General features: G+C 55.9%; 109 protein-coding genes, 1 other RNA gene and 1 other annotated feature (2 of these 111 only partly in view). Of the genes, 64 read left to right on the top strand and 46 right to left on the bottom strand.

Features of this window, described 5'->3' with window-relative positions; translation table 11 throughout:
* The 4 genes from proY to F0319_RS01640 all read left to right on the top strand — a co-directional run.
* Positions 1 to 593: the 3' portion of a proline-specific permease ProY gene (gene proY, locus F0319_RS01655; protein ID WP_111963433.1), read on the top strand. Its footprint begins 781 nt before the window's first position; the window shows 593 of its 1,374 coding nt (coding positions 782–1,374); its start codon lies off the left edge, out of view; it ends in the stop codon at positions 591 to 593.
* A 164-nt stretch (positions 594 to 757) separates the two neighbouring features.
* Positions 758 to 2,575 carry a maltodextrin glucosidase gene (malZ, locus tag F0319_RS01650; protein ID WP_149366128.1) on the top strand — a complete coding sequence of 606 codons (1,818 nt, stop codon included), beginning with the start codon at positions 758 to 760 and terminating at the stop codon, positions 2,573 to 2,575.
* Positions 2,576 to 2,661: 86 nt separating this feature from the next.
* Positions 2,662 to 5,283 carry a DUF2339 domain-containing protein gene (locus tag F0319_RS01645; RefSeq protein WP_149366127.1) on the top strand — a complete coding sequence of 874 codons (2,622 nt, stop codon included), beginning with the start codon at positions 2,662 to 2,664 and terminating at the stop codon, positions 5,281 to 5,283.
* Positions 5,280 to 6,665 carry a DUF3999 domain-containing protein gene (locus F0319_RS01640; protein ID WP_149366126.1) on the top strand — a complete coding sequence of 462 codons (1,386 nt, stop codon included), beginning with the start codon at positions 5,280 to 5,282 and terminating at the stop codon, positions 6,663 to 6,665. The genes F0319_RS01645 and F0319_RS01640 overlap by 4 nt, the downstream gene beginning before the upstream one ends.
* Positions 6,666 to 6,708: 43 nt before the next feature.
* On the opposite strand, the gene F0319_RS01635 is transcribed toward F0319_RS01640, so the two are convergent.
* Both F0319_RS01635 and acpH read right to left on the bottom strand, forming a co-directional pair.
* On the bottom strand, positions 6,709 to 7,311 hold the full coding sequence (locus tag F0319_RS01635) for a peroxiredoxin (RefSeq protein ID WP_008503347.1): 603 nt from the start codon (positions 7,309 to 7,311) through the stop codon (positions 6,709 to 6,711).
* 127 nt (positions 7,312 to 7,438) lie between these two features.
* Complete coding sequence (acpH, locus tag F0319_RS01630; protein WP_149366125.1) at positions 7,439 to 8,020, bottom strand: ACP phosphodiesterase; 582 nt, start codon at positions 8,018 to 8,020, stop codon at positions 7,439 to 7,441.
* Positions 8,021 to 8,111: 91 nt separating this feature from the next.
* On the opposite strand from acpH, the gene queA reads away from it, so the two are divergent.
* The 7 genes from queA (at position 8,112) to F0319_RS01595 (ending at position 14,778) form a co-directional block, all read left to right on the top strand.
* Complete coding sequence (queA, locus tag F0319_RS01625) at positions 8,112 to 9,182, top strand: tRNA preQ1(34) S-adenosylmethionine ribosyltransferase-isomerase QueA (protein ID WP_045328322.1); 1,071 nt, start codon at positions 8,112 to 8,114, stop codon at positions 9,180 to 9,182.
* 53 nt (positions 9,183 to 9,235) lie between these two features.
* Complete coding sequence (gene tgt, locus F0319_RS01620; protein ID WP_003859110.1) at positions 9,236 to 10,363, top strand: tRNA guanosine(34) transglycosylase Tgt; 1,128 nt, start codon at positions 9,236 to 9,238, stop codon at positions 10,361 to 10,363.
* A 22-nt stretch (positions 10,364 to 10,385) separates the two neighbouring features.
* Positions 10,386 to 10,718, top strand: a complete 333-nt coding sequence (yajC, locus tag F0319_RS01615; RefSeq protein WP_003859109.1) for a preprotein translocase subunit YajC — start codon at positions 10,386 to 10,388, stop codon at positions 10,716 to 10,718.
* A gap of 27 nt (positions 10,719 to 10,745) precedes the next feature.
* Positions 10,746 to 12,593: a protein translocase subunit SecD gene (gene secD, locus F0319_RS01610; protein WP_149366124.1), complete on the top strand. Its 1,848-nt coding sequence runs from the start codon at positions 10,746 to 10,748 to the stop codon at positions 12,591 to 12,593.
* A 10-nt stretch (positions 12,594 to 12,603) separates the two neighbouring features.
* Positions 12,604 to 13,575, top strand: a complete 972-nt coding sequence (gene secF, locus F0319_RS01605; protein WP_008503342.1) for a protein translocase subunit SecF — start codon at positions 12,604 to 12,606, stop codon at positions 13,573 to 13,575.
* Between the two features lie 142 nt (positions 13,576 to 13,717).
* Positions 13,718 to 14,083, top strand: a complete 366-nt coding sequence (locus tag F0319_RS01600) for a VOC family protein (RefSeq protein ID WP_111963427.1) — start codon at positions 13,718 to 13,720, stop codon at positions 14,081 to 14,083.
* A gap of 14 nt (positions 14,084 to 14,097) precedes the next feature.
* On the top strand, positions 14,098 to 14,778 hold the full coding sequence (locus F0319_RS01595; protein WP_149366123.1) for a helix-turn-helix transcriptional regulator: 681 nt from the start codon (positions 14,098 to 14,100) through the stop codon (positions 14,776 to 14,778).
* 88 nt (positions 14,779 to 14,866) lie between these two features.
* Here the strand turns inward: F0319_RS01595 and F0319_RS01590 are convergent, their stop codons facing one another.
* Positions 14,867 to 15,745 carry a nucleoside-specific channel-forming protein Tsx gene (locus F0319_RS01590; protein WP_111963496.1) on the bottom strand — a complete coding sequence of 293 codons (879 nt, stop codon included), beginning with the start codon at positions 15,743 to 15,745 and terminating at the stop codon, positions 14,867 to 14,869.
* Between the two features lie 270 nt (positions 15,746 to 16,015).
* Entirely contained in the window at positions 16,016 to 16,555 is a 540-nt protein-coding gene (locus F0319_RS01585) for a SadB/YajI family lipoprotein (RefSeq protein WP_149366122.1), read from the bottom strand.
* Between the two features lie 152 nt (positions 16,556 to 16,707).
* On the opposite strand from F0319_RS01585, the gene nrdR reads away from it, so the two are divergent.
* From nrdR to thiL, 5 genes are all read left to right on the top strand, one after another.
* Positions 16,708 to 17,157, top strand: coding sequence for a transcriptional regulator NrdR (nrdR, locus tag F0319_RS01580; protein WP_008503337.1), 450 nt, complete (start codon positions 16,708 to 16,710; stop codon positions 17,155 to 17,157).
* A 4-nt stretch (positions 17,158 to 17,161) separates the two neighbouring features.
* Positions 17,162 to 18,265 carry a bifunctional diaminohydroxyphosphoribosylaminopyrimidine deaminase/5-amino-6-(5-phosphoribosylamino)uracil reductase RibD gene (gene ribD / locus F0319_RS01575; RefSeq protein WP_111963425.1) on the top strand — a complete coding sequence of 368 codons (1,104 nt, stop codon included), beginning with the start codon at positions 17,162 to 17,164 and terminating at the stop codon, positions 18,263 to 18,265.
* An 87-nt stretch (positions 18,266 to 18,352) separates the two neighbouring features.
* On the top strand, positions 18,353 to 18,823 hold the full coding sequence (gene ribH, locus F0319_RS01570) for a 6,7-dimethyl-8-ribityllumazine synthase (protein ID WP_006176874.1): 471 nt from the start codon (positions 18,353 to 18,355) through the stop codon (positions 18,821 to 18,823).
* Between the two features lie 21 nt (positions 18,824 to 18,844).
* Positions 18,845 to 19,264 carry a transcription antitermination factor NusB gene (gene nusB, locus F0319_RS01565; RefSeq protein ID WP_006809908.1) on the top strand — a complete coding sequence of 140 codons (420 nt, stop codon included), beginning with the start codon at positions 18,845 to 18,847 and terminating at the stop codon, positions 19,262 to 19,264.
* 77 nt (positions 19,265 to 19,341) lie between these two features.
* Positions 19,342 to 20,313, top strand: a complete 972-nt coding sequence (gene thiL / locus F0319_RS01560; RefSeq protein ID WP_063453537.1) for a thiamine-phosphate kinase — start codon at positions 19,342 to 19,344, stop codon at positions 20,311 to 20,313.
* Positions 20,314 to 20,375: 62 nt separating this feature from the next.
* Here the strand turns inward: thiL and F0319_RS01555 are convergent, their stop codons facing one another.
* From F0319_RS01555 to xseB, 4 genes are all read right to left on the bottom strand, one after another.
* Positions 20,376 to 21,350: an aldo/keto reductase gene (locus tag F0319_RS01555; protein ID WP_149366121.1), complete on the bottom strand. Its 975-nt coding sequence runs from the start codon at positions 21,348 to 21,350 to the stop codon at positions 20,376 to 20,378.
* Positions 21,351 to 21,412: 62 nt separating this feature from the next.
* Positions 21,413 to 23,275, bottom strand: a complete 1,863-nt coding sequence (gene dxs / locus F0319_RS01550) for a 1-deoxy-D-xylulose-5-phosphate synthase (RefSeq protein WP_149366120.1) — start codon at positions 23,273 to 23,275, stop codon at positions 21,413 to 21,415.
* Positions 23,276 to 23,299: 24 nt separating this feature from the next.
* Positions 23,300 to 24,199, bottom strand: coding sequence for a (2E,6E)-farnesyl diphosphate synthase (ispA, locus tag F0319_RS01545; RefSeq protein WP_149366119.1), 900 nt, complete (start codon positions 24,197 to 24,199; stop codon positions 23,300 to 23,302).
* Complete coding sequence (xseB, locus tag F0319_RS01540) at positions 24,200 to 24,442, bottom strand: exodeoxyribonuclease VII small subunit (RefSeq protein WP_008503331.1); 243 nt, start codon at positions 24,440 to 24,442, stop codon at positions 24,200 to 24,202.
* A gap of 191 nt (positions 24,443 to 24,633) precedes the next feature.
* On the opposite strand from xseB, the gene thiI reads away from it, so the two are divergent.
* The gene (gene thiI / locus F0319_RS01535; protein ID WP_111963420.1) at positions 24,634 to 26,082 is read left to right on the top strand and encodes a tRNA uracil 4-sulfurtransferase ThiI; all 1,449 of its coding nucleotides are present in this window, start codon (positions 24,634 to 24,636) and stop codon (positions 26,080 to 26,082) included.
* A 69-nt stretch (positions 26,083 to 26,151) separates the two neighbouring features.
* On the opposite strand, the gene yajL is transcribed toward thiI, so the two are convergent.
* Positions 26,152 to 26,742, bottom strand: a complete 591-nt coding sequence (yajL, locus tag F0319_RS01530) for a protein deglycase YajL (protein ID WP_149366118.1) — start codon at positions 26,740 to 26,742, stop codon at positions 26,152 to 26,154.
* Entirely contained in the window at positions 26,705 to 27,616 is a 912-nt protein-coding gene (panE, locus tag F0319_RS01525) for a 2-dehydropantoate 2-reductase (protein WP_149366117.1), read from the bottom strand. Before panE ends, yajL begins: the two co-directional genes overlap by 38 nt.
* Positions 27,617 to 27,737: 121 nt before the next feature.
* Between panE and F0319_RS01520 the strand changes: the two genes are divergently transcribed.
* Positions 27,738 to 28,229, top strand: coding sequence for a YajQ family cyclic di-GMP-binding protein (locus F0319_RS01520; protein ID WP_023334701.1), 492 nt, complete (start codon positions 27,738 to 27,740; stop codon positions 28,227 to 28,229).
* A gap of 31 nt (positions 28,230 to 28,260) precedes the next feature.
* Here the strand turns inward: F0319_RS01520 and F0319_RS01515 are convergent, their stop codons facing one another.
* The 8 genes from F0319_RS01515 to F0319_RS01480 form a co-directional block, all read right to left on the bottom strand.
* On the bottom strand, positions 28,261 to 29,622 hold the full coding sequence (locus tag F0319_RS01515; RefSeq protein ID WP_115874347.1) for an MFS transporter: 1,362 nt from the start codon (positions 29,620 to 29,622) through the stop codon (positions 28,261 to 28,263).
* Positions 29,623 to 29,772: 150 nt separating this feature from the next.
* Positions 29,773 to 30,660 carry a heme o synthase gene (gene cyoE, locus F0319_RS01510; protein ID WP_013095848.1) on the bottom strand — a complete coding sequence of 296 codons (888 nt, stop codon included), beginning with the start codon at positions 30,658 to 30,660 and terminating at the stop codon, positions 29,773 to 29,775.
* An 11-nt stretch (positions 30,661 to 30,671) separates the two neighbouring features.
* A complete protein-coding gene (locus tag F0319_RS01505; RefSeq protein ID WP_006176899.1) occupies positions 30,672 to 30,998 on the bottom strand; it encodes a cytochrome o ubiquinol oxidase subunit IV in 327 nt (108 codons plus the stop codon).
* Complete coding sequence (locus tag F0319_RS01500) at positions 30,998 to 31,612, bottom strand: cytochrome o ubiquinol oxidase subunit III (protein ID WP_008503324.1); 615 nt, start codon at positions 31,610 to 31,612, stop codon at positions 30,998 to 31,000. Before F0319_RS01500 ends, F0319_RS01505 begins: the two co-directional genes overlap by 1 nt.
* Positions 31,602 to 33,593, bottom strand: coding sequence for a cytochrome o ubiquinol oxidase subunit I (cyoB, locus tag F0319_RS01495; RefSeq protein ID WP_014168864.1), 1,992 nt, complete (start codon positions 33,591 to 33,593; stop codon positions 31,602 to 31,604). Before cyoB ends, F0319_RS01500 begins: the two co-directional genes overlap by 11 nt.
* Before the next feature lie 16 nt (positions 33,594 to 33,609).
* Complete coding sequence (gene cyoA / locus F0319_RS01490) at positions 33,610 to 34,557, bottom strand: cytochrome o ubiquinol oxidase subunit II (protein ID WP_014882770.1); 948 nt, start codon at positions 34,555 to 34,557, stop codon at positions 33,610 to 33,612.
* Between the two features lie 477 nt (positions 34,558 to 35,034).
* Positions 35,035 to 36,510, bottom strand: coding sequence for a muropeptide MFS transporter AmpG (gene ampG / locus F0319_RS01485; RefSeq protein ID WP_149366116.1), 1,476 nt, complete (start codon positions 36,508 to 36,510; stop codon positions 35,035 to 35,037).
* Between the two features lie 46 nt (positions 36,511 to 36,556).
* Positions 36,557 to 37,135: a lipoprotein gene (locus F0319_RS01480; RefSeq protein ID WP_023310568.1), complete on the bottom strand. Its 579-nt coding sequence runs from the start codon at positions 37,133 to 37,135 to the stop codon at positions 36,557 to 36,559.
* A 305-nt stretch (positions 37,136 to 37,440) separates the two neighbouring features.
* Here F0319_RS01480 and bolA point away from each other — a divergent pair, with 305 nt between their 5' ends.
* The 9 genes from bolA (at position 37,441) to F0319_RS01430 (ending at position 47,803) form a co-directional block, all read left to right on the top strand.
* Complete coding sequence (gene bolA / locus F0319_RS01475; RefSeq protein WP_021241655.1) at positions 37,441 to 37,758, top strand: transcriptional regulator BolA; 318 nt, start codon at positions 37,441 to 37,443, stop codon at positions 37,756 to 37,758.
* 330 nt (positions 37,759 to 38,088) lie between these two features.
* The gene (gene tig / locus F0319_RS01470; protein ID WP_023310569.1) at positions 38,089 to 39,387 is read left to right on the top strand and encodes a trigger factor; all 1,299 of its coding nucleotides are present in this window, start codon (positions 38,089 to 38,091) and stop codon (positions 39,385 to 39,387) included.
* A 260-nt stretch (positions 39,388 to 39,647) separates the two neighbouring features.
* A complete protein-coding gene (clpP, locus tag F0319_RS01465; protein WP_010428105.1) occupies positions 39,648 to 40,271 on the top strand; it encodes an ATP-dependent Clp endopeptidase proteolytic subunit ClpP in 624 nt (207 codons plus the stop codon).
* 126 nt (positions 40,272 to 40,397) lie between these two features.
* A complete protein-coding gene (gene clpX, locus F0319_RS01460; RefSeq protein WP_023310570.1) occupies positions 40,398 to 41,672 on the top strand; it encodes an ATP-dependent protease ATP-binding subunit ClpX in 1,275 nt (424 codons plus the stop codon).
* A 182-nt stretch (positions 41,673 to 41,854) separates the two neighbouring features.
* A complete protein-coding gene (gene lon, locus F0319_RS01455) occupies positions 41,855 to 44,209 on the top strand; it encodes an endopeptidase La (RefSeq protein ID WP_023334706.1) in 2,355 nt (784 codons plus the stop codon).
* 210 nt (positions 44,210 to 44,419) lie between these two features.
* A complete protein-coding gene (gene hupB, locus F0319_RS01450) occupies positions 44,420 to 44,692 on the top strand; it encodes a nucleoid-associated protein HU-beta (protein WP_002444653.1) in 273 nt (90 codons plus the stop codon).
* Between the two features lie 212 nt (positions 44,693 to 44,904).
* Positions 44,905 to 46,776: a peptidylprolyl isomerase gene (gene ppiD / locus F0319_RS01445; protein WP_115874352.1), complete on the top strand. Its 1,872-nt coding sequence runs from the start codon at positions 44,905 to 44,907 to the stop codon at positions 46,774 to 46,776.
* A 148-nt stretch (positions 46,777 to 46,924) separates the two neighbouring features.
* On the top strand, positions 46,925 to 47,305 hold the full coding sequence (locus F0319_RS01435) for a helix-hairpin-helix domain-containing protein (protein ID WP_111963413.1): 381 nt from the start codon (positions 46,925 to 46,927) through the stop codon (positions 47,303 to 47,305).
* Positions 47,306 to 47,404: 99 nt separating this feature from the next.
* The gene (locus tag F0319_RS01430) at positions 47,405 to 47,803 is read left to right on the top strand and encodes a YbgC/FadM family acyl-CoA thioesterase (RefSeq protein ID WP_024906822.1); all 399 of its coding nucleotides are present in this window, start codon (positions 47,405 to 47,407) and stop codon (positions 47,801 to 47,803) included.
* A 61-nt stretch (positions 47,804 to 47,864) separates the two neighbouring features.
* On the opposite strand, the gene queC is transcribed toward F0319_RS01430, so the two are convergent.
* Together queC and F0319_RS01420 are read right to left on the bottom strand one after the other, a co-directional pair.
* Positions 47,865 to 48,560 carry a 7-cyano-7-deazaguanine synthase QueC gene (gene queC, locus F0319_RS01425; protein WP_008503311.1) on the bottom strand — a complete coding sequence of 232 codons (696 nt, stop codon included), beginning with the start codon at positions 48,558 to 48,560 and terminating at the stop codon, positions 47,865 to 47,867.
* Positions 48,561 to 48,626: 66 nt separating this feature from the next.
* On the bottom strand, positions 48,627 to 50,327 hold the full coding sequence (locus F0319_RS01420; RefSeq protein ID WP_149366115.1) for an SgrR family transcriptional regulator: 1,701 nt from the start codon (positions 50,325 to 50,327) through the stop codon (positions 48,627 to 48,629).
* A 101-nt stretch (positions 50,328 to 50,428) separates the two neighbouring features.
* Between F0319_RS01420 and cof the strand changes: the two genes are divergently transcribed.
* On the top strand, positions 50,429 to 51,247 hold the full coding sequence (cof, locus tag F0319_RS01415) for an HMP-PP phosphatase (protein WP_149366114.1): 819 nt from the start codon (positions 50,429 to 50,431) through the stop codon (positions 51,245 to 51,247).
* Between the two features lie 40 nt (positions 51,248 to 51,287).
* Here cof and F0319_RS01410 read toward each other — a convergent pair whose 3' ends face one another.
* A complete protein-coding gene (locus tag F0319_RS01410; protein ID WP_240168074.1) occupies positions 51,288 to 52,337 on the bottom strand; it encodes a PLP-dependent cysteine synthase family protein in 1,050 nt (349 codons plus the stop codon).
* 112 nt (positions 52,338 to 52,449) lie between these two features.
* Here F0319_RS01410 and F0319_RS01405 point away from each other — a divergent pair, with 112 nt between their 5' ends.
* From F0319_RS01405 to amtB, 5 genes are all read left to right on the top strand, one after another.
* Entirely contained in the window at positions 52,450 to 52,908 is a 459-nt protein-coding gene (locus tag F0319_RS01405; protein WP_023310581.1) for an Lrp/AsnC family transcriptional regulator, read from the top strand.
* 30 nt (positions 52,909 to 52,938) lie between these two features.
* A complete protein-coding gene (locus F0319_RS01400; RefSeq protein WP_149366113.1) occupies positions 52,939 to 54,711 on the top strand; it encodes a SmdA family multidrug ABC transporter permease/ATP-binding protein in 1,773 nt (590 codons plus the stop codon).
* A complete protein-coding gene (locus F0319_RS01395; RefSeq protein WP_149366112.1) occupies positions 54,704 to 56,485 on the top strand; it encodes a SmdB family multidrug efflux ABC transporter permease/ATP-binding protein in 1,782 nt (593 codons plus the stop codon). The genes F0319_RS01400 and F0319_RS01395 overlap by 8 nt, the downstream gene beginning before the upstream one ends.
* A 220-nt stretch (positions 56,486 to 56,705) precedes the next feature.
* On the top strand, positions 56,706 to 57,044 hold the full coding sequence (glnK, locus tag F0319_RS01390; protein WP_008503304.1) for a P-II family nitrogen regulator: 339 nt from the start codon (positions 56,706 to 56,708) through the stop codon (positions 57,042 to 57,044).
* A gap of 35 nt (positions 57,045 to 57,079) precedes the next feature.
* Positions 57,080 to 58,369 carry an ammonium transporter AmtB gene (amtB, locus tag F0319_RS01385; protein WP_115874359.1) on the top strand — a complete coding sequence of 430 codons (1,290 nt, stop codon included), beginning with the start codon at positions 57,080 to 57,082 and terminating at the stop codon, positions 58,367 to 58,369.
* A 96-nt stretch (positions 58,370 to 58,465) separates the two neighbouring features.
* On the opposite strand, the gene tesB is transcribed toward amtB, so the two are convergent.
* Positions 58,466 to 59,326 (bottom strand): acyl-CoA thioesterase II, encoded by an 861-nt coding sequence (gene tesB, locus F0319_RS01380; RefSeq protein ID WP_149366111.1) that lies wholly within the window; start codon positions 59,324 to 59,326, stop codon positions 58,466 to 58,468.
* Positions 59,327 to 59,526: 200 nt separating this feature from the next.
* Here tesB and F0319_RS01375 point away from each other — a divergent pair, with 200 nt between their 5' ends.
* Positions 59,527 to 60,054 carry a YbaY family lipoprotein gene (locus tag F0319_RS01375; protein WP_024906833.1) on the top strand — a complete coding sequence of 176 codons (528 nt, stop codon included), beginning with the start codon at positions 59,527 to 59,529 and terminating at the stop codon, positions 60,052 to 60,054.
* Positions 60,055 to 60,087: 33 nt separating this feature from the next.
* Here the strand turns inward: F0319_RS01375 and F0319_RS01370 are convergent, their stop codons facing one another.
* Positions 60,088 to 60,399 carry an MGMT family protein gene (locus F0319_RS01370; RefSeq protein ID WP_032664021.1) on the bottom strand — a complete coding sequence of 104 codons (312 nt, stop codon included), beginning with the start codon at positions 60,397 to 60,399 and terminating at the stop codon, positions 60,088 to 60,090.
* Between the two features lie 171 nt (positions 60,400 to 60,570).
* Here F0319_RS01370 and ffs point away from each other — a divergent pair.
* The 7 genes from ffs (at position 60,571) to F0319_RS01340 (ending at position 63,896) form a co-directional block, all read left to right on the top strand.
* An RNA gene (gene ffs, locus F0319_RS01365) (signal recognition particle sRNA small type) lies at positions 60,571 to 60,667 on the top strand.
* Positions 60,668 to 60,829: 162 nt separating this feature from the next.
* Entirely contained in the window at positions 60,830 to 61,252 is a 423-nt protein-coding gene (locus F0319_RS22310) for a hypothetical protein (RefSeq protein ID WP_240168073.1), read from the top strand.
* Between the two features lie 9 nt (positions 61,253 to 61,261).
* Complete coding sequence (locus F0319_RS22305; protein WP_240168072.1) at positions 61,262 to 61,879, top strand: N-acetylmuramidase domain-containing protein; 618 nt, start codon at positions 61,262 to 61,264, stop codon at positions 61,877 to 61,879.
* Positions 61,876 to 62,484, top strand: a complete 609-nt coding sequence (locus F0319_RS01355; protein ID WP_149366110.1) for a hypothetical protein — start codon at positions 61,876 to 61,878, stop codon at positions 62,482 to 62,484. Before F0319_RS22305 ends, F0319_RS01355 begins: the two co-directional genes overlap by 4 nt.
* A gap of 93 nt (positions 62,485 to 62,577) precedes the next feature.
* Entirely contained in the window at positions 62,578 to 62,997 is a 420-nt protein-coding gene (locus F0319_RS01350) for a hypothetical protein (RefSeq protein WP_240168071.1), read from the top strand.
* A 435-nt stretch (positions 62,998 to 63,432) separates the two neighbouring features.
* Positions 63,433 to 63,684, top strand: coding sequence for a hypothetical protein (locus F0319_RS01345; RefSeq protein WP_032638522.1), 252 nt, complete (start codon positions 63,433 to 63,435; stop codon positions 63,682 to 63,684).
* Positions 63,681 to 63,896: a hypothetical protein gene (locus F0319_RS01340; protein WP_023310588.1), complete on the top strand. Its 216-nt coding sequence runs from the start codon at positions 63,681 to 63,683 to the stop codon at positions 63,894 to 63,896. Before F0319_RS01345 ends, F0319_RS01340 begins: the two co-directional genes overlap by 4 nt.
* Before the next feature lie 81 nt (positions 63,897 to 63,977).
* Here F0319_RS01340 and yczR read toward each other — a convergent pair whose 3' ends face one another.
* On the bottom strand, positions 63,978 to 65,399 hold the full coding sequence (gene yczR / locus F0319_RS01335) for a MocR-like transcription factor YczR (RefSeq protein WP_149366109.1): 1,422 nt from the start codon (positions 65,397 to 65,399) through the stop codon (positions 63,978 to 63,980).
* Between the two features lie 86 nt (positions 65,400 to 65,485).
* On the opposite strand from yczR, the gene yczE reads away from it, so the two are divergent.
* The 3 genes from yczE (at position 65,486) to F0319_RS01320 (ending at position 70,438) form a co-directional block, all read left to right on the top strand.
* Positions 65,486 to 66,097 (top strand): membrane protein YczE, encoded by a 612-nt coding sequence (gene yczE / locus F0319_RS01330; RefSeq protein WP_111963402.1) that lies wholly within the window; start codon positions 65,486 to 65,488, stop codon positions 66,095 to 66,097.
* A 78-nt stretch (positions 66,098 to 66,175) separates the two neighbouring features.
* Positions 66,176 to 67,246, top strand: a complete 1,071-nt coding sequence (locus F0319_RS01325) for a LacI family DNA-binding transcriptional regulator (protein ID WP_149366108.1) — start codon at positions 66,176 to 66,178, stop codon at positions 67,244 to 67,246.
* Positions 67,247 to 67,348: 102 nt separating this feature from the next.
* On the top strand, positions 67,349 to 70,438 hold the full coding sequence (locus tag F0319_RS01320) for a beta-galactosidase (protein ID WP_149366107.1): 3,090 nt from the start codon (positions 67,349 to 67,351) through the stop codon (positions 70,436 to 70,438).
* Positions 70,439 to 70,477: 39 nt separating this feature from the next.
* Here the strand turns inward: F0319_RS01320 and F0319_RS01315 are convergent, their stop codons facing one another.
* Complete coding sequence (locus tag F0319_RS01315; protein ID WP_149366106.1) at positions 70,478 to 71,305, bottom strand: nickel/cobalt efflux protein RcnA; 828 nt, start codon at positions 71,303 to 71,305, stop codon at positions 70,478 to 70,480.
* Between the two features lie 134 nt (positions 71,306 to 71,439).
* On the opposite strand from F0319_RS01315, the gene F0319_RS01310 reads away from it, so the two are divergent.
* A complete protein-coding gene (locus F0319_RS01310; protein WP_111963398.1) occupies positions 71,440 to 71,712 on the top strand; it encodes a metal-sensing transcriptional repressor in 273 nt (90 codons plus the stop codon).
* Here F0319_RS01310 and F0319_RS01305 read toward each other — a convergent pair.
* Positions 71,705 to 73,270 carry an EAL domain-containing protein gene (locus F0319_RS01305; protein ID WP_111963397.1) on the bottom strand — a complete coding sequence of 522 codons (1,566 nt, stop codon included), beginning with the start codon at positions 73,268 to 73,270 and terminating at the stop codon, positions 71,705 to 71,707. The two genes, F0319_RS01310 and F0319_RS01305, sit on opposite strands and share 8 nt — an antisense overlap.
* A 220-nt stretch (positions 73,271 to 73,490) precedes the next feature.
* On the opposite strand from F0319_RS01305, the gene F0319_RS01300 reads away from it, so the two are divergent.
* Both F0319_RS01300 and ykgO read left to right on the top strand, forming a co-directional pair.
* Positions 73,491 to 73,751 (top strand): type B 50S ribosomal protein L31, encoded by a 261-nt coding sequence (locus tag F0319_RS01300; RefSeq protein WP_010428154.1) that lies wholly within the window; start codon positions 73,491 to 73,493, stop codon positions 73,749 to 73,751.
* Between the two features lie 2 nt (positions 73,752 to 73,753).
* Complete coding sequence (gene ykgO / locus F0319_RS01295; RefSeq protein WP_111963396.1) at positions 73,754 to 73,894, top strand: type B 50S ribosomal protein L36; 141 nt, start codon at positions 73,754 to 73,756, stop codon at positions 73,892 to 73,894.
* On the opposite strand, the gene F0319_RS01290 is transcribed toward ykgO, so the two are convergent.
* Positions 73,891 to 74,601 carry a GNAT family N-acetyltransferase gene (locus tag F0319_RS01290; protein WP_111963395.1) on the bottom strand — a complete coding sequence of 237 codons (711 nt, stop codon included), beginning with the start codon at positions 74,599 to 74,601 and terminating at the stop codon, positions 73,891 to 73,893. The genes ykgO and F0319_RS01290 overlap by 4 nt on opposite strands.
* 101 nt (positions 74,602 to 74,702) lie before the next feature.
* Here F0319_RS01290 and pdxR point away from each other — a divergent pair, with 101 nt between their 5' ends.
* Entirely contained in the window at positions 74,703 to 76,163 is a 1,461-nt protein-coding gene (gene pdxR, locus F0319_RS01285) for a MocR-like pyridoxine biosynthesis transcription factor PdxR (RefSeq protein ID WP_149366105.1), read from the top strand.
* On the opposite strand, the gene F0319_RS01280 is transcribed toward pdxR, so the two are convergent.
* The 6 genes from F0319_RS01280 to acrA form a co-directional block, all read right to left on the bottom strand.
* Positions 76,135 to 76,602, bottom strand: a complete 468-nt coding sequence (locus F0319_RS01280) for a YlaC family protein (RefSeq protein WP_023310598.1) — start codon at positions 76,600 to 76,602, stop codon at positions 76,135 to 76,137. The genes pdxR and F0319_RS01280 overlap by 29 nt on opposite strands.
* A 117-nt stretch (positions 76,603 to 76,719) precedes the next feature.
* Positions 76,720 to 77,271 (bottom strand): maltose O-acetyltransferase, encoded by a 552-nt coding sequence (gene maa / locus F0319_RS01275; protein ID WP_111963392.1) that lies wholly within the window; start codon positions 77,269 to 77,271, stop codon positions 76,720 to 76,722.
* A gap of 204 nt (positions 77,272 to 77,475) precedes the next feature.
* A complete protein-coding gene (locus tag F0319_RS01270) occupies positions 77,476 to 77,694 on the bottom strand; it encodes an HHA domain-containing protein (protein ID WP_008499287.1) in 219 nt (72 codons plus the stop codon).
* Positions 77,695 to 77,721: 27 nt separating this feature from the next.
* Positions 77,722 to 78,096: an Hha toxicity modulator TomB gene (gene tomB / locus F0319_RS01265; protein WP_008499288.1), complete on the bottom strand. Its 375-nt coding sequence runs from the start codon at positions 78,094 to 78,096 to the stop codon at positions 77,722 to 77,724.
* A 510-nt stretch (positions 78,097 to 78,606) separates the two neighbouring features.
* Positions 78,607 to 81,753 (bottom strand): multidrug efflux RND transporter permease subunit AcrB, encoded by a 3,147-nt coding sequence (gene acrB / locus F0319_RS01260; protein ID WP_029741964.1) that lies wholly within the window; start codon positions 81,751 to 81,753, stop codon positions 78,607 to 78,609.
* A gap of 22 nt (positions 81,754 to 81,775) precedes the next feature.
* Positions 81,776 to 82,969 (bottom strand): multidrug efflux RND transporter periplasmic adaptor subunit AcrA, encoded by a 1,194-nt coding sequence (gene acrA / locus F0319_RS01255; protein ID WP_023310601.1) that lies wholly within the window; start codon positions 82,967 to 82,969, stop codon positions 81,776 to 81,778.
* 140 nt (positions 82,970 to 83,109) lie between these two features.
* On the opposite strand from acrA, the gene acrR reads away from it, so the two are divergent.
* Both acrR and mscK read left to right on the top strand, forming a co-directional pair.
* Entirely contained in the window at positions 83,110 to 83,763 is a 654-nt protein-coding gene (gene acrR, locus F0319_RS01250; RefSeq protein WP_023310602.1) for a multidrug efflux transporter transcriptional repressor AcrR, read from the top strand.
* 113 nt (positions 83,764 to 83,876) lie between these two features.
* Positions 83,877 to 87,224, top strand: a complete 3,348-nt coding sequence (gene mscK / locus F0319_RS01245) for a mechanosensitive channel MscK (protein WP_149366104.1) — start codon at positions 83,877 to 83,879, stop codon at positions 87,222 to 87,224.
* Between the two features lies 1 nt (position 87,225).
* Here the strand turns inward: mscK and rsmS are convergent, their stop codons facing one another.
* Together rsmS and priC are read right to left on the bottom strand one after the other, a co-directional pair.
* Positions 87,226 to 87,402, bottom strand: a complete 177-nt coding sequence (gene rsmS, locus F0319_RS01240; RefSeq protein ID WP_111963389.1) for a pleiotropic regulatory protein RsmS — start codon at positions 87,400 to 87,402, stop codon at positions 87,226 to 87,228.
* A 14-nt stretch (positions 87,403 to 87,416) separates the two neighbouring features.
* On the bottom strand, positions 87,417 to 87,944 hold the full coding sequence (gene priC / locus F0319_RS01235; RefSeq protein ID WP_111963388.1) for a primosomal replication protein N'': 528 nt from the start codon (positions 87,942 to 87,944) through the stop codon (positions 87,417 to 87,419).
* Between the two features lie 50 nt (positions 87,945 to 87,994).
* Between priC and F0319_RS01230 the strand changes: the two genes are divergently transcribed.
* The 9 genes from F0319_RS01230 to F0319_RS01190 all read left to right on the top strand — a co-directional run bounded on the left by F0319_RS01230 (position 87,995) and on the right by F0319_RS01190 (position 97,363).
* Positions 87,995 to 88,372: a DUF454 family protein gene (locus F0319_RS01230; protein ID WP_149366103.1), complete on the top strand. Its 378-nt coding sequence runs from the start codon at positions 87,995 to 87,997 to the stop codon at positions 88,370 to 88,372.
* A 150-nt stretch (positions 88,373 to 88,522) separates the two neighbouring features.
* Positions 88,523 to 89,074, top strand: a complete 552-nt coding sequence (apt, locus tag F0319_RS01225; protein WP_000127359.1) for an adenine phosphoribosyltransferase — start codon at positions 88,523 to 88,525, stop codon at positions 89,072 to 89,074.
* An 88-nt stretch (positions 89,075 to 89,162) separates the two neighbouring features.
* Positions 89,163 to 91,091, top strand: coding sequence for a DNA polymerase III subunit gamma/tau (gene dnaX / locus F0319_RS01220; protein WP_127729810.1), 1,929 nt, complete (start codon positions 89,163 to 89,165; stop codon positions 91,089 to 91,091).
* Positions 90,421 to 90,485, top strand: a sequence feature (DnaX frameshifting element). (Overlaps the previous gene by 65 nt.)
* A gap of 55 nt (positions 91,092 to 91,146) precedes the next feature.
* On the top strand, positions 91,147 to 91,479 hold the full coding sequence (locus F0319_RS01215; RefSeq protein ID WP_003858972.1) for a YbaB/EbfC family nucleoid-associated protein: 333 nt from the start codon (positions 91,147 to 91,149) through the stop codon (positions 91,477 to 91,479).
* Positions 91,479 to 92,084: a recombination mediator RecR gene (recR, locus tag F0319_RS01210; protein ID WP_008499298.1), complete on the top strand. Its 606-nt coding sequence runs from the start codon at positions 91,479 to 91,481 to the stop codon at positions 92,082 to 92,084. The genes F0319_RS01215 and recR overlap by 1 nt, the downstream gene beginning before the upstream one ends.
* Positions 92,085 to 92,194: 110 nt before the next feature.
* Positions 92,195 to 94,069: a molecular chaperone HtpG gene (htpG, locus tag F0319_RS01205; RefSeq protein ID WP_149366102.1), complete on the top strand. Its 1,875-nt coding sequence runs from the start codon at positions 92,195 to 92,197 to the stop codon at positions 94,067 to 94,069.
* A 195-nt stretch (positions 94,070 to 94,264) separates the two neighbouring features.
* The gene (adk, locus tag F0319_RS01200) at positions 94,265 to 94,909 is read left to right on the top strand and encodes an adenylate kinase (protein ID WP_006809841.1); all 645 of its coding nucleotides are present in this window, start codon (positions 94,265 to 94,267) and stop codon (positions 94,907 to 94,909) included.
* A gap of 124 nt (positions 94,910 to 95,033) precedes the next feature.
* Complete coding sequence (gene hemH / locus F0319_RS01195; protein ID WP_133293905.1) at positions 95,034 to 95,996, top strand: ferrochelatase; 963 nt, start codon at positions 95,034 to 95,036, stop codon at positions 95,994 to 95,996.
* Between the two features lie 62 nt (positions 95,997 to 96,058).
* Positions 96,059 to 97,363, top strand: a complete 1,305-nt coding sequence (locus tag F0319_RS01190; RefSeq protein WP_045909745.1) for an inosine/guanosine kinase — start codon at positions 96,059 to 96,061, stop codon at positions 97,361 to 97,363.
* A gap of 92 nt (positions 97,364 to 97,455) precedes the next feature.
* Here F0319_RS01190 and ybaL read toward each other — a convergent pair whose 3' ends face one another.
* Both ybaL and F0319_RS01180 read right to left on the bottom strand, forming a co-directional pair.
* The gene (gene ybaL / locus F0319_RS01185; protein WP_149366101.1) at positions 97,456 to 99,132 is read right to left on the bottom strand and encodes a YbaL family putative K(+) efflux transporter; all 1,677 of its coding nucleotides are present in this window, start codon (positions 99,130 to 99,132) and stop codon (positions 97,456 to 97,458) included.
* 230 nt (positions 99,133 to 99,362) lie between these two features.
* Positions 99,363 to 100,571 carry an MFS transporter gene (locus tag F0319_RS01180; RefSeq protein WP_149366100.1) on the bottom strand — a complete coding sequence of 403 codons (1,209 nt, stop codon included), beginning with the start codon at positions 100,569 to 100,571 and terminating at the stop codon, positions 99,363 to 99,365.
* Between the two features lie 169 nt (positions 100,572 to 100,740).
* Here F0319_RS01180 and ushA point away from each other — a divergent pair, with 169 nt between their 5' ends.
* Positions 100,741 to 102,393: a bifunctional UDP-sugar hydrolase/5'-nucleotidase UshA gene (ushA, locus tag F0319_RS01175; RefSeq protein ID WP_115874381.1), complete on the top strand. Its 1,653-nt coding sequence runs from the start codon at positions 100,741 to 100,743 to the stop codon at positions 102,391 to 102,393.
* A 120-nt stretch (positions 102,394 to 102,513) separates the two neighbouring features.
* On the opposite strand, the gene ybaK is transcribed toward ushA, so the two are convergent.
* The 3 genes from ybaK to copA form a co-directional block, all read right to left on the bottom strand.
* Positions 102,514 to 102,993, bottom strand: a complete 480-nt coding sequence (ybaK, locus tag F0319_RS01170; RefSeq protein ID WP_023343509.1) for a Cys-tRNA(Pro)/Cys-tRNA(Cys) deacylase YbaK — start codon at positions 102,991 to 102,993, stop codon at positions 102,514 to 102,516.
* Positions 102,994 to 103,192: 199 nt separating this feature from the next.
* A complete protein-coding gene (locus F0319_RS01165; RefSeq protein ID WP_149366099.1) occupies positions 103,193 to 103,987 on the bottom strand; it encodes a TraB/GumN family protein in 795 nt (264 codons plus the stop codon).
* 50 nt (positions 103,988 to 104,037) lie between these two features.
* Positions 104,038 to 106,536, bottom strand: a complete 2,499-nt coding sequence (gene copA / locus F0319_RS01160) for a copper-exporting P-type ATPase CopA (protein ID WP_149366098.1) — start codon at positions 106,534 to 106,536, stop codon at positions 104,038 to 104,040.
* A 108-nt stretch (positions 106,537 to 106,644) separates the two neighbouring features.
* On the opposite strand from copA, the gene cueR reads away from it, so the two are divergent.
* Entirely contained in the window at positions 106,645 to 107,055 is a 411-nt protein-coding gene (cueR, locus tag F0319_RS01155) for a Cu(I)-responsive transcriptional regulator (RefSeq protein ID WP_021241620.1), read from the top strand.
* Here cueR and F0319_RS01150 read toward each other — a convergent pair.
* The 3 genes from F0319_RS01150 to F0319_RS01140 are packed head-to-tail and all read right to left on the bottom strand — an operon-like array spanning position 107,052 to position 109,311.
* The gene (locus F0319_RS01150; protein ID WP_032656590.1) at positions 107,052 to 107,504 is read right to left on the bottom strand and encodes an NfeD family protein; all 453 of its coding nucleotides are present in this window, start codon (positions 107,502 to 107,504) and stop codon (positions 107,052 to 107,054) included. The genes cueR and F0319_RS01150 overlap by 4 nt on opposite strands.
* Positions 107,501 to 108,415: an SPFH domain-containing protein gene (locus F0319_RS01145; RefSeq protein ID WP_008499312.1), complete on the bottom strand. Its 915-nt coding sequence runs from the start codon at positions 108,413 to 108,415 to the stop codon at positions 107,501 to 107,503. Before F0319_RS01145 ends, F0319_RS01150 begins: the two co-directional genes overlap by 4 nt.
* A gap of 44 nt (positions 108,416 to 108,459) precedes the next feature.
* A complete protein-coding gene (locus tag F0319_RS01140; RefSeq protein ID WP_111963378.1) occupies positions 108,460 to 109,311 on the bottom strand; it encodes a hypothetical protein in 852 nt (283 codons plus the stop codon).
* Positions 109,312 to 109,454: 143 nt separating this feature from the next.
* Here F0319_RS01140 and fetA point away from each other — a divergent pair, with 143 nt between their 5' ends.
* Positions 109,455 to 110,126 (top strand): iron efflux ABC transporter ATP-binding subunit FetA, encoded by a 672-nt coding sequence (fetA, locus tag F0319_RS01135; protein ID WP_149366097.1) that lies wholly within the window; start codon positions 109,455 to 109,457, stop codon positions 110,124 to 110,126.
* Positions 110,119 to 110,901, top strand: coding sequence for an iron efflux ABC transporter permease subunit FetB (fetB, locus tag F0319_RS01130; RefSeq protein ID WP_115874387.1), 783 nt, complete (start codon positions 110,119 to 110,121; stop codon positions 110,899 to 110,901). The genes fetA and fetB overlap by 8 nt, the downstream gene beginning before the upstream one ends.
* 50 nt (positions 110,902 to 110,951) lie before the next feature.
* On the opposite strand, the gene F0319_RS01125 is transcribed toward fetB, so the two are convergent.
* From F0319_RS01125 to tesA, 3 genes are read right to left on the bottom strand one after another with little or no spacing between them, the layout of a single operon-like run.
* A complete protein-coding gene (locus F0319_RS01125; protein ID WP_023310624.1) occupies positions 110,952 to 111,806 on the bottom strand; it encodes a co-chaperone YbbN in 855 nt (284 codons plus the stop codon).
* A gap of 58 nt (positions 111,807 to 111,864) precedes the next feature.
* Positions 111,865 to 112,635 (bottom strand): SDR family oxidoreductase, encoded by a 771-nt coding sequence (locus F0319_RS01120; protein WP_149366096.1) that lies wholly within the window; start codon positions 112,633 to 112,635, stop codon positions 111,865 to 111,867.
* 28 nt (positions 112,636 to 112,663) lie between these two features.
* Positions 112,664 to 113,287 (bottom strand): multifunctional acyl-CoA thioesterase I/protease I/lysophospholipase L1, encoded by a 624-nt coding sequence (tesA, locus tag F0319_RS01115; protein ID WP_188035077.1) that lies wholly within the window; start codon positions 113,285 to 113,287, stop codon positions 112,664 to 112,666.
* Between tesA and ybbA the strand changes: the two genes are divergently transcribed.
* Positions 113,258 to 113,912, top strand: partial view of a putative ABC transporter ATP-binding protein YbbA gene (ybbA, locus tag F0319_RS01110; protein ID WP_149366094.1) — the 5' portion only. The gene runs 32 nt beyond the window's last position; the window shows 655 of its 687 coding nt (coding positions 1–655); it begins with the start codon at positions 113,258 to 113,260; its stop codon lies off the right edge, out of view. The genes tesA and ybbA overlap by 30 nt on opposite strands.

Genomic DNA, 113,912 nt, shown 5'->3' with positions numbered 1-113,912 from the left:
ACCAGGTAGGCACCAACGGTAGCCCGTTTGTCCTGACCTTCCAGCATATGGGCATTGCGTTTGCGGCCAGCATTCTGAACTTTGTGGTGCTGACCGCGTCGCTTTCGGCGATTAACAGTGACGTCTTTGGCGTAGGCCGTATGCTGCACGGCATGGCGGAGCAGGGCAGTGCGCCGAAGGTATTCGCCAAAACCTCACGCCGCGGCACGCCGTGGGTAACCGTTGTGGTGATGACCGTAGCGCTGCTGTTCTCGGTTTACCTGAACTACATCATGCCGGAGAACGTCTTCCTGGTGATTGCGTCCCTGGCGACCTTCGCAACCGTCTGGGTGTGGATCATGATCCTGCTGTCGCAGATTGCGTTCCGCCGCCGCCTGTCGCCTGAAGAGGCGAAAGCGCTGAAGTTCAAAGTCCCGGGCGGCGTCGCAACGACCGTCGTGGGGCTGATCTTCCTGGTGTTTATCATTGGCCTGATTGGCTACCATCCGGACACCCGCATTTCACTGTACGTGGGCTGCGCGTGGATTGTGCTGCTGCTGGTGGGCTGGGTGTTTAAATGCCGCCGCGACCGTCAGCTGGCGGAAGCGCAGTAATCTTTTTTTCTCCCTCTCCTTGTGGGAGAGGGTTGGGGTGAGGGCATCAGGCTGCACTGGTGCCTCCTCCCCCGTCCTCCTCCCCCAATAAATCCCATCATGGTGAGCTATCCTTAACCACCCTGTGGCAAGGTGACGTCAATTTTCATCAAAGGGGATTCGTGATGTTAAACGCCTGGCACCTTCCGGTTGCCCCATTTGTTAAGCAAAACAAAGACAACCTGGTGATTACGCTCTGGCTGGCGGGTGAAAACCAGCCTGAACGCGTGACGCTCCGCGCCGAAATCGATAACGAAGAGACCGGGTTGAAAATGCACAAGCTGCGCAGCCAGCCGCAGCCTGGCATCACGGCCTGGCGGGTGAATATCGACCTGCGCAGCGGGCAGCCTCGCCGCCGCTACAGCTTTAAGCTTTTGTGGAACAACCGTCAGCTGTGGCTTACCCCGCAGGGGTTTAGCCGTTTCCCGCCCGCACGGCTGGAACAGTTTGCGGTCGATTACCCGGATAACGGCCCGCAGTGGGTTAACGATCAGGTCTTTTACCAGATTTTCCCGGACCGTTTTGCGCGCAGCGAAAAGCGCACTGCCGACCAGGATAAGATCTATCACCACCATGCGGCGGGTCATGACATTATTCTGAAAGCGTGGGACGAGCCGTTAACCGCGCAGGCGGGCGGATCGACCTTCTACGGCGGCGATCTCGACGGCATCAGCGAAAAGCTGCCGTACCTGAAAAAACTCGGCGTGACGGCGTTGTATCTCAACCCGGTATTTAAAGCCCCGAGCGTACACAAGTACGATACCGAAGATTATCGCCACGTTGACGCGCAGTTTGGCGGTGACGAGGCGCTGCTGCGCCTGCGTAAGAACACCCAAAACGAAGGCATGCGCCTGATTCTGGACGGCGTGTTCAACCACAGCGGAGATTCGCATACGTGGTTTGACCGGCATAACCAGTCGATGGGCGGGGCATGTCATAACCCGGACTCGCCGCAGCGCGACTGGTACAGCTTTAACGAGGAGGGGCGTGCGCTGGACTGGCTGGGTTACCCAAGCCTGCCGAAGCTGGATTTCCAGTCGCCGTCTCTGGTGAACGAGATTTACGGCGGGGGAGACAGCATCGTGCGCCACTGGCTGAATGCACCATGGAATATGGACGGCTGGCGCCTGGACGTGGTGCATATGCTCGGTGAAGCGGGCGGAGCGCGGAATAACCTTCAGCACGTCGCCGGGATCACGCGCTCGGCGAAAGCGGCTCAGCCGGAGGCGTTCGTCTTTGGCGAGCACTTTGGCGACGCGCGCCAGTGGCTGCAGAACGATGCGGAAGATGCGGCGATGAACTATCGCGGCTTTACCTTCCCGCTGTGGGGATTCCTCGCCAACACCGATATCTCCTACGATCCGAATCATATCGATGCTGAAACCTGCATGGCGTGGATGGAGAACTATCGCGCTGGTCTGTCGCATCAGCAGCAGCTGCGGATGTTTAACCAGCTCGATAGTCACGACACCGCGCGCTTTAAATCCCTGCTCGGCAAGGATGTCGCGCGCCTGCCGCTGGCAGTGACCTGGCTCTTTACCTGGCCGGGCGTGCCGTGTATCTACTACGGAGACGAGGTGGGGCTGGACGGCAACAACGATCCGTTCTGCCGCAAAACTTTCCCCTGGGAGCCAGCGAAACAGGACACGGTGTTGTTCAGCCTGTATCAGCGCCTGGCGAAGCTGCGTAAGCAGAGTCTCGCCCTGCGCTATGGCGGCTGTCAGGCGGTGTACGCCCACGATAACGTGGTGGTGTTTGCTCGCATCTATAACCAGCAGCGCGTGCTGGTGGCGATAAACCGGGGCGAGGCCTGCGAAGTGGTGCTGGATGATTCGCCGCTGCTGAAGGTGGCAGCGTGGAAGAGTAAAGAGGGCAAGGCCACGATTCAGGACGGCGTGCTGGCGCTGCCTGCGATATCCGCGACGATCTGGTTCGGCAGCTAATGCGCTAATGTTTCCACCTTTTAAGATGGCGCAAATGCAACGATTTGTGTCAATCTTAACAGATCGTTTACGGTGAAGGTGGAAACATGGACGAGCTTTACATCCTTGGCTGTTTATTCCTGGTTTTTGCGCTGCTGGTTGCGCCCGTGCTTGCGGTTATCGGGTTTAATCGAAGTACGGCAGCGCGGCAGGAGATAGCCTTGCTGCGCCAGCGCATTGAGGCGCTTGAGCAGCGCGGCGTGTCTGAGAACGCGCCGGAACCGGTGCAGACCGCCGCGCCGGAGGCAATTACCGCGCCAGTGGTGGAGGACGCTCCCGCGCCTGTTGACCCCTGGCGACCCGATATTCCCGCAGCGGTGGCAGAACCCGCTTCTTCCCAGGCCCCGACCCCTGCGGCAAAACAGCCTTCAGCCTTTGGCGGCATCCTGACGTCGCTTGCGCGCTGGTTCATGCAGGGCAATCCGCTGGCGAAGCTTGGCATTCTGCTGCTCTTCCTCGGCCTCTCTTTCCTGCTGCGCTATACCGTCGAACATTCCCTGTTCCCGCTTGAGCTGCGCCTCGTGGCAACGGCGCTGTTTGCCGTTGTTCTGCTGGCGATTGGGTGGCGGGTGCGGCACAGGCAGCGCGTCTATGCGCTGATCCTCCAGGGCGGGGCGACCGGCGTGCTCTACCTGACGGTGTTTGGTGCATTCCGGCTCTGGCAAATGTTGCCGATGACGCTGGCCTTTACGCTGCTGGTGGTGATTTGCGCGGCGAGCGTCGGGCTGGCGGTGCTGCAGAAGGCGCTGAGTCTTGCCATGCTGGCGAGCCTTGGCGGATATCTCGCGCCGCTGCTCTTATCTACCGGGGGCGGCAGCTTTGTCGCACTTTTCTCTTTCTATCTTCTGCTGTCCATCGGCATTCTCGCGATCAGCATCTGGCAGCACTGGCGCGAGCTGAACCTGCTCGGGCTGCTGTTTACGTTCGGCGTGGGCGGCCTGTGGGGGCTGAATGACTACCAGCCTGAAGACTATTGGATCTGCCAGCTGTTCCTGATTGCCAATACGCTGATATTCGGCGTGCTGAGCGTGGCGCTGTCGCTGCGGGCGCAGGAGAAAGGGAAGCAGATTATCGACGGCGTGCTGCTGTTTGCCCCGCCGCTGGTTGGTTTTGGAATGCAGTACGGCATGACGCAGCACTGGGACTATGGCCCGGCGCTGAGTGCCCTCGGATATGGTGCTTTTTATCTTACCCTCGCGTTCCTCGCGCTGCGTCGCTACCCCTCCCTCGGACGACCGCTGGTCATGGCGGCGCTGGCGATCGGCGGCGGGTTCGCCACGCTCGCCATTCCGCTGGCGCTGTCGGCTCGCTGGACGGCGATGGCCTGGGCGCTGGAGGGGCTGGGGATTCTCTGGCTGGGCGTGCAGCAGCATCAGCGTCGCATGAGCTATAGCGGGACGGCGCTGCTGCTGCTGGCGCTCGGCAGCGCGCTGTGGGCACAAACGGACGGCGTTACGGCGCTGAGCCTGTTCCTCATCTTCGCCATCCTCAGCCTTTGCTGGCTGGCTGCGGCCTGGCTGTGGCGGACTCTCTTCCTGCCGGTCAGCTGGGCGCTGCTGGCAGGCGGGCTGCTGTTCTGGATAGTGGCGCAGCTGGGCGCGTCGCAGCTGGTACTGACGAAGGAATTACCGATTCTGGCGGGCGTGCTGACGCTGACGGCGGCGTCGGTCTGGGGCTGGCGGCAGGTGGCTGCTAGCCTGACGTGGCGGGAGCTGGACGCCAGCAAATGGCTGCTGTGGCCGGTTATGCTGCTGATGGTGGGTTATCAGCTCTGGCATCAGCAGATCGTTACCGCCGGCTGGTCAAATCTGGCCTGGTGCGTTGCGCTTCCTGCCGCGCTAATGCTGTTGCGGCGCGATGGTGAAAGACTCCTGCCGCGCATCGCGATGGGGCTGCATTTGTCGCTGTTCTTGATGATTTTGCTGGCGCTGGCCGCGGAGCTTTACTGGTTTGCCCGGTCTCTGCCGTGGGGAATGGCGGCCTGGGGAAGCGGATTAGCGATGGCCGCAGGTGGCGGGATTATTATGGCACTTTCTGCAGCCGTACGGCGTCGCGTGTGGCCGTTCCGGGAGTGGCCTGCGCTCTATGCGTGTCTGGCACCGATCCCTGTCGTCGTGGCGCTGCTGGTATTGCTGGTGGTGACCAATTTCCAGGACGGCGTGGTCTATCGTCAGACCTGGCTGCCGCTGGTGAACCCGCTCGAGGAAGGTGCTGCGTTCGCGTTGCTGGGGCTGGTGGTCTTTTATCGGGGGGGGGATCGCTACTACCCGTCATGGCTTGCGCAAGCGCGCCCGTGGCCTGCCGTCGCGATTATGGCGTTTGGCTTCTGGTGGCTAAACGGTGTGCTGATGCGCGCCCTGGCCTGGTATGGCGACGTGGCCTGGAATATGGCATCGCTGTGGGATTCGCGGCTGATCCAGACAAGCTTTGCCCTGTTCTGGATGTTGAGCGCGCTGGTGGTCATGATCCATGCCACCCGCAGGGCTTCCCGGCAGGAGTGGCTTTGCGGTGCCGCGCTGCTGGGTGTGGTGATGGTGAAACTGATGCTGGTGGACAGCGCGGGCGGAGGCGGTCTGTCGCGCGCGGTGGCGTTTATCGGCGTGGCGATACTGGTACTGATAGTGGGCTATTTCTCGCCGCTACCGCCAAAAACAGGAGATGAAAAATGAAATGGATGAAAGCGGTTGCGTGTACCGCGCTACTGGCGCTTTCCGGCCCGGCGTTCTGCGACGAAGTACCAACGGAATCGCCCCGTGACTATGCCTTTGGTCGTTCACTCGACACGTCTGTTCCTTCCCGGTGGTATCGGGTAATGCTGCCGCTTGCCGTCTATGAGCAAAGCACGTCGCCGGATCTGCATGATGTCCGCGTCTTTAACCAGTCGGGTGAGCCGGTTCCCTTTAGCCTGATCGCCGCGACGCGCCCGCAGGCGACAGCGCAATCCACGGCGCTGCGCCTCTTTCCGCTTGACGCCTCGCCGCTCGCGGCTGCCTCAGACGCCGGTGACAGCGATAAGATCCGGCTCCGTTCCCGAAACGGCATTGAGATTGTGCTGGAGGGGCAAAAAGCCGCCGCGGCCGGGCAACATTACCTGCTGACCCTGCCGGAGCAGACGACGGGTGAACTGGTCATATCCCAGCTGCAGCTCCTCTGGAATACCCATGAGACGCCGTGGCAGGGGACGGCGTCGGTCTATTACAGCGAGGATCTCAAGCGGTGGTATACCCTGCGCGAGGATATGCCGCTGCTGGACGTCGTCAGCGGTCAGGATCGTCTTAAGCTCGATCGGCTCGATACCGATACGGTTTTATCTCCCGATGCGAATCGCTATCTCATGGTGGTGCTGAATACGCAGAGCCAGGGGGTAACGTTGACCGGCGTAAACGCAATCAGCGCACCTGCCCAGGCGGCCCCGGAAGAGATTAGTCTTGAAGGGGAAGGTGAGCAGCTATCGACAAGTGAAGCTCAGTGGCGCTGGGCGCGCCCGCAGCCGCTGAGTGCTGTCAGCATTTCGCTGAACGGCGATGGCGTTCTTCCCGTGGAGATCGCGTGGCGCAGTACGGAAAAAGAGGCATGGCATCCCCTGAAGAAAGAGGTGATTTACCGTCTGGAGGGGAAAACGTCCGGACCGGTTTCGCTTAGCGGGGGCCTGGTGCAGGCAGTGAAAATCACTACGCTGAATGCGCGTCTGCCAGAATACCTGCCGAGCGTCACGGGGCATCGCGACCGCTATGATCTTGTGTTCAACGCGCAGGGGAAAGCGCCGTACGTTCTCGCATGGGGCAACGGTGCCGCAAAGCCTGCCAGCGTGGAGCCTGACATGCTGATCCCAGCCGACCTGCGCAAGACCTATGATATGGCGAACCTGCCGCAGGCCGATATTGTGGATGATGTCGCGTTGGGCGGCGAGGGGCGGCTGAACGCCACCTCTGCAGGTGAGCGGGCGAGCTGGCTGAACGCCCTGCTGGTATGGGGCGTACTGATTGCGGGCGTGATCCTGCTGGCGGGCATGGCCTGGCGCATCTGGCGAGAGACGCAGCGTAAGGCATAAAAAAAGGCCCGCTTAAGCGGGCCTTTTTCGTAAACCGTGCCGATTACAGGCTGGATACGTTCTCAGACAGGTATTTAGCTACGCCGTCTGGGGAAGCAGCCATACCTTCTTTACCTTTTTCCCACTGAGCCGGGCACACTTCGCCGTGCTCTTCGTGGAACTGCAGCGCGTCAACCATGCGCAGCATTTCGTCGATGTTACGACCCAGCGGCAGATCGTTCACAACCTGGTGACGAACGATGCCGTTCGCGTCGATCAGGAAGGAACCGCGCAGCGCAACGCCAGCGTCCGGATGTTCGATACCGTAAGCCTGCTGGATTTCGCGTTTGATGTCCGCAACCATTGCGTATTTCACCGCACCGATGCCGCCTTTGTCGACAGGGGTGTTACGCCATGCGTTGTGTACAAACTCAGAGTCGAAGGAGACGCCAACAACTTCCACGCCACGCTTCTGGAATTCTTCATAACGTTTGTCGAATGCGATCAGCTCAGACGGGCAAACGAAAGTGAAGTCCATTGGCCAGAAGAACAGAACGGTCGCTTTACCGTTGGTGTGCTGTTTGAAGTTGAAGTTTTCAACGATTTCACCGTTGCCCAGAACTGCTGCAGCTGTAAAATCCGGAGCCGGACGAGTTACCAGAACCATATGATTCTCCTGTAGATACTAAGGTTATTTGGAACGCAACGCGAGCCAGTATAGAGAGTGTGCATGGATAAGACAAAGAGGTGGTGACAATCGTTCCGCCAGCTTTTACCTATCAATGTGAATTCTGTTACAGCTGTTTATTTTTCGCCTGCACCATCATGCGCGGGTAAAACTGCCAGAAACGCGTTTCCAGCGCATCGTAATGTTTATCCAGGTCATGCCAGGAATCCCGCAGCGCATCCAGGCGCGGGCGACGGCTCGCCATCCCATTCAACACGTTCTGGATGAAGTCCATCTCACGATAGCGCTCTAGCCAGCGTTCCGACCACAGATAGTTATTCAGATTCACAAAGCGCGGCGGCGAGTCGGGCAGAATGATCGACACCTGCTGGTGGGCATAGCGCACAAACGCCGGCAAGGGCATCTCCGGCGACAGCTGTTCCCAGTGGCGCGACAGAAAGTGATCCCACATCACGTCAAGCGTGATCGGCGCAACGCGGCGCGTTTCAGGGCGGAACCACGCTTTGGCTTCCGTCACTTCCGGCAGCTTATCCGTCAGCACGTCGATGCGGCGGTGCATAAAAATCCCGTCGACAACCTCAGGGGAGTAGTCCTCCGCGGGGTTGCCGCGAACGAAATCGGCCAGCAAATTGCCGGAAAGGGAGCTGTCAGCGAGGTGTGCGAGATGCAGGTGAGCGAGAAAATTCATGCGTTTTTTTGTCCGGGGGCGGCTAGTTGTTGCAGCAAAAGGGTGTGAGCACTAGACTATGCCGCCTGTTTTTAAGTCACGAGTATACGTCATGCGCGTCGCCGATTTCTCATTTGAACTACCTGAATCCCTGATTGCTCACTATCCCATGCCTGAGCGCAGCAGCTGTCGCTTACTGTCACTGGATGGGCCAACGGGCGAGCTGACGCACGGTACTTTCACCGATTTGCTCGACAAGCTCAACCCTGGCGATCTGCTGGTCTTTAACAATACCCGCGTGATCCCGGCGCGCCTGTTCGGCCGCAAAGCCAGCGGCGGCAAGATTGAAGTGCTGGTCGAACGTATGCTCGATGATAAACGTATTCTGGCACATATTCGCGCATCTAAGGCGCCAAAGCCGGGCGCGGAGCTGCTGCTGGGCGATGATGAGAGCATCAAAGCGACCATGACCGCGCGCCACGACGCGCTGTTCGAGGTGGAGTTCAACGACGAACGCACGGTGCTCGATATCCTGAACGCCATCGGCCACATGCCGCTGCCGCCGTATATTGAGCGTCCGGACGAAGAGGCTGACCGCGAGCTGTACCAGACCGTCTACAGCCAGAAGCCTGGCGCCGTCGCTGCGCCGACCGCGGGCCTGCATTTTGATGAGCCGCTGCTGGAGAAACTGCGCGCGAAAGGCGTGGAGATGGCGTTCGTGACGCTCCACGTGGGTGCGGGAACCTTCCAGCCGGTGCGCGTGGACAGCATTGAAGACCACATCATGCACTCTGAGTATGCCGAAGTGCCGCAGGACGTAGTGGACGCGGTGCTGGCGGCGAAAGCGCGCGGCAGCCGCGTCGTGGCGGTTGGTACGACGTCCGTGCGCTCACTCGAGAGCGCCGCGCAGGCAGCGAAGAACGGTCTTATCGAGCCGTTCTTTGGCGATACGCAGATCTTTATCTACCCGGGCTATCAGTACAAAGTAATTGACGCGCTGGTGACCAACTTCCATCTGCCTGAATCGACGCTGATTATGCTGGTTTCCGCGTTTGCCGGTTATCAGCACACTATGGCGGCCTACAAGTCTGCGGTAGAACAAAAATATCGCTTTTTTAGCTACGGGGACGCGATGTTTATCACGTACAATCCGCTGGCTTTGAATGAGCGTGTCGGGGAATAAGTCCGCGGCACCGTTTTACAACGTTGGACTGTTTTTCTGACGTCGGAGAAAAAATGAAATTTGAACTCGATACCACCGACGGTCGCGCGCGTCGCGGTCGCCTGGTGTTTGATCGCGGCGTGGTGGAAACCCCCGCGTTTATGCCTGTGGGCACGTACGGCACCGTAAAAGGGATGACGCCGGAAGAAGTAGAAGCCACGGGCGCACAGATTATCCTCGGCAACACCTTCCACCTGTGGCTGCGTCCGGGTCAGGAGATCATGAAGCTCCACGGCGACCTGCACGATTTCATGCAGTGGAAAGGCCCAATCCTGACCGATTCCGGCGGCTTCCAGGTCTTCAGCCTGGGCGATATCCGTAAGATCACCGAGCAGGGCGTTCACTTCCGTAATCCGATCAACGGCGATCCGATTTTCCTCGATCCGGAAAAATCGATGGAGATTCAGTACGATCTCGGATCTGATATCGTGATGATCTTCGACGAATGTACGCCATACCCGGCCGACTGGGATTACGCCAAGCGTTCAATGGAGATGTCTCTGCGCTGGGCGAAGCGCAGCCGTGACCGCTTTGACTCCCTGCAGAACAAAAATGCGCTGTTCGGCATTATCCAGGGTAGCGTTTACGAAGATTTACGCGATATCTCTGTTAAAGGTCTGGTAGAGATAGGTTTTGATGGCTACGCTGTCGGCGGTTTGGCTGTGGGTGAGCCGAAGGAAGACATGCACCGCATTCTGGAGCATGTTTGCCCGCAAATCCCTGCGGATAAACCACGATACCTGATGGGCGTGGGTAAACCAGAAGATCTGGTTGAAGGCGTACGCCGTGGCATTGATATGTTCGACTGCGTCATGCCAACCCGCAACGCGCGTAACGGCCATTTGTTCGTTACCGATGGCGTGGTGAAAATCCGTAACGCGAAGCATAAGAGTGACACCAGCCCGCTCGATTCTGAGTGCGATTGCTATACCTGTCGCAATTATTCTCGCGCGTATCTGCATCATCTCGATCGTTGCAACGAGATTTTGGGCGCGCGTCTCAATACCATTCATAATCTTCGTTATTATCAGCGCTTAATGGCTGGTTTACGTAAGGCTATCGAAGAGGGTAAATTAGAGAGCTTCGTGACCGATTTCTACCAACGTCAGGGGCGGGATGTTCCACCGTTGAACGTTGATTAATTTTAATAATGAGGGAATTTGAATGAGCTTTTTTATTTCTGATGCGGTAGCGGCAACAGGTGCTCCAGCGCAGGGCAGCCCGATGTCTCTGATTCTGATGCTGGTTGTGTTCGGTCTGATCTTCTACTTCATGATCCTGCGTCCGCAGCAGAAGCGCACCAAAGAGCACAAAAACCTGATGAACTCCATTGCGAAAGGCGATGAAGTGCTGACTAACGGTGGTCTGGTCGGTCGCGTAACCAAAGTGGCTGAAAACGGCTACATTGCTATCGCCCTGAACGACACCACTGAAGTGGTCATCAAACGTGACTTCGTAGCTGCCGTTCTGCCGAAAGGCACCATGAAGGCGCTGTAATCCCAACTTTTCCCAAAGGGAACTGCCGTGTTAAACCGTTATCCTTTGTGGAAGTACATCATGCTGGTCGTCGTGATTCTCGTCGGCCTGCTGTACGCGCTTCCCAACCTGTATGGTGAGGATCCGGCTGTTCAAATCACTGGCGCGCGCGGTGTCGCCGCCAGTGAGCAAACGCTGATCCAGGTCCAGAAAACGTTACAAGAAGAAAAAATTACCGCTAAGTCTGTGGCTCTGGAAGAGGGCGCAATTCTTGCTCGCTTCGACACCACCGACACGCAGCTCCGCGCTCGCGAAGCGCTGATGGGCGTGCTGGGTGACAAATACGTCGTGGCGCTTAACCTTGCCCCAGCAACCCCGCGTTGGCTGGCTGCGATGAAAGCAGAGCCAATGAAACTCGGTCTTGACCTGCGTGGCGGCGTTCACTTCCTGATGGAAGTGGATATGGATACCGCGCTCGGCAAGCTGCAGGAACAGAATATCGACAGCCTGCGCAGCGATCTGCGTGATAAAGGCATCGCTTACACCACCGTGCGTAAAGAAGATAACTACGGCATGAGCATCACGTTCCGCGACAGCGCGGCGCGCGATCAGGCTGTAGATTACCTGACCCAACGTCACCGTGACCTGGTAATCACCTCTCAGGGCAGCAACCAGCTGCGCGCGGTGATGACCGATGCGCGTCTGAAAGAAGCGCGTGAATATGCCGTTCAGCAGAACATCAACATTCTGCGTAACCGTGTAAACCAACTGGGTGTGGCCGAGCCGCTGGTACAGCGTCAGGGTGCTGACCGTATCGTGGTTGAACTGCCGGGTATTCAGGACACCGCGCGTGCGAAAGAGATTCTGGGTGCGACCGCAACCCTGGAATTCCGTCTGGTGAATACCAACGTTGACCAGTCTGCTGCCGCTTCTGGCCGTATTCCGGGTGACTCCGAAGTGAAACAGACCCGCGAAGGTCAGCCAGTTGTGCTGTACAAACGCGTGATTCTGACCGGTGATCACATCACCGACTCCACGTCGAGCCAGGATGAATACAACCAGCCGCAGGTTAACATCTCGCTCGATAGCGCGGGTGGTAACATCATGTCTAACTTCACCAAGGACAACATCGGTAAACCGATGGCAACCCTGTTCGTGGAGTACAAAGACAGCGGTAAGAAAGATGCAAACGGCCGTGCTGTGCTGGTGAAAGAGGAAGAGGTGATTAACATCGCCAATATCCAGTCTCGTCTGGGTAACAGCTTCCGTATTACCGGTATTAACAACCCGAACGAAGCGCGTCAGCTCTCCCTGCTGCTGCGTGCCGGTGCGCTGATTGCGCCAATTCAGATTGTTGAAGAACGTACCATTGGTCCAACTCTGGGTATGCAAAACATCCAGCAGGGTCTGGAAGCGTGTCTGGCCGGTCTGGTGGTCTCTATTCTGTTCATGATCTTCTTCTATAAGAAGTTTGGTCTGATTGCGACCTCTGCACTGATTGCGAACCTGGTGCTGATTATCGGCATCATGTCCCTGCTGCCGGGGGCGACGCTGACCATGCCGGGTATTGCGGGTATCGTTCTGACCCTTGCGGTGGCGGTCGACGCCAACGTACTGATTAACGAACGTATCAAAGAAGAGTTGAGCAACGGTCGCTCTATTCAGCAGGCGATTGACGAAGGTTATAAAGGCGCGTTCAGCTCTATCTTCGATGCGAACGTAACAACACTGATCAAGGTTCTTATCCTGTATGCAGTGGGTACCGGCGCTATCAAAGGCTTTGCGATTACAACCGGTATCGGTGTTGCAACGTCAATGTTTACCGCTATTGTCGGCACCCGTGCCATCGTGAACCTGCTGTACGGCGGCAAGCGCGTCAAAAAGCTGTCTATCTGAGGAGTGCGTTGTGGCACAGGAATATACTGTTGAACAATTGAACCACGGCCGTAAAGTCTGGGACTTTATGCGCTGGGACTACTGGGCCTTCGGCATTTCAGGTTTCCTGCTGATTCTGTCCATCGTCATTATGGGCGTGAAAGGCTTTAACTGGGGGCTCGATTTTACCGGTGGTACGGTAATTGAGATCTCCCTGGAAAAACCGGTCGATATGGACCAGATGCGCGAATCGCTGCAGAAAGCGGGCTTTGAAGAGCCGCTGCTGCAGAACTTCGGCAGCAGCCGCGACATCATGGTACGTATGCCGCCGGTGCACGATGCCAACGGCAGCCAGGAGCTGGGCAGTAAGGTTGTTAGCGTGATTAACGAAACAACCAGCCAGAACGCGGCGGTTAAGCGTATTGAGTTCGTCGGCCCAAGCGTAGGTGCTGACCTGGCGCAGACCGGCGCGATGGCGCTGCTGGTGGCGCTGATCTCCATCCTGGTGTACGTCGGTTTCCGCTTTGAGTGGCGACTGGCGGCCGGTGTGGTTATCGCTCTGGCGCACGACGTGGTGATCACCATGGGCATACTGTCGCTGTTCCACATTGAGATTGACCTGACGATCGTGGCATCACTGATGTCCGTTATCGGTTACTCGCTGAACGACAGTATCGTGGTATCTGACCGTATTCGTGAAAACTTCCGTAAGATCCGTCGCGGTACGCCGTACGAAATCTTTAACGTGTCGTTGACCCAGACGCTGCACCGTACCTTGATCACCTCCGGTACTACCCTGATGGTGATCCTGATGCTGTTCCTCTTCGGTGGTCCGGTACTGGAAGGCTTCTCGCTGACCATGCTGATTGGTGTCACCATCGGTACGGCGTCGTCTATCTACGTTGCGTCCGCCCTGGCACTGAAACTCGGCATGAAGCGCGAGCACCTGCTCCAGCAGAAAGTCGAGAAAGAAGGGGCGGATCAGCCGTCCATTCTGCCGTAAGGCGACGTTTAGCGCGTTATCGAAATCCCGGTCGGTTGACCGGGATTTTTTTTATCTGCTCCTGACAAACACTCCTGACAGTATGCTGTCAGGAGCCCTGTCGTAGACTCCGTCTGAACCCAAACAACAGGCAGGAGGATGTATGAAAAGCGTCATTAACTGGTTTGAAATTCCGGTCTCGGATATGGATCGCGCCATCAAATTTTATGAGCCCGTGATGCAGCTTGCGCTGCGTCGCGAGAAAATGGACTGTGCGGAGCTGGCCGTTTTCCCGCATGAGGATCCGGGTACCGGAGGCGCACTGGCAAAATTTGACGGCGTTACACCGTCTTTGCAGGGCGCTATTATTTACCTGCATACTGACAATCTGGCGGCCACGCTCGATCGCATCGCCTCTGCGGGCGGCGAGTGCGTGTTTGGCCCGCTGGAACTGCCGCATGGCATTGGCACTATCGCCTTGTTTACCGACAGCGAGGGCAACCGCGTCGGGCTCCATCAACCTGCCTGAGAGCGGACAAAGTTATGACCCGACGCGCTGACCGTTTGTTTCAGATTGTGCAGATCCTGCGGGGCAGGCGTCTGACAACGGCAGCGCATCTCGCGGACCGGCTTGGCGTGTCCGAGCGCACGGTATATCGCGATATCCGCGACCTGTCGCTTTCCGGCGTGCCGGTGGAAGGTGAGGCGGGAAGTGGATATCGGCTGATGTCGGGCTTTGACCTGCCGCCGCTGATGCTGACAAATAAGGAGTCCGAGGCGCTGATCGTCGCGATTCGCCTGCTCAAAACCTGGGGTGGGGAATCGCTGTCGCGCGAGCTGGAGTCGGCTCAGGAGAAGGTGCTGGCTATCCTGCCCGAGGAGAGCCGCCGAAAGGCGGAGCAGACGCGGATCTACGCCCCGGACTTTTGCATGCAAAGCCACTCCCGCAGCGATTTTGACATGATTCATCAGGCGATTTCCGCCCAGCGCGTGCTGGCGCTGCATTACCGTGATGAAGCCGGACAGCTGTCTAAACGTGAGGTTCAGCCGCTGGGGCTATTCTTCTGGGGAGAGCGCTGGCTGCTGGCTGCGTGGTGTGGACGGCGCGATGACTATCGCTGTTTCCGGCTCGACCGATGCCTCAATATTGTGGCTACGGAGAGGCGTTTTAGCGAGAGCGCGGACAGGTCTCTGGCGGATTTTTTGCGGAAGGTGAAGCAGTAAAAGGCCGGGTGGCGGCTACGCCTTACCCGGCCTACATTTGGGTCGTAGGCCCGGTAAGCGTAGCGCCACCGGGCGAAACCCACACTGATTAGAAGTTGTAACCTACAACCAGGTAACCACCCCAACCGGTAGAACGGACGTTTTCTTTCATCCAATTCAGGTCGGCGTCGTCGTTCCACTGACCGCCGTTGTGCCAGTAACGCGCCACTACAGAGTAGTGCCAGTGATCGTAGTTCAGCGCCAGGATGTGGCTGGAGGCGATGGAGTCGTTAGTACGCTGTTTAATACCGTTCTCTGCGTAACCGCTCTTATCTCCCAGTTCTGAACCCCAGTCGAAGTTGGTGAAGCCGATGTAGCTCAGGTTACCGCCCCACAGCTGAGTGATTGGTACAAAGTATTTCACTTTGAAACGGTAGCCATCCCACTCATTCTGGTTTTCTGCACCGTAGTTCTGCCACTGGTATTTCGCGTAAACGTTCAGGGACAGGCTCATTGGCAGGCCGGTGTCAACATCGGTACCCAGACCCATATACCAGGTGCTCTGACGACCAGACTCGTTGCGGCCCATGTCGTAGATATAGTTGTTCGCGAAGTACCACTCTTTGAACGGACCGAAGCTGAGGTCGGTGCCGGTCAGCTTGTCGATGGAGAAGCGCGGCTCGATCTCCATGAACAGCGGAGAACCGTGGTTCCAGATACCTTTTGCCTGAGAGTTACCGCCGAAGAAAACCGGTGCATCCATGTAGCCGTAGAAATCAAACCAGTCTTTCTTGGCGAATGCTTCGTACTCCAGGTAGGTATCGTTGCGGATCTGTGGTCCGAAACGGGTGTGGTAGCTGCCGACTACGTTAACGCTCTGGTGCCACCAGTCGGAGAGGTATTGTGGTTTATCGTTTTCCGCTGCGTTAACAGTGAAAGAGGAAGAAAGTGCCAGCACGGCGCCAGCTGCGAGTAATGTTTTTTTCATAATCATGCCACTGATTGAAATTCCCTTTCGGGAGTGAAAAATGCGCGAATTGCGTTTCTAAATATTTCGTGTTTCTGCGGTGCCTATTATAGGAATCCCTGCTCACAAAAATATGTGTTGTTTCACATATCTCTCACACGCGTAATCGATTGCGTTCACGTTTGCGTACTTTAAACGGCCGGGATTGTAGCGGCAATCATTTATGTTGCCAATCCATACGAAATGTAAATGTTAGCGGAGTGACATTTCGCTCCGCTAAAAAGGAGGGGATTAGTGCGCGGCGGGTTGAATGTCGTGAATGCGGATAAAGCCTAACTGTTCCGGCGTAACGCCGCTTAACTGAAGCGGAATATCCACATCGCTTGGCGCTAAAACACTTGCCGGGGCGGTGAAGAGCTGATTCTTCACGTTCACCTCCTGGTAATTCTCCGTTGTGCCCTGGATCTGGCCCCACTCGACGGTGCCGCTGAAGGCCGGAAGCGGATCATTGGACTCGCCCTGGATGCGTAATGTTGCGCTAGTACCATCTGCGTTCGCCGCTACATTCACCAGAGACATTTTTAGCGTGCCGATCTGACTATTGAGACGCGCAGGCGTATTCGCGCCCGGCAGCAGATAAACCCCGCTGCTGGATTTGGCATTCAGCGCGTTTTGCTGGGTGATTTTCACCGTTTCTTTGTTCAGCTTGTCCATCGCCGTATTGAGCGTATTGACGCTCTGTTTCAACTGACGGACTTCGGTTTGCTGTGCACAGGCGCTAAGGGTGAAGAGGCTCCCCACCAGCAAGATTTTCAGGTAACGTCTTGTCATTGCGTTTATTTCCTTGAAATAACGGATCGCCTTAATGGTAGCCAGCATCATCATGTGAGATATAGATCCTTTGTCTCAAAAAGCTCTTCCTTTGTTGTCAGGCCAGATCAGGGTAAAATGAAAATTAGTTAACCAGATAACAGGGATACCGTATGCATTGCCCATTCTGCTCCGCTGTGGATACCAAAGTCATCGACTCTCGTCTTGTGGGCGAAGGGTCATCCGTACGCCGTCGTCGGCAGTGTCTGGTGTGCAACGAGCGTTTCACAACCTTTGAGGTTGCAGAGCTGGTAATGCCGCGCGTGGTAAAAAGTAACGACGTGCGCGAGCCGTTTAACGAAGAGAAACTGCGCAGCGGGATGCTGAAGGCCCTCGAAAAACGTCCCGTTAGTGCGGACGACGTGGAGATGGCGTTAAACCACATAAAATCTTACCTTCGTGGTTTGGGTGAGCGTGAAGTGCCAAGCAAAATGATCGGCAACCTGGTGATGGAGCAGTTGAAAAAGCTCGATAAGGTCGCCTATATCCGCTTCGCCTCGGTCTACCGCAGCTTCGAAGACATCAAAGAGTTTGGCGAAGAGATCGCCCGCTTACAGGATTAAGCTCATGCAGGATGAGATTTACATGGCGCGAGCCATGAAGCTGGCGCAGCGCGGTCGTTTTACGACCCATCCCAACCCGAACGTCGGGTGCGTTATCGTCAACGATGGCGAGATTGTCGGAGAGGGGTTTCACTATCGGGCGGGCGAACCGCATGCCGAGGTTCATGCGTTGCGCATGGCCGGTGAGAAGGCGCGCGGTGCAACAGCCTACGTTACGCTGGAGCCCTGCAGCCATCACGGGCGTACGCCGCCGTGCTGTGAAGCGTTGATCGCGGCGGGTGTTTCACGCGTGGTCGCATCGATGCAGGACCCAAATCCGCAGGTGGCGGGACGCGGTCTGTATCGCCTGCAGCAAGAAGGCATTGACGTCAGCCATGGTCTGATGATGCAGGACGCGGAAGCGCTTAACAAAGGTTTCCTGAAGCGCATGCGCACGGGGTTCCCGTATATTCAGCTCAAGCTGGGCGCCTCGCTGGACGGCCGTACGGCAATGGCAAACGGTGAAAGCCAGTGGATCACTTCTCCACAGGCAAGGCGCGATGTGCAACGTCTGCGCGCGCAAAGCCATGCTATTCTCACCAGCAGTGAAACCGTTCTGGCTGACGATCCGGCCATGACCGTGCGCTGGGACGAGCTGAATGCCGATACCCAGGCTCTTTACCCGCAGGAGAACCTGCGTCAGCCGCTGCGTATTGTCATTGATAGCCAGAACCGCCTGACGCCGGAGCACCGCATCGTCCAGCAGCCGGGGGAAACCTGGATTGCCCGCACCAAAGAAGATACTCGCGAATGGCCGGAAGGCGTGCGCAGCATTCTGGTGCCGGAACATAACGGTCACCTGGATCTCGTGGTGCTGATGATGCTGCTCGGCAAGCAGCAGGTGAACAGCATCTGGGTAGAGGCGGGGCCAACGCTTGCCGGTGCGCTCTTACAGGCCGGGCTGGTGGATGAACTGCTTGTTTACGTTGCGCCTAAACTGTTGGGCCACGACGCACGCGGCCTGTTTGTGCTGCCCGGCCTTGAAAAACTGGCCGACGCACCGCAACTCAAATTTAGTGAGATTCGTCCGGTAGGTCCGGATGTCTGCCTCCACTTAACGACAGCGTAATTGCTCCTTAAATAGGGAAGCAGTGCGCAAAGTATTATGATAAAATCCGCCCCCCTGCGGGGCCAAATGAACCCGTAAAGGAAGAGTATGAACATTATTGAAGCTGCTGTAGCTACCCCGGACGCTCGCGTCGCCATCACCATTGCGCGTTTCAACAACTTCATCAACGACAGCCTGCTGGAAGGTGCGATTGACGCCCTGAAACGTATCGGCCAGGTTAAAGATGACAACATTACCGTTGTTTGGGTTCCAGGCGCTTACGAACTGCCACTGGCGGCAGGCGCGCTGGCGAAAACCGGTAAATACGACGCGGTGATTGCGCTGGGTACCGTTATTCGTGGCGGCACTGCTCACTTCGAATACGTTGCGGGCGGTGCAAGCAACGGCCTGGCACACGTTGCGCAGGATGCTGAAATTCCTGTCGCATTCGGCGTGCTGACCACCGAAAGTATTGAACAAGCCATCGAACGTGCTGGCACCAAAGCCGGTAACAAAGGTGCAGAAGCTGCACTGACCGCGCTTGAAATGATTAATGTATTGAAAGCCATCAAGGCCTGATTTTTTTGTAAGGGGAATTCCGTGAAACCTGCTGCTCGTCGCCGCGCCCGTGAATGTGCCGTCCAGGCACTTTACTCCTGGCAGTTGTCCCAGAACGACATCGCTGATGTTGAATACCAGTTCCTGTCAGAACAGGACGTTAAAGATGTTGACGTTCTGTACTTCCGTGAACTGCTGTCGGGAGTGGCGACTAATAGCGCGTATCTCGATGGTCTGATGAAGCCTTATCTGTCCCGTCTGCTCGAAGAGCTGGGCCAGGTAGAAAAAGCAGTGTTGCGTATTGCGCTGTTTGAGCTGTCTAAACGTGATGATGTGCCGTACAAAGTGGCCATCAACGAAGCGATCGAACTGGCGAAAACCTTCGGCGCTGAAGACAGCCACAAGTTTGTAAACGGCGTACTTGATAAAGCAGCACCTGCGATCCGTCCCCACAAAAAGTGATCCGCAAACCGGAGTCCTGCATTGCCTGACGGGCGGTGCGGCTCCGGTTTTTTCTTTTATTTGCTGAGGCATAACGTATGGCATGCGGCGAATTCTCCCTGATTGCCCGTTATTTCGACCGTGTCAGAACCTCTCGTCTTGATGTTGAAACCGGCATCGGCGATGACTGTGCACTTCTCAATATTCCAGAAAAACAGACGCTGGCCATCAGCACCGACACTCTGGTGTGCGGCCGTCATTTCTTACCGGATATCGATCCTGCCGATCTGGCGTATAAAGCACTGGCGGTTAACGTCAGCGATCTGGCGGCGATGGGTGCCGATCCCGCGTGGTTAACGCTGGCGCTGACGCTGCCTGAGGTGGACGAAGCCTGGCTTGAAGCTTTCAGCGATGCGCTGTTTGAGCAGCTTAACTACTACGATATGCAGCTGATTGGCGGTGATACCACTGCCGGGCCGCTGTCGATGACGCTGGCGATCCACGGCTATGTGCCGCTCGGTCGCGCCCTGAAGCGCTCAGGCGCAAAACCCGGGGACTGGATCTACGTCACCGGTACGCCGGGCGACAGTGCGGCAGGGCTGGCGATTCTCCAGGATCGCTTAACCGTGAAGGATGCCGACGATGCGGCGTATCTGGTGAAACGCCATCTGCGCCCGACGCCGCGTATTCTGCACGGCCAGGCGCTGCGCGAGCGCGCGAGCTCTGCTATCGACCTCTCTGACGGGCTGATCTCAGATCTTGGCCATATTTTAAAGGCCAGCGGCGTTGGGGCGCGCGTTGATCTGGATCTGTTCCCGCTGTCAGAGGAACTGCTTCGTCATGTCGAACCTGAGCAGGCGCTGCGCTGGGCGCTGTCCGGTGGCGAAGATTACGAGCTGTGCTTTACCGTTCCGGAGCTGAACCGCGGAACGCTCGACGTGGCGTTAGCGCACCTCGGCGCGAAATTCACCTGTATCGGGCAGATCATGCCGGAGAGTGAAGGGCTGAAGTTTGTGAAAGACGGTGCGCCGGTTACGCTGGACTGGAAAGGGTACGATCACTTCGCGTGAGTTTGTACGCTTTGTATTGCCGGGTGGCGGCTCCGCCTTACCCGGCCTACAAAAGATGGGGCTTATTTAAACCCCACCACCGGATGCGGCTGATACGGGGTCTCCAGCTCGGCAACCTGCTCCGGCGTCAGCGTGATATCGACCGCGTTTAACAGTTCGTCCAACTGCTCTTCCCGGGACGTGCCGATAATGGGAGCCGCGACGCCGCGCTTGCCCAGTAGCCATGCCAGCGCTACCTGGGCGCGGGTTGCGCCGGTATCATCGGCAATCCCGGCCAGGCGTTCGGCAATCAGCGCATCGCTGGCCTCTGTTCCTTCATAGAGATTTTTTCCCACTTCATCCGATACCAGGCGAGCCGTGGTTTCCCCCCATGGACGGGTCAGGCGGCCGCGCGCCAGCGGGCTCCACGGGATAACCGCCACGCCCTCCTGGTGGCACAGCGGCAGCATCTCGCGTTCTTCTTCGCGGTAGATCAGATTGTAATGATCCTGCATGGTGACAAAGCGCGCCCAGCCGTGCTGCGCCTGCAGATCCAGCGCTTGGGCAAACTGCGACGCGTGCATAGACGACGCGCCGATGTAGCGTGCTTTACCGGCTTTGACCACGTCGTTGAGCGCCTCAAGCGTCTCCTCGATCGGCGTGTTGTAATCCCAGCGGTGAATTTGCAGCAGGTCGACGTAATCCATGTTCAGGCGCCTGAGGCTGTCATCAATGGAGCGCAGGATCTGCGCGCGAGAAAGGCCCTGCGGCAGGTCACCCACCGGGTAGTAGACTTTAGTAGCGACGACAACGTCATCCCGACGGGCAAAATCGCGCAGGGCGCGGCCGACAATCTCCTCGCTGCTGCCGTCGGAGTAGCTGTTGGCGGTGTCAAAGAAGTTAATGCCGCCCTCGATGGCGCGTTTGATAATCGGACGGCTGCTCTCTTCCGGCAGCGTCCAGGCGTGGTTCCCCCGATCGGGCTCGCCAAAGGTCATGCAGCCCAGGCAAAGTCGGGAAACCTTAAGGTCCGTTTTTCCTAATGTTGCGTATTGCACGGTTCCGCTCCTGCTGTTTAAACACCAGGTTTAAGCATAGCAGGAGCGGAAAAGGGGAGGGATCAGTCCAGCCAGGCGCGGATTTTAGCTTCGATACCGGCAGCGTCCAGGCCAATCGCCGCGCGGGCTTCGTCCTGGGTACCTTGCGGAATGAAATGATCCGGCAGGCCGAGGTTCAGCACCGGCACGGCTTTACGATTTGCCATCAGTACCTCGTTCACGCCGCTACCCGCACCGCCCATGATGGCGTTTTCTTCCAGCGTCACCAGCACGTCGTGGGCCTCAGCCATACTCAGGATCAGAGATTCGTCGAGCGGCTTCACAAAGCGCATATCCACCAGCGTGGCATTCAGCGTTTCAGCCACTTTCGCGGCCTCGGGCATCAACGTGCCGAAGTTCAGGATCGCCACTTTTTCACCGCGACGCTTAACCACTCCTTTACCAAGCGGCAGTTTTTCCAGCGGCTGAAGCTCAACGCCTACCGCATTGCCGCGCGGGTAGCGAATGGCGCTTGGGCCATCCTGATAGTGGTAGCCGGTAAACAGCATCTGACGACATTCGTTCTCGTCGCTTGGCGTCATGACAACCATATCCGGAATACAGCGCAGGAACGACAGGTCAAACGCGCCCTGGTGCGTCTGACCATCGGCACCGACGATGCCGGCACGATCGATAGCAAACAGAACCGGCAGCTTCTGAATCGCCACGTCGTGAATCACCTGATCGTAGGCGCGCTGCAGGAAGGTGGAATAGATAGCGACAACCGGCTTGTAGCCGCCAATGGCCAGGCCCGCTGCAAACGTCACCGCATGCTGCTCGGCAATGGCGACGTCGAAATACTGGTCAGGGTATTTTCTGGAGAATTCAACCATGCCGGAGCCTTCACGCATGGCCGGGGTGATTGCCATCAGCTTGTTGTCTTTCGCTGCGGTTTCGCACAGCCAGTCGCCGAAGATTTTGGAATAGCTCGGCATGCCGCCGCTGCTTTTTGGCAAACAGCCGCTGGACGGGTCAAATTTCGGCACCGCGTGGAAGGTGATCGGATCTTTTTCCGCTGGTTCGTAGCCACGCCCTTTTTTGGTCATGATGTGCAGGAACTGCGGGCCTTTCAGGTCGCGCATGTTCTTGAGCGTGGTCACCAGACCCAGCACGTCGTGACCGTCAACCGGCCCAATATAGTTAAAGCCCAGTTCTTCAAACAGGGTACCCGGCACGACCATGCCTTTGATGTGCTCTTCGGTACGCTTGAGCAGCTCTTTGATCGGCGGTACGCCGGAGAAGACCTTTTTACCGCCTTCACGCAGCGACGAGTAAAGCTTGCCGGAGAGCAGCTGAGCAAGATGGTTGTTCAGCGCGCCGACGTTTTCTGAAATCGACATTTCGTTATCGTTGAGGATAACCAGCATGTCCGGCTTGATGTCGCCCGCGTGGTTCATGGCTTCGAAGGCCATACCGGCGGTGATAGCGCCGTCGCCAATCACGCAGACGGTGCGGCGCTGCTTATTCTCTTTCTCGGCGGCAACGGCAATACCGATGCCCGCCGAAATGGAGGTAGAGGAGTGGCCGACGCTCAGCACGTCGTACTCGCTCTCACCGCGCCACGGGAACGGGTGCAGGCCGCCTTTCTGACGAATGGTGCCAATTTTATCGCGACGTCCGGTCAGAATTTTGTGCGGATAGGCCTGGTGACCCACGTCCCAGATGAGCTGATCGAACGGCGTGTTATAGACGTAGTGCAGCGCCACGGTCAGCTCTACCGTGCCAAGCCCGGAGGCGAAATGGCCGCTGGAGCGGCTTACGCTGTCGAGCAGGTAGCGACGCAGCTCGTCGCACAGCTTCGGCAGGCTCTCTTTCGGCAACAGACGTAACTCCTGGGTGGAGTCAACTAACGCCAGTGTCGGGTATTTGGCAATATCAAAACTCATCAAAGGCTCATCGAGATATATAGTTTATTTATCACGCTGGATTATATAGTCCGCTAGCGCTTCCAGTGCCGAGGTATCCAGCGATTGCGCAGCCAGCTGATTCAGCGACTGGCGGGCATCGTCAATCAGATCCCGGGCTTTACGTTGGGCTTGCTCAAGGCCCAGCAGGGCGGGGTAGGTACTTTTGCCAAGCTGCTGGTCCGCACCCTGACGTTTACCCAATGTTGCAGTATCGCCCACCACATCCAGAATGTCATCCTGAACCTGGAATGCCAGACCGATACTTTCTGCGTATCTGTCCAGAATCGGCAGGGCTTTGCGCCCTTGTTCACCCGCGCTCAGCGCGCCCAGGCGAACGGCGGAACGAATCAGTGCCCCGGTTTTATGGCGGTGAATACGCTCCAGCTGTTCCAGATTAACCTGACGTCCTTCCGCTTCAAGATCCAGCGCCTGTCCGCCGCACATGCCGGCCACGCCGCTGGCCATTGCCAGCTCGGAGATCATCGCCAGACGGTCGCGGTCAGCCACTTCCGACATTGGCGCGTCGCTCAGAATCGAGAACGCCAGCGTCTGCAGGGCATCACCCGCCAGGATGGCATTCGCCTCGCCAAACTTGATATGGCAGGTGGGTTTACCCCGACGCAAATCGTCGTCGTCCATGGCCGGGAGATCGTCGTGGATCAGCGAGTAGGCATGGATGCACTCAACGGCGGCTGCCGGAGCGTCCAGCGTGTTATCGCTGATGCCAAACATATTGCCGGTGGCATACACCAGGAACGGGCGCAGGCGCTTTCCACCCAAGAGTGCGCCATAGTGCATGGCTTCAACCAGTGGAGTGTTCTGAAAAGGCTGTGGCGCAATAAAACGGCGCAGGGCGTCGTTGGCGCGTACGACACGCGCCTGAAGCTCGTTGGCAAAATCCATTTACTCGGCGTCCGGTGTGAAAGGCGTGGTTTTCGCGTCTTCGCTGTCGGAAAGCAGGATCTGCACGCGCTGCTCGGCCTGCTGCAGCTTGACCTGCCCCTGGCGCGCCAGCTGCACGCCACGCTCGAATTCGTTGAGCGCCTCTTCCAGCGGGAGATCGCCGCTCTCAAGACGGGTAACAATTTGCTCCAGTTCACTCAGCGCAGTTTCAAAACTGGCCGGTGCGTCGTTCTTCTTCGGCATAGTGAATTGACTCTTATATTCTTCGCCCCGACATGGTAACGGACTCGGGCGGATAAGCAAATAACGCGCAATGTGCACAGGAGCGGCGCGATGGTGGTATACTTGCGCGCCTGGATGCAGCCACGGGTGTGGGCTGCTGTACTCTTTTCCATTACAAGCCTTAATACGCTTGCCTAAGAAACATTGCCGCCATGAAGTTTATCATTAAATTGTTCCCTGAAATCACCATCAAAAGCCAATCTGTGCGTTTGCGCTTTATTAAAATTCTCACCGGGAACATTCGTAACGTATTAAAGCACTACGACGAAACCCTCGCCGTGGTGCGCCACTGGGACCACGTTGAGGTCCGTGCGAAAGACGAAAACAAACGTCAGGATATTCGCGACGCGCTGACCCGTATTCCGGGGATCCACCATATCCTGGAAGTGGAAGATGTGCCGTTCAGCGATATGCACGACATCTTCGAGAAAGCGCTGGTGCAGTACCGTGACCAGATCGAAGGCAAAACCTTCTGCGTGCGCGTCAAGCGTCGCGGTAAGCACGAATTCAGCTCCATTGAAGTGGAACGTTATGTCGGCGGCGGTTTAAACCAGCACGTTGAAACGGCGCGCGTACGTCTGACCAACCCGGACGTGACGGTGAACCTGGAGATCGAAAACGATCGCCTGCTGCTGGTGAAAGGGCGCTATGAAGGTATCGGCGGCTTCCCTATCGGCACCCAGGAAGACGTATTATCCCTGATCTCTGGCGGCTTCGACTCCGGCGTCTCCAGCTATATGTTGATGCGTCGCGGCTGCCGTGTGCACTACTGCTTCTTCAACCTGGGCGGCGCGGCGCACGAAATCGGCGTTCGTCAGGTGGCGCATTACCTGTGGAACCGCTTCGGCAGCTCCCACCGCGTGCGTTTCGTGGCAATCAACTTCGAACCTGTGGTCGGCGAAATCCTCGAGAAAGTGGACGATGGTCAGATGGGCGTCATCCTTAAGCGCATGATGGTGCGTGCGGCGTCCAAAGTGGCTGAACGCTACGGCGTACAGGCGCTGGTCACCGGCGAAGCGCTGGGCCAGGTCTCCAGCCAGACGCTGACCAACCTGCGTCTGATCGACAACGTATCTGATACGCTGATCCTGCGCCCGCTCATCTCCCATGACAAAGAGCACATCATCGATCTGGCGCGCGAAATCGGCACCGAAGATTTTGCCCGCACCATGCCGGAATATTGCGGCGTGATCTCTAAAAGCCCAACGGTGAAAGCGGTGAAGGCGAAGATCGAAGCGGAAGAAGAGAACTTCGATTTCAGCATTCTGGATAAAGTGGTGGAAGAAGCGTCCAACATTGATATCCGCGAGATTGCCCAGCAGACCGAGCAGGAAGTGGTTGAAGTGGAGACCGTGAGCGGTTTCGGCGCGAACGATGCGATTCTGGATATTCGCTCCATTGACGAGCAGGATGACAAGCCGCTACAGGTGGAAGGCGTCGAAGTGGTTTCTCTGCCGTTCTACAAGCTGAGCACCAAGTTTGGCGATCTCGACCAGAGCAAAACGTATCTGCTGTGGTGTGAGCGCGGGGTGATGAGTCGCCTGCAGGCGCTGTATCTGCGCGAGCAGGGCTTTGCGAATGTGAAGGTGTATCGCCCGTAGTTTATTACCGGGGAGTGCGGCCAGATGCCCTCACCCCGGCCCTCTCCCACGGGGAGAGGGAGAAAACATCTATTCGTAATAATTATAAATCCCCGCCGGCATCACCAGCGATGATGCCACTTCGTAGGCCTTCTCGCGCCCGATCAGCAGGTCAATAATCTTTAAGCCAAAATCAATCGCAGTGCCTGGCCCCTGGCTGGTCAGCAGGTTTACGCGCGGGTCCCAGACGACGCGTTTGTCCACCCAATGTTCTTCCGGGATCGTATCCTTCAGCCCCGGGAAGCCGGTCATATTGCCGACGGGGAAGATATCGTGCGGAACCAGAACCGTTCCCGCGGCGGCGCAGATAGCCGCGACGATACGGCCTGATAGATGGAACTGACGCACGGTCTCGACCAGCAGCGGGCTGTCGCGAAAACATTCCGCGCCTTTTAAGCCGCCGGGCAGCACGATGATGTCGTAATCTCCGTCTGCCACCTGAACAAGCGGCGCGTCTGCCAGGATTTTCACCCCGCGTGAACAGGTGATTGCAAGATTGCCGTCGCTGGCGACGCTGGCGGTGGTGACCTTAATGCCGCCGCGCACCATCAAATCAATGGTGGTGACCGCTTCCATCTCTTCGCTACCAGGGGCGAGGCAGATCAGTGCTGACGCGCTCATATTCACTCTCCTTACGTTTAACCAGGTCATACAGACGGGCGTTTTCCGGCATGGCGATGCCGTGCGCGCGGGCGCGTTTTAGCAAATATCCCGTGATGTAGTCGATCTCCGTGTGGCGTAATGCCCGAACATCCTGCAGCATTGAGGAGATGTTTTCTGCTGTACTCTCAATGACCTGCTCGACATAGCAGCGCAAATCGTCTGCCGAGGTATGCAGCCCTTCCCGCTCAACGACCGCCGCGACTTCCGCACACAAAATGGCAACGTCCTGCGGATGATTTTTCAGCTCCCCGTTCGGGCAGTTCCACAGCGCCGTCAGCGGATTGATCACGCAGTTTACCGCAAGCTTACGCCACAGCTGAGGACGGATGTTGTTGTGCCAAGCGACGTCCGGCAAGACCTTTTGCAGAACATCGGCAAGATAGCTGTAGTCGCCATCCTGTGGTCTGGCAGGACCCATGTGCGTCACGCCGCTGGCGACATGCACAATGATGTTGCCGTCGCGACGGGCTGCGTGCGTGGTTGTCGCCATCAGCAGGGGCTGCGGGACGCTTTTCAGCTCATCAAGGGTACCCATGCCGTTATGCAGCAGCAGTATGGGCGAAGTGGGGGGGAGCTGCGCGGCCAGTGTCTTTACCGCGTCTGAGACCTGCCAGGCCTTGAGCGTCACCAGTAAAAGGTCGCTTTGCGCCAGGAAATCAGGATCGTTGGCGGTGAGAGATTCGTTAAAGATGCTTCCATCTTCACCAATCAGGTTTACACTGCAGTAGGGTTGGGGCACTCGCAGCCAGCCCTGAACCTCATGTCCGTGCTTGCACAGCGCGGTCAGCCACAGCTGACCAAGCGCTCCGCATCCGAGCACCGTAATTTTCATTGTTCCTCCTCACCTGCAACTGCGCCAGGTGTTACAGCTTAATTATACAGCTAAGCTTCTGTTGAGTTATGCCTCGTAGCGGGTATTATGCAACGCAACAAAAGTGAAGGGAGAAGAAAAGATGCCATCTTTCGATATTGTTTCCGAAGTTGATATCCAGGAAGTTCGCAACGGCGTTGAGAACGCAACCCGCGAAGTTGAGTCACGTTTCGATTTTCGTGGCGTTGAGGCGTCGTTTGAGCTGAACGATGCAAATAAGACCATTAAGGTGCTGAGCGAGTCTGATTTCCAGGTGAATCAGCTGCTCGATATTCTGCGCGCCAAGCTGTTAAAGCGCGGCATCGAAGGGACGTCTCTCGATGTGCCGGAAGAGTTCGTGCATAGCGGTAAGAACTGGTTTGTAGAAGCCAAGCTGAAGCAGGGTATTGAGAGTGCGGTGCAGAAGAAAATCGTTAAGCTCATAAAAGACAGCAAGCTGAAGGTGCAGGCGCAGATCCAGGGTGAAGAAATTCGCGTGACCGGTAAGTCCCGCGACGATCTCCAGTCCGTAATGGCGCTGGTGCGCGGCGGCGATTTGGGACAACCGTTCCAGTTTAAAAACTTCCGCGATTAATATAAAAAGCCCGGTTAAACCGGGCTTTTTATCACGCCTTGAGCGCCTGCTCGACTTCGAAGCGGTTAGTCATTTTACTGTCTATCTTGACGTAAGCGCTGCGCTCTTCCGGGACAATGAGCACGTCCGTCACGCCCTCTTTTTCTTCCAGACGCTGCTTAAGCGCATCGCTGATTTCCACATCATCCGGGATTTCTATCCGAAGGCTGCTCACGTAGCGCGGCTCTTTCATGGTGCTGGCGACCAGCAGCCAGACTGTCGCTAACAGCGCACCGGCGAGAAATACGGTTTGTGAATCAAACAGGCCGTCCACCCAGCCGCCGAGCGAGCCGCCGATCGCCACGCCGAGAAACTGGCTGGTGGAGTAAATACCCATTGCCGTACCTTTGTAACCGGCGGGCGACTCTTTGCTGATAAGCGACGGCAGCAGCGCTTCCATCAGGTTAAAGGCCAGGAAGAACAGCTGCACGCCGGCAATCAGCTCCCAGAAGTGCGGACCGGCACCCCAGAGCACGATTTCGGCAATCAGCAGGACCGCCACGCAGCCCACGAAGACGCGCTTCATTTTGCGCTTCACTTCGGCGTAGATGATGAACGGCACGACGGAGACAAACGAAATCAGCATCGTGACCAGATAGATTTTCCAGTGCTCAGCCGCCGGGAAACCCGCTGCCGCAAGCTGGCCGGGCAGGGCGACAAAGGTCGACATCAGCAGGATGTGCAGACACATAATGCCAAAGTTCAGCTTCAGAAGGCGCGGCTCGACAATCACTTTGCTGAAGCAGCCTTTTACCATCCCGGATTCACGGTTGAGGACGTGGTTTTTGCTGTCCGGCACGACCCACAGGGTTAACGCAATACCAATGGTTGCCAGCACGGCAATCATCCAGAACAGGGCGTGCAGACCCAACGTGTGCGTAATGATGGGGCCAAGCACCATCGCAATCGCAAACGTTACGCCAAAGCTCACGCCGATGAACGCCATTGCTTTGGTGCGGTTTTGCTCGCGGGTTAAGTCGGACAGCAGCGCCATCACCGCGGCGGCAATCGCGCCGGAGCCCTGCAGGGCGCGGCCAAGAATAATCCCCCAGATGGAGTGGGAGAGGGCGGCAATGACGCTTCCGAGCACAAAGACCAGCAGCCCGCCGACAATAAGCGGTTTGCGGCCCACCCGGTCAGAGAGCAGGCCAAACGGGATCTGGAAAACCGCCTGCGCCAGGCCGTAGATGCCGATTGCGAGTCCAATCAGCGCCTCGCTGGCCCCCTGCAGCGCCATACCGTACGTGGTCAGAACAGGCAGGACCATAAACATGCCAAGCATCCGTAGCGAGAAGACAGTCCCTAAGCCCCAGGTCGCGCGTAGCTCGCCTGGCGTCATTTTATAATCGTTCATTACCACCTCAGTTCAAAAGCAGGCCATAGTGTAGTGCGGGGAAGGGGCGGGGTAAATAAAGGGTTATTTAACAAATATTACATGCGTTATTAGTAGATTCAGCGAATAAAAAAGGGTGCCGAAGCACCCCCTTTATTGACCTGTTTTGGCTTACCAGACGTAAGTCAGCAGGTTATGTGAATCCGGCACCATGAAGTCTACGGACATCATCACGGACAGCGAGGTGATGGCCACAATCGAGAACACAAACAGTTTGCGCGCCCAGACTTTGTCATCTTCCACTTTGTAACCGCGCAGCGCCATACCGAGCCACCAGACGCTCACCGCAGCCGCTACCGCCAGATATTTATATCCAGCGTAACCACCCAGAGAGAGCATCAGCGTTGCCACGGCAAAGGCGATGATGTACAGCGTGATGTGGTTCTTGGCAACCGAAATGCCCTTCACGACCGGCAGAACCGGGATGTTCGCTGCCTGATAATCCTTAAAGCGGAAAATCGCGATGGCATAGGAGTGCGGCATCTGCCACAGGCTAAAGATAGCCAGCAGGATCAGCGCACCGCTGTCGAACTCGTTCGTGACCGCACAGTAGCCAATCACCGGCGGCGCAGCGCCGGAGAGAGAACCAATCAGCGTGCCGTAGACGGAGTGGCGCTTCATATACAGGCTGTAGACGCCCACATATACCACGAACCCCATCACCCCCAGCCAGCAGGCCAGTGGGTTAGCACCAAACCACAGCAGCATAAAGCCAGCAATACCCAGCAAGGTGGCGTACACCAGCGAGACGGAAGGGGCGATCAGGCCTTTCACCAGCACCCGATTTTTGGTCCTTTCCATCTTCTTGTCGATATCCATGTCGATGTAGTTGTTAAATACACAACCGGACGCAACAACCAGTGACACACCGACCAGCGTGTAGATAAAGAGGGTGTAATCAATGCTGCCCTTAGAGGCCAGCAGGAACCCTCCGATCACGGAGATCAGGTTGCCAAAGATGATGCCTGGTTTCGTTACTTGCAGGTATTGCTTAAACATACTCGCCGCTCTTAGTGAACCATCATGTTGTAGTTGAGGTTCCACATAATCCAGATGGAACCGACTACCAGGATAGCGATGATAATCACGGTAAAGATAAAGGCGGTCATATTCCAGCCTTCATCGGACTTGGTGTTCATGTGCAGGAAGCAAACCAGATGCACCAGAATCTGAATCACCGCGGTTACCAGGATTGCACCCAGGATAACCGGCTTAGACGCAGAACCGCTCATCACCATCCAGAACGGGATCACCGTCAGGATGATCGACAGGATGAAACCTGTCATGTAGGTTTTTACGCTGCCGTGGGAAGCGCCATGATCGTTAGAATGACTCATTACATCGCCCCCATCAGATAGACAACAGAGAACACACAGATCCACACCACGTCCAGGAAGTGCCAGAACAGGCTCAGGCACAGGATACGGGTACGGTTAGTACTGGTCAGGCCGCGACGGGAGATCTGGAACATCAGGACTGCCATCCAGATCAGACCGGAGGTCACGTGCAGACCGTGAGTGCCGACCAGCGCGAAGAACGCGGACAGGAAGCCACTGCGATCCGGGCCGAAGCCTTCCATGATCAGGTGATGGAATTCATAGATTTCCATCCCGATAAATCCAGCACCAAACAACCAGGTCAACGCCAGCCAGGAAACAACCTGGCTCTTGTTGTTTTTGTACATGGCGATAGCCGCCATGCCGTAGGTGATGGAGCTGAATAACAGCAGTGCGGTTTCAACCAGAACGAACGGCAGTTCAAAGATGTCCTTGCCGGTCGGGCCGCCCGCTGTGCCGTTCACCAGAACGGCATAGGTTGCGAACAGACAGCAGAACAGAATGCAGTCGCTCATCAGGTAGATCCAGAAACCGAAGACTTTGGTCGGTCCTGTATCGTGGTGCGCATGCTCATGCGCGTGGGCAGTTGAGTGCGCCAGAGTATCAGTTGCCATTTTTCAGCCCCGCTTTAGAAATCTCGTCGAAATGCTGATTTTCCAGCTTCTCAACTTCACGGACTGGTACGTAGTAGTCCACGTCCTCGTCAAAGCTCTTCACAATCCAGCTGATTACGATGCCGGCGAAGCCAACAATCGCCATCCACCAGATGTGCCAGATCATTGCGAAACCAAATACCGTTGCGAAGGCGGCAATCACGATGCCCGCACCGCTGTTTTTCGGCATGTGGATCTCTTCGTAATGAGCAGGTTGCTTGTACGCTTCACCTTTCTCTTTCATTTCCCAGAATGCGTCACGTTCATGAACCTGCGGCACAATGGCGAAGTTATAGAAAGGAGGTGGAGAAGAGGTCGCCCACTCCAGCGTACGGCCACCCCATGGGTCACCGGTCAGGTCACGGTTCTGATCGCGGTCGCGAATAGACACGTAGAACTGAATCAGCTGAGACGCGATACCACAGGCAATCAGCACGGCACCGCCCGCTGCAACCATCAGCATTGGGTGGAACTGCGGATCGATCTGCTGGCTCAGGCGACGGGTCATACCCATGAAGCCCAGCACGTACAGCGGCATAAATGCTACGAAGAAGCCGATGATCCAGAACCAGAACGCGCGTTTACCCCATTTTTCGTTCAGCGTGAAGCCGAACGCTTTTGGCCACCAGTAGGTTACGCCAGCGAAGCAGCCGAAGACCACGCCACCGATGATAACGTTATGGAAGTGCGCAATCAGGAACAGGCTGTTATGCAGAACGAAGTCAGCGCCCGGTACCGCCAGCAGTACGCCGGTCATCCCACCTACGGAGAAGGTTACGATGAAGCCGATGGTCCACAGCATCGCTGAGTGGAACACGATACGGCCCTGGTACATGGTGAACAGCCAGTTGAAGATCTTCACCCCGGTAGGGATGGCGATAATCATGGTGGTGATACCGAAGAAGGCGTTTACGTTCGCGCCCGCACCCATGGTGAAGAAGTGGTGCAGCCAAACGATGAACGACAGAACGGTAATACACACGGTTGCCCACACCAGAGAGGTGTAACCAAACAGACGTTTACGCGAGAAGGTTGCCGCGATTTCGGAGAACACACCGAACACAGGCAGAACCAGAATGTACACTTCCGGGTGACCCCAGGCCCAAATCAGGTTGATGTACATCATCATGTTGCCACCCATATCATTCGTGAAGAAATGGGTGCCCAGATAGCGATCCAGGGTCAGCAGCGCGATGGTGACGGTCAGAATTGGGAAGGAGGCAATAATCAGGATGTTGGCGCACAGAGATGCCCAGGTAAATACCGGCATCTTGAACATGGTCATGCCAGGGGCACGCATCTTGATAATGGTCACGAAGAAGTTGATACCGGTCAGGGTAGTACCGACACCGGAGAGCTGAAGCGCCCAAATCCAGTAGTCGACGCCAACGCCCGGACTGTACTCAATTCCTGACAGCGGTGGGTAAGCCAGCCAACCGGTCTGCGCGAATTCGCCCACACCCAGTGACAGGTTAACCAGGATAACGCCGACAACCGTGAACCAGAAGCTCAGGTTGTTCAGGAACGGGAACGCCACGTCGCGCGCGCCGATTTGCAGCGGAACGACAACGTTCATCAGACCGATAACCAGCGGCATCGCCACGAAGAAGATCATGATAACGCCGTGGGCGGTAAAGATCTGATCGTAGTGGTGCGGTGGCAGGAAGCCGGCTTCACCCGCAGAAGCGAGTGCCTGCTGGCTACGCATCATGATCGCATCCGCAAAGCCACGAATTAACATGACGATACCGACGATGCAGTACATGATACCGAGTTTTTTGTGGTCAACCGAAGTCAGCCACTCGTTCCACAGGTAGCTCCACTTACCGAAGTAAGTGATCAGGGCCAGTAAGGCCGCGCCACCAATGATAATTGCAGCCACCGTAACCACGATAATCGGTTCATGGTAGGGCACTGCATCCAGTGTCAATTTTCCGAACATTTTCTTCCTCGGCCCCTTAGTGAGCGGTTTCCGCGTGGCTCATGTCCATGCCTTCCATACCTTCGTGCGCGCTGTGCTCGCCTTCTGGCTGGGTCATGTCCATGCTCTTGCCGTGATCCATAAATTTGCCAATAACATCTTTGAACAAATCAGGTTTCACATTAGAGAAGTACTCCACCTTGTTGTATTCGCTTGGTGCAGCCACTTTTTCGAACGCCGCCATGTCAGACATGGTGTTTGGAGACTGCTTCGCTTTTTCAACCCACTGGTCGAAAGCGGCACGGTCTGGCGTCGCAATAGCTTTGAACTTCATACCTGAGAAGCCCGGGCCGCTATAGCTGGCGGAGATACCATCATAGGTGCCTGCTTCATTCGCGATCAGATGCAGGTTGGTCTGCATACCGGCCATCGCGTAAATCTGGCTACCCAGACGTGGGATGAAGAAGGAGTTCATTACGGAGTTGGAGGTCACTTTGAACTGAACCGGAGTGTTCGCCGGGAAGGCGATTTCATTCACGGTAGCAATACCCTGCTCTGGATAGATGAAGAACCATTTCCAGTCCATGGAGACCACTTCAATGGTAATAGGTTTCTCATCGTGAACCAGCGGTTTGCTTGGCTCAAGTGCGTGAGTGGTTTTCCAGGTCAGCACGGCAAGGAACAGGATGATCAGAATAGGTACCGTCCAGACCACAGCTTCCACTTTATTGGAGTGTGACCAGTTAGGGCTATACTTCGCATCTTTATTGCTCGCACGATACTTCCAGGCGAAACCAACAGCCATCAAAATGGCAGGAATAACCACAATCAACATCAGGCCAAAAGCCGTCAATATCAGTGAACGTTGTTCCAGTCCAATCTGTCCTTTGGGGTCTAGTAGTGCAGAATCACAGCCACTGAGTAATACAGTGCCCGCGAATAATGACAACCATCCCAAACTTTTATTGTATTTCCCGAGTCTCATTTAACGACCTCAATTCCACGGAGTCTGGTGGCGTTTAAAGTGTGCGGGCATTTTACGGGAAGGTTACATTACTGTAAACATCATTAGGCCTGTGTCAGGAAGGTGTTACCGGGTTCTGCCGCACGTGTCACAAGTGTTGCAAATTATGTCGGTTTTTATGACCGAAGCCGCACGGCATGGGCTTTATAACGAAAGGACCCCCAAGCATACCCTAAAAGGGGCAATTGGTATAACCATTGTTGAAAATAAACAAAAAATTAACAATTAATTATCAATAAAAAGACATATAAAAAACGAATAATCAAACTCTCGTATGCTGAATCGTTTAATGAAAAATAGCGTTTTGGAATAGGAGCCAATAATTTCCAAATCCTATCCCGCACAAAACAACAAATATTTTTTTTGCGCCTGGCGGCTATTTCGTCGTTATAATTTCGGTTAGTGATTACAACGGGAAATAACCTTTCGCATTTTTCTTCAGGTCATCTGCGTTTTACGCAACGCCATGAAATCAAGCAGACCTCCGATCAGGATCCCGGCGATAGCCAGCAGGGCGCCTGCGTCCAGCAGAAGGGCTTCGAAAGGGAGTTCCAGAGAGGTGCTGGCATTGATAATAAGCACCACGAGCCAGAGCGCCAGAGCAATGCAGCCCGCCATTAACAGACGTAACGCAAAACGGTAGGCGCGGTGATATTCGGTGCGCGGCATAAAGTGTTCTGTTCGCTGGGTATATTCCAGCGTCTGACGGCAGACCAGCAGCAATAAAATTCCCGGCACGGCAGCTACGACCGAGAAGAGATAAAATGTTGGCCAGCCATGGGCTTCCACGAACCAGCCGGCAATCGGGCCAACGTACACCCGGCCAACGGCTGAGAGCGCCGAGAGCAGAGCGAACTGGGTGGCTGAAAACGACTTATTGCACAGGGTCATCAGCAGGGCGACAAACGCCGCAGTGCCCATGCCGCCGCAGAGGTTTTCGAAGAATACCGTTGTGGCCATGCTGATCGTATGTTTGTCGGTAATCGACAGCAGCCAGTAGCCTGCGTTAGAGGCACCCTGAAGGATGCCGAAAATTAGCAGCGCGCGAAACAGGGTCAGACGCTGCATCAGCACGCCGCCATAAAGCGCGCCGACGATGGTCGCAAACAGCCCAAGCGTTTTATTCACCACGCCTACTTCACCGGCGTCAAAACCGACGCCGCGGATCAGGAAGGTGGTGGTCAGGCTCATGGCGAAAGCATCACCCAGCTTATAAAGGACGATAAGCAACAGGATCAGCCAGGCGTTGTTGCGGCCAAAAAAGTCACGCAGCGGTTCGGCGACGGCCTGCTCCAGCGAGCGGGGTACCGGAATAACGTCACTCGGTTCGGGCGCGAACAGCGTCGCGATAATGCAGGGGACAAGCAGGGCGGCCATCAGCCAGTACATACCCTGCCAGCCGAGGTACCTGTCGGCGAGCCACAGCGCCAGCCCGCCGGAAACCAGCATCCCGAGGCGATAGCCCAGCACGCTGATTGCTGCACCAGCACCGCGCTCTTCCGCAGGTAACACGTCCGTCTTCCAGGCGTCGAACACGATATCCTGAGAGGCGGAACAGAAAGCAATCACTACCGCAAGTGCGGCCATCCAGCGAAGCTGGGTGGTGGGTTCAAGAAGGCCCATACCCGCAATAGCCAGCAGCAGCAGAATCTGCGTCATCACTAACCAGCCGCGCCGACGCCCGAGGAAAGGCGGCGTGTAGCGATCCATGACCGGAGACCACAGGAACTTAAAGACATAGGCCTGGCCGACAAGCGAGAAGAACCCAATGGTTTTAAGATCGATGTTTTCAACCGTCATCCACGCCTGAAGCGTGCCGGAAGTGAGCGCGAGGGGTAAACCCGAGGCAAAGCCGAGGATCAGCAGAATCGCTGATTTCGGTTGCTGGAAAATGCGTAAGTAATGGCTGGACATGTTCTTATAAAACTGACCCGGTGATACACCGGGCCAGCGAGCGGGATTAACGCGCGTTCTGCTTGATGAAGTCGTGAATGCTGGTGTCCTGCGCCATATCGGCGATGGTATCGGTCAGCACGCTGTTAACGGCGTTAGCAATGTTCTGGTTGGAGGCCTGGAACGCACCTTCAACAGAATAGCTGGCGCGGTAGTTTTTGGTCATCTTGTTGCCATTCTTCGCGGTGGCAATGATGGCGATATCCGCTTTGGTCGCGATGTTGTAGCGCACGTTGCCCTGAGACACGTCAGCGTACAGGTTGTTCACGATGATCTGCAGATCGACCGCGCCGCTTGGGCCAATCATATACCCGCGAGCGGTCATCTGTTTCTCCAGCACTTCCTGCAGCAGGAAGCGCAGGTCACGGGACGCGGTGAGGGTAACCTGCTGGTTATCGCGGGTCACTTTAGCCAGCGCCTGATCCTGACGCTGATCGGCGCCGTTAATGCTCACGGTGACGCCCATCAGGCTTGGGTCCTGCTGAGGCAGGGTGATTTTTGGTGAGACATCAATAGTGGTAGGCGGGGTAGCGCAGCCTGCCAGCATAAAAAGGGCTACCAACGGAAAGAAGAGTTTTTTTAACATTTTCGGGTTCTCAACGAATCGTAAGCATATAAAGAGAAAAATTGTCGTCATCATAACATCGCCAACGGCGAGGGGAAGTGGTCAACGCATGTAAATTCATCGCCTTGTCCGAAAACTGACCAGTTCACCGTTTTTCCCAAACCGTGTATGACAAAACGTATGAGTCTCACAGTGAACTTCATTCGTTTGAATGAGAAAATCAGACGAAAGCTAAATATTTGTTGTCAAGGTGTAATGGAAACGGTAAAAGCGGCTAACATTTAAAGGGATGGGTGACATCCTGGCGTTGTCGGAGGAGTAATTTCATGATGATACGTGAGCATATAGAAGATAAATTAAGGGCAGCGTTCAACCCTGTGTTCCTCGAAGTCGTCGACGAAAGCTATCGTCATAACGTGCCGGCAGGTTCTGAAAGCCACTTTAAAGTGGTTCTGGTTAGCGATCGCTTCACGGGAGAACGTTTCCTGAATCGACACCGCTTGATCTACAGCACCTTGACGGAAGAACTCTCCACGACCGTGCATGCGCTGGCACTGCATACCTACACCATTAAGGAATGGGAAGGTCTGCAGGATACGGTTTTCGCATCGCCACCTTGTCGCGGTGCAGGCACTATCGCCTGATAAATCGGATTTGCAACGGCTGGAGCTTTTCCAGTATGTTGCTTAGAGATTTCCTCAAAACGGCCTCCGGGCCGTTTTGTTTTGTCTGAGTTTTGAGCGGATGGTGCGATTTTAAGGCTAAAAATAGCCTTAAAGTGTGAAAAAAGCCGCAGCAACATGCCCCAACCGTTCTCGACTCACCTAAGTGATGCCGCTATAATGCCGCGTCTTATTGAATGTCTTCGGGATGATTCTGGCGACAGGGAATGTGAATCTGCACTAAGAGAGCATCCCGGTATAACAGACAGATTCAGAGTTGACCGAGCACTGTGATTTTTTTGAGGTAACAAGATGCAAGTTTCAGTTGAAACCACTCAAGGCCTTGGCCGCCGTGTAACGATTACTATCGCTGCTGACAGCATCGAAACTGCTGTGAAAAGCGAGCTGGTCAACGTAGCAAAAAAAGTACGTATTGACGGCTTCCGCAAGGGCAAAGTACCAATGAATGTTGTTGCTCAGCGTTATGGCGCTTCCGTGCGTCAGGATGTGCTGGGTGAACTGATGAGCCGCAACTTTATCGATGCGATCATCAAAGAAAAAATCAATCCGGCCGGTGCGCCGAACTACGTTCCAGGCGAATACAAACTGGGCGAAGACTTCACCTACTCTGTAGAGTTCGAAGTGTACCCGGAAGTTGAGCTGAAAGGTCTGGAATCTATCGAAGTTGAAAAACCAGTTGTTTCCGTGACTGACGAAGACGTTGACGGCATGCTGGATACCCTGCGCAAGCAGCAGGCGAACTGGAAAGAGAAAGAAGGCGCTGTTGACGCTGAAGACCGTGTCACCATCGACTTCACCGGTTCTGTAGACGGCGAAGAGTTCGAAGGCGGTAAAGCGTCTGACTTCGTACTGGCAATGGGCCAGGGTCGTATGATCCCAGGCTTCGAAGACGGTATCAAAGGCCACAAAGCTGGCGAAGAGTTCACCATCGACGTGACCTTCCCGGAAGAATACCACGCTGAAAACCTGAAAGGGAAAGCAGCGAAGTTCGCTATCAACCTGAAGAAAGTTGAAGAGCGCGAACTGCCAGAACTGACTGAAGAATTCATCAAGCGTTTCGGCGTGGAAGATGGTTCTGTAGCGGGTCTGCGTACCGAAGTGCGTAAGAACATGGAACGCGAACTGAACGGCGCGGTGCGTAACCGTGTGAAATCTCAGGCGATCGAAGGTCTGGTTAAAGCCAACGAAATCGACGTTCCAGCTGCCCTGATCGACAGCGAAATCGACGTTCTGCGCCGTCAGGCTGCACAGCGTTTCGGTGGCAACCAGCAGCAAGCGATGGAACTGCCGCGCGAGCTGTTCGAAGAGCAAGCGAAACGCCGCGTTGTTGTTGGCCTGCTGCTGGGCGAAGTGATTCGTACCCACGAGCTGAAAGCTGACGAAGAGCGTGTGAAAGGCCTGATCGAAGAGATGGCTTCTGCATACGAAGATCCATCAGAAGTGATCGAGTTCTACGGTAAGAACAAAGAACTGATGGACAACATGCGCAACGTTGCCCTGGAAGAGCAGGCTGTTGAAGCGGTACTGGCGAAAGCGAAAGTGACCGAAAAAGCGACCTCTTTCAACGAACTGATGAACCAGCAGGCGTAATTTCGCCCCAACGGTTTAAAGTTTGAACAGAAAACCCGTTGCCTTGCGGCAACGGGTTTTTTTTATCGCAGCTATAGCCCAGGAAGAGTGCTAAAACGCCCTTTCGGTGTTAGCGTAACAACAAAAGGTTGTTATGCTTGAAATAGGGCACTGTAAACCCCATAAGTACGTAATCACGATGAATGAGACTGGCTGATAATCCGTCCGTAAGGTTACAATCAGTACAGCAGGTGTTTTCAATTTTGATCCAGGAGACGGAAATGTCATACAGTGGCGAACGAGATAACTTTGCACCCCATATGGCTCTGGTGCCAATGGTTATTGAACAGACCTCACGTGGTGAGCGTTCTTTTGATATCTATTCCCGTCTGCTCAAGGAACGCGTTATCTTTCTGACTGGCCAGGTGGAAGACCATATGGCTAACCTGATCGTGGCGCAGATGCTGTTTCTGGAAGCGGAAAACCCGGAAAAAGACATTTACCTGTACATTAACTCCCCGGGTGGCGTGATTACAGCAGGGATGTCCATTTATGACACCATGCAATTCATCAAACCTGATGTAAGCACTATCTGTATGGGTCAGGCTGCATCTATGGGCGCGTTCCTGTTAACAGCAGGAGCGAAGGGTAAGCGTTTCTGCTTGCCAAATTCCCGCGTGATGATTCACCAGCCGCTGGGCGGTTATCAGGGGCAGGCGACGGATATCGAAATCCACGCCCGCGAAATTCTGAAAGTAAAAGCGCGCATGAATGAACTTATGGCGCAGCATACGGGTCAACCACTCGAGCAGATCGAGCGCGATACCGAGCGCGATCGCTTCCTCTCTGCTCCAGAGGCAGTTGAGTACGGCTTAGTCGACTCCGTGTTGACCCATCGTAATTGATGCCCGCGACGCGAGTGTGCCGCTATACTAAGGTAGGGCGGCACGCTGCTCATTGCAGCTTGCGTCTTAGAATGGCATTTGCGTCGTCATGTGCGGCACAAAGAACTTAAAAAGAGGTTTGGACTCATGACAGATAAACGCAAAGATGGTTCGGGCAAACTGCTGTACTGCTCTTTTTGCGGCAAAAGCCAGCATGAAGTGCGTAAACTGATTGCCGGGCCGTCCGTGTATATCTGCGACGAATGTGTCGATTTATGTAACGACATTATTCGCGAAGAGATTAAAGAAGTCGCACCGCACCGTGAGCGCAGCGCGCTGCCAACACCGCATGAAATTCGTCATCACCTTGACGACTACGTCATCGGACAGGAGCAGGCCAAGAAAGTGCTGGCGGTAGCGGTCTATAACCACTACAAACGTCTGCGTAACGGCGACACCAGCAATGGCGTAGAACTGGGTAAAAGTAACATTCTGCTGATCGGCCCAACCGGTTCCGGTAAAACGCTGCTGGCTGAAACCCTGGCGCGTCTGCTCGATGTTCCGTTCACGATGGCGGATGCCACCACCCTGACCGAGGCCGGTTACGTGGGTGAGGACGTTGAAAACATCATTCAGAAACTGCTGCAGAAGTGCGATTACGACGTACAGAAAGCCCAGCGCGGGATTGTTTACATCGATGAGATCGACAAGATCTCCCGTAAATCAGACAACCCGTCCATCACCCGTGACGTATCGGGTGAAGGCGTACAGCAGGCACTGCTGAAGCTGATCGAAGGTACGGTTGCCGCCGTTCCGCCACAGGGTGGTCGTAAACATCCGCAGCAGGAGTTCCTGCAGGTTGATACCTCCAAGATCCTGTTCATCTGTGGTGGTGCGTTTGCTGGTCTGGATAAAGTCATCTCCCACCGTGTTGAAACCGGCTCCGGCATTGGTTTTGGCGCAACGGTGAAATCGACGTCCGAAAAACCAAACGAAGGCGAGCTGCTGTCTCAGGTTGAACCGGAAGATCTGATCAAATTCGGTCTGATCCCTGAGTTCATCGGCCGTCTGCCGGTTGTGGCAACGCTGAATGAGCTGAGTGAAGACGCGCTGATCCAGATCCTGAAAGAACCGAAAAATGCGCTGACCAAGCAGTATCAGGCGCTGTTCAATCTGGAAGGCGTTGACCTGGAATTCCGCGACGAAGCGCTGGATGCTATTGCCAAGAAAGCGATGGTCCGTAAAACCGGTGCTCGTGGTCTGCGTTCAATTGTTGAAGCAGCACTGCTCGACACCATGTACGATCTGCCGTCGATGGAAGATGTTGAGAAAGTGGTGATTGACGAGTCCGTTATTAGCGGTCAAACCAAGCCGCTGCTGATTTACGGCAAACCGGAAGCGCAGCAGGCATCTGGCGAATAATTCACCAAACCATACAAGCAGTTAATCAAAAAGGGGGGATTTTATCTCCCCTTTACTTTTTCCGTATTCATAGCGTTGAATGTGTGGGAAACATCCCCATATACTGGATACATGTTAATGGTTATGTGAAGCACAGTGACATGACCAGCTTACCTGGCGGACACTAACTAAGAGAGAGCTCTATGAATCCTGAGCGTTCTGAACGCATTGAAATCCCCGTATTGCCGTTGCGCGATGTGGTGGTTTATCCGCACATGGTCATACCCTTATTTGTAGGGCGGGAAAAATCTATCCGTTGCCTCGAAGCCGCCATGGATCATGATAAAAAAATCATGCTGGTGGCGCAGAAAGAAGCATCAACGGATGAGCCGGGTGTAAACGATCTTTTCACCGTCGGGACCGTGGCCTCTATTTTGCAGATGCTGAAGCTGCCTGACGGCACCGTTAAGGTGCTGGTAGAAGGCCTGCAGCGTGCGCGTATTACCACTCTGTCAGACGACGGCGAACACTTCTCTGCCAAGGCAGAGTACCTTGATTCGCCTGAGCTTGATGAGCGCGAGCAGGAAGTACTGGTTCGCACCGCGATTAGCCAGTTTGAAGGCTACATCAAGCTGAACAAGAAAATCCCACCAGAAGTGCTGACGTCGCTGAACAGCATCGACGATCCTGCGCGCCTGGCGGACACCATCGCTGCACATATGCCGCTGAAGCTGGCTGACAAGCAGTCCGTGCTGGAAATGTCCGACGTTAACGAGCGTCTGGAATACCTGATGGCGATGATGGAGTCTGAAATCGATCTGCTGCAGGTTGAGAAGCGCATTCGCAACCGCGTGAAAAAGCAGATGGAGAAATCTCAGCGTGAGTACTATCTGAATGAGCAAATGAAGGCCATTCAGAAAGAACTGGGCGAGATGGACGACGCGCCGGACGAAAACGAAGCCCTGAAGCGTAAGATCGACGCGGCGAAGATGCCGAAAGAGGCGAAAGAGAAGGCCGAAGCAGAACTGCAGAAGCTGAAAATGATGTCTCCAATGTCGGCTGAAGCGACCGTTGTACGCGGCTACATTGAGTGGATGGTGCAGGTTCCGTGGAACGCCCGCAGCAAGGTCAAAAAAGACCTGCGTCAGGCACAGGAAATCCTGGATACCGACCACTACGGCCTGGAACGCGTGAAAGACCGCATTCTTGAGTACCTCGCGGTACAAAGCCGTGTAAACAAAATTAAAGGGCCAATTCTGTGCCTGGTAGGACCGCCGGGGGTGGGTAAAACCTCTCTGGGTCAGTCCATCGCCAAAGCGACCGGACGTAAATATATCCGTATGGCGCTGGGTGGCGTGCGCGATGAAGCGGAAATCCGCGGTCACCGCCGTACCTACATCGGTTCTATGCCGGGTAAACTGATCCAGAAGATGGCGAAAGTGGGGGTTAAAAACCCGCTGTTCCTGCTCGATGAGATCGACAAAATGTCGTCGGACATGCGTGGCGACCCTGCATCTGCACTGTTGGAAGTGCTTGATCCAGAACAGAACGTGGCGTTCAGCGATCACTACCTGGAAGTGGACTACGACCTGAGCGATGTGATGTTCGTAGCGACCTCCAACTCCATGAACATTCCGGCCCCGCTGCTGGATCGTATGGAAGTGATCCGTCTCTCGGGCTATACCGAAGACGAGAAGCTGAATATTGCTAAGCAGCACCTGCTGCCGAAACAGATTGAGCGTAACGCGCTGAAAGCCAACGAGCTGACCGTTGAGGACAGCGCGATTATCGGCATCATTCGTTACTACACCCGTGAAGCGGGCGTGCGTAGCCTTGAGCGTGAAATCTCAAAGCTGTGTCGTAAAGCGGTGAAACAGCTGCTGCTGGATAAGAGCCTGAAACACATTGTGATTAACGGCGACAATCTGCATGCCTATCTCGGCGTTCAGCGCTTCGACTACGGCCGCGCGGACAACGAAAACCGTGTTGGTCAGGTGACCGGACTCGCATGGACGGAAGTGGGCGGCGATCTGCTGACCATCGAAACCGCCTGTGTACCGGGTAAAGGCAAACTGACCTACACCGGCTCGCTGGGTGAAGTGATGCAGGAATCCATCCAGGCTGCGCTGACCGTGGTGCGCGCGCGTGCGGAGAAACTGGGAATTAACCCTGATTTCTACGAAAAACGCGACATCCACGTGCACGTACCTGAAGGGGCGACGCCAAAAGATGGTCCAAGCGCGGGTATTGCCATGTGTACCGCTCTGGTTTCCTGCCTGACCGGGAACCCTGTGCGTGCCGATGTGGCAATGACCGGTGAAATTACGCTGCGTGGCCAGGTTCTGCCGATTGGTGGTTTAAAAGAAAAACTGCTGGCGGCACACCGCGGTGGGATCAAAACCGTATTGATCCCTTACGAAAACAAACGCGATCTGGAAGAGATTCCGGACAACGTGATTGCCGATCTGCAGATCCATCCTGTTAAGCGAATTGAGGAAGTTCTCAGTCTCGCTTTGCAGAATGAACCCTCCGGAATGCAGGTTGTAACCGCAAAATAGTGACCTCGCGCAAAGAGCGTCAATAAAAACAAGGCTGGTAAGTGATTTCGCACTTGCCAGCCTTTTTTTGTATAGCTAATTTAGATTGCTGATTAGGTCAGCCATCAACAACGGGTGTTGTAAGGTCATGGCAGGCCTGATATAACTGCTGCGCGGTCGCGTTGTGAAGGATTCAGGCGCGATATAAATTATAAAGAGAGGAAGAGAACAGTGAATAAATCTCAACTGATTGACAAAATTGCTGCTGGTGCTGATATTTCTAAAGCTGCAGCTGGACGTGCGTTAGATGCATTAATTGCTTCTGTTACTGAATCTCTGCAGGCTGGGGACGACGTTGCACTGGTAGGCTTCGGTACTTTTGCTGTTAAAGAGCGTGCTGCCCGTACTGGCCGCAACCCTCAGACCGGTAAAGAGATCACCATTGCTGCTGCTAAAGTGCCGGGTTTCCGTGCAGGTAAAGCGCTGAAAGACGCAGTAAACTGATTGCTCTCCCGTTTCAGGGAAGCCGGAAAGTACAAGGGCGCATCATTTGATGTGCCTTTTTTGTTTGTCCAGACCTGATTTGTGCGAGTTTATGCGAGTTGTGGGCTGACAATCGCCCCGTTTTCTTGTCACAATACGCCTTCACGCGCGACGGTCAGGATTTTCCGTCAGCGTCAGGTAACCAGTCACCTACAGCGGAGTGTTGTTACACCATGATGGACAGCTTACGCACGGCTGCTAACAGTCTCGTGCTCAAGATTATTTTCGGTATCATTATCGTGTCGTTCATATTGACCGGCGTGAGCAGTTACCTTATTGGCGGTGGCGCAAACTACGCCGCAAAAGTGAATGGCCAGGAGATCAGCCGCGGTCAGTTCGAGAATGCTTTTGCCGGTGAACGTAACCGTATGCAGCAACAGCTGGGCGACCAATTCTCTGAACTGGCGGCGAACGAAGGGTACATGAAGACTCTGCGACAACAGACGTTGAACCGTCTTATCGACGAAGCGCTGCTCGATCAGTATGCCAAAAAACTCGGCCTTGGCATTAGTGATGAGCAGGTGAAAAAAGCCATCTTCTCCACCCAGGCCTTCCAGTCTAACGGTAAATTCGACAACGCGCGTTACAACAGTATCGTCAACCAGATGGGGATGACGGCCGATCAGTACGCTCAGGCGCTGCGTAACCAGCTGACCACCCAGCAGCTCATCAATGCTGTCGTGGGCACCGATTTCATGCTCAAAGGTGAAACGGACGAACTGGCCGCGCTGGTGGCACAGCAGCGTGTTGTACGCGAAGCGACCATTGATGTTAACGCCCTGGCGGCGAAACAGCAGGTGAGCGACGCTGACGTTAACGCCTGGTACGAACAGAACAAGAATTCTTTTGTTTCTCCAGAGCAGTTCCGCGTGAGCTACATCAAGCTGGATGCGGCCGCGCTGCAGGAAACCGCGTCTGATGCAGAGATCCAGTCTTACTACGATCAGCATCAGGATCAGTTCACTCAGCCCCAGCGTAACCGCTACAGCGTGATTCAGACGAAAACCGAGGCTGATGCTAAAGCTGCGCTGGATGAGCTGAACAAAGGCGCTGATTTCGCGACCGTTGCGAAAGCGAAATCCACCGACATTATCTCGGCGAAAAATGGCGGTGATATGGGCTGGCTGGAAGACGCGACCACGCCTGACGAGCTGAAAAATGCCGGTCTGAAAGAGAAAGGCCAACTTTCTGGCGTCATTAAGTCTTCCGTTGGTTTCCTGGTCGTGCGTCTGGACGACATCACCGCGGCGAAAACCAAGCCGCTGGCTGACGTCCGCGATGATATCGCAGCGAAAGTGAAACAGGAAAAAGCGCTGGATGCCTACTACGCGCTGCAGCAGAAGGTTAGCGATGCTGCCAGCAACGACAACGAATCTCTGGCAGGTGCAGAGCAGGCGGCGGGCGTGAAGGCGGTTGAAACTGGCTGGTTTGGTCGTGACAACCTGCCGGAAGAGCTGAACTTCAAACCGGTTTCTGATGCAATCTTCAACGGTGGTCTGGTGGGCGAGAACGGCACGCCGGGCAGTAACTCTGACATCATTACCGTCGACGGCGATCGTGCATTTGTGTTGCGCGTCAGCGAGCATAAGCCAGAAGCGGTCAAACCGCTGGCGGAAGTGAAGGATCAGGTCATCGCTCAGGTTAAGCACAACAAAGCGGAACAGCAGGCGAAACTGGATGCTGAGAAGATTCTGTCCGATCTGAAAGCGGGTAAAGAAGACGCGCTGAAAGCGGCTGGCCTGAGCTTCGGTGAAGCGAAAACGCTGAGCCGTACCGGTCAGGACCCTATCAGCCAGGCCGCGTTTGGTCTGACCCTGCCTGCAAAGGACAAGCCAAGCTTCGGTACCACCACCGATGCGCAGGGTAACGTCGTTCTGCTGGCGCTGGATGAAGTGAAAGCCGGCACCTTGCCAGAAGCGCAGAAGAAAGCCATGGTTCAGGGAATTACCCAGAACAATGCCCAGATTGCCTTCGAAGCCATGATGAGCAACCTGCGTAAAGAAGCCAAAATCAAGCTGGGTGATGTAATGACTCAGCAGCAGTAATTACGTGTCTGCTCGCAGATTTTCGTAACGCTCTGCAAAAACTAAAGGCCGCTTTCGCGGCCTTTTCCATTTCTGCAATCTGCTGTTTGTGCCGGTTTGAACTGGCGGCTATCGTGACGTGGCTGTCAACAAACAAGGAGATAACAGCATGAAATGTGGAATCAAAGCACTGTTAATTACGCTGGCTATTGCCACCACCGGGATGAGCGTGGGTGCGATGGCGTCGGCTCCCGCCGCCAAATCACAAACTACCCAGAGCAAGTCCGACGCGGCAGCGCCGGTGCAAGGGCAAACCAAAGCGATTGACGCCGGTAAAAACGCGGATGATGACGGTACGCGGGTCAGTATCAATTCTGCCTCTGCGGAAGATCTGGCCCGCGCGATGAATGGTGTCGGCCTGAAAAAAGCGCAGGCCATCGTCAGCTACCGCGAAGAGTATGGTCCTTTCAAAACGGTAGACGATCTCAAACAGGTGCCGGGCATGGGCAGCGCGCTGGTTGAGCGCAACCTCTCACACCTGACATTGTAATCACGCAATTTCTTGCACTGCGGCAAAATTTTGCCAGGATAAAGAGGTCATACCAGTTATGACCTCTCATCCTACAATAACAGTAAAGGCTATTGCGCTATGCAGACAAAAATCAAAGTACGCGGTTTTCATCTCGACGTTTATCAGCATGTGAACAATGCCCGCTATCTTGAGTTTCTTGAAGAAGCGCGCTGGGACGGGCTGGAAAACAGCGAAAGCTTTCAGTGGCTGACCGCGCACAACATCGCGTTCGTGGTCGTCAATATCAACATCAACTACCGCCGTCCGGCCGTGCTGGGCGATGTGCTCACGGTGACAAGCCAGGTGCAGCAAATCAATGGCAAAAGCGGGGTGTTAAGCCAGGTGGTGACGCTCGATCCAGAAGGGCAGGTGGTGGCTGATGCGCTGATCACCTTTGTCTGTATCGATCTGAAAACGCAGAAAGCGCTGCCGCTCGAAGGTGAGTTGCGTGAAAAGCTGGAGTTGATGATCGCGTAAGACTTGTTAAGGCGTACTCGTGCTGTCGACACCCGTTTTGCGACAGCACGGTCAAGTAGCCCTATTTTAGGCCAGTCTTTTTCTGCATCGCGGCCATCACGCCGGCTTTATCGGCAAGATAGTGGTTCAGTCCGTTCGCGCGAAGATTACAGGCCGCGCACTGGCCGCAACCGTCGCCTTTGATACCGTTATAGCAGGTGAGCGTTTCGCTGCGAACCAGGTCCAGCTTGCCCCAGTAATCCGCCAGCGCCCAGGTTTCGGCTTTATCCAGCCACATGAGCGGAGTTTCAAAGCGCGTCTCTTTCGCCATCCCCAGATTGACGGCGTGGTTTAGCGCTTTCACGAACTCATCACGACAGTCCGGGTAGCCGGAGAAGTCGGTCTCGCAAACGCCCGTAATCACCGCTTCGGCTTTTACCTGGTAGGCGTAGATCGCCGTCAGGGTCAGGAAGAGGATATTACGGCCCGGCACGAAGGTATTCGGAATGCCGCTGGCATCAGGTTCGTAGTCCGGGACGGGAATACTGTCGCGGGTGAGGCTGCTCACGGCCAGTTCATTTAACAGCGTAACGTCCAGCACCTTGTGCGCGCGTGCGCCCAGTTTCAGGGCAAGTTCACGGGCAACGTCGATTTCAGCGCGGTGGCGCTGACCATAATCGAAAGTGACACAGTGAACTTCATCGTACTGATGAAGGGCCTGAACCAGGCAGGTAGTAGAGTCTTGTCCTCCGCTGAACACGACGACGGCACGTTTCATAAATCATCTCGACTGTTACGGTAAAAACGTTATGTTACCGTCTGCCTGTGGCGCCGACCAGCTTCTTCACGATTTAGGGGCGGGAAGCCAGGCTTCGGTAAAGTCAAACCAGCCGCGGGTATTGAGACGTATACCATTCACGCCTGGTGGAGCACTGATTTGGTATTGATAATTAAAGAGTGGTGTCAGCACTGCACTTTCCATTAACCGGTTGAAGATGGCTTGCAGCCCCGCGTGCCTATCCCGCGCCTCTGCCTGCGTCTGTACCGCATCCAGCGTCGCTTGCAAATGGGCGTAAGCCGGTGCGCTAAGAACGTGCGGCCAGAGGGCATCGCAGCGCAGCCACTGTTCCAGCGTATATTCCGGCGCTTCGCCAATAAGCCTGTCGCCCATCATGATGTCTGCATCTGCAAGCTCCAGGCATCCGTCCCACGTCTTGGCGTCGTGAAAGATGACGGTCAGTTCACAACCCTGTAGCGCCAGGTATGCCTTCAACTGGCTGGCCATGGTGTGAAGCTCAACAGGGAGATGATAAACCAGCGTCAATGCTTCAGGGAGGGTTACGCCCGATAAATCAGGCCATTCGGGGATGGTCCAGCCGGGAAGCAGTTCCTGAGTTGGCGTGATGAGCCCTTCGTTTAGTGGAAGGGTGTGGAGAAGCCGGGAGAGATGAATGATATTGATAAGCCGCTTTGCCTGGAGCTCACTCAGGCGTGCGCTCTGTTTTAGCGTAAGGTAACAGAACCCCAGGCTGGTGCTGCTGCTTACCAGCCGCAGACTTTCCAGCTCGTCGGCCTCGCCGATCGCGATTTGCACCGGGTGACGACAGCTGGTACCCAACCTGTAATCAAAAAGCTGGGGTGTGATCCAATATTCGATGGCTTTGAGCAGCGGATGACTCAGGTGATACTGCTCATGGCTTTCCAGACGAACCAGGTCGGGCTCAAAGGCAGCCAGCCGAAAGGGGCCAGAGCCAACCGAAGGATGGTCGGGATGCGCCAGACGGCTACAGTAGGTTGCCAGCCTGTGCGGTAGCCAGTAGTCAGGTTGATGCAGCGTAAACGTCAGACACTGTGGATGCGTTGTCTCAATATTTAAGACGCTCTGTAACAGGGTGCGCAGGGCGGGGAGCGTCAACAGCGCTGTCAGACTTCGCTGGAGTTGCGCCGTTTCTATTTTATCGCCGTTATGCCAGTGCAGGGTGGAGCGAATGTAGAAATGCCAGCGCATGCCGTCAGCAGAGACATCCCAGTGATGCGCCAGATCGCCCGTGGGTTCACTGCTGTTACCGTTAAAACGCGTCAAGCCTGAGAACACCTGTCCTGCCAGATGCTGCTCCGCCCGACCAGGTAAGAACCCCAGCTGCAGCGGCTCCAGGGAGCGATAGTAGGGAATGCGCAGCGTCGGCGTATCGTTTTGCCACTGCCCGCCCAAAAAAGGATGCAGTAATGATCGCAGCGCTTCAGGGGCAAGCTGGGCCAGTTCCAGCGCGTTATGCTGCTGCCCGCTCTTCAGCGCCTCCTCCATCATCGCATTGCGCAGTGACTCCGGCGCGACATGAAACGTCAGCTCACCGCGCTTGCCGCGGCCAGACTGCGCTCGCCAGCTCAGCCAGCCCGCCTCCTGGGCCTGACGCAGCAACGTTCGGACATGCCGCTCGCTGCAAAAACAGCGGGCAGCCAGCTCGCTGATAGTGACCTGTTGCGTTGCACCCAGGGAAGGCTGCCAGAGGCGGTGATACTGATTGAGTCGATTGAGCTGGCGCATAAGAAACCCGGAACAATAATTTTCATCTATTCACTATTACTTCCGTATATCTCACACGATACTGATGCACAAGTTAACCGCATCACATTTCGGGAGTAATCATGGCTCGGCTCGCTGCATTTGATATGGACGGTACGCTGTTAATGCCGGATCACCGTTTAGGGGAAAAAACCCTGAACACGCTGAAACGCCTGCACGAGCGTGATGTTACCCTGACGTTTGCCACTGGCCGCCATGTGCTGGAGATGCGCCATCTGCTTGGTGCGTTTTCCCTTGACGCTTTTCTGATCACCGGCAACGGTACGCGAATTCATTCTATCGAAGGCGATGTACTTCACCGTCAGGATCTCAATCCTGAAGTGGCGGATATCGTGCTGCACAGCACCTGGGACACGCAGGCCAGTATCCACGTCTTTAACGATCGGGGCTGGTTTACCGGAAGCGAAATCCCTGAACTGCTGCACGCGCATGTATACAGCGGTTTCAAATATCAGCTTATCGATCTGCGTCGGATCCCCGCCCATGCGGTCACTAAGATCTGTTTCTGTGGCGATCACGACGATCTGTGTCGCTTACGGATTCAGCTGAATGAGGCGCTAGGCGACCGGGCGCATCTGACCTTCTCGGCGGTTGATTGTCTGGAAGTGCTGCCGGTGGGCTGTAACAAAGGTTCCGCTCTGGCGGTTCTGAGCGACCACCTGGGATTAACGCTGCAGGAGTGTATGGCGTTTGGTGATGCCATGAACGACCGCGAAATGCTGGGTAGCGTAGGTCACGGTCTGATCATGGGAAATGCGATGGCGCAGCTGAAAGCAGAACTTCCCCATCTGCCGGTTATTGGCCACTGCCGCAATGAAGCAGTGTCTCATTTTTTGACTCATTGGCTGGACAACAACAATCTCCCGTATTCCCCCGAATAGTGAGACCCTTCCAGCAAGCCAGACTTCGGTCTGGCTTTTTTTATTTCACCAGTTCTGCAATCTGCGCTTTCCACGGGGCGATATCGCCGATATTGGCCTGCACCCACTCCGCATTGTAGTAAGCTTCAAGGTAGCGCTCTCCGCTGTCGCACAGCAGCGTGACGATGGAACCGGTGCGGCCCTCTTCGCGCATGCGTGCGGCAAGCTGCAGTGCTCCCCACATATTGGTGCCCGTCGATGCGCCCACTTTGCGGCCCAGCTGCGTTTCCAGCCAGTGTGCCGTTGCCACGCTTGCGGCATCCGCCACGCGCATCATCTCGTCCACCACGTCGGGGATGAAAGAGGGCTCCACGCGCGGGCGGCCAATCCCTTCAATTTTACTGCCCACCGGGCTGCGCAGGCCGGCATCGCGATTTTGCCAGTAGTCGAGGAACACGGAGTTTTGCGGGTCAACTACCATCAGCTGGGTATCGTAACCCTGACAGCGGATGTAGCGTCCGATCGTGGCTGACGTGCCGCCGGTACCGGCGCTCATGACGATATAGGACGGAACCGGATGTGGTTCGTGGGTCATCTGGCGGAAAATACTGTCGGCAATGTTGTTATTCCCGCGCCAGTCCGTCGCGCGCTCGGCGAAGGTGAACTGGTCCATATAGTGGCCGTTCAGCTCGCGGGCCAGCATTTCAGAGGCGGCGTAGATTTCGCAGGCGCTTTCCACAAAGTGGCAGCGTCCGCCGTAAAATTCGATCTGTTCGATTTTGCGTTTTGCGGTGCAGGACGGCATCACCGCGATAAACGGCAGGCCCAGCAGGCGGGCAAAATAGGCTTCGGACACCGCCGTTGAACCGGAAGAAGATTCAATGATAGTCGTGCCTTCTTTAATCCAGCCGTTACATAAACCGTATAAAAACAGCGAGCGCGCCAGGCGATGCTTCAGGCTGCCGGTAGGATGGGTGCTTTCATCTTTCAGATAGAGCTGAATGCCGTCAAATCCCGGCAGGGAAAGGCGAATCAGGTGCGTATCCGCCGAGCGCTGATAGTCGGCATTGATTTCGCTGATCGCATGTTTAACCCAGGTGCTATTCATCATCGTTATCCGTTTGTCATTTTGTGCCTAGGATAGCGAAAAGCACAGAAAAAATTGTTGCTATCTGGCCTTTAAAATAGAATGAAGGGAGAAAAATTTTCTCTGCGAGGTGGGTATGCTAGATAAAATTGACCGCAAGCTCCTTTCATTGCTGCAAAATGACTGTACCCTCTCTTTGCAGGCGCTGGCAGATGCCGTTAATCTGACCACCACCCCGTGCTGGAAGCGTCTTAAGAAGCTGGAAGATGACGGCATTCTTCTGGGGCGCGTCGCGTTGTTAGATCCCGAAAAGCTGGGGCTGGGGTTGACGGCATTTGTGCTGATAAAAACTCAGCATCACAGCAGCGAGTGGTATTGCCGCTTCGTCACTCAGGTGTCTGAGATGCCCGAGGTGCTCGGTTTCTGGCGTATGGCCGGAGAGTACGATTACCTGATGCGCGTCCAGGTGGCCGACATGAAGCGCTATGATGATTTCTACAAGCGGCTGGTGAACAGCGTACCGGGTTTGTCGGACGTCACCTCAAGCTTCGCCATGGAACAGATTAAATACACCACAGCATTACCCATTGAATAACTTCGTAAAACACCTTCAGGAACAAACCGCGTGCGATTATTTGCCCAATTAAGCTGGTACTTTCGTCGGGAGTGGCAACGCTACCTCGGTGCAGTCGCCCTGCTTATTATCATTGCCATACTGCAGCTGATCCCGCCTAAAGTGGTGGGCTACGTCGTGGATGGCGTCACCGAACAGCATTACACCACCGCACGGGTGTTGATGTGGGTTGGCACGCTGGTGCTGACGGCGGTCATTGTTTATCTGCTGCGCTACGTCTGGCGCGTGCTGCTGTTTGGTGCGTCCTATCAGCTGGCCGTTGAGCTACGTGAAGATTTCTACCGCCAGCTGAGCCGACAGCATCCCGAATTTTATCTGCGCCATCGCACCGGGGATCTCATCGCCCGCGCGACGAACGACGTCGATCGCGTGGTCTTTGCCGCCGGGGAAGGGGTGCTGACGCTGGTGGACTCGCTGGTGATGGGCTGTGCGGTGCTGATCGTGATGTCCACGCAGATCAGCTGGCAGTTGACCCTGCTGGCCCTGCTGCCGATGCCGCTCATGGCGCTGGCGATCAATCGCTATGGCGAACAATTGCACGAGCGCTTCAAGCTGGCGCAGGCGGCGTTTTCGTCGCTGAACGATCGCACCCAGGAGAGCATGACCAGCATCCGCATGATCAAAGCGTTTGGTCTGGAAGACCGGCAGTCTGCGCTGTTTGCCGCCGATGCCGCGGACACGGGGGCGAAAAACATGCGCGTCGCGCGTATCGACGCCCGTTTCGATCCGACGATTTACATCGCAATCGGCATGGCAAATATGTTGGCCATTGGCGGCGGAAGCTGGATGGTAGTGCAGGGCACGCTTACCCTGGGGCAATTGACCAGCTTTGCGATGTATCTGGGTCTCATGATCTGGCCGATGCTGGCGCTGGCCTGGATGTTTAACATCGTGGAGCGCGGCAGCGCCGCCTACAGCCGTATTCGCGCCATGCTGGCCGAAGCGCCGGTGGTCAATGACGGCAGCGAAGTCGTACCGGAAGGACGCGGCGTCATGCATGTCGACGTCCGCAAGTTTGTCTATCCACAAACGGAGCATCCGGTGCTGGAGAACGTCAGCTTTACGCTTCAGCCGGGCCAGATGCTGGGCATCTGCGGCCCGACGGGATCCGGTAAAAGTACCGTGCTCTCTCTGCTCCAGCGCCACTTTGACGTCACCGAGGGCGATATTTGTTTCCATGATATCCCCCTGACGAATCTGCTGCTGGACGAGTGGCGTGGTCGCCTGGCGGTCGTCAGCCAGACGCCGTTTTTATTTTCGGACACCGTGGCGAACAACATCGCCCTTGGCCGCCCTGGGGCGACGCAGGAAGAGATTGAACACGTGGCGCGTCTGGCCAGCGTTCATGATGATATTTTGCGTCTGCCTCAGGGGTACGAGACGGAAGTCGGGGAACGCGGCGTCATGCTGTCCGGCGGGCAAAAACAGCGTATCTCCATTGCCCGCGCGCTGCTGCTGAATGCTGAAATCCTGATTCTGGATGATGCACTTTCCGCCGTGGACGGCCGTACCGAGCATCAAATTCTGCATAACCTGCGCCAGTGGGGCGACGGACGCACGGTCATTATCAGCGCCCACCGTTTGTCTGCGCTAACCGAAGCCAGCGAAATTCTGGTCTTGCAGCACGGGCACATTGCCCAGCGCGGGCAGCATGAAACGCTTGCCGAGCAGCCGGGCTGGTATCGCGATATGTACCGCTATCAACAGCTTGAGGCGGCGCTGGACGATGCGCCGGAAGAAGATGAGGAGGCCGCCAATGCGTAAGCTCGGAACGATGTGGCCGACGCTCAAACGTCTGCTGGCCTACGGCTCGCCGTGGCGTAAACCGCTCTCCGTTGCCGTGCTTTTACTCTGGATTGCGGCGATTGCTGAAGTGAGCGGTCCTTTGCTCATTAGCTACTTCATCGACAATATGGTCGCCAAAAGCTATCTGCCCCTGGGGCTGGTGGCGGGGTTAGGCGTGGCCTACGTTGGCCTTCAGCTGGCGGCGGCAGGGCTGCACTATGCTCAGTCGCTGCTGTTTAACCGTGCTGCCGTGGGCGTTGTTCAGCAGCTGCGTACGGATGTGATGGACGCGGCGCTTCGCCAGCCGCTCAGCGAGTTTGATATCCAGCCGGTTGGGCAGGTAATTTCGCGCGTGACCAACGATACCGAGGTGATCCGCGATCTGTACGTCACCGTTGTGGCGACCGTATTGCGCAGCGCGGCGCTGATTGGCGCGATGCTGGTTGCGATGTTCAGCCTTGACTGGCGTATGGCGCTGGTGGCGATCACCATCTTCCCGGCGGTGTTGATCGTCATGGTGATTTACCAGCGTTACAGCACGCCGATTGTGCGCCGGGTTCGCGCCTATCTGGCCGACATCAACGATGGCTTCAACGAAGTGATTAACGGCATGAGCGTCATCCAGCAGTTCCGCCAGCAGGCCCGCTTTGGCGAACGCATGGGGGAAGCCAGCCGTTCGCACTATATGGCGCGTATGCAGACGCTGCGGCTTGATGGTTTCCTGCTGCGTCCGCTGCTGAGCCTTTTCTCGGCGCTGGTGCTTTGCGGGCTGCTGATGCTCTTTGGGCTGAGCTCAAACGGTACGATTGAGGTGGGCGTGCTGTACGCCTTTATTAGCTATCTGGGACGCCTTAACGAGCCGTTGATCGAGCTCACCACCCAGCAATCGATGTTGCAGCAGGCGGTGGTCGCCGGTGAGCGCGTGTTTGAGCTGATGGACAGGCCGCGTCAGGCCTACGGCAATGACGAGCAACCTCTGCAAAGCGGGACTATCGCCTTTGATAACGTATCGTTTGCCTATCGCGAAGATCGGCTGGTGCTGCAGGACATCACGCTTGACGTTCCGTCGCGCGGTTTCGTGGCGCTGGTGGGGCATACCGGCAGCGGTAAGAGCACGCTAGCCAGCCTGTTGATGGGCTATTACCCGGTCACGCGCGGCGAAATCCGCCTCGACGGGCGCCCGCTCGCGTCTCTCAGCCACACCGTGTTGCGTAAAGGCGTCGCGATGGTGCAACAGGATCCGGTCGTGCTGGCCGATACCTTCTACGCCAACGTGACTCTGGGACGAGACTACACTCAGGGACAGGTCTGGGACGTGCTGGAAAAAGTGCAGCTGGCAGAGCTTGCGCGCGGGTTTAGCGATGGGATAAATACCAGGCTGGGCGAGCAGGGGAATAATCTCTCTGTCGGGCAAAAGCAGCTCCTGGCGCTGGCGCGGGTGCTGATTGAAACGCCGCAGATCCTGATTCTGGATGAAGCCACTGCCAGTATTGACTCCGGCACCGAGCAGGCCATCCAGCAGGCACTCTCCGCCGTACGCGACCATACGACGCTGGTGGTGATTGCCCACCGTCTTTCCACCATCGTCGATGCCGATACCATTCTGGTGCTACATCGCGGACAGGCCGTTGAACGTGGTACCCACCGTGAACTGCTGGAAGCAAAAGGGCGCTACTGGCAGATGTACCAGCTGCAGCTGGCGGGCGAAGAGCTGGCGGCCAGCGTGCGCGATGAAGAGTCGCTTAGCGCCTGATGCACCAAAATGAGGCGGCGCACTAACAGTCATTCCTGTTGGTGCAAAACTGAAACGCACCATGCACCGGCATGGTGCGTTTTTTTTCACCAGTTCGTTTATCAAGGCCGTGTAATGCTCTGTGCGCCGCCGTTCCCCCCCGTTTGCATTTCTGGCACATCCCTTGCAATACCTTCTGCGTAAGCTACGGCCATTACCGAATTCTGACTGGAGGGGATCTATGAAGCTGGTTACGGTTGTAATCAAACCATTCAAACTCGAAGACGTGCGTGAAGCGTTGTCTTCAATGGGTATTCAGGGACTGACTGTCACCGAAGTGAAAGGCTTTGGTCGTCAGAAGGGTCATGCCGAGCTTTATCGCGGGGCGGAATACAGCGTTAACTTTCTGCCAAAAGTAAAAATTGATGTCGCGATTGCTGATGATCAGCTTGATGAAGTCATTGATGTCATTAGCAAAGCGGCCTACACCGGCAAAATTGGCGACGGCAAAATTTTCGTTGCCGAACTGCAGCGCGTCATTCGCATCCGTACCGGCGAATCTGACGAAGCGGCATTGTAAATAACGCCTGGCACACAGTGATAGGGATCGAGAAAATGAAGATAGCAACACTTAAAACGGGTCTGGGTTCGCTGGCGCTGCTGCCGGGCCTGGCGCTGGCTGCTGCCCCTGCGGTGGCTGATAAAGCCGATAACGCCTTTATGATGATCAGCACCGCGCTGGTGCTTTTCATGTCCATTCCGGGCATTGCGCTGTTCTACGGCGGCCTGATCCGTGGCAAAAACGTTCTCTCCATGCTGACGCAGGTTGCCGTGACGTTTGCGCTGGTCTGCGTGCTGTGGGTGGTTTACGGTTACTCGCTGGCGTTTGGTACGGGCAACGCGTTCTTTGGTAACTTCGACTGGGTGATGCTGAAAAATATTGAGCTGACCGCGCTAATGGGCAGCTTCTATCAGTATATTCACGTGGCGTTCCAGGGCTCCTTCGCCTGTATTACCGTCGGGCTTATTGTGGGCGCGCTGGCGGAGCGTATTCGTTTCTCTGCTGTTCTGATCTTCGTAGTGGTCTGGATGACGCTCTCCTATGTGCCGATTGCGCACATGGTCTGGGGGGGCGGTCTGCTGGCAACCCATGGTGCGCTGGACTTCGCGGGCGGTACCGTTGTACACATCAACGCCGCGGTAGCGGGTCTGGTGGGGGCCTACCTGATTGGCAAACGCGTGGGCTTCGGTAAAGAAGCGTTTAAACCGCACAACCTGCCGATGGTGTTTACCGGTACTGCGATCCTCTACTTTGGCTGGTTTGGCTTCAACGCCGGCTCTGCGAGTGCGGCCAACGAAATCGCCGCGTTGGCCTTCGTGAACACCGTTGTTGCCACGGCGGGTGCGATTCTCTCTTGGGTGTTTGGCGAGTGGGCGGTGCGCGGTAAACCTTCTCTGCTGGGTGCCTGTTCAGGTGCGATTGCCGGTCTGGTTGGTATCACCCCTGCGTGTGGTTATGTCGGTGTCGGCGGTGCGCTGCTGGTCGGCCTGGTGTCGGGTCTGGCGGGTCTGTGGGGCGTGACCGCACTGAAACGTGTGCTGCGCGTCGACGACCCATGCGATGTATTTGGCGTGCACGGCGTGTGCGGCATAGTCGGTTGTATCATGACCGGTATCTTCGCGGCGAAATCGCTCGGTGGCGTGGGTTACGCGGAAGGTGTCACCATGGTTCATCAGGTGCTGGTGCAGCTGGAAAGTATTGCTATCACCGTTGTCTGGTCTGCTGTTGTGGCCTTCATTGGCTATAAGCTGGCGGATATGACGGTGGGTCTGCGCGTACCGGAAGAGCAGGAGCGCGAAGGCCTGGACGTCAACAGCCACGGCGAGAATGCGTATAACGCCTGATAAACAGCAAAACGGCAACCTCTGGTTGCCGTTTTTAATGTGTATTCCCTCTCCCGGTGGGAGAGGGGCAGGGTGAGGGCATCAGGCCGCACACAATCACCCGCGATTACGCATCACCCCTTCCTGCACCGTCGAAGCGACCAGCACGCCGTCCTGAGTATAAAATTCTCCACGCACAAATCCGCGCGCGCTCGACGCTGACGTGCTCTCCACGCTGTAAAGCAGCCACTCATTCATGTTGAACGGACGGTGGAACCACATGGAGTGATCGATCGTCGCGACCTGCATCCCTTTTTCCAGGAAACCAACGCCGTGCGGCTGCAGCGCCACCGGCAGGAAGTTGAAGTCAGACGCATAGCCCAGCAGATACTGATGGACGCGGAAATCTTCCGGCACGGTCCCGTTGGCACGGATCCAAACCTGGCGTTTCGGCTCGGCGGTATGGCCTTTCATCGGGTTGTGGAACTCAAACGGGCGGATCTCCAGCGGCTTATCGCAGAGAAACTTCTCTTTGACCTGAGGGGGAAGCAGATGCGCCAGCGCGCGAGCAATATCCGTCTCTGATTTTAAAGAGTCAGGTGACGGAGCCGGGGGCATCACTTTCTGATGCTCGTAGCCCGGCTCCGGCGCCTGGAAAGAGGCCGTCATGTAAAAGATCGGCTTGCCGCTCTGAATGGCCGCTACGCGGCGCGCGCTGAAGCTGTTGCCGTCTCGCAGAACTTCAACGTCATACACAATCGGTTTTGCGCTATCGCCAGGGCGTAAGAAGTAGCTGTGGAATGAATGCACCAGACGGTCTGCCGGGACAGTCTCCTTTGCTGCGTACAGTGCCTGTCCGACGACTTGCCCCCCGAATACCTGGCGTAAGCCGAGATCTTCGCTCTGTCCGCGAAAGAGTCCTTCCTCAATTTTTTCCAGATTTAGTAATGTCAGCAGATTGTTCAGTGCCTGACTCATAGTTGTCCTCAATAAACGCCGTAGCGAAAGATAGGCAGAGTATAACGCAGAAATGAAAGTGGTCCGATGGGTAGAATAATCTGAATATCGGCACGTTTTCAGGCATAAATCGGTGATCTGTGCCACACTTGAATACGTTATGTGATTGAAACGACATCGGATGGGATCGATCCCGCTGGTGCATTGATAAGGAGACTTCAATGAAACTCGTGCCCATGCTTAGTGGTGTAGCTATTGCGGTGGCGTTGTCCGCCTGTGCCGGTAAGAGCGCCCAGGTGCCGGTTCCAGCTGCAGATCCGAACGGGATTAATACCCTTTCACAGCAGTCCATTCAGCAGCCTAACGTTTCCGGTACAATCTGGATCAAGCAGAGAGTCGCTCTGCCACCGGACGCGGTACTAACGGTAACGCTGTCTGATGCTTCCCTGGCCGACGCGCCGTCTAAAGTCGTGGCCCAGCGTGCGGTCCGTACAGAAGGTAAGCAGGCGCCATTTAGCTTCGTGTTGCCGTATAACCCGTCGGACGTGCAGCCTAACGCCCGTATTCTGCTGAGTGCAGCGGTAACCATCAACGGTAAGCTGGTCTTTATCACCGATACGGTTCAGGAAGCAATCAACAACGGTGGGACAAAAATCGACCTGAACCTGGTGCCGGTGCAGCAGACCGAAGTACCGGTCGCACCGCAGACCAATCAGCCGTCTCTGCCAACCCCACCGACTCAGATGTAATTCCTGCATTTCCCCTCTCCTCCGGGAGAGGGGTCAATATATCCAGCGAAACTTCTGCAAATCGATCTGACCCGACCCTGTCACCTGGACACCCTCTGAAAGTAACGCCTGACGCTGACGCTGAAGATCCGGCCCGGTGAGCGAAATGTTCCCATGACGATTCACCACGCGATGCCAGGGCAACGTACTGCCTTCCGGTAGCCGTTTGAGGACTCCTCCAACCTGTCGCGCCGCGCGCGGGGAACCGGCCAGGCGCGCAACATCACCATAGGTAGTGACATAGCCTTCCGGGATTGAGGCCACGATTTGCCATACGCGCTGTGGAAAGGAGTCGTGTTCGTCCATACCTTCACCTGTGGGGGAGTTTCTGGAACGCTATGGTAAACGAAGATCTTCATGATTGCTGCGCCTGTTTGCGCAAGAAACCAGCATCCGGTTGCTGGTCGCTTGCAATTGGGCTTTAGCACAGGGATAATGCGCCAGCGCGTTGGTTATCAACGCTCTCAATGGGGGCTCTGTTGGTTCTCCCGCAACGCTACTCTGTTCACCAGGTCAGGTCCGGAAGGAAGCAGCCAGGGCAGACGACGTGTGTGCCGGGATGTAGCTGGCAGGGCCCCCACCCATTTGTGCTCCCAATAACTCCTGTTTTCAGTGTTTACCTGGTGCGGCGCAAGTGGCGTATCAATGCCTGCTGGATGTGAGCAGCTTGATGCTGTCGATCACGAGATGCGGTTTCCCACTAACCGTATATTTTTTCATTTATGAGTACTCAGAAATGGATAATTCTCTCAGACGTTTGTCACCTTTATTGAAAAGTGCCGTAGGAACGCCAGGTAAAGCAGGAAACTTTCAGCGCGACGTGATTATCGTGCAATACCTGTTTAATCTCATTAAGCCTATCATCCAGTATGACATCCCAGAAGATGGGATTATTTCCCCGACATTGATCAGAACCATCAGCCAGTTTCAGTCCATTCATTTGCGTTTCCAGCATCCCGATGGGGTTATTGAGCCAGAAGGGAAGACTTTCCGTGGATTAGTTGCTGCTGCGATGAAATATCCCCTTGCGTCTCAACAATCGTCTTTCACGTCTTCATTTTTTAGGCAACCTTCTGCCAATGAAAATAGCGTCCGTCAGCTGGTTAACGATTATCTGAGAAAAGAGCGCTACAACGTAGCAGATGAAACCCTTGAGTGAAGCAAGCTGATGGCGCCTGGTATTGATGGGGCTGTATCGCTGACGGAACAGGACTTTACTGAAGCCTGGGAAAATCTTAATCGTCGGGTAGAACTGAATATCATCAAAGCTTTTTCTATTGTGGAGTCGGGCGGACGATCTGGGTTTAATGCTTTAAATCTACCGATTATTGCGTATGAAGGGCATATTTTCCGTAAATACACCAAAAGGAAATACGATCAAACCCACCCTTTTTTGTCTTATAAATATGTAAAGAAAGTGGGTCCGGAATGGCAAAAAAACAATATCGACCAGCTTTCTGCATGGAATACCCTGGCGAAGGCCTACGCACTTGATGCCGAAGCTGCGATAAAATCGTGTTCATGGGGGATGTTCCAGATTATGGGGTTTAATTACGAATCGTGCGGTTATAAAGATCTCGGCACATTTTTAAAAGATATGAAGTCTAATGCCGGTAAGCAATTAAATGCTTTTTTACATTTGTGCAATAAGAACAGCTCACTACTGTCGGCAATGGTAAATAAGGACTTTTATAATATGGCATTCAACTATAACGGAAGCGATTTCGGTGATTATGACGTTAAAATTCGCAGAACGTATGAAAGCCTGGAGAAGGGGCGGAGATGAAAATTAAAATGATGCGCATAGTTTGCGGTTTTTCAGTCTTAATGGCGGCGTTTTCTTCGTATGCCACGACGCTACAGTCTGGCGTATATGAAGGTTTGTTACTCGCCGTCTCACCGACGGGCAATATCACCGGGTATTACTCTGAATCGGCTGAAGACAGCGTAAAACGTACCTGCACTTTCTTTCTGACAGGCCATGTTTCAGCGCAACAGCCAGACACAATCACTTCATGGTCTTCTTCTGTGCTCGCGGGCCATATTGCCGCGAATACCGCGGGTGTCACATTAGCCATTCCTGATGGGCAAAACCATGCTGGGTGTATGAATGTGCTGATGCCTGAAATTGCGACAGGTCTGGAACTGGAGAGGACGCGGCAGACACAGTGGCAAACGCTGATGAAGGTAAGCAGCCCGCGGGCTTATCTGAGCTCCACGCCTGATGCCGCGACCCGGCGTAAAGCCTGGATCGTTAAAGGAGACGTAGTAGGGGTAATACAAACCCAGGCTGGCTGGGCAGAGGTAGAGTTTGTCGCCCGTAGCGGAAAAATGACGCACGGCTGGGTGAATAGCAATGACGTTCAGCCGTTAACGCCTCCTGCATCCTGATCGATTTATTTCTCCCCCTGAATTCAATATTGCCGGGCGATGCTTTCGCATCGGCAATCTCATTAAGCTAATCCGTAACGCTATTTTCCCCGCATGACCGCACCCTATGACACTGAAAATAAGAGTATAGCTAGCCGTCAAGGGCCCACCCATTTGTGCGACAGATATTCCGCTCCCGATCTCACGGTAGATGAGATCGAACATGCCCGTCGTATGGCCCTGGCAGGTAAAATTGAAGCTTTCACACAATTTATGAACTCTTGCCGGAGCGTGATCAAAAACTATGAGCCGCCAGTGTTCAAGTACACAGGGGAAAATGTGGTCGCTTTATCTTCTTGTACGGAGGTATCTTTAAGGACTGCGGTTAGTCGTCCGTATTATGGTTATGTTAAAAAAGCCGTAAAAGATGAACAGCCAGAAGACCTATTTACAGTCAAAGGCAGCAATACGAACCTCCAACCACTGATTGAAGAGGTTGGGCGATCCTACATGGTAGTGGAAAATGTGGCTTAGATGGAGTTTGGTCAAAAGCCATACAAAGCCGGGTCAGCCCCGGTTTTTTTGTGTCTGTCGCATGAGAAAACGGCTTGCCAGTGTATTCTTTTGGTGATACAAAATTATTGCCCCACCGCTTTTTAGTGCATTGAAATACATGGGTTTTATTAGAAAAAGCTTAGCTGGCAGGGCCCCTACCCATTTCCGCCCTCATAAAATCTTCCTGCTTTCACCTCTCACTTTTGACTGCTATCCCACAATAATATTATGCCTATATCGTGTAATATATATTTCATCGCGCTGAAATATTATTGTCATAAACCTGTAATAATAGACTGTCATTTTATAATTGGACGTCTATTTTCTTCCATAACTCGAAAAAATTTATATCTGGATAACATTGTTAACTTCGTGTATTAAATAAAGTACTTATTCCGAAGGGAAGTGACAAACATGGCTACAGCGGTATTAAACGTTAAGATTGATGACGCGCTAAAAGAAAGGCTTCGCCACTATGCGGAACTCAATAACGAGAATTTAAGCGTGACAACAGAGAAACTGCTGCTGCTGGCATTCGAAGCAGTAGAAGAGGCGGGAGTATCGGAAGAGGATATTGATAATCAGCATACGGAAGAAGAGAGTGTTTCTCCTTTTACTCCTAAAGAAATCAAGGCTCTACGTAAACTTCTGAAGAAGAGAAAATGAAACAACAACTGTCAACTGCCAGTGACTACAACGAGGCCTGCGATCTGTTGCGTTCAGGCTACGTGAAGCATGTACGTCTTGGCTGGAATGTTGGAAGCGATGAGTTCTTTCGTATTGCGTCTGACTGGTGTGATACCGGTGCAAAAATAAAGAAAGACGGTGATAATTTCGTTATTTCACTAAAAGGCTTTCCTATTCCTCCTCAGCATTAAACACTGACCAGTGAAAACTGCTGACTGCATATATTACAGTCAGCAGTTTTTATTTTATGATCTGCTTCAAATTTTTTAATATTAAATTACGCTGCGTTTTAACGATGGCACGTTTTTATTCAGGGCGAGCCATAACGGTTTGATCCTCAGTAACGCCTGCTCAAGCTCTGTCGATTCCAGCGAGAAGGGCATACGTAAATAGCGGTCAAACGCCCCTGATAAACCAAATCGCGTCCCGGTTCCAAGGTTAATCCCGATTATTTCTGCCCGTGCGGCAAGCTGTGTCGCCAGCATGCCCGGTAGCTCTATCCAGTAGGAGAGCCCGCCTTCCGCCTCGTGGAATTTCCACTCCGGGAAATGTTCTCGCAGCAGGTCACCGCATCGATCGCGCCGTTCCGCTAGCATTTTCCGGCGTGCGGGCAGAAACGTCTCGCTGTTGTTAATGAGCCACTGCATTGCCAGCTGTTCCAGCAGCGGCGAGCCTAAATCCAGCGTATCCCGCGCCTGAGCAAGCGTGGCGATGGTGCGCGATGAGGCGCGGATCCAGCCTAGACGCAGCCCTCCCCAGAAGCTTTTGCCGGCAGAGCCTAAAGTGATGACGGTGGCCTGCGGGTTGAAGGAGGCCAGCGGTGGTGGGGGAGGCGCATCAAACCAGAGATCCACCATCGTTTCATCCACCACCAGCGCCGTGCGGGTTTGGGCTGCAATATCCGTGATGGCCTGACGGGTGGCAATATCCATACAGCGCCCGGTCGGATTATGAAAATCTGGCATCAGATAGGCCAGACGAGGCGCCGTCTGGGCAAGCGTTGCGGCAAAGCCATCCGTATCCCAACCGGTTTCCGGCAGAGACACCCCGACTGGCCGACACTGCGCGCCCTGAATGGCGGCAATCGCCAGCGGATAGGTGGGATGATCGACCACGACGCGGTCCCCCGGCCCGGCCATCATCCGCAGTACCAGCGCAAAGCCGCTGACGGCGCCATTGACCACCATCACTTCGTCTGCGCGGGTGGGCAGACCACGCGCGGTATAGCGTGCAGCGATGGCTTCCCGCAGCGTCGGCAACCCTAGCTGATCGTAGCCCGTCAGCGAGAGATGCGGGGTAATGGCCGTGAGCGCATGGGTATACGCCTGATGGATCTCCGGCCCGGCATTGAGGGCGGCAGTGGAGAGATCCAGTGCGGCGCTCGCCGCGGAAAGAGTGGGAACGGCGCGCGTATCCGGGAGGATCACGCGTGACCCGCTGCCGTGGCGGCTTTCAAGATATCCCTCTTCGCGCAGGTGGGCGAGCGCGCTGCTGACGGTGGTACGGCTCACGTCCAGCGCCGCGGCCAGCTCACGCTCGCCCGGCAGCCGCGTATTCAGTGCCAGCCGTCCATCAAGGATTAATAAACGCAGCGCGTCGGCCAGCTGTCGCCAGAGCGGGGTTCGGGATGAGGCTTGTTGCCAGTGGCCTAAAAGGCGTACCAGAGACTGACTTCCGAAGCGGCGTGATGACATATGCAGTCCACTATTTGAAAACTGGACATTAATCATAGTGCCATTTTAGGTCAGGATGAAAGCCTGGTTCACTGGAGAAGATAAAAATGGTACGTCGTCTGCTACAACTCTATGTCGGTTTAGGACTGTATGGCCTGTCCACCGCGATGTTTATTCGTTCCGATTTGGGCGTCGACCCCTGGGATGTATTTCACCTTGGGGTGGGGTTACAGCTGGGAATGACTATCGGAACGGTGATTATTGTGACCGGCGCGGCGGTGCTGCTGCTGTGGATCCCGCTGCGCCAGATGCCGGGGCTTGGCACGATCAGTAACGTGATTTGTATCGGTCTGGCGGCGGACGCCAGCATGGCGCTTATACCGGAACTGGAATCGTTACCCGTTCGAATCGCTTTCCTGGTGTCGGGCATCGTGATGAACGCGATTGCGACCAGCATGTACATCGGGGCCGGTTTCGGGCCAGGCCCGCGCGACGGTCTGATGACCGGCATTCACGCCCGGCTGGGGTGGTCCATTCGTAGCGTGCGCACCTCAATTGAAGTGTCCGTCCTGCTGATTGGGTGCGTGCTTGGCGGCACCTTTGGCGTGGGAACCGTACTTTATGCCCTGACCATTGGCCCGCTTATCCAGCTCTGTCTGCCCTGGTTTCGCCAGAAGCCGCGCATTGCGGAAATACCCCAGCCGGAGCGGGTTGTTTAATTTTGCGAAGCGCTCACATGTTTTAACGGCGTCGCTGTGCCACAATAATGGGCCCCGACTCACGCGATGCCACAATGCATGAAAGCTATCACTCTCTATGATGTCGCCCTCCTTGCGGGGGTTTCTTATCAGACCGTTTCCCGCGTCATTAACGACGCGGAGCATGTTTCTGCCCGCACGCGGGAAAAGGTGCAGCAGGCGATGGCGGAGCTGCACTACGTGCCTAACCTGCGCGCACAGCAGCTGGCGGGTAAACGCACCCGCACGCTGGGACTTATCACCACCGATCTGGCCCTGCATGCGCCCTCGCAAATTGTGTCGGCGGTAAAATCCCGCGCGGCGGAACAGGGGGCGAGTGTCCTTATCTCCATGGTGGAACAGCCGCAGCAGTGTCAGGTCGCGCTTCAGGCGTTGCTGGCGCAGCGGGTGGACGCGCTGCTGGTGAATGTTCCGCTTGACGATCGTGACGCTGAAGAACTCAGGGCACTGGCGTCGCCCGTCCCGGTGCTATTTCTCGATGTGGCGCCTTCAGCGCGGGTAAACAGCCTCGTGTTTAACGCGGAGCAGGGGGCGCGTCTGGGCGTTGAGCATCTGCTTTCGCTGGGGCATCGACATATTGCTCTGCTGAGCGGGCCGGAAAGCTCGGTCTCTGCTCGGGCGCGTCTGGCGGGGTGGAAAGCCGCTCTGGCCCGCGCGGGGCATGAAGCCGTTGAGGTGGCTTACGGTGACTGGAGCGCCGCCAGCGGCTATGAGAAAGGGCATGTCCTTCTGTCGGGGACGATATTACCGGATGCCATTCTGGTGGCTAACGATCAGATGGCGCTCGGGGTAATGCGCGCCTGCGCGGAAAAAGGGATCGCTATTCCTGGCCAGATGTCGGTGGTCGGGTTTGACGATACGGCCGACAGCGCCTGGTTTTCCCCGCCGCTGACGACCATTCGTCAGGCGTTTCGCGATGCGGGTGAACGCAGTGTGGAATGGCTGCTGGCCCCCACCGGGGAGGAGGCGTGCTGGCAGGTTCAACTGCCGGTGACGCTGGTTACCCGTCATTCAAGCGCACGCCGCAACCCGAAGCAGGCTGAACGCGAGGATCTGGCGGAGCAGCTGAGAAGCCTGGCACTCCTTGCCGAGCAGATTGCCCGCAAATAAAACTTTGTGATCTGACTCGCTACCCTGCGAATGGGCGCTTTACCATCGCCGGGTGCCAGGGCATGTTAACCAAAATTGTGAGCGCTTCGCAAAGAGGTTACTATGTCCACCACTTCACCGCTGACCCTCAGCGCCATTCTGGCCCGTCGGGACTGGGAAAACCCCGGCGTCACCCAGTGGAACCGTCTGCCCGCACATGCGCCGTTACACAGCTGGCGCAATGAATCTTCCGCCAGAGATGACGCCGGATCTACCAGCAGGCGCTCTCTCAACGGGCTATGGCGGTTTAGCTATTTTTCAGCGCCGGAGCAGGTTCCTCAAGCATGGGCAATTGAGGATTGCGCGGATGCCGTCGCAATGCCCGTACCGTCGAACTGGCAGATGCAGGGGTTCGACACGCCCATCTACACCAATGTCACCTATCCCATCTCCGTTAACCCACCTTTTGTGCCGCAGGAAAATCCGACAGGTTGTTACTCGCTCACATTTGAAATGAATGACGCCTGGCTTCAGAGCGGGCAAACACGCATCATCTTTGACGGTGTGAACTCGGCGTTCCATCTCTGGTGCAACGGGAAGTGGATAGGCTATTCCCAGGACAGTCGGCTACCCGCCGAATTTGACCTCTCGGCGGCATTACGCCCCGGGCAGAACCGCCTGGCGGTCATGGTATTGCGCTGGTGCGACGGCAGCTATCTTGAAGATCAGGACATGTGGCGCATGAGCGGCATTTTCCGCGATGTGACTTTGCTGCATAAACCCGATACCCGGATTGCCGATTATCACGTGGTGACGGACCTGAATAAGGAGCTGGACCGCGCGGTGCTGAAGGTTGATGTCGCGCTGGCAGGCGCTGGCTTTGCAGACTGCGAGGTGGTTTTTACCCTGTGGCGCGCGGAGGAAAAATGCGCCTGCGTTTCCCGGCGTCCAGGGTCAGCCATCGTCGACGAGCGCGGCAGCTGGGCAGAGCGCTTAACGGCGGCGATGCCCGTTGAACAGCCCGCGCTCTGGAGCGCTGAAACGCCAGAACTGTATCGCCTGACGATTGCGCTTATCAACCCGCAGGGTGAAGTGCTTGAGATTGAGGCGTGCGACGTGGGCTTCCGCCGCGTTGATATCAGCAATGGCCTCCTGAAGCTCAACGGTAAACCGCTGCTGATCCGAGGGGTTAACCGGCACGAGCATCACCCGGAAAACGGCCAGGTGATGGACGAAGCGACCATGCGCCGCGATATCGAAATCATGAAGCAGCACAACTTCAACGCCGTGCGCTGCTCGCACTACCCGAACCATCCGCTGTGGTACCGGCTTTGCGACCGCTACGGGCTGTACGTTGTTGATGAAGCCAACATCGAAACCCACGGTATGGTGCCGATGAGCCGCCTTGCAGACGATCCGCGCTGGCTGCCCGCCATGAGCGAGCGCGTGACCCGAATGGTGCAGCGCGATCGTAATCATCCCTCAATTATCATTTGGTCGCTGGGCAATGAGTCCGGGCACGGCGCAAACCACGACTCACTGTATCGCTGGGTGAAATCCACGGATCCGACGCGTCCGGTGCAGTATGAAGGCGGCGGCGCGAACACGACGGCTACCGATATTGTGTGTCCGATGTATGCCCGTGTCGATCAGGATCAGCCCTTCCCGGCAGTGCCTAAATGGTCAATCAAAAAATGGATCGGTATGCCGGACGAAACGCGTCCGCTGATCCTCTGTGAATATGCTCACGCGATGGGGAATAGCTTTGGCGGGTTCGCGAAATACTGGCAGGCGTTTCGCAGCCACCCTCGCCTGCAGGGGGGATTTGTCTGGGACTGGGTCGATCAGGCCCTGACGAAACAGGACGAAGCTGGCAACGCGTTCTGGGCCTACGGGGGAGACTTTGGCGATAAGCCGAACGATCGGCAGTTCTGCCTCAATGGCCTGGTATTCCCCGATCGCACGCCGCACCCGGCGCTGTACGAGGCGCAGCGCGCCCAGCAGTTCTTTACCTTTACGCGGGTCAGCACCTCGCCGCTGGTGATTGAGGTGCAAAGCGGCTACCTGTTCCGCCACACCGATAACGAAGTGCTGAGCTGGACGGTTGCCCGGGACGGGGACGTGCTGGCCGCGGGAGAGGTGACGCTCTCGATGTCGCCTGAAGGTATCCAGCGTCTGGAGATCGACCTGCCGGAGCTGAAAGCCGGGCCGGGTGAGGTCTGGCTGAACGTTGAAGTTCGCCAGCCGCGGGCAACGCCGTGGTCACCGGCTGACCATCGCTGCGCGTGGGAGCAGTGGCCGCTGCCGGCTCCACTCTTTATTGCTCCGCCAGCTCCGGTGGGCGAGCCGCCGGTCTTGACGCAAAACGATCGCGTCCAGGAGATCTCCCATCGTCAACAGCGCTGGCAATTCGATCGCGCAACCGGAAATCTGACCCAGTGGTGGCGAAATGGCGTTGAAACGCTGCTTTCACCTCTGACGGATAACGTCAGCCGCGCGCCGCTGGACAACGACATTGGCGTAAGTGAAGCGACGAAGATCGATCCAAACGCCTGGGTTGAACGCTGGAAAGCGGCGGGCATGTACGATCTCACCTCGCGCGTTCTGCACTGTGAGGCAGAGCAGCACGCAGACGAAGTAGTGGTCACAACCCAGCACGTCCTTGAGTATCGCGGCAAAGCCCTGTTCATGAGCCGTAAAGTCTGGAGGGTGGACGAGCGAGGCGTTCTGCATGGCGATATTCAGGTCGATATTGCATCTGATATCCCGGAGCCTGCGCGCGTTGGCCTGAGTGTTCATCTCGCCGAAACGCCGGAAAACGTCTCCTGGCTGGGACTGGGGCCGCATGAAAACTATCCGGACAGAAAGCTGGCGGCACAGCAGGGGCGCTGGACATTACCCCTGGCGGAGATGCACACGCCGTATATCTTCCCGACGGAAAATGGTTTGCGCTGTGATACGCGGGAGCTGACGCTGGGAACGCATCAGCTAAATGGCCAGTTCCACTTCTCGGTGAGCCGCTATAGCCAGCAGCAGCTGCGGGAGACAACCCATCATCATCTGCTGCGGGAAGAGCCGGGATGCTGGCTTAACCTCGATGCGTTCCATATGGGCGTGGGCGGCGACGACTCCTGGAGCCCCAGCGTTTCACCGGAATTCATTCTGCAGACACGTCAGCTGCGCTATACCTTCAGCTGGCAGCAGAACCCTTAACTGACCGTGGAGATGCGGCCACAGAGCGTGGCCGCAGGCTTACGCCAGAATGCCGCTCAGGCCATGTAGGCTCATGTAAATTCCTACCACGGTAATCAGCGCAGCGGAGATCCACGGTGCCTTACGGGAGAATTCGCTAAACCCGGGCCAGCGTTTGGTCGCGTGCTTGAGGCTTAAGGCGGCAATCGCGCCGGAAGCGACCAGCGTTAACGCCAGACCAATACTGAAGCTGAACACCAGAGTCGCGCCGAGGGCGAAATGCTTAAGCTGCAGGCAGATCAGCAGCACGGTGATGGACGCCGGGCAGGGGATAAGTCCGCCGGTCAGGCCAAACATCATAATCTGTCCGGTGGTGACATTTTGACCGCTGAAGCGGCGGTTAATATCCTGCGCGTGAGCGCGCTGGTGGGCGTCCTGCCACTCTTCTTCAATCAGCGTGTGTTCGTGGTGATAATGATCATGATGGTGGTCATGGTCATGGTCGTGGTGGTGATGGCTATCATGGTCGTGATGATGATCGTGCGGCTGGCTCTCTTTCCAGGTTCGCCACGCCATCCACAGGGCGATCGCAACGATCAGCACCCCGGAGATCAGCTGGAACCAGGGTTCGGACGTATGCGCATCCCAGCCCCGACCAAACCATAATCCCGCCATCGCAACGAGCCAGACCACCGCCGTATGGGAGAGCGTTGCCGCCAGGCCAAGCAGTACCGCCTGTTTCAGCGTGCCGCGGATGGCAACAATAAAGGCTGCCATCATTGTTTTTGAATGGCCCGGTTCCAGGCCATGCAGCGCACCGAGCAGGATAGCGCTGGGAACAAACAGCCAGGCATTGCCCTGCTGAAGAAGTAAAGCAAAATCGGTCATGGGAAATTCCGGAGTGGAAAGCGTGCGGAGATACTACTCCCCCCCAGTAGCTTAATACTACCCCCCAGTAGAAAAATACTCAGGGGGAGTAGAGCGTGATATGCTTTAAAAGCCAAAAAATTAGGGATACAGAGATGTCACATACCGTTAGAGACCAGAAGATGTTACTGACTCGCCTGAAGAAAATTCAGGGGCAAAGCACCGCGCTGGAAAAAATGCTTAACAGCGATCACGAATGCGCCGAGGTGTTACAGCAGCTGGCGGCGATCCGCGGGGCGGTCAATGGCATGATGATGCAGGTGATCGAAGGGCATTTAACCGATCACGTGGTGAAAGAGCCTGAAGAAGCGCAGCGTGAAGCCGATCTTGGCGTGGTGTTGCGGGTGATCAAATCCTATCTCAAGTAGCGTGCGTGCCGAGGTTATTTTCTGCCCAAAGAATAAATTCCGTTTTTGGCAGTGCCTTGCTGTAGTACCACCCCTGCCCGTACTGCACGCCGTGACGGTGTAGCCAGGCGAGCTGCCCTGCGGTCTCGATGCCCTCCGCCACCATCGCCAGCTTCAACGACTTTGCTATTTCAATGATGTGCGGCGTCACGTTTTTATACTCCAGCGCATCGACGAACGATTTATCAATTTTTAGCGTGTCGACGTCCAGATCCTGCAGATAGCTCAGGCTGGAATAGCCCGTGCCAAAATCATCAATATAGACAGGGTGGCCTGAACGGCGAAACGCTGCGATAGCCGGCGCGCTAATTTTGGGATCGGCAAAGCCGCGCTCGGTGAGCTCAAGGGCGATTTGTCGGGGATGTATTTGCCACTTATTCAGTAGCTGACTCAGTAAAGGTGGAAGGATGCCGGAGGTTAAATCGGCAGGGGCGAGGTTAATGGAGATATGCTGATCGGGATGGCGTTGCAGCCAGTGGCCCATATCTTCAAACACCTTTTCGATGACTAACTGCGTCAGCTGCGAGATGAGCCCCGTTTGCTCGGCAAGGGGGACAAAAATATCCGGCGAGAGGCTGCTTCCGTCTGGCTGCGGCCAGCGCGTCAGCGCTTCTGCGCCCACAATTTTTCCGCTACAGAGCGCCACGATGGGCTGATAGTGAACCACAAAATCCCGGCTGTTAATGGCGTCAAGCAGGCGATTGCGAGGCGACTGGATACGACGCAGGATCCGCAGGACAAACAGCGCGGCGAGCAGACTTATTAACATGCCGAACGGTAACCAGAAAAGAAGCTGCCGGTGCCAGGTTTCAGCCAGCGGTTTGAGCGTTGCCCATGCGACGACGGTAAATCCAAGCTCAGGTACAGACTTCATGACGTACATTGAACCGTTGTACTGCACGCTTTTGACATCCCGCTCCTGAACCATGTCGCGGATGTGAGAATTGAGCTTACTGCTGCTGGCGAATATGCGGTGTGTTGTAGTGCCTACCAGGGCGGCATCAATCGCTATCTCGCCGAAAGGGATAACGTCCACCAGCGAGGCAGGATCGACCATGACAAGGTAGTGGCCTTTTCCCAGCACTGCCATGTAGCGGTTAAACCCAAGATCGTTTTGCGTGGTCAGCCATGCGCTGTAACCATCTTCGGTAATGCGCATCGGAGGAGGGAAAGGGGGGGCATGACTGGTTTGCTCGAGGGAGGAGCAGAGCGGCTGAAGGTTATCGATATAAATCACTTCCTGAACATATCGCCACGAAAAAGCGACCCGGCGCATCTCTCTTAACTGCAACGGGCTACACGGCACCCCTTCAAAGGCCTGCAGGTGATCGAGCGCTTCTTTTGCCTGATCCACAACTCTGTCGGTTCTTACCAACACGCGTGATGCATAGTTATCCAGCGCATTGGCAAACTTATCTTCCGCCTGGCGATGGGCCAGCCAGATGCTCAGGCAAATGGGAACCAGCACAGAAAAAATAAGTATGCCAGTCACCAGACTGACCAGATGTCGGGTTTTCATGCTGTCGTGTCCTTCCTCGTATACCCGTTCCTGGGCATTGAGTTCCTTGCCTGAAGAGAAAGATTTTACCGCGAAATGATATAGTTATAGCACGTGGGCAGCCAGGTTTTCATTTTATCTCAGGCAAACGAGAAAATATCGCCCGGCGAGAGGGGGTTGTTTTTTCGAACTGGCCTGGATATTATTTTGTTATGTTATAACAAAACGCAAAGGATTTACGATGAAGCCTGATATCCATCCAGCCTATCGCACCGTGGTATTCCACGACACCAGCGCTAATGAATACTTCAAGGTTGGCTCAACCATTAAGACCGACCGCGAAATTGAACTCGACGGTGAAACGTATCCGTACATCACCATTGAGGTTTCTTCAAAATCGCACCCGTTTTATACCGGCAAGCAGAAAACGTTCTCCACGGACGGTAGCGCCGCGCGCTTCCGCAAGCGTTTTGGCGGTTTTCTCAATGCGAAGCGGGGCTAACCATGCAGGTACTTAACTCATTACGCAGTGCAAAGCAGCGTCACCCGGATTGCCAGATAGTCAAACGCAAGGGACGCTTATACGTGATTTGCAAATCTAATCCGCGCTATAAGGCGGTTCAGGGACGTAAAAAAAGACGCTAGACGCGCGTTTCTCGCCAGCTTTCCAGGGATCTTTTCTGTTTGCCATCGGCAGTAAAATTGTCGGTGGCAAGCCAGCTTTCAAAGGCGCTCGCCAGCGCCGGCCACTCTTTGTCGAGAATAGAAAACCAGTCGGTATCCCGGTTACGGCCTTTTATGACCAGCGCCTGGCGAAAGCGCCCCTCAAACTGAAAGCCCAGACGCAGCGCCGCTTTACGGGAAGGCTCGTTCAGGCTATTGCACTTCCATTCATAACGTCGGTAGCCCAGGGTATCGAACACGTACCGCATCAGCAGATATTGCGCCTCTGTCGACCCTGGCGTGCGGCTTAACAGAGGAGAGAAGTGAACGTGCCCCACTTCCACGACCCCGTTTTTAGGATCGATCCGCATCAGGGACAGCGTCCCGACAGGAGACTCGGTCTGGTTATCCATAACGGTAAAGTGGATGGGATCGGATAACTCACTTACGCTCGCCACCCATTTGGCAAACTCTTCTGCGGTGGCATCGGGTTCACGCAGTAGCCACGTCCAGCTGCGGGTATCTTCGGCCAGGGAATAGGCGGAGAACAACGCGTGGGCATGCTCCACGCGCAGCGGCTCAAGCCGACAATAGTGACCCTGAAGGACCACCCGGGACGGGTGTTGACGAGGTTGCCAGTCGTTAAGGGCTTCACCTACAGGCTGTCCAAACTCATTGAATGTATTCATGTTTATTTCCATGTCGTTGAAAAGAACTCCAGATTAGTGAATTGCTGGTTCCTTAAAAAGAACCACCAGGCTATGTTTTTCTGGTACCACTAGGAGGAAAGATGAATATACCGGGTGATGAGCTTTACACTTTGCTCCATGCTGCGCTGAAAAAGCGTGGGCAAGAGACGCTCCAGCGCACGCTCTATCATGCTTTGCGGGAGGCGATACTGTGCGGCAGGCTTCGGTCCGGCAGCCAGCTGCCCGGTTCGCGAACGCTGGCGCAGCAGATCTCGGTTTCCCGAAACACCGTCAATGCGGCGCTGGACCAGCTCACGCTCGAAGGTTATTTGCTGCGTAACCGTCAGGGGACACGGGTGGGGCAATTCGCTCATCGTACGATTGCCCGAACGCTGCCGGAGCCTGACGTCAGGCTGACAAAACGTGTCGCCCTGCTGCCCGCCCCTGTGCCGCGCGATACCCCTGTGATGGCGTTCACGCCGGGAACGCCTGCCATTAACTATTTCCCCTTGCCGCTGTGGCGGCGATTGTACGATCGTGTTCTGCGCGAGGAGGGAAGTGCCCTGTTAGGCTATGGTGACCCGGCCGGTGAACCGTCTCTGCGGGCAGCGATTGCCCGGCATCTCGCCTTGTCCCGCGGTATCGACTGCGACGCCAGCCAGATTGTGCTCACCGAAGGTGCGCTCGAGGGGGTCAATCTCTGCACGATGATGTTAAGCGAGCCTGGCGATGTCGCCTGGGTAGAAAACCCGGGCTATAGCGGGGCAAAGAGTGCGTTTGTTAAAACCGGCCTGGCGATGACGGGGATACCGGTTGATGACGAGGGAATGTGCTGGGAAGGGCTGGATGCGCCTGCCCCCTCAATGATCTTTACATCGCCTTCGCATCAGTTCCCTTACGGGAGCGTGCTCAGCGCGCGGCGGCGGCTGGCGCTGCTTGACCTGGCCCGGCAGCACAACGCGTGGATCATTGAAGATGATTACGACAGCGAGTTCCGTTATGCCGGTGAGCCCGTACCGGCGATGCTGGGAATGGTCAACAATGCGCCCGTTGTGTATCTGGGGACGTTCAGTAAAACGCTGTTTCCGTCACTTCGCATGGGGTTCATGGTGTTACCGCCAGCGCTGGCTAAGGCGGTTCGTCCGGCCATCGGCTCGCTGTTGCGGGGTGGGCATCGTGCCGAACAGCGCACCCTGGCGCTGTTCATTGAAGAAGGTCATTACGCCCGCCACCTTGCCGCCATGCGTCGGCTGTACCGTAAACGCTACCGCCAGCTGCGGGAGGTGCTGGGCGCCGAGCTTCATACTCCGCACCGCATTCTGGCAGGCGAAGGTGGGATGCATCTGACGCTGGCGATAGACGGTATTGACGACCAGAGGCTGGTGGCGAAGGCGAGAGCGTTTCAGCTGGCACCCGCTGCACTGAGCGGGTATTACCTGGAGGCGAAGCAGGGGCAAACCGGGCTGGTTTTAGGTTACGGTAATACCTCTGCTTCTCAGTTTGCGCCGGGGATCCGACGTCTGCAGGCGTTAATTACGCAGCAGCAGGGCGAGAAAGGGTAAAGACATCATAGAATGAGAGCTGTCCTTTGGTGGAGACCATTTTCTGCAGCTTCTCTTTTTGCCCGGCTTCAACTGCCGGAGAGTGCATGATGTTTTCGATCAGCTCCTCTGGCACGTAACGCGTGTTGTACCATTCGCCGTTATAGCAGACCCGAAAATCGAGCACGTCGATATCTTCGTAACGGTAGCGCGGATTCACGTCGAAAAAGAAAAAGGCGTTAAAGACGACAAACAGTACAACCAGCAGCCAGACGGAGTCCACCAGCGTTTCGGACTTCAGCATAACAATAAGCGTCGCCAGCCAGGCGGCATACATGGCGACAAACAGGCCAGGATGTTTGCGAATAAAGCTAATGCTAAAGCGCGGGCGATTATCGCGCTTTTCGCGGAGGTTAAGATCGTCGATGGTGGCGGTAAGCAGGCGCTGTATCTCGGTCATTTTTTGCCTTCATGAGAGTTGACAATACAGGGTGTCTGCCAATTTTAGGGGAGCCATCAGGCTGAAAAAAGTAACAGTCTGGCGCTAAAAGACTATAACAGTTGACTCCCCGCGACTTCACAGCGCTTTGATAATTTTTGCCGGGTTGCCGCCAACGACGACGTTAGCCGGGACGTCTTTCGTCACGACCGCGCCGGAGGCCACCACCACATTATCACCAATGGTGACGCCAGGGTTAATGACCGCCCGGCCACCAATCCAGACGTTATTTCCAATATTGACGGGTTTTCCAAACTCCACGCCGCTGTTTCGCTCCTCCGCATCCAGCGGGTGGGTTGCCGTATAAATATGAACACCCGGCGCGAGCATACAGTTATCGCCAATATGAACAGGGCAGACATCCAGCATTACGCAGTCGAAGTTAGCGTAAAAGTTTTTGCCCAGATAAATGTTATATCCGTAGTCGCAGCGGAAGCTCGGCTCTATATAAGCGCCTGCGCTTTGTCCGAGAAGTTCCGCCAGAATGTTCTGGCGTTCTGTTTTTTCATCAGGCGCAGTGTGGTTATAGCGGTAAACCAGATGGCGGGCCCGCAGTCGGTCAGCCCGTAATGTCTCATCGCCGGGGCGATAATGTTCACCGGCAATCATTTTCTGTTTTTCTAAGCTCACTGGAAACCTCTCTGGATGTTATTACCGCAGATTAATCGGAACTGGCCAGAAGGGGAACGTTCCCGGAAAGCCGATGTGACCATCGTCACAACATTGCTGTTGTTGAACGCGTTTTACACGGAGACCTGGCGTACGCACAGGGGGCATAACGGGATAGGTAAAACTCAGAACGAGGCGTAGAACTCTACAGACACCCTTCAAAGATTAACGGACAAATTTCCACACAGAAGTAGGGATTTTGTCATACAGCTTATTCATTGTTAGTTCAGCAAGACGATGGTCAGCGGCTGAATAAAATACCGCCAGTTCATTATCAGAAAGCTCGTATTTATTCTTTTCAATGACGCGTTCAAGCGTGTCAATTGACTGACAACGTCGTAAGCGCATCAAATAATCGATCTTTGTGAGTGGTTTATCAGACATAAATTCACCTTAGTAATTGTAATAATTTTAACAGGAAAGACTCACCGGGTTAGCTCTGCTCACGTTGACGAAACAGCGGAATAGCCGATTTCCCGATTTACGCCATTTTTGCAAATCCTGAGCGTTAATGCCGTAACTACTGAACAACATAAAGGTGTCGTCCAGGTATTCATCAATTTGCTCGATGAGCTTATTATCTTCATTGTACTTAATTTTATAATTAAGTGCGAAGGTTGCGATATGCTCTATCAGCTCATTCAACTGTAAATTGATGGCAGACGTTGGATCGTTTACCCAGCCATGGTTACTTTCATCAAGATTGGCAAGGCAGTCATGGTACAAGGATTCGCAGAGAAATTTCAACTGCGCGATATCATGCCTTTTTGGCGAGTACTCGTCCATAGCGCATCCCCTTCTGAGTGATTTCTTACTCACCGAACATCATTGTCGGGATGGATACAACTGACTTAGCTACATGAGTGCTGTGTTCCTGATAACCTAACTATAAGCCACTCCTTCCTGGATTTCATCGCGCTATTACGAAAAATTACAAATAAAACCGCAGGCTGGGGGCTTGAACGCAAATGGTCGTCCTGGACTCAACGTTTTTATCCAAATTAACGACGGTGCTTTATCGCTTCCTTACGTTTCATTGGCTTAGCAAAAATGATGAGAAAAGTTCAGATTAAGACTTATCTTTGTAAGAACTTCTTATTAGGAATATTCCTAATACTTTAAGCGGGGAAATGAAATTAAAAAAATCCCAATTTCACCGATTAAGTTATCAGTTAATTATGATATGTCTATTTAAGATGGCAGAAAATAAATTGAACCACAATAAGCGTAATTTATGATTTTTTCTGAAAATGAAAAAGGCCGCTAATGCGGCCTTTTTATCATGTGAAACCGGTATCAGTGAGGTTCTACCGAATGACTGTGTTCAACATCTTCATTCTTTCGGCTAAAGCGGCGGCGAACCACCACGAAGAACACCGGTACGAAGAAGATGGCCAATACGGTCGCGGTAACCATACCGCCCATAACACCAGTACCTACTGCGTTCTGCGCACCGGAGCCCGCTCCGGAACTGATAACCAGCGGCAGTACGCCGAGGATAAACGCCAGTGACGTCATCAGGATCGGGCGCAGACGCATACGAACCGCCTCAAGCGTCGCCTCAATAAGACCTTTGCCTTCTTTCTCCATCAGATCTTTGGCGAATTCAACGATAAGTATCGCGTTCTTCGCCGACAAGCCAATGGTTGTCAGCAGGCCTACCTGGAAGTAAACGTCGTTGGTCAACCCACGGAACGTCGCCGCAAGCAGCGCACCGATAACCCCGAGTGGAACCACCAGCATAACGGAGAACGGAATCGACCAGCTCTCGTACAGTGCCGCCAGACACAGGAAGACCACAATCAGTGAAATGGCGTACAGAGCAGGGGCCTGGTTACCGGACAGACGTTCCTGATAGGACATACCGGTCCAGTCATAGCCGATACCCGCAGGCAGTTTGCTCGCCAGCTCTTCCATCAGGTTCATGGCTTCACCGGTGCTTCGGCCCGGTGCGGCCTGACCCAGGATCTCCATAGACGGCAGACCGTTATAGCGTTCCAGACGCGGTGAACCGTATTCCCAGCGTGACGTTGAGAACGCCGAGAACGGAACCATCTGACCATTGCTGCCGCGCACGAACCAGCTGTTGATATCGTTCGGCAACATACGGTACTGCGCCTCTGACATCACGTACACTTTCTTCACACGACCGCGGTCGATGAAGTCGTTAACGTAGCTACCGCCCCAGGCTGCGCCGAGCGTGGTGTTGATGTCACTGATGGATACGCCCAGCGCCTGAGCTTTCTCCTGATCGATGTCGATTTTGTACTGCGGCGTATCTTCCAGGCCGTTTGGACGTACGCCGACCAGCAGGTCAGGGTGTTTAGCGACTTCACCAAACAGCTGGTTACGCGCCTGCGTCAGTTTCTCGTGACCGAGGCCACCCTGGTCAATCAGCTGGAAGTCGAAGCCGGTCGCGGTACCAAGTTCAACAATCGCTGGCAGGTTAAAGGCGAAGACCATCGCATCTTTAATCTGCGAGAAGGTGCCCATTGCACGGCCGGTGATGGCTTCAACCTTGTTCTTTTCGCCCGGACGTTCAGACCAGTCTTTCAGAGAAACGAAGGCAATACCGGTGTTCTGACCACGACCCGCAAAGCCAAAGCCGTTAACCGCAAACACGGATTCAACGTTGTCTTTCTCTTTGGTGAGATAGTAGTCCGTCACTTCATCCAGCACTTTCTGGGTACGCTCTTGCGAGGCACCTGCCGGAAGCTGCGCCATCGTCAGGAACACGCCCTGGTCTTCATCCGGCAGGAACGAGCTTGGCAGACGAACGAACAGGAAAGCCATGCCCACCACGATGATGATATAGAGCAGCAGGTAACGACCGGTGCTGCGCAGGATGTTACCCACGCTGTCGGTGTAGTGGTGCGTGCTTTTATCGAACATGCGGTTAAACCAGCCGAAGAACCCTTTGTGCTCGCCGTGACCGCCTTTCTGAATCGGCTTCAGCATGGTGGCACACAGGGCAGGGGTCAGGATCAACGCCACCAGCACCGACAGCGCCATCGCGGAAACGATGGTAATGGAGAACTGACGGTAAATCGCACCGGTAGAGCCCCCGAAGAAGGCCATCGGAATAAATACCGCAGACAGCACCATCGCGATACCGACCAGCGCGCCCTGGATCTGACCCATCGATTTACGGGTCGCTTCCTTCGGCGGCAGACCTTCTTCCGCCATCACGCGCTCGACGTTCTCGACCACCACGATGGCGTCATCCACCAGCAGGCCGATGGCGAGCACCATCCCGAACATCGTCAGGGTGTTTATCGAGTAGCCAAATATCGACAGGATCGCAAAGGTCCCGAGCAATACCACCGGCACGGCAATCGTTGGGATAAGCGTCGCGCGGAAGTTTTGCAGGAACAGGTACATAACCAGGAAGACGAGGATGATCGCCTCAACCAGCGTCTTAACCACTTCGTGAATCGAAATTTTGACGAACGGCGTGGTGTCGTACGGGTAAACGATTTTCAGACCTGACGGGAAGAACGGCTCCATCTTCTTCAGCTCTGCGCGGATCGCCGTGGCGGTGTCCAGGGCGTTAGCGCCTGTCGCCAGTTTGATACCCAGACCGGAAGCCGGCTTTCCGTTAAACTTCGCGATGATGTCGTAGTTCTCACCGCCCAGCTCGACTTTCGCCACGTCGCGCAGGCGAACCTGCGAACCGTCCTGATTCACCTTCAGCAGAATTTTGCTGAATTCATCGGCAGAGGTCAGACGGGTCTGCGCGATGATCGAGGCGTTAAGCTGCTGGCCCTTCACCGGCGGCGTACCGCCTAACTGACCGGCCGCTACCTGGGCGTTCTGCGCTTTAATCGCGCTGATCACGTCAACCGGGGTCAGCTGGAAGTTGTTCAGCTTGTTCGGATCCATCCAGATACGCATCGCGTACTGGGAACCGAAGAGCTGCACGTCACCCACACCGGAAGTACGGCTGATGGCGTCCTTCATGTTGGCGCCCACGTAGTCGGAAATATCCTCCTGCGTCATGGTGCCGTTGGTGTTGATAACCCCGACAACCATCAGGAAGCTGCTGGACGATTTCTCGACGCTCACGCCCTGCTGTTGTACTTCCTGCGGCAGCAAAGGCATCGCCAGCTGCAGTTTGTTCTGCACCTGAACCTGCGCAATGTCAGCATCCGTACCTGACTGGAAGGTCAGGGTGATCTGCACCGTACCGGTAGAGTCACTGTTTGAGGACATGTACATCAGGTTATCGATACCGTTCATGTTCTGTTCGATAACCTGGGTGACGGTGTCCTGCACCGTTTTCGCATCAGCCCCCGGGTAGGTTGCGGAAATTGTCACCGCCGGTGGCGCAATCGTTGGATATTGCGCGACAGGCAGCTTCAGGATCGCAAGTCCCCCGGCCAGCATGATGATAATGGCGATCACCCATGCAAATATGGGGCGATCGATAAAGAAATTAGGCATGTCTTAACGGCTCCTGTTTAAGTTAAGACTTGGTTTGTTCTGACTGGCCAGCGGCCGAAGCTTGTTGTTTATCGTCAGATTTCACTTCCTGTGCTTTAACCTGCGCGCCAGGACGAACTTTTTGCAAACCAGTAACAATCACGCGATCGCCATCTTTCAGACCTTCCGTCACCAGCCATTTATCGCCAATCGCCTGAGTGGCGGTGATATTGCGCGTTTCGACTTTGTCATCAGCCCCAACAACCAGCGCGCTCGCATCGCCGCGTGGCGTACGGGTCACACCCTGCTGTGGAACCAGAAGTGCGGTTGGATTTGTTCCTTCCTCCAGACGTGCGCGAACGAACATACCTGGCAGCAGATTTTTGTCAGGGTTCGGGAAAATCGCACGTAAGGTGATGGAACCGGTGGTCTGGTCGACCGTCACATCAGAGAATTCCAGGGTACCTTCCTGCGGGAACTTGATACCGTCGTTGGTAATCAGCTCCACTTTGGCTTTGCCGTTTTCCTGTTTCAGGGTGCCGTTAGCCAGCTCCTGTTTCAGGCGCAGGAAATCGTTGCTGGACTGCGTCACGTCAACGTAGATCGGATCGAGCTGCTGCACGGTCGCCAGCGCAGTGGTCTGACCGTTCTGCACCAGAGCCCCTTCCGTGACGGAAGACTTACCAATACGTCCGCTGATAGGGGAGGTCACTTTGGTATAGGCCAGATTAATGCGCGCGGTTTCGACGGCCGCTTTGGCTGCCACCACGGCTGCGTTAGCCTGCTGTGCATCTGCCAGGGCGGTATCGTAATCCTGTTGGCTGATGTACTTAGTGCCGAGCAGTTTTTGGTAGCGGTTCAACGTCAGCTGAGCAATTTTGGCCGCGGCCTGTGCTTTCGCCAGGTCTCCCTTCGCACTTTCATAAGAAGCCTGATAGGTTGCGGGATCAATCTGATACAGAGACTCACCGGCCTTCACATCACCGCCTTCGGTGAAGTTACGCTTCAGGATAATACCGCTAACCTGAGGACGCACTTCCGCAATGCGGTAAGCATTTGTACGGCCTGGTAATTCGGTGGTGATTTGTAGAGGTTCAGATTTGAGCGTAACAACGCCTACTTCTGGCGCCTGCTGAGCTCCTTGTTGAGCCGGTTTGTCGTCACATCCTGTTAGCGCTAAGCTGCCTGAGAGCATCAGAACGACCGCCAGAGGCGTTAACCCTCTGTTTTTGTTCATATGTAAACCTCGAGTGTCCGATTTCAAATTGATCAAGGGTCCTGAGTCTAAAACCCATTGCTGCGTTTATATTATCGTCATGCTATGGTACATACATTCACAAATGTATGTAAATCTGACTCCTGTAAATTCACCCACCTATGGCACGAAAAACTAAACAACAAGCGCTGGAAACCCGACAACACATTCTGGACGTGGCAATACGTTTGTTCTCGCAGCAGGGTGTTTCATCCACCTCGCTGGCGCAGATTGCTCAGGCTGCCGGTGTGACGCGAGGAGCGATTTACTGGCATTTTAAAGATAAGTCAGATCTGTTCAGTGAAATCTGGGAGCTTTCAGAGTCCAGCATTAGCGATCTCGAGAGTGAGTATCGGGCAAAATTCCCTGACGATCCACTCTCAGTATTGAGAGAAATATTAGTATATATCCTTGAAGCAACGGTAGTTGAAGAACGTCGCAGATTAATGATGGAGATTATTTTTCATAAATGCGAGTTCGTGGGCGAGATGGCGGTTGTGCAGCAGGCACAGCGCAGCCTAAGCCTGGAGAGCTATGACCGTATTGAACAGAACCTGAACCTGTGTATGCAGGCAAAACTATTACCGGCCAATCTCTTGACCCGACGAGCGGCAATCCTGATGCGCAGCTACATTTCAGGTCTGATGGAAAACTGGCTTTTCGCGCCGCAATCCTTTGACCTTAAAGAGGAAGCCCGCAGCTACGTGGCGATTTTACTGGAAATGCTACAGCTCTGCCCCACGCTGCGCAGCGACGCGCCTTCGCTAACGGCCTGATCCCTTTCCAGGATTTATCTCAGAGGATAACGTTCGCGCTATTCTGCTTTCGGCGAGCGTGATATTCTTCACGCCGGACTATTTTCGGTCATCTTCTGACATCATTCACAACTATGCTGCCCATCAATCGCTCGCAACATCCTGTTTTTGCATTGCTCTTTGCGATGCTATTTTTCTTCGCCACGGCGCCGCTGACCTGGGCCCGCGCCGATAACAGCAACGATATTCCCTCGCGCGGCGATGTTCAGTCGCAGCTCGACACGCTGAACAAACAAAAAGATCTCTCCCCTCAGGAGAAACTCATCCAGCAGGATCTGACAGAAACGCTGGAAACGCTGGATAAAATTGAACGCGTAAAAGCAGAAACCGTCCAGCTTCGCCAGAAGGTGGCGCAGGCACCTGAAAACATGCGTAAGGCCACCGAAGCGCTGAATGCCCTCAGCGATGTGGATAACGACGACGAGACGCGCAAGACGCTCTCGACGCTCTCCTTACGTCAGCTCGAGTCCCGCGTGGCTCAACTGCTCGACGACCTGCAAACCGCACAGTCGGATCTCGCAACGTATAATAGCCAGCTTGTCTCTCTGCAGACCCAGCCCGAGCGCGTGCAAAACGCGATGTACGCCGCGTCTCAGCAGCTGCAGCAGATCCGCAACCGTCTGAACGGCACGACGGTCGGCGAAGGCACGCTGCGCCCTACGCAGCAAACCCTGCTGCTGGTTCAGCAGACCTTGCTCAATGCGCAAATCGAACAGCAGCGTAAAAGCCTTGAAGGGAATACGGTGCTGCAGGACACGCTTCAGAAACAGCGTGATTACGTCACCGCGAATATTAATCGCCTGGAACACCAGCTTCAGCTGCTGCAGGAAGCGGTTAACAGCAAGCGCCTGACGCTAACGGAAAAAACCGCTCAGGAAGCCGTATCGCCTGACGAAACCGCCCGCATTCAGGCGAATCCGCTGGTTAAACAGGAGCTCGAGGCCAACCACCAGCTGAGCCAGCGCCTGATACTGGCAACGGAAAACGGCAACTCGCTGGTTCAGCAAAATATCAAAGTGAAGAACTGGCTGGATCGCGCCCTGCAGGCTGAACGCAACATCAAAGAGCAGATCGCGGTCCTGAAGGGCAGCCTCCTGCTGTCGCGTATTCTCTACCAGCAGCAGCAGACGCTTCCGTCCGCCGACGAGCTGGAGGACATGACCAACCGCATTGCGGATTTACGTCTGGAACAGTTTGACGTCAACCAGCAGCGCGATGCCCTTTTTCAGAGCGATACCTTTGTCGCCAAAATTGAAGAGGGGCATTCCAGCGACGTGAAGCCGGAAGTGCACGACGCGCTGCTCCAGGTCGTGGATATGCGTCGCGAGCTGCTGGACCAGCTCAATAAACAGCTGGGCAACCAGCTGATGATGGCCATTAACCTGCAAATCAACCAGCAGCAGCTGGTGAGCGTCTCGAAAAGTCTGCAGGAAATCCTGACCCAGCAGATTTTCTGGGTGAACAGCAACAAGCCGATGGACTGGGACTGGGTCAAATCCTTCCCTGAGACGCTGAAAACGCAGATCAAGAGCATGAAGATCACCGTAAACTGGGAGAAAGCCTGGCCTGCGGTAATGATTGCTTTCCTGGCCGGTTTACCGCTGCTGCTGATTGCCGGCCTGATCCGCTGGCGTCTGGGCTGGCTGAAAAAATACCAGGCGAAGCTGGCCTCCGAAGTAGGGCAGCTGCGCAACGATAGCCAGCTCCATACGCCAAAAGCGATTCTGATCGATCTCATCCGCGCCCTGCCGGTGTGCCTGATTATTCTGGCCGTGGGCCTGATTCTGCTCACCATGCAGCTCAACGTCAGCGATCTGCTGTGGGCGTTCAGTAAAAAACTGGCGCTGTTCTGGCTGGTGTTTGGCGTTTGCTGGAAGGTGCTGGAAAAAGACGGCGTGGCGGTGCGTCATTTCAACATGCCTGCGCAGCTGACCAGCCACTGGCGTCGGCAGATTGTGCGCATCAGCCTCGCGCTTCTGCCGCTGCACTTCTGGTCGGTTGTCTCTGAACTTTCCCCGCTGCATCTGATGGATGATGTGCTGGGCCAGCTGGTGATCCTGCTGAACCTGCTGCTGATTGCGATCCTGATGTGGCCGATGTGCCGCGACAGCTGGCGTGATAAAGAGTCCCACAATATTCGTCTGGTCACCGTGACGGTGCTGGCGATCATTCCGCTGGCGCTGATGGTGTTGACGGCAACGGGTTACTTCTATACCACGCTGCGCCTGTCCGGGCGCTGGATTGAAACAGTCTATCTGGTGATCGTCTGGAACCTGCTTTATCAGACCGTGCTGCGCGGCCTGAGCGTGGCGGCTCGCCGCATTGCCTATCGCCGCGCCATCGCGCGTCGTCAGCATCAGGTGAAAGAGGGGGCCGAAGGCGCGGAGCCACAGGAAGAGCCGACCATCGCGCTGGAGCAGGTTAACCAGCAGACGCTGCGCATTACCATGCTGGTGATGATCGCCCTGTTTGCCGTGATGTTCTGGGCTATCTGGTCCGATCTTATTACCGTTTTCGCCTATCTCGACAGTATTACGCTCTGGCAATACAACGGTACCGAAGCGGGCGCTGCGGTCATGAAAAGCGTGACCATGGGTAGCCTGCTGTTTGCACTGGTGTCGTCGGTTGTAGCCTGGGCGCTGATCCGCAACCTGCCAGGCCTGCTTGAAGTGCTGCTCCTGTCACGTCTGAATCTCCGCCAGGGGGCGTCCTACGCCATTACCACGATCCTCAACTACGTGATCATTATTGTTGGGGCGATGACGGTCTTTGGCTCGCTTGGCGTCTCGTGGGATAAACTGCAGTGGCTGGCGGCGGCCCTCTCGGTCGGTCTTGGTTTTGGCCTACAGGAGATCTTCGGTAACTTCGTGTCCGGCCTGATCATCCTGTTCGAACGTCCGGTACGTATCGGCGATACCGTCACTATCGGCACGTTCTCGGGAACGGTCAGCAAGATCCGTATCCGCGCTACCACCATTACCGACTTCGATCGTAAAGAGGTGATCATCCCGAACAAAGCGTTCGTGACAGAGCGTCTGATCAACTGGTCGCTCTCGGATACGGTAACGCGCGTGGTGATCCGCCTGGGCGTAGCCTATGGATCGGATCTGGATAAGGTGAAAGAGGTGTTGCTGAAGGCGGCGTCTGAGCATCCGAAAGTGATGCACGATCCGGCTCCGGCGGTGTTCTTTACCACCTTTGGGCCGAGTACGCTGGATCACGAGCTGCGTTTATACGTGCGTGAACTGCGCGACCGCAGCTACACGGTGGATGAACTTAACCGTTCTATCGATCGGCTGTGCCGTGAAAACGATATTAATATCGCCTTCAACCAGCTTGAGGTGCACCTGCGTAACGAGAAAGGTGATGAGCATACGGAAGTGAAGCGCGACATTAAGGGCGACGACCCGACTCCGGCTTAATCTATTTTCCCTCTCCCCCTGGGAGAGGGTTAGGGTGAGGGGGAAGTTTCCCCTCAAAATCCCGCCGTACAATCTCCAGTGCCTTAAGCACCGTCCCGGCGGGGATCTCATGATTCTCCAGCAGCATAATCAAATCGACGGCCAGCTTGACCTCATCGGGTGCATTTTCCAGTGACATGGGTGTGGCTCCTGTTAACGGGTCAAACGTTCGATGACATGCTCAATCTCATCCAGCGCCTGACGGCAGCGGACTATACGTCCTTCCAGCGCGCTAATCTCGCGCATCAATAGCTGCTGCTCTTCCAGCGTTTCGCTGTGGTTCAGACGCACTTCGCGTTCGCGCTTCATCTCAAACAGCCGGCGCTCAAACTCCTGGTTCTCCAGCCGCTTGCGCTGCCATTTACCGAGCCCCGGCGAGGCGCTGTCCCAGGCGCGCAGCGGCCAGGCGGTAATCTCGCGATGCAGGGCGGTGATCTGCTCCGTGAGATGCTCTGCAAGCCACGCCACCTGCTCCTGCTGTTCACTCTCAACCGCATGGCGAAGCTCGTCGAGGTTCGTCTGCGCTTCAGCAAGGTAATCCTGAATGACGGTGCTGCGGGTACGAAAAAGCTGCCGGTCAAAGCGCGGCTTCAGCGTGGCGTGCCCCATTAGCGGCGTGGCCTGCTCCCGCAGAGCAATCAGCTGATTTTGCAGCCTCTCAAGAAGCAGTGCTGTTTTCAAGGCGCTCTCCAGTGGTAAAGTAGCCGTTCAGTTTGATAACGATTCGCATTATGAAGCGTACTATTTTAATCATCATTGGCTGGCTTGCGGTAGTGCTTGGCACGCTGGGGGTGTTTTTACCCTTGCTGCCGACCACGCCATTTATCCTGCTGGCGGCCTGGTGCTTCGCCCGCTCGTCGCCGCGTTTTCACCACTGGCTGCTCTACCGCTCATGGTTTGGCGGCTATCTGCGGCACTGGCAAAAACACCGGGCCATGCCGCCCGGCGCGAAGCCGCGCGCGATCGCACTGATCCTCATCACCTTCGCTATTTCATTATGGCTGGTGAAAATGATGTGGGTACGTATTCTGCTGCTGGCGATCCTGACCTGCCTGCTTTTCTTTATGTGGCGGATCCCCGTGGTTGATGAAAAGCAACAAAAGCACTGAAGCCTCATCATGGCTGTTGCAATTATCACGCGCAGCCAGTAAATTCGACCGTTTTCGAGCACAGGTGCGCCTGGTCAAAGGTTAAACAATTGTTGCCTTGGCCGACTCGTTGCGCGCTGTGAGTAACACTGTTTCATTTAGGCAAAACCGATGACCGCAACTGCACAGCAGCTTGAATATCTGAAAAACAGCATCAAAAGCATCCAGGACTATCCAAAGCCTGGCATTCTTTTCCGTGATGTCACCAGCTTGCTGGAAGACCCGAAAGCGTACGCGCTCAGCATTGAACTGCTGGTCGAACGTTATAAAAACGCCGGGATCACCAAAGTAGTAGGTACCGAAGCCCGTGGCTTCCTGTTTGGCGCACCGGTTGCGCTGGCAATGGGCGTGGGTTTTGTGCCGGTGCGTAAGCCGCGCAAGCTGCCGCGTGAAACCATCGCAGAAAGTTACGAACTGGAGTACGGCACCGATCAGCTTGAGATCCACGTTGACGCGATCAAGCCTGGCGACAAAGTGCTGGTGGTTGACGATCTGCTGGCGACCGGCGGCACCATTGAAGCGACCGTGAAGCTGATCCGCCGTCTGGGTGGGGAAGTGACCGACGCGGCCTTCATCATCAACCTGTTCGATCTCGGCGGTGAACAGCGCCTGGAAAAACAGGGTATTACCAGCTACAGCCTGGTGCCTTTCCCGGGTCACTAATCCCGGTTTTCACAACCTCGCTCAATGGGTGAGGTTGTGATAGCATTCCCCTCCATAAATTCACCTTCCAGCGTTGCAGAGCCTGCCCATGAGTTATCAGGTGTTAGCCCGTAAATGGCGACCACAAACCTTTGCTGACGTTGTCGGTCAGGAACATGTGCTGACGGCCCTGGCGAACGGCTTGTCGCTAGGTCGCATCCATCACGCCTATCTTTTTTCCGGTACCCGCGGCGTCGGTAAGACCTCTATTGCCCGTTTGCTGGCAAAAGGTCTTAACTGCGAAACCGGGATCACCGCCACGCCGTGCGGCGTGTGTGATAACTGTCGGGAGATCGAGCAGGGGCGTTTTGTCGATCTGATCGAGATCGACGCCGCCTCGCGCACTAAAGTGGAAGATACGCGCGACCTGCTGGATAACGTCCAGTACGCCCCGGCGCGCGGCCGCTTCAAGGTCTACCTGATCGATGAAGTGCACATGCTGTCGCGCCACAGCTTTAACGCCCTGCTGAAGACGCTGGAAGAGCCGCCCGCGCACGTGAAGTTCCTGCTGGCGACTACCGATCCGCAAAAGCTGCCGGTCACGATTTTATCGCGCTGCCTGCAGTTCCACCTGAAGGCGCTGGACGTTGAGCAGATCCGCGCGCAGCTTGAGCATATTCTTGATGAAGAGAAGATTGTCCACGAACCGCGCGCCCTGCAGCTGCTGGCCCGCGCGGCGGACGGCAGCCTGCGTGATGCGCTCAGCCTGACCGACCAGGCGATTGCCAGCGGTGACGGGAAGCTTTCCACCGAGGCGGTCAGCACCATGCTCGGCACGCTGGATGACGATCAGGCGCTGTCGCTTATCGAAGCGATGATTGCCGCCAACGGCGAACGCGTGATGTCGCTGGTGAATGCCGCCGCTGCCCGGGGTATTGAATGGGAAGGACTGCTGGTTGAGATGCTCAGCCTGCTGCACCGCGTGGCGATGCTGCAGCTTTCTCCGTCCGCCATCGGTGCGGATATGGCCACCATTGAACAGCGGATGCGTGAGCTTGCGCGCACCGTGCCGCCTGCCGACGTGCAGCTGTATTACCAGACGCTGCTGATTGGCCGCAAAGAGTTACCGTTCGCGCCGGACCCCAGGATGGGTGTTGAAATGACGCTGCTGCGCGCGCTGGCGTTTCATCCGCGTATGCCATTGCCGGAGCCGGAAGTGCCGCGGCAGTCTTTCGCGCCGGTCGCCCCTACGGCGGTGATGTCGCCGCAGCAGGTCCCACCGCAGACGACACCGCCGCCGCAGCAAAACGTACCGCTGTCGGATGCCACCAGTTCGGTGCTTGCCGCACGCAGCCAGCTGCAGCGTGCGCAAGGAGTAACCAAACCAAAAAAGAGTGAACCGGCAGCGCCAGGAAGAGCGCGGCCGGTGAACAACGCCGCGCTTGAACGACTGGCCTCGGTAACGGAGCGCGTACAGTCGCGTCCGGCACCGTCCTCGCTCGAGCAGAAAGCCCCGGTGAAAGAAGAGGCTTACCGCTGGAAGGCAACCACCATCACCGAAGCGGTGAAGGAAGAGGTCGCCACGCCGAAAGCGCTGAAAAAGGCGCTGGAGCATGAAAAAACGCCGGAGCTTTCCGCGAAGCTTGCCGAAGAGTCCATCGCGCGCGACGCCTGGGCCGCCGAGGTCAGTAAGCTCCAGCTACCGAAGCTGGTCGAGCAGGTCGCGCTGAATGCCTGGAAAGAGCAGGACGGCAATCAGGTACGTCTGCACCTGCGTCCAGGCCAACGGCACCTCAATTCCCCTGGCGCGCAAAAGGCGCTGGCCGAGGCGCTCGCCGCATTACAGGGTGCGCCGGTTGAATTGACTATCATTGAAGATGATAATCCGGCAGTGAAAACGCCGCTCGAGTGGCGCCAGGCCATTTATGAAGAGAAGCTCGCGCAGGCGCGCGAGGCGATTATTGCGGATAACAACATTCAGACCCTGCGCCGGTTCTTCGACGCCGATCTGGATGAAGAGAGTATTCGCCCCATTTGATCGTGAGTCTGACTTACGGTTGTAATCCCTTAAACGTGAAAGAAGAGAGAAGCCTATGTTTGGTGGAAAAGGCGGTCTGGGTGGCCTGATGAAGCAGGCTCAGCAGATGCAGGAAAAAATGCAGAAGATGCAGGAAGAGATCGCTCAGCTGGAAGTCACGGGTGAGTCCGGAGCCGGTCTGGTCAAGGTGACCATCAACGGTGCGCACAACTGCCGTCGCGTTGAAATCGACCCGAGCCTGCTCGAAGACGACAAAGAGATGCTGGAAGATCTGGTTGCAGCCGCGTTTAACGATGCAGCTCGCCGTATCGACGAAACCCAGAAAGAGAAAATGGCCTCCGTTTCCAGCGGCATGCAGCTGCCGCCTGGCTTCAAGATGCCATTCTGATGCAAACCAGTCCGCTGCTCACGCAGTTAATGGAAGCACTGCGCTGCCTGCCGGGCGTTGGCCCGAAGTCGGCGCAGCGCATGGCGTTTACGCTATTGCAGCGCGACCGCAGCGGCGGGATGCGCCTGGCGCAGGCTTTAACCCGCGCCATGTCAGAAATTGGTCACTGTGCGGATTGCCGTACCTTTACCGAGCAGGATGTGTGTAACATCTGCACGAACCCGCGTCGTCAGGAAAACGGCCAGATTTGCGTGGTGGAGAGTCCGGCGGACATCTACGCCATTGAACAAACCGGGCAGTTTTCCGGGCGCTATTTCGTGCTGATGGGGCATCTCTCCCCGCTGGACGGTATTGGCCCGGACGATATCGGTCTTGACCGCCTTGAACAGCGTCTTGAGTCCGAAACGATCAAAGAGGTGATCCTCGCCACTAACCCCACGGTGGAAGGGGAGGCAACCGCCAACTACATCGCCGAGCTGTGCTCGCAGTATGGCGTTGACGCCAGCCGCATCGCCCACGGCGTGCCGGTCGGCGGCGAGCTGGAGATGGTGGACGGCACCACGCTGTCACACTCTCTGGCCGGACGTCACAAGATTATTTTCTGACCAAACGGAGGCTGCGCGCGCGGCCTCCGCTTGAAAATTTCCCCCCGTATCCCCATCTCTCACTCAACGTTTTAAAACCCCATTAAATGGCATTGTTGAGGTCGACATAGATGAAAGGACAAGAAACCCGTGGTTTCCAGTCAGAAGTAAAACAGCTTCTGCACCTGATGATCCATTCCCTGTATTCCAACAAAGAAATTTTCCTGCGTGAGCTGATTTCCAACGCCTCGGATGCGGCGGACAAGCTGCGCTTCCGCGCGCTGTCTAACCCGGACCTGTACGAAGGCGACGGCGAGCTGCGCGTGCGCGTCTCGTTTAATAAAGAGAACCGCACTCTGACTATCGCCGATAACGGCATCGGGATGAACCGCGACGAGGTGATCGACCACCTCGGGACCATCGCGAAATCCGGCACCAAGGCGTTCCTGGAGTCCATGGGCTCAGACCAGGCGAAAGATAGCCAGCTGATCGGCCAGTTCGGCGTCGGTTTCTACTCGGCGTTCATCGTGGCGGATAAAGTCACCGTGCGCACCCGCGCGGCGGGCGACAGCGCTGAAAACGGCGTGCTGTGGGAATCCAAAGGGGAAGGCGAATACACCGTTGATGACATCACTAAAGCGGACCGCGGCACCGAAATCACCCTGCACCTGCGTGAAGGCGAAGATGATTTCCTGAACGACTGGCGCGTGCGCTCCATCATCAGCAAATATTCCGACCATATCGCCCTGCCGGTTGAGATTGAAAAACAGGAAGAGAAGGACGGTGAAGCCATTGTTTCCTGGGAGAAAATCAATAAGGCGCAGGCGCTGTGGACGCGCAACAAGGCTGAAATTAAGGACGACGAGTACAACGAATTCTACAAGCACATCGCCCACGATTTTACCGACCCGCTGACCTGGAGCCACAACCGTGTGGAAGGCAAGCAGGAGTACACCAGCCTGCTGTACATCCCGGCACAGGCGCCGTGGGACATGTGGAACCGCGATCACAAGCACGGCCTGAAGCTGTACGTGCAGCGCGTCTTCATCATGGACGATGCCGAGCAGTTCATGCCGAACTACCTGCGCTTCGTGCGCGGTCTGATAGATTCCAACGACCTGCCGCTGAACGTCTCCCGTGAAATTCTGCAGGACAGCGCCGTCACCCGTAACCTGCGCAACGCCCTGACCAAACGTGCGCTGCAGATGCTGGAAAAACTGGCGAAAGACGATGCGGAAAAATATCAGACCTTCTGGAAACAGTTCGGTCTGGTGCTGAAAGAAGGCCCGGCTGAAGACATGGCGAACGTTGAAACCATCGCCAAACTGCTGCGCTTCGCCTCTACGCACACCGACTCCTCCGCTCAGACCGTGTCGCTGGAAGAGTACGTCTCCCGCATGAAAGAAGGGCAGGAGAAGATCTACTACATCACCGCCGACAGCTACGCCGCGGCGAAGAGCAGCCCGCACCTGGAGCTGCTGCGTAAGAAAGGCATCGAAGTGCTGCTGCTTTCTGACCGCATCGACGAGTGGATGATGAACTACCTGACCGAGTTCGACGGCAAGGCGTTCCAGTCCGTTGCCAAAGCCGACGAGTCTATCGACAAGCTGGCGGATGAAGTTGACGAAAGCGCGAAAGAAGCCGAGAAGGCGCTGGAGCCGTTCGTTGAGCGCGTGAAAACCCTGCTGGGCGAGCGCGTGAAAGAGGTACGTTTCACCCACCGTCTGACCGACACCCCGGCTATTGTCACCACCGATGCCGACGAAATGAGCACCCAGATGGCGAAGCTGTTCGCCGCGGCGGGCCAGGCGGTACCGGAAGTGAAATATATCTTTGAGCTTAATCCGGATCATCCGCTGGTGAAACGCGCGGCGGATACCCAGGACGACGCCCGCTTTGCCGAGTGGGTTGAACTCCTGCTGGATCAGTCCCTGCTGGCCGAACGCGGCACGCTGGAAGATCCTAACCTGTTCATTAAACGTGTGAATGCGCTGCTGCTGGCGTAACTGACCACGCCTCCCCTGGCCTTCTCCCTCTCCCTGTGGGAGAGGGCCGGGGTGAGGGCAACAGACCGCACGACTCCAAATAATCACCCCTCATTAACCGTTTCAGCCTTCCTCCCTTCCTTGAGCGATGCCCGTTCTGGTGGTATTGTTTAGCGCTTTTGAAAAATTGAAACGACTTTTGAGGGGATTTTCGCAATGCGTATTATTCTGCTTGGCGCTCCGGGCGCGGGTAAAGGAACTCAGGCTCAGTTCATCATGGAGAAATACGGTATTCCGCAAATCTCCACCGGTGATATGCTGCGCGCCGCTGTTAAATCTGGCTCCGAGCTGGGTAAACAGGCGAAAGACATCATGGACGCAGGCAAGCTGGTGACCGATGAGCTGGTGATTGCTCTGGTTAAAGAGCGCATTGCTCAGGAAGACTGCCGTAACGGTTTCCTGCTGGACGGCTTCCCACGCACCATTCCTCAGGCTGACGCCATGAAAGAAGCGGGCATCAACGTGGACTACGTTCTGGAGTTCGACGTACCGGACGAGCTGATCGTTGACCGCATCGTTGGCCGTCGCGTACACGCTGCTTCTGGCCGTGTTTACCACATCAAATTCAACCCGCCTAAGGTTGAAGGCAAAGACGACGTGACCGGCGAAGAGCTGACCACCCGTAAAGACGATCAGGAAGAGACCGTGCGTAAACGCCTGGTGGAATACCATCAGATGACCGCGCCGCTGATCGGCTACTACACCAAAGAAGCGCAGGCGGGTAACACCAAATACGCCAAAGTTGACGGCACCAAAGCCGTGGCTGACGTACGTGCAGAGCTGGAAAAAATCCTCGGCTAATCGCGCGCCTCTCACCCGGTCTCCCGGGTGAGAAATATTCTCATCTTACCTATTACAGCAATGGGTTTCGTTTAAACGCATTTCCGCTACAATTGACAACCTATCAAATGGTTAAGAGGCGTGAATGAGTCAGGCGAAAACCGGCATCCTGCTTGCCAATCTGGGCACTCCAGAAGCACCTACATCAGACGCGGTAAAACGCTACCTGCGACAATTTTTAAGCGACACGCGCGTCGTGGATTTCCCCAGACTGCTGTGGTGGCCGCTGCTGCGTGGCGTCATTCTGCCGATTCGTTCCCCCCGCGTCGCCAAACTTTATCAGTCCGTCTGGATGGAAGAGGGCTCGCCGCTGATGGTCTACAGCCGTCGCCAGGAAAAAGCGCTGGCTGCCCGCCTGCCGGAGATGCCCGTCGCGCTCGGCATGAGCTACGGCAAACCGTCCCTGGAAAGCGCGGTAGAATCCCTGCTGGCGCAGGGCGTGGACCATATCGTGGTGCTGGCGCTCTACCCGCAATACTCCTGCTCGACGGTGGCCGCCGTCTGGGACGAGCTGGCCCGGATTCTGGCGACCCGCCGCCGCATTCCGGGCGTGACCTTTATTCGCGACTACGCGGATAACGATCTCTACATCAAGGCGCTTGCCAACAGCGCGCGCGCGTCGTTTGAAAAACACGGCGAGCCGGATCTGCTCCTGCTCTCCTATCATGGGATCCCGCAGCGCTTCGCCAATGAAGGGGATGATTACCCGCAGCGCTGCCGCGATACCACGCGCGAACTGGTCTCCGCCCTTGGCCTGCCGCCTGAGAAGGTGATGATGACCTTCCAGTCGCGCTTCGGCCGCGAGCCGTGGCTGACGCCGTACACCGATGAAACCCTCAAAATGCTGGGTGAGAAAGGCGTGAAGCACATCCAGGTAATGTCGCCGGGCTTCTCGGCCGACTGTCTGGAAACGCTGGAGGAGATCGCGGTGCAAAACCGGGAATTTTTCCTGGAGGCTGGCGGCGAAAAGTACGAGTACATTCCGGCGCTTAACGACTCGCCTGAGCACATCGACATGATGGTCTCGCTGGTAACGAACGGTCGCTAATCGCACTTCGGGCCGGGTTTGTGCTACCATTCCCGGCCCATATTCTTCGTACAGTTCAGACCATGAAATTTCCCGGTAAACGCAAATCCAAACACTACTTCCCCGTCGATGCCCGCGATCCGCTCCTGCAGCAAATCCAGCCAGAAAATGAAACCAGCGCGGCCTGGGTCGTCGGTATCGACCAGACGCTGGTGGACATTGAAGCGAAAGTGGATGATGCGTTTGTCGCCCGTTATGGTCTGAGTGCCGGCCACTCGCTGGTCATTGAAGACGACGTTGCCGAAGCGCTGTACCAGGAGCTGGTGCGCGAAAACCTGATTACCCACCAGTTCGCCGGCGGTACCATCGGCAATACCATGCACAACTACTCCGTGCTGGCAGACGACCGTTCGGTGCTGCTCGGCGTGATGTGCAGCAACATTGAAATCGGCGGCTACGCCTACCGCTATCTGTGCAACACCTCCAGCCGCACCGATTTGAACTACCTGCAGGGCGTCGACGGCCCGATTGGCCGCTGCTTTACCCTGATCGGTGAATCCGGCGAGCGCACCTTCGCCATCAGCCCGGGTCATATGAACAAGCTGCGCGCCGAGAGTATTCCGGAAGAGGTGATTGCGGGTGCCTCGGCGCTGGTGCTGACTTCCTATCTGGTGCGCTGTAAGCCGGGCGAGCCGATGCCGGAAGCGACCATGAAAGCGATTGAGTACGCGAAGAAGTACGACGTGCCCGTCGTTCTTACGCTGGGTACTAAATTCGTTATCGCCGATAATCCTGAATGGTGGCAGGCGTTCCTGAAAGAGCACGTCTCGATTCTGGCGATGAACGAAGAAGAGGCCGAAGCGCTGACCGGCGAAAGCGATCCGCTGCTGGCGTCCGATAAAGCGCTGGACTGGGTGGATCTGGTGCTCTGCACCGCGGGTCCGGTTGGGCTGTATATGGCAGGCTTCACGGAAGAAGAGAGCAAACGCAAAACCCAGCACCCGCTGCTGCCCGGCGCGATTGCCGAGTTTAACCAGTACGAGTTCAGCCGCGGCATGCGTTATAAAGATTGCATTAACCCGCTGCGCATCTACTCGCACATCGCCCCTTACATGGGCGGACCGGAGAAGATCATGAACACCAACGGCGCGGGCGACGGCGCGCTGGCCGCGCTGCTGCACGACATTACCGCCAATGCCTACCACAAAACCAACGTGCCGAATTCCAGCAAGCATAAGTTCAGCTGGCTGACCTATTCGTCGCTGGCGCAGGTATGCAAGTACGCCAACCGCGTAAGCTATCAGGTGCTGAACCAGCACTCACCGCGCTTAACGCGTGGCCTGCCTGAACGGGAAGACAGCCTCGAAGAGGCTTATTGGGACAGGTAAAATAAAAACGGCAACCCAGGTTGCCGTTTTTAGTGTTTATTCCCTCTCCCTGTGGGAGAGGGCAAGGGTGAGGGGACCAGATCGCACCAAACTTACCCCGTAACCGCCTCTTCAACCGGTGGTTTCTCCAGCAGCGTCAGCATGGTGTTAGCAATCTCGCGCTCGCCCATCACCACTTTATCTGCACCGCGATCGGTAATGTACTCCACCTCGTCGTCATAGTGCGCCCGGGCGATAATCTCAATCGTTGGGCACTTCGCGCGCGCGGAGGCCACAATCTCACCCGCTTCATAGCCGTTGGGTATGGTCAGCAGCAGCCAGCGGGCGCAGTCCAGATGCGCCAGATTCATGATCTCTTCGTTCGCCGCGTTGCCCAGTACCGCACGAATACCGCGCTCGCGAAGCTCGTCGACGCGGGTGCGTGAGGTTTCAATCACCACCAGCGGAATGCCCTGCGCCATCAGCTTCTCGCCGAGCAGGCTGCCCACGCGGCCAAAGCCGACCAGCAGGGCATGATTGCAAATATCAACCGGGATCTGCTTCTCTTCTTCGATGGCTTCTTCAAGCGTCTGCTCTTCCAGCGTTTCGGTTTTATCGAGGTATTTTTCCAGCAGGGCAAACAGCACCGGGTTCAGCATAATCGACAGGATCGCCCCCGCCAGCACCAGGTTTTGTCCCGCCTGCGGCAGCAGGTTCAGGGCCATGCCCAGACCGGCCAGAATAAAGGCGAACTCACCGATCTGCGCCAGGCTGGCGGCAATAGTCAGCGCCGTCCGCGGTGAGTGGCCGAACATCCGCACCAGGAAGAAGGCGGCAAGCGACTTACCAAAAATAATGATCGCCAGCGTGCCCAGCACGGCCAGCGGCTGCTGGATCAGCACTAGCGGATCGAACAGCATCCCGACGGAGACGAAGAACAGCACGGCAAAGGCGTCGCGCAGCGGCAGGGTGTCGTGCGCCGCGCGGTGGCTCAGCTCGGATTCGTTCAGCACCATCCCGGCAAAGAACGCACCCAGCGCGAAGGAGACGTCAAACAGCTCAACGGCGCCAAAGGCGATACCCAGCGCCAGCGCCAGCACGGAGAGGGTGAACAGCTCGCGGGAGCCGGTCGCCGCGCTGCGGGACATGATCCACGGTACCAGACGGCGGCCCACCAGCATCATGATGGCGATAAACGCCACAACCTTACCGATGGTGATGCTCATATCCAGCGCCAGCGAGGCGAAGCCGACGTTGTCTTTTTCCATCATCCCGGCGACGGCGGGCAGCAGCACCAGCGTCAGAACCATGACCAGATCTTCAACAATCAGCCAGCCAATCGCGATCTGCCCGCGCTGGCTGTCAATCAGCTGTCTCTCCTCAAGCGCGCGCAGCAGCACCACGGTACTGGCGGTTGAGAGACACAGCCCAAATACGATGCCGGTCATGAGCGACCAGCCCAGCACGGCCGAAAGCGCCATCCCAAGCAGCGTCGCCACCCCTATCTGGGCGATCGCTCCCGGTATGGCAATCGACTTTACCGCCATCAAATCCTTCAGGGAAAAATGCAGACCGACGCCAAACATCAGCAGAATCACGCCCAATTCCGCCAGCTCAGGGGCCAGTTTGGTATCCGCAACAAAACCTGGGGTAAACGGTCCCGCCAGCACACCTGCCAGCAGATAACCGACAAGAGGAGAAATACGCAGTTTATTGGCAATCATGCCGAGGATAAAAGCGAGCACAAGTCCACCAACAATGGTGGTGATAAGCGGTGTGGCGTGGTGCATTCCGTCTCCTTTCGTTGTGGGTGTTCCTTTTTGGTGAAAAACCAAAAAACCGAGTAATAGTTTATGACAATTTTTACCCTTATGTTTATGAATAATTGTTGAAGTTTGAATAAAACAGCAATATGCACGTAAAAAAGCGCATTTTGATAAATTCAGCGAGTGGAGAAAGAAGAAACCCTTATGGCATCAGGGTGTCAGGCAGCCAAAGTCAAACTTTGGCTGCCCGTAATTTACGCTTTGTGGCGGTTATCAGGCAGGAATATGGTCAACATCCCAAGAAGTGGCAGGAAAGCGCAGATTTTATAAACCAGGAAGATGCTGGTGTGATCCGCAACCATCCCTAAAACCGCTGCCCCAAGCCCCCCCATGCCGAAAGCGAAACCGAAAAACAGTCCGGAAACCATACCGATACGTCCGGGCAGCAGCTCCTGGGCATAGACCAGAATGGCGGAAAACGCGGAGGCGAGGATAAAACCAATAATCACGGTTAAAATGCCCGTCCATTCAAGGCTGGCGTACGGCAAAATGAGGGTAAAGGGCGCCACGCCGAGGATAGAGCCCCAAATGACATATTTCCGCCCGATCTTATCACCCACGGGCCCGCCAATGACCGTACCGGCCGCGACGGCGAACAGGAAGGCAAACAGGTGGATCTGCGCGTTTTGTACCGATAATCCGAATTTTTGCATCAGATAAAAGGTGTAATAGCTGCTGATGCTCGCCATATAGAAGTATTTCGAGAAAATCAGCACCAGAAGGACGGAAACCGCCAGGATAACCTTATTGCGCGGCAGGGGATTGATAGCCTTCGCTTTAGGTTTTCCTTTATTGACGCGATGCTGAGCGGCATACCAGCGGCTAATCTGTGCCAGCACGATAATCGCCAGCAGCGCGGCCAGCACAAACCACGCCACGTTGCCTTTACCGTACGGGGCAATAATCACCGCGGCCAGCAGCGGGCCGAGAGAGCTACCGAAGTTACCGCCCACCTGGAAAAGTGACTGCGCCAGGCCATGACGACCACCGGACGCCATGCGCGCCACGCGGGAAGACTCCGGATGGAACACGGACGAGCCTGTACCTACCAGCGCGGCGGCAATCAGCACGGCTTCAAAACTCCCGGCCATGGCCAGCAGCACCAGGCCGCTTAGGGTAAAGCACATGCCTATGGGCAGCGACCACGGCATAGGATATTTATCCGTCCAGTAGCCCACCACCGGCTGCAGCAGCGAGGAAGCCAGCTGGAAGGTCAGGGTGATCATCCCGATCTGCACGAAGGTTAACGAAAATTCGGACTGCAGCAGCGGGTAAATTGCCAGAATCAACGACTGGATCATATCGTTGAGCAGGTGCGAGAGACTGATTGCGCCTAAGACTTTAAAGGAGGTGCGCGACGCCGGCGCGCCCGGAACGGGCTGAGTTGATTCACTGATTGCCATAGAGAGAAGTACCACGTCTTTAGTTATTAGAGATGCAGGGTGTAATTATTATCCGACTAACATACCCGCCCGGGACATTTGAAGAAAGTCGCAATTCTGAAAACTTATTTGTCTATTCTTATTAGTCACTGTAATTTCTGCCTTTGTCTATTGGTCAGGGAGAGAGAAGATGAAGTTAATGAAGCGGGGCGTCGCGCTGGCGCTCATCGCGGCGTGGGGTCTGGTAAGCCTGCCCGCGCAGGCGTATGAAAAAGACAAAACCTATAAAATCACCATTCTGCATACCAACGACCACCACGGCCATTTCTGGCGCAGTGAATACGGCGAATATGGCCTGTCGGCACAAAAAACGCTGGTGGATGGAATACGTAAAGAAGTGGCGGCCCAGGGTGGCAGCGTGCTGTTGCTCTCAGGCGGCGATATCAATACCGGCGTGCCGGAATCCGATTTACAGGACGCCGAGCCCGATTTCCGCGGCATGAACCTGATTGGCTACGACGCGATGGCCGTCGGTAACCATGAGTTTGATAATCCGCTGAGCGTCCTGCGTCAGCAGGAGAAGTGGGCCAAATTCCCGTTCCTCTCCGCCAACATTTACCAGAAAAGCACCGGCGAACGCCTGTTCAAGCCGTGGGCGCTGTTTAAGCGTCAGGATCTGAAGATCGCGGTCATCGGCTTAACCACCGACGACACGGCGAAAATTGGCAACCCTGAGTTCTTCACCGATATCGAATTCCGCAAACCGGCAGACGAAGCGAAGCTGGTGATTCAGGAGCTGCAGCAAAACGAAAAGCCGGACGTGATTATCGCCACCACGCACATGGGGCACTACGACAACGGTGAGCACGGCTCCAATGCGCCGGGCGACGTGGAGATGGCGCGCAGCCTGCCGGCGGGTTCGCTGGCGATGATTGTGGGTGGTCACTCACAGGATCCGGTTTGCATGGCGTCGGAGAATAAAAAGCAGGTGGACTACGTGCCGGGCACGCCTTGTGCGCCAGACCGTCAGAACGGTATCTGGATTGTGCAGGCGCACGAGTGGGGCAAATACGTGGGCAGGGCGGACTTTGAGTTCCGTAACGGCGAGATGAAGCTGGTTCATTATCAGCTTATCCCGGTCAACCTGAAGAAGAAAGTGACCTACCCGGACGGGAAGAGCGAGCGCGTACTTTACACGCCAGAAATCGCAGAAAACCAGCAGATGCTCTCCCTGCTGACGCCGTTCCAGAACAAAGGCAAGGCGCAGCTGGACGTGAAAATCGGCACGCTGAACGGGCGTCTGGAGGGGGACCGCAGTAAAGTTCGCTTCGTGCAGACCAACATGGGGCACCTGGTGCTGGCGGCGCAAATGGCGCGCACCGGGGCTGATTTTGGGGTGATGAGCGGCGGCGGTATTCGAGATTCCATCGAAGGTGGAAACATCACCTATAAAGACGTTCTGAAGGTGCAGCCGTTCGGCAACGTGGTGGTTTATGCTGACATGAGCGGAAAAGAGGTCATTGACTACCTCACCGCCGTGGCGCAGATGAAGCCGGATTCCGGGGCCTATCCGCAGTTTGCCAACGTGAGCTTCGTAGCGAAAGACGGCAAGCTTAACGACCTGAAGATCAAAGGCGAACCGGTTGACCCGGCGAAAACGTACCGTCTGGCGACGTTAAGCTTTAACGCCACCGGCGGCGACGGCTATCCGCATATTGATAATAAACCGGGATACGTGAATACCGGCTTTATCGATGCGGAAGTGCTGAAGCAGTATATCGAGCAGAATTCTCCGATTGACGTGAATGCGTATGAGCCGAAAGGCGAGGTGAGCTGGCAGTAGCGTTGTGCGGCCTGATGCCCTCACCCAACCCTCTCCCACCGGGAGAGGGCACGAACACAAAAAACGGTAACGTCTGTTACCGTTTTGCTTTTACCTCGTAGCCGCCACCGGGCAATTTTCTCAATCCCTGCGCGCAATATCCGCAAACTTCGCGTCCAGCATTTTCGCCAGATCGCCCGCCGCCAGCTCAATATCCAGCCCGCGCTTGCCGCCGGATATAAAGATGGTGTCAAATTCCTGTGAAGGAGCATCGATCAGCGTCGGCAGGCGTTTTTTCTGTCCGAGCGGACTGATCCCGCCCACCAGATAGCCCGTGGTGCGTTGCGCCACCATCGGATCCGCCATATCCACCTTTTTCGCCCCCAGCGCTTTGGCGACCTTCTTCAGATCCAGCTGTCCTGCCACGGGAGTCACCGCGACGGCGAGGTGCTTCATATCGCCGTTAACCGCCACCAGCAGCGTTTTATAAACCTGGTCAGCGTTCAGCCCCAGCTTGCGCACCACTTCATCACCAAAGTTGGTTTCATTCGGATCGTGATCGTAAGTGTGGATCCGGAAAGAAATGTTGTTTTTTTCGAGTAATTTAACGGCGGGAGTCATAGCTATCCTTCTTACGACAGACAATTCATGCAGCCAGCATACGCCTGACGTTTGTCTAAAAAATAGCACCATCTTGCGCAATAGTATTGGCAGTGATGGTCACTTTGAGCGACAATCGGCTCAACCGAAGGTCTCCTTCGGCATAATAAAAACGATGAAATTCCTCTTTGACGGGCCAATAGAAATATTGGCCATTTTTTTACTTCAGCAACGACGGTAAATTCCCTTCCCCGTACAAATGTAACGCCCCAACCGCCACCACGTAATGCCCTGCAGGTAAAACATGCAGTGTCTCTCGCCAGGCTTTGTTACGCGCATTCATCAGCACATCATACAGCGATTCGCTGAACGTTGACGGTAACGCTAGCCTGCCGTCCGCGGGCGGCGCATCCAGCCACCAGCCAATCATCGTTTGCAGCAGGCGCGCGTTGGTGTGCCAGTGGGTCAGCGTATCGTCCAGCAGCATCAGGCCGTCGTCGGGAAGCTGCCGCAGAAGCGCAATCTGGCTGTCCGTCCCTTCCAGCTCGATGATGGGCAGACGGCGCGCCCTTGCCGCGTTCAGCAACTGGTAATCAATGCCGTAGTCACCGCGCAGGCCCAGACGCTGCGCCTGCGTGGCCTGCAGTATCATCGCGATTTGCCACAGCGGCAGGGTGTCAATCATGGAGAGCGAGACGCCCGTCTCATCGGCGACGCGCGTCAGTTCCGCAAGCTGGGTTTCATCCAGGCGTTCCGCCAGAGTGAGATCGCTTTCGAGCCCGGCAAACGGCGACTCCTGACCCGAAATGTCCGCCTCAACGACCAGCGCGTCGGCGTGTTTAAGCAGTTTTATCAGGCCCGGAGGCAGGGGAGACATATCCTGCGTGCCCATATGGATGCTGCCAACCAGGTGCAGGTGTTGCCCGCCGGGAAGCGAAATATCCAGACCGGGCCAGGCGTAACGGCGAGGGAAAAGGGCGCGAAACGATGTTTTTATACGATGAAACAGACCCATACGCGCTCCATAAACGGAAAGGTTCATGCTAGCGCGTACGGGTACAAGGTTCAATCCTTCGGTTTAAACCGCAACAGCCGATTGGCGTTGCTGACCACGGTGATGGAGGAGAGCGCCATTGCCGCACCCGCGACCACCGGGTTAAGCAGCGTGCCGGTCAGCGGCCACAAAATGCCGGCAGCAATCGGGATGCCGAGCGAGTTATAGATAAACGCCCCCAGCAGGTTCTGCTTCATGTTGCGCAGCGTGGCTTTTGAAATGGCCAGCGCGTCGGCAACGCCCATCAGGCTGTGGCGCATCAGCGTGATGGCAGCGGTTTCGATGGCGACATCGCTCCCGCCGCCCATAGCGATCCCTACGTCCGCCTGGGCCAGCGCCGGGGCATCGTTAATGCCGTCGCCGACCATCGCCACCTCACGGCCCTGACGTTGCAGTTTCTTGATGGCGTCCGCTTTGCCGTCCGGCAGTACGCCTGCAATGACCTCATCAATACCGGCTTCTTTTGCGATGGCGTTGGCAGTGGTCGGGTTATCCCCGGTCAGCATCACCAGACGGTAGCCCGCACGGTGCAGGCGCTGTAAGGCATCCACGCTGTCCTGGCGAAGCGGATCGCGCACGGCCAGCAGCGCGGCGGCTTTGCCATCCACCGCCAGCAGAACCGGGGTGGCGCCCTGTGACGCCTGCGCCTTCAGCTCGTTTTCCAGCGCGGCGGTATCAATACCGTTTTCATTGAGCAACGCCTGATTGCCCAGCAGCAGCGCGTGACCTTCTGCTTCACCGCTCACGCCGAGCCCGCGCAGGGTGCGGAAATTGCTCACCTGCGGCAGGGCAGACGCATTCGCTTTATCGAGAATGGCGCGCGCCAGCGGATGGCTTGAGCCTTGCTCCAGCGCGGCGGCAAGCCGCAGCGCCTCTTCTTCGGTAATGCCAGCGGTCGTAACGGCGACCACCTGTGGTTTACCTTCGGTCAGCGTGCCGGTTTTATCAAACACCAGCGTGTCCAGGGTGCTGGCCCGCTGCAGCGCGTCCGCGTCCCGCACCAGTACGCCAAATTCGGCCGCGCGGCCTACGCCGGAGATAATCGACATCGGCGTCGCGAGGCCCAGGGCGCAAGGACAGGCGATGATCAGCACCGTGGTGGCGATTACCAGGGTATACACAATCTGCGGCGCCGGGCCGAAAACATACCAGATCGCCGCGCTCAGCAGGGCAATACCGACCACCACCGGCACAAAAATGGCCGAGATTTTATCAGCAAGCTGGCCAATCTCCGGCTTGCTGCTTTGCGCCTGGCGCACCATGCGGATAATACGCGACAGCGTGGTGTGGCTGCCGACGGCGCTGGCGGTGAACAGCACGCTGCCGTCCTGCACGACCGTACCGGCATGCACGGCGTCGCCATCGGATTTCTGCTGGGGAATAGGCTCCCCGGTCAGCATCGCTTCATCCAGCCAGGCTTCGCCCTGGGTTATCTTACCGTCAACGGGAACGCGGTCCCCCGTGGTCAGACGCAGCGTCATGCCGGGCTGAACCTCGGCCAGCGGAACGCTCTTTTCTCCCTCGTCCGTGACCACGCGGGCCGTCGGCGGGGTTAAATCAAGCAACCTTTCCAGCGCTTTCGAGGAGCGCTGGCGGGCGCGGGCTTCCAGCATATGGCCTAAGTTGATCAGGCCGATAATCATCGCGCTCGCTTCATAATAGAGATGCCGCGCTTCCATCGGGAACCACTGTGGCCAGACGTTCACGCTCATCGAATAGAGCCACGCCGCGCCGGTACCGAGCGCAACCAGCGTATCCATCGTCGCGGTGCGGTTTTTCAGGCTCTTCCAGGCGCTGGTATAGAAATGACCGCCTGCGAATACCATCACCGCCAGGGTAATCAGACCGATCGCCAGCCACAGGGTGCGGTTGTCAGCGGTGACCATCATATTGTCACCCATCATGCCCCACACCATCACCGGAATACCCACCAGCAGGGCGACAATCGCCTGCCAGCGGAAGCGCTTCATGGTGGCGATAGCCGTTTCCTGCTGGCGCTCGCGACGCTCGGCATCGTCTTCGATGGCCTCCGCGCCGTAGCCCGCTTTCTCAACGGCCTGCACTAACTCTGCGGCGGAGGCGCTGCCCATCACCAGCGCAGTACGCTCCGCAAGATTGACCCGTGCCTGGGCGACGCCCGGTACCGCCTGCAGGGCGTTTTGTACCCGGGAGACGCAGCTGGCGCAGCTCATGCCGTTGATCAGCAGCTGTTGGCTGTCATCAATATCATCCGCTGCCGGAAGCTCAGGAGTGGCCGCTGTCAGTGCTTCCGACGGGGATGATGACTCTGCCAGCGGTTTAGCCTTTGGGTGGCTTAACTCCGCCCCGTAACCGGCCTGCTTGATAGTATCAATCAGCGCATCCGCGCTGGCGCTGCCGGTCACGGCCGCATGATCGATAGTCACGTCAGCGCTTTCCACATCAGGGCGCTGTTCCAGGCTTTCTTTAACGCGTTTGACGCAGTGGCCGCAGGAGAGGCCGTCCAGCGTCAGGTCGATAGTGTGAGACATAACAAAACTCCCGTATAATATATTGGTCAGTTGTTGACCGGAGTAACGCTTTTCGCTAACTGTTATGAAGGTTAAACCTTCCATCAAGGGGAAGGTCAAGGGGGAAATGTGAATATCAGTGACGTGGCAAAAAAAACCGGCTTAACCAGCAAAGCGATCCGCTTTTATGAAGAGAAGGGGCTGGTCACGCCGCCGCTGCGCAGTGAAAACGGCTACCGCAGCTACACGCAGCTGCATCTGGATGAGCTGACGCTGCTTCGCCAGGCAAGACAGGTTGGGTTTAATCTGGAAGAGTGCGGCGAGCTGGTTAACCTGTTCAACGATCCGAAGCGTCACAGCGCCGACGTGAAAAAACGCACGCTGGAAAAAGTGGCCGAAATTGAACGCCACATCGTCGAGCTGCAGGCGATGCGCGAACAGCTGCTGCAGCTCGCGGACTCCTGTCCGGGGGATGACAGCGCCGACTGCCCGATTATCGATAATCTTGCCGGCTGCTGCCACCGTAAAACCCACGCTTAGCAGGCTTTCACCCGCAGGGTAATGCCTTCCACGGCAATGACCTCCACCCGCGTGCCGGCGCTGAGGTCATCGTCGGCCACCACCGGCCACGAGCTGTCGCCCACCCGCATGTGTCCGCGTCCGTTCACCAGCGCGGTGTCGAGCGTAAAACGCTTGCCGACAATCTGCTGTCCGCGCTGGTTAAGGTGGGCGTCGACCGGTTTCTGCTCTTTGACCCGCCGGTTAAGCCAGCGCCACCACAGCCAGGCGGCCACCAGCGTCAGCGCGGCGAACAGCGCGCCCTGCCACGCCCAGTCCAGGGGAAGGATCCAGACCAGAAGACCCGTAATGACGGCGGCAACACCGCTCCAGAGCAGGTAGCCGTTGCCGCCCAGCATCTCCGCCGCCAGCAATAAGCCGCCGAGGCTTAGCCAGAAGGCGTGAGGATGTGCAACAATCAGCTCAATCATTTTTTACGCTCGTTTCCGCTGTCCTTGATCAGTTCGGCTATGCCCGCGATAGAGCCCATCAGGCTGCTGGCGTCCAGCGGCATCATCACCACTTTGCTGTTGTTCGCGGAGCCGATCTCTTTCAGCGCGTCGGTATATTTTTGCGCAACAAAGTAGTTCACGGCCTGGATATCACCGGCGGCAATCGCCTCGGACACCATCTGGGTGGCGCGGGCTTCCGCTTCGGCGGAACGTTCACGCGCTTCCGCCTGCAAAAACGCGGACTGACGGTCGCCTTCCGCTTTCAGGATCTGTGACTGTTTTTCCCCTTCCGCTTTGAGGATCTCCGCCTGGCGTACCCCTTCGGCTTCCAGAATGTAGGCGCGCTTGGTTCGCTCGGCCTTCATCTGGGCGTTCATGGAGGCGATCAGCTCCGCCGGCGGACGCACGTCGCGGATCTCAATACGGGTAACTTTGATCCCCCACGGGTTGGTGGCCTCATCAACAATGTGCAGCAGGCGGGTGTTGATGCTGTCGCGCTGGGAAAGCATCTCGTCCAGCTCCATCGAGCCGAGCACGGTACGGATGTTGGTCATCGTCAGGTTGACGATCGCCAGCTCCAGATTGCTGACCTCATAGGCCGCCTTCGGCGCGTCAATCACCTGAATAAAGCACACGGCGTCGATGGTGACGTTGGCGTTATCCTTTGAGATCACTTCCTGGGAAGGAATGTCCAGCACCTGTTCCATCATATTGATCTTGCGGCCGATTCTGTCCATGAACGGGACAATCAGGCTTAAGCCGGGCTGGAGCGTGTTGGTGTAACGGCCGAAACGCTCGACGGTCCACTGATAACCCTGAGGGACAATTTTGACGCCAGCGCCCACGATAACCAGCGCAACGAAAATAAGGACGGGAACAACGATAAGCATAAAAACCTCCTGTTTTGCATGCCGTGATGAGTGAAAGTGTGTGTTTATTGCTCGTAAGTATAGGTAAAGTCAGAGATGAAGCCATCACCCGCTTCGGCAATGGCTTTGGATAATCCCTGGTAGTAATTCTCCAGCCCCAGCGCTTCGATGCGCTGGATCTGTTCGCGAATGGGGGCGCAGAACAGAACGGCATTTCCCGCCTCAACGCGTTTGTTATTCGGTGGAAGGTCGCCCGCGATGGCTTTAAACCAGGTTCTGATGCCCTGCTTTAAATTATGCGGCGCTTTTGCCAGGTTATCCATGCCCGTCAGGATCTGCAGGGTAGGGAACTCATCGGCCTGCACGGCGGTTTTCATGCGCGCAAAGAACTGGCTGAACAGCTCGAACGATCCCAGATCGGTGACGCGGGGTTTGGTCGTTTTACCGTTTTTATTGCCGATTTTGCCTGCCGCTGACGCCGCGGCCGGAACCGCATTCACCTTTTCCAGCTCCAGCCCGAATAACAAATTACAGTGCGCACGGCGCGCTTTCAGCGGGTAGGACATCAGGACCTCAATGAACCGGGTGGCTTTCACATCCGCAAGATCGTGGTTGATAAGCCACTGTGTGCGTGAAAATTCCGCCGGAGAGACGAACCAGTCCGGCACTTCATTGAAGCGTTTTGATTTGCCTTTACCGTCAAATTCAAGGAAGTGTGTCCCGTTGTCGAAGGCGAAATAGCAATTTTTGAAGCTGCCGATCGTGGTGTTCACGATGAGCGCCTTCTTAACAAAATCGACCACCTCTGCACCTATCACAAAACGCGTGAGTTCCGACGATTTGATGACTTCCATTAATGTTTCGACATCAGGAACACCAGGCTTCAGGGAAGGAAACTCATAAAAGATATGTGCCATGCTGCATACTTCCTGTAGTGATGGTGGTGACAATTTATAAACAAAAAGTTTAACACTTGCTTCAGCGTGAGGCTATTCGCGCTGTGCGGGCGAAAGGATTATGCTACAGGCGGTTATTACACGAAGCGGTTAACGGAAGCGCAATGAACGATAAAAAAAACCTTTTGCATCTCAGGGACGTCGGGTTTCGAGTCGGGGAAAACACGATCCTGCAGCACGTCGGGTTTAGCCTGTCGCCGGGCGAGTTTAAATTAATCACGGGTCCCTCAGGCTGTGGGAAAAGCACGCTGCTGAAGATTGTGGCGTCACTCCTCAGCCCGACGGAGGGAGCCATTCTGTTTGAAGGCGAGGATATCGCGTCGCTTTCCCCGGAAAGCTATCGCCAGCAGGTCTCGTACTGCGTGCAAACGCCCGTGCTTTTTGGCGATACGGTTTACGACAACCTGATTTTCCCGTGGCAGATTCGCAATAAAACGCCGGAGCCGGAACAGTTTATCAACGATCTGGCCCGCTTTGGCCTGGCGCAGGAGACGCTGACAAAATCCATCAACGCGCTGTCGGGCGGCGAAAAGCAGCGGGTCTCGCTGATCCGCAACCTGCAGTTTTTACCGAAGGTGTTGTTGCTGGACGAAATCACCAGCGCGCTCGATGACGTCAACAAGCGCAACGTTAACGAGATTATTCATCGTTACGCCCGGGAGCAGAACATTGCCGTGCTGTGGGTGACGCACGACGCTAACGAAATAACCCATGCGGATGACGTGATTACGCTCCAGCCGCGCGGCGGAAAAATGCAGGAGGCAAACCGTGGGTGAACATAACATTACCAACGAATCTCTGGCCTTTTCGATGGTGCTGGTGCTGATTGCGATTGTGGTCAGCTACCGGGAAAAGCTGGGGCTGGAAAAAGATATCGTGTGGAGTATCTGCCGCGCGGTGGTTCAGCTCATCATCGTCGGCTATGTGCTGAAGTATATCTTCAACGTTAACCACGCGGTGCTGACGCTGCTGATGGTGCTCTTTATCTGCTTTAACGCGGCGTGGAATGCGCAAAAGCGCAGTAAATACATTGATAAGGCGTTTGTTTCATCGTTTATCGCGATTACCACCGGAACGGCGCTCACGCTGGCGGTGCTGGTGCTCTCCGGCTCGATTGAGTTTACGCCGATGCAGGTTATCCCTATCTCGGGGATGATTGCGGGGAACGCGATGGTGGCCGTTGGGCTCTGTTACAACAATCTCGGCCAGCGTTTCAGCAGCGAACAGCAGCAGCTGCAGGAAAAACTAAGCCTGGGGGCGACGCCTAAAGTGGCCTCGGCGCGGCTGATTCGCGAGAGCATTCGCTCATCGCTGATCCCGACCGTGGATTCCGCCAAAACGGTGGGGCTTGTGAGCCTGCCGGGCATGATGTCGGGGCTGATTTTTGCCGGTATCGATCCGGTAAAAGCGATTAAGTATCAGATCATGGTGACGTTTATGCTGCTTTCCACGGCAAGCCTGTCGACCATCATTGCCTGCTACCTGACCTATCGGAAGTTCTACAACGCGCGCCACCAGCTGGTGGTGACGCAGTTGAAAAAGACGGGGTAATATCGGCATTTCCAGGCCCGGTAAGGCGAAGCCGCCACCGGGCTTTTTTATCAATACAACAGCGCGTAAAGCTGACGACGATACTTCGACGCCAGCGCGTCTCCGGTGCCCAGCGCGGCCAGGATCTCCTGGAACATCTTGCGCGCCTGACCGTCTGCGGCGGCTAAATCTTTTTGCAGATGGCTGAAAAGCAGCTCAAGCGCTTCTTCGTTACGCCCCACCTGATGCAGCTGCAGCGCAAGCTGGCTTGCCAGCGCGGCATCTGCCGGGTTGTCGGCTACCTGCTGCTGCAGCTGCTGAATTTCCGGGGTGTCCGCCGCCTGCTTCAGGAGCTCAATTTGTGCAACCAGCCCCTGATAGCGGGTGTCCTGATCCTGGAGCGGAACCGTTTTGAGTACGGCTTCCGCGTCTTCTGAGCGGTGCAGGGCGATCTGCGTTTCCGCCAGCAGCAGGCCAATCTGGCTGTTCTGATTCGACAGCTGCCACGCCTCTTTGAGCAGCGGCAGCGCTTCGTCGTATTTGCCTTCCTGCATCAGCGCCATGCCTTCCTGCGCTTTCAGCTCTTCTTCGCGCGGCAGCACTTTATCCAGCAGGGCGCGAATCGCCTCTTCCGGCTGCGGCCCCTGGAAACCGTCAACAGGCTGGCCGTTCTGGAACAGATAGACGGTAGGGATGGCGCGCAGGCCAAACTGAGACGCTACCATCGGCTCGGCGTCGCAGTCCAGCTTGGCGAGAATGAACTGACCGTTGTACTGGGCGGCAAGGCTTTCCAGCACCGGCGTCAGCTGCAGGCAGTGTTGGCTGCGTTCAGACCAGAAGTAGAACAGGACCGGTTTGGTCATCGACTGTTCAAGAGTCTGTTGCAGGTTAGCTTCTGTGATATTGACGATATTCTGTACGGACATGCGGCTTTCTCTTTTGTCGGTTTGTTCTTTACATGGGGATGCGCGTCGGCGCTTCAACTCAACCGTTTAAAATTTTGTCCATTATCCGGCCGGGCAGCAGGCGTTTTAACCAGCCTACGGCATGGGTGACCAGTGTTACCGGATAGCGCATTTTGGGATGTTCACTCTCAAAAGCATGGCGCACTTTGGCCACCACCGCCTCTGGCCCGAGGGTAAAACGCGCGGCGATGCCGGGATTTTCGACCGGTTTATCCGCCTGCGTCTGGTTCACGTTTTCGGTAAAGCGGGTGCGGATCGGGCCGGGCTCAATCAGGCTGACCTTAATGCCGCTGTGGCGTAACTCCATGCGCAGGGCGTCGGACCAGGCCTCCAGCGCATATTTGCTGGCGGCATAGGCGCCGCGGCCCGGGGTGGAAATCAGTCCCATCACCGATGACGTCATCACGATGCGCCCTTCACCGTGCGGCAGCATCGCGGGGAGCAGACGCATGGTGAGCTGATGCACGCCGAAGAAATTGGTTGAAAACTGCTTCTCCAGCGTTTCGCGGGAGAGCGTATCCAGCGGGCCATACACGCCGTAGCCGGCATTATTAAACAGCCCGTACAGACGATTACCGGTCAGCGCGATCACCTCATCGGCGGCGCGCTCAACGCTTTCCGGCGAGTCCATATCCAGCAGCACGCCGGTAAAGCCCAGGCCGTTCATGCGTTCGACGTCGTCAGATTTGCGACAGGCCGCCAGAACCCGAAACCCCTGGCGCTTCAGTTCGAGCGCGCTTTCCAGGCCGATTCCACTCGAACATCCTGTAATTAAGACCGATTTTTGCATAACTTTACCTGTCAGGATCTCCGCTTAATCAGGAGTCATGTTTAACTAAAGGAGCCAGCCGCGTTGCCATCCAGTCGGCAATAAACGGCTGCGCATCGCGATTGGGGTGGATCCCGTCGTCTTGCATCCACTCGGGTTTGAGATAGACCTCTTCCATGAAAAATGGCAGCAGCGGAATATCAAACTCTTTGGCAAGCTTAGGGTAGATCGCGCTAAAGGCCTCATTATACCGACGACCGTAGTTGGCGGGCAGGCGAATTTGCATCAGCAGCGGCTGGGCGTTTGCCGCCTTGATGTCCTGCAAAATGGTACGCAGCGTTTGCTCGGTTTGCTGAGGCTGGAAACCGCGCAGGCCATCATTACCGCCAAGCTCAACCAGCACCCACCGTGGCTGATGCTGTTTGAGCAGCGCAGGCAGGCGCGACAGGCCCTGCTGCGAGGTATCGCCGCTGATGCTGGCGTTGATTACAGCGGTCTTGCTCTGCCATTTGTCATTGAGCAGGGCGGGCCAGGCCGCGCTGGCCGCCATGCGATAGCCTGCGCTCAGGCTGTCGCCGAGAACCAGTAACGTGTCCGCTGCCGCCGCGCGGAAGGTCATCAGAATCAAAAACAGGAAGGGCAAATGCCAGCGGAAAACAGTGTTGAAGTTCATCATCTTAAGAAGTCCGTCGGTCAGGGGGAACACGAGCTTTCCATCCTTACTGGAGTTGAACTCGTTGTCAAACGCGCTGAAACTATTGCGCTGATTGGCGAATCCGGTTCCGGCAAGTCCACGCTGCTGGCGATTTTAGCCGGTCTGGACGACGGCAGCAGCGGCGAGGTCCACCTTGTCGGGCAGCCGCTGCATCAGCTTGATGAAGAGGCGCGGGCCGCGCTGCGCGCGCGTCACGTTGGTTTTGTCTTTCAGTCCTTTATGCTGATCCCGACCCTGAACGCCCTGGAAAACGTTGAGCTCCCGGCGCTGCTGCGCGGTGAAAATAGCCGTGAAAGCCGCGCTCACGCGAAGGCGCTGCTGGAGCAGCTCGGTCTGGGTAAACGTCTCGACCATCTTCCCGCCCAGCTTTCCGGCGGTGAGCAGCAGCGCGTGGCGCTGGCCCGCGCGTTTAACGGCCGCCCTGAGGTGCTGTTTGCCGATGAGCCTACCGGCAACCTTGACCGTAAAACCGGAGACCGGATTGCCGACCTGCTATTTTCGCTCAACCGCGAGCACGGCACTACGCTTGTCCTCGTGACCCACGATCCGCAGCTCGCGGCGCGCTGCGACCGTCGCCTGCGGC

Source organism: Enterobacter vonholyi (assembly GCF_008364555.1).
Classification (GTDB): domain Bacteria; phylum Pseudomonadota; class Gammaproteobacteria; order Enterobacterales; family Enterobacteriaceae; genus Enterobacter; species Enterobacter vonholyi.
Note: the sequence above shows the minus strand (reverse complement) of the source record. Positions and strands in the feature narration are given on the sequence as shown.

Excerpts from the sequence above, each read along its gene's own strand:
- malZ (WP_149366128.1), top strand. The coding sequence starts at position 758 with ATGTTAAACGCCTGGCACCTTCCGGTTGCCCCATTTGTTAAGCAAAAC.
- F0319_RS01645 (WP_149366127.1), top strand. The coding sequence starts at position 2,662 with ATGGACGAGCTTTACATCCTTGGCTGTTTATTCCTGGTTTTTGCGCTG.
- F0319_RS01640 (WP_149366126.1), top strand. The coding sequence starts at position 5,280 with ATGAAATGGATGAAAGCGGTTGCGTGTACCGCGCTACTGGCGCTTTCC.
- F0319_RS01635 (WP_008503347.1), bottom strand. The coding sequence starts at position 7,311 with ATGGTTCTGGTAACTCGTCCGGCTCCGGATTTTACAGCTGCAGCAGTT.
- acpH (WP_149366125.1), bottom strand. The coding sequence starts at position 8,020 with ATGAATTTTCTCGCTCACCTGCATCTCGCACACCTCGCTGACAGCTCC.
- queA (WP_045328322.1), top strand. The coding sequence starts at position 8,112 with ATGCGCGTCGCCGATTTCTCATTTGAACTACCTGAATCCCTGATTGCT.
- tgt (WP_003859110.1), top strand. The coding sequence starts at position 9,236 with ATGAAATTTGAACTCGATACCACCGACGGTCGCGCGCGTCGCGGTCGC.
- yajC (WP_003859109.1), top strand. The coding sequence starts at position 10,386 with ATGAGCTTTTTTATTTCTGATGCGGTAGCGGCAACAGGTGCTCCAGCG.
- F0319_RS01600 (WP_111963427.1), top strand. The coding sequence starts at position 13,718 with ATGAAAAGCGTCATTAACTGGTTTGAAATTCCGGTCTCGGATATGGAT.
- F0319_RS01595 (WP_149366123.1), top strand. The coding sequence starts at position 14,098 with ATGACCCGACGCGCTGACCGTTTGTTTCAGATTGTGCAGATCCTGCGG.
- F0319_RS01590 (WP_111963496.1), bottom strand. The coding sequence starts at position 15,745 with ATGAAAAAAACATTACTCGCAGCTGGCGCCGTGCTGGCACTTTCTTCC.
- F0319_RS01585 (WP_149366122.1), bottom strand. The coding sequence starts at position 16,555 with ATGACAAGACGTTACCTGAAAATCTTGCTGGTGGGGAGCCTCTTCACC.
- nrdR (WP_008503337.1), top strand. The coding sequence starts at position 16,708 with ATGCATTGCCCATTCTGCTCCGCTGTGGATACCAAAGTCATCGACTCT.
- ribD (WP_111963425.1), top strand. The coding sequence starts at position 17,162 with ATGCAGGATGAGATTTACATGGCGCGAGCCATGAAGCTGGCGCAGCGC.
- ribH (WP_006176874.1), top strand. The coding sequence starts at position 18,353 with ATGAACATTATTGAAGCTGCTGTAGCTACCCCGGACGCTCGCGTCGCC.
- thiL (WP_063453537.1), top strand. The coding sequence starts at position 19,342 with ATGGCATGCGGCGAATTCTCCCTGATTGCCCGTTATTTCGACCGTGTC.
- dxs (WP_149366120.1), bottom strand. The coding sequence starts at position 23,275 with ATGAGTTTTGATATTGCCAAATACCCGACACTGGCGTTAGTTGACTCC.
- ispA (WP_149366119.1), bottom strand. The coding sequence starts at position 24,199 with ATGGATTTTGCCAACGAGCTTCAGGCGCGTGTCGTACGCGCCAACGAC.
- xseB (WP_008503331.1), bottom strand. The coding sequence starts at position 24,442 with ATGCCGAAGAAGAACGACGCACCGGCCAGTTTTGAAACTGCGCTGAGT.
- thiI (WP_111963420.1), top strand. The coding sequence starts at position 24,634 with ATGAAGTTTATCATTAAATTGTTCCCTGAAATCACCATCAAAAGCCAA.
- yajL (WP_149366118.1), bottom strand. The coding sequence starts at position 26,742 with ATGAGCGCGTCAGCACTGATCTGCCTCGCCCCTGGTAGCGAAGAGATG.
- panE (WP_149366117.1), bottom strand. The coding sequence starts at position 27,616 with ATGAAAATTACGGTGCTCGGATGCGGAGCGCTTGGTCAGCTGTGGCTG.
- F0319_RS01520 (WP_023334701.1), top strand. The coding sequence starts at position 27,738 with ATGCCATCTTTCGATATTGTTTCCGAAGTTGATATCCAGGAAGTTCGC.
- F0319_RS01515 (WP_115874347.1), bottom strand. The coding sequence starts at position 29,622 with ATGAACGATTATAAAATGACGCCAGGCGAGCTACGCGCGACCTGGGGC.
- cyoE (WP_013095848.1), bottom strand. The coding sequence starts at position 30,660 with ATGTTTAAGCAATACCTGCAAGTAACGAAACCAGGCATCATCTTTGGC.
- F0319_RS01505 (WP_006176899.1), bottom strand. The coding sequence starts at position 30,998 with ATGAGTCATTCTAACGATCATGGCGCTTCCCACGGCAGCGTAAAAACC.
- F0319_RS01500 (WP_008503324.1), bottom strand. The coding sequence starts at position 31,612 with ATGGCAACTGATACTCTGGCGCACTCAACTGCCCACGCGCATGAGCAT.
- cyoB (WP_014168864.1), bottom strand. The coding sequence starts at position 33,593 with ATGTTCGGAAAATTGACACTGGATGCAGTGCCCTACCATGAACCGATT.
- cyoA (WP_014882770.1), bottom strand. The coding sequence starts at position 34,557 with ATGAGACTCGGGAAATACAATAAAAGTTTGGGATGGTTGTCATTATTC.
- ampG (WP_149366116.1), bottom strand. The coding sequence starts at position 36,510 with ATGTCCAGCCATTACTTACGCATTTTCCAGCAACCGAAATCAGCGATT.
- F0319_RS01480 (WP_023310568.1), bottom strand. The coding sequence starts at position 37,135 with ATGTTAAAAAAACTCTTCTTTCCGTTGGTAGCCCTTTTTATGCTGGCA.
- bolA (WP_021241655.1), top strand. The coding sequence starts at position 37,441 with ATGATGATACGTGAGCATATAGAAGATAAATTAAGGGCAGCGTTCAAC.
- tig (WP_023310569.1), top strand. The coding sequence starts at position 38,089 with ATGCAAGTTTCAGTTGAAACCACTCAAGGCCTTGGCCGCCGTGTAACG.
- clpP (WP_010428105.1), top strand. The coding sequence starts at position 39,648 with ATGTCATACAGTGGCGAACGAGATAACTTTGCACCCCATATGGCTCTG.
- clpX (WP_023310570.1), top strand. The coding sequence starts at position 40,398 with ATGACAGATAAACGCAAAGATGGTTCGGGCAAACTGCTGTACTGCTCT.
- lon (WP_023334706.1), top strand. The coding sequence starts at position 41,855 with ATGAATCCTGAGCGTTCTGAACGCATTGAAATCCCCGTATTGCCGTTG.
- ppiD (WP_115874352.1), top strand. The coding sequence starts at position 44,905 with ATGATGGACAGCTTACGCACGGCTGCTAACAGTCTCGTGCTCAAGATT.
- F0319_RS01435 (WP_111963413.1), top strand. The coding sequence starts at position 46,925 with ATGAAATGTGGAATCAAAGCACTGTTAATTACGCTGGCTATTGCCACC.
- F0319_RS01430 (WP_024906822.1), top strand. The coding sequence starts at position 47,405 with ATGCAGACAAAAATCAAAGTACGCGGTTTTCATCTCGACGTTTATCAG.
- queC (WP_008503311.1), bottom strand. The coding sequence starts at position 48,560 with ATGAAACGTGCCGTCGTCGTGTTCAGCGGAGGACAAGACTCTACTACC.
- F0319_RS01420 (WP_149366115.1), bottom strand. The coding sequence starts at position 50,327 with ATGCGCCAGCTCAATCGACTCAATCAGTATCACCGCCTCTGGCAGCCT.
- cof (WP_149366114.1), top strand. The coding sequence starts at position 50,429 with ATGGCTCGGCTCGCTGCATTTGATATGGACGGTACGCTGTTAATGCCG.
- F0319_RS01410 (WP_240168074.1), bottom strand. The coding sequence starts at position 52,337 with ATGATGAATAGCACCTGGGTTAAACATGCGATCAGCGAAATCAATGCC.
- F0319_RS01405 (WP_023310581.1), top strand. The coding sequence starts at position 52,450 with ATGCTAGATAAAATTGACCGCAAGCTCCTTTCATTGCTGCAAAATGAC.
- F0319_RS01395 (WP_149366112.1), top strand. The coding sequence starts at position 54,704 with ATGCGTAAGCTCGGAACGATGTGGCCGACGCTCAAACGTCTGCTGGCC.
- glnK (WP_008503304.1), top strand. The coding sequence starts at position 56,706 with ATGAAGCTGGTTACGGTTGTAATCAAACCATTCAAACTCGAAGACGTG.
- amtB (WP_115874359.1), top strand. The coding sequence starts at position 57,080 with ATGAAGATAGCAACACTTAAAACGGGTCTGGGTTCGCTGGCGCTGCTG.
- tesB (WP_149366111.1), bottom strand. The coding sequence starts at position 59,326 with ATGAGTCAGGCACTGAACAATCTGCTGACATTACTAAATCTGGAAAAA.
- F0319_RS01375 (WP_024906833.1), top strand. The coding sequence starts at position 59,527 with ATGAAACTCGTGCCCATGCTTAGTGGTGTAGCTATTGCGGTGGCGTTG.
- F0319_RS01370 (WP_032664021.1), bottom strand. The coding sequence starts at position 60,399 with ATGGACGAACACGACTCCTTTCCACAGCGCGTATGGCAAATCGTGGCC.
- F0319_RS22310 (WP_240168073.1), top strand. The coding sequence starts at position 60,830 with ATGGATAATTCTCTCAGACGTTTGTCACCTTTATTGAAAAGTGCCGTA.
- F0319_RS22305 (WP_240168072.1), top strand. The coding sequence starts at position 61,262 with ATGGCGCCTGGTATTGATGGGGCTGTATCGCTGACGGAACAGGACTTT.
- F0319_RS01355 (WP_149366110.1), top strand. The coding sequence starts at position 61,876 with ATGAAAATTAAAATGATGCGCATAGTTTGCGGTTTTTCAGTCTTAATG.
- F0319_RS01350 (WP_240168071.1), top strand. The coding sequence starts at position 62,578 with ATGACCGCACCCTATGACACTGAAAATAAGAGTATAGCTAGCCGTCAA.
- F0319_RS01345 (WP_032638522.1), top strand. The coding sequence starts at position 63,433 with ATGGCTACAGCGGTATTAAACGTTAAGATTGATGACGCGCTAAAAGAA.
- F0319_RS01340 (WP_023310588.1), top strand. The coding sequence starts at position 63,681 with ATGAAACAACAACTGTCAACTGCCAGTGACTACAACGAGGCCTGCGAT.
- yczR (WP_149366109.1), bottom strand. The coding sequence starts at position 65,399 with ATGTCATCACGCCGCTTCGGAAGTCAGTCTCTGGTACGCCTTTTAGGC.
- yczE (WP_111963402.1), top strand. The coding sequence starts at position 65,486 with ATGGTACGTCGTCTGCTACAACTCTATGTCGGTTTAGGACTGTATGGC.
- F0319_RS01325 (WP_149366108.1), top strand. The coding sequence starts at position 66,176 with ATGAAAGCTATCACTCTCTATGATGTCGCCCTCCTTGCGGGGGTTTCT.
- F0319_RS01320 (WP_149366107.1), top strand. The coding sequence starts at position 67,349 with ATGTCCACCACTTCACCGCTGACCCTCAGCGCCATTCTGGCCCGTCGG.
- F0319_RS01315 (WP_149366106.1), bottom strand. The coding sequence starts at position 71,305 with ATGACCGATTTTGCTTTACTTCTTCAGCAGGGCAATGCCTGGCTGTTT.
- F0319_RS01310 (WP_111963398.1), top strand. The coding sequence starts at position 71,440 with ATGTCACATACCGTTAGAGACCAGAAGATGTTACTGACTCGCCTGAAG.
- F0319_RS01305 (WP_111963397.1), bottom strand. The coding sequence starts at position 73,270 with ATGAAAACCCGACATCTGGTCAGTCTGGTGACTGGCATACTTATTTTT.
- F0319_RS01300 (WP_010428154.1), top strand. The coding sequence starts at position 73,491 with ATGAAGCCTGATATCCATCCAGCCTATCGCACCGTGGTATTCCACGAC.
- ykgO (WP_111963396.1), top strand. The coding sequence starts at position 73,754 with ATGCAGGTACTTAACTCATTACGCAGTGCAAAGCAGCGTCACCCGGAT.
- F0319_RS01290 (WP_111963395.1), bottom strand. The coding sequence starts at position 74,601 with ATGAATACATTCAATGAGTTTGGACAGCCTGTAGGTGAAGCCCTTAAC.
- pdxR (WP_149366105.1), top strand. The coding sequence starts at position 74,703 with ATGAATATACCGGGTGATGAGCTTTACACTTTGCTCCATGCTGCGCTG.
- F0319_RS01280 (WP_023310598.1), bottom strand. The coding sequence starts at position 76,602 with ATGACCGAGATACAGCGCCTGCTTACCGCCACCATCGACGATCTTAAC.
- F0319_RS01270 (WP_008499287.1), bottom strand. The coding sequence starts at position 77,694 with ATGTCTGATAAACCACTCACAAAGATCGATTATTTGATGCGCTTACGA.
- tomB (WP_008499288.1), bottom strand. The coding sequence starts at position 78,096 with ATGGACGAGTACTCGCCAAAAAGGCATGATATCGCGCAGTTGAAATTT.
- acrB (WP_029741964.1), bottom strand. The coding sequence starts at position 81,753 with ATGCCTAATTTCTTTATCGATCGCCCCATATTTGCATGGGTGATCGCC.
- acrA (WP_023310601.1), bottom strand. The coding sequence starts at position 82,969 with ATGAACAAAAACAGAGGGTTAACGCCTCTGGCGGTCGTTCTGATGCTC.
- acrR (WP_023310602.1), top strand. The coding sequence starts at position 83,110 with ATGGCACGAAAAACTAAACAACAAGCGCTGGAAACCCGACAACACATT.
- mscK (WP_149366104.1), top strand. The coding sequence starts at position 83,877 with ATGCTGCCCATCAATCGCTCGCAACATCCTGTTTTTGCATTGCTCTTT.
- rsmS (WP_111963389.1), bottom strand. The coding sequence starts at position 87,402 with ATGTCACTGGAAAATGCACCCGATGAGGTCAAGCTGGCCGTCGATTTG.
- F0319_RS01230 (WP_149366103.1), top strand. The coding sequence starts at position 87,995 with ATGAAGCGTACTATTTTAATCATCATTGGCTGGCTTGCGGTAGTGCTT.
- apt (WP_000127359.1), top strand. The coding sequence starts at position 88,523 with ATGACCGCAACTGCACAGCAGCTTGAATATCTGAAAAACAGCATCAAA.
- dnaX (WP_127729810.1), top strand. The coding sequence starts at position 89,163 with ATGAGTTATCAGGTGTTAGCCCGTAAATGGCGACCACAAACCTTTGCT.
- F0319_RS01215 (WP_003858972.1), top strand. The coding sequence starts at position 91,147 with ATGTTTGGTGGAAAAGGCGGTCTGGGTGGCCTGATGAAGCAGGCTCAG.
- recR (WP_008499298.1), top strand. The coding sequence starts at position 91,479 with ATGCAAACCAGTCCGCTGCTCACGCAGTTAATGGAAGCACTGCGCTGC.
- htpG (WP_149366102.1), top strand. The coding sequence starts at position 92,195 with ATGAAAGGACAAGAAACCCGTGGTTTCCAGTCAGAAGTAAAACAGCTT.
- adk (WP_006809841.1), top strand. The coding sequence starts at position 94,265 with ATGCGTATTATTCTGCTTGGCGCTCCGGGCGCGGGTAAAGGAACTCAG.
- hemH (WP_133293905.1), top strand. The coding sequence starts at position 95,034 with ATGAGTCAGGCGAAAACCGGCATCCTGCTTGCCAATCTGGGCACTCCA.
- F0319_RS01190 (WP_045909745.1), top strand. The coding sequence starts at position 96,059 with ATGAAATTTCCCGGTAAACGCAAATCCAAACACTACTTCCCCGTCGAT.
- ybaL (WP_149366101.1), bottom strand. The coding sequence starts at position 99,132 with ATGCACCACGCCACACCGCTTATCACCACCATTGTTGGTGGACTTGTG.
- F0319_RS01180 (WP_149366100.1), bottom strand. The coding sequence starts at position 100,571 with ATGGCAATCAGTGAATCAACTCAGCCCGTTCCGGGCGCGCCGGCGTCG.
- ushA (WP_115874381.1), top strand. The coding sequence starts at position 100,741 with ATGAAGTTAATGAAGCGGGGCGTCGCGCTGGCGCTCATCGCGGCGTGG.
- ybaK (WP_023343509.1), bottom strand. The coding sequence starts at position 102,993 with ATGACTCCCGCCGTTAAATTACTCGAAAAAAACAACATTTCTTTCCGG.
- F0319_RS01165 (WP_149366099.1), bottom strand. The coding sequence starts at position 103,987 with ATGGGTCTGTTTCATCGTATAAAAACATCGTTTCGCGCCCTTTTCCCT.
- copA (WP_149366098.1), bottom strand. The coding sequence starts at position 106,536 with ATGTCTCACACTATCGACCTGACGCTGGACGGCCTCTCCTGCGGCCAC.
- F0319_RS01150 (WP_032656590.1), bottom strand. The coding sequence starts at position 107,504 with ATGATTGAGCTGATTGTTGCACATCCTCACGCCTTCTGGCTAAGCCTC.
- F0319_RS01145 (WP_008499312.1), bottom strand. The coding sequence starts at position 108,415 with ATGCTTATCGTTGTTCCCGTCCTTATTTTCGTTGCGCTGGTTATCGTG.
- F0319_RS01140 (WP_111963378.1), bottom strand. The coding sequence starts at position 109,311 with ATGGCACATATCTTTTATGAGTTTCCTTCCCTGAAGCCTGGTGTTCCT.
- fetA (WP_149366097.1), top strand. The coding sequence starts at position 109,455 with ATGAACGATAAAAAAAACCTTTTGCATCTCAGGGACGTCGGGTTTCGA.
- F0319_RS01125 (WP_023310624.1), bottom strand. The coding sequence starts at position 111,806 with ATGTCCGTACAGAATATCGTCAATATCACAGAAGCTAACCTGCAACAG.
- F0319_RS01120 (WP_149366096.1), bottom strand. The coding sequence starts at position 112,635 with ATGCAAAAATCGGTCTTAATTACAGGATGTTCGAGTGGAATCGGCCTG.
- tesA (WP_188035077.1), bottom strand. The coding sequence starts at position 113,287 with ATGAACTTCAACACTGTTTTCCGCTGGCATTTGCCCTTCCTGTTTTTG.